Here is a 112,362-nt window from a genome sequence, read left to right as displayed (position 1 = left end):
CGAGCGAACTGAGGAGTAATAGAGTTATGAGAGACGCGCGCTTCATGCTGAGATTCCTTATTCACTGGCAGGACGCCAGAAAGCTGAAAAACCAGCGAGGCGGGAACCACCTCGCGAAACAGAATGAATGCTGTTCTGTAAGTCTAGCTAAGGATTGCAGCTTTGGCGCGAATCGCGCGAATCATCGCTTCGAGTCCCTGGGAACGAGACGGGGTGAGGTGTTGTGTGAGGGCCATTTTTTCAAACCACGGGCGGACATCGAACGCGACAATATCCTGCGCCGACATCCGGTGGTAAAGAATAAAGACGACCGCAATAAGCCCTTTTACAATGGCCGCATCGCTGTCGCCGTGCAGTGCTATCGTGCCGTCGTCAGACTGCTCCATCACAATCCACACCTGGCTCTGACAGCCCTGAATAATATTTTCCGGGTTATGCGCCTCCTCACCGAGCGGCGGCAGGCGCTGCCCCAGCTCGATGATATAAAGGTACTTCTCTTCCCAGTTTGCGCAACGCCCAAAGTTGCGCAGCAATTTGTCTCTGTCCGGCAGTTCTGCCATCTTTCGCCTCTCCGTTAGCCCAGCAGCTGGTGAATGCGCTTAAGCCCCGCCACCAGCCTGTCGACCTCTTCCGTTGTGTTGTACATCACCAGCGACGCGCGGCACATTGCCGGCACCTGGTAAAACGCCATCAGCGGCATGGCGCAGTGGTGCCCGGTACGGACCGCCACGCCGTAGTTATCGAGGAAACTGCCCACGTCATAGGCGTGATGTTTCCCGAGATTGAACGCGATCACCCCTTGCCGGTCTGCAGGCCCGTAGAGGGTCAAATCCGGCACGCTGGCAAGCTCCGCAAGCGCATAGTGCATCAGCAGCTGTTCGTACTCATGAATGCTCTGAAGGCCGATTGCGGAGACGTAGGAGACCGCCGCCCCCAGCCCGATAATCCCGCCGGTATTGGGCGTGCCCGCCTCAAAACGCCACGGCGCGCGCGCATAGGTGGTGCCTTCCGTCAGGCTAACGGTGGCGATCATCGATCCGCCCCCTTCCCACGGCGGCATCGCCTGCAGGATGTCTTCTTTCACGTACAGCACGCCAATCCCGGTCGGCCCATAGAGCTTGTGGCCTGAAAAGACGTAGAAATCGCAGTCCAGCGCCTGAACGTCAACCGCGTGGTGCATCACCGCCTGAGCGCCGTCAATCAGCACCTTCGCGCCGGCCTGGTGGGCTTTTTCGATAATCTCTGCCACCGGGTTTTCCGTCCCCAGCACGTTGGAGACCTGGGTGACCGCCACCAGCCGCGTGCGGTCATCCAGCAGTGCGTCGAACTGCTCGAGCTGCAGCGTCCCGTCAACGTTGAGCGGAATGACCCGCAATTGCGCACCAACGCGCTCGCAGAGCATCTGCCACGGCACGATATTGGCGTGGTGCTCCATCTGGGTGATGATAATATTATCCCCCGCGTGGACCTGCGCGTTGCCCCAGCTGTTAGCGACAAGGTTGATCCCTTCGGTAGTTCCGCGCACGAAGACCAGCTCTTCAGGCGATTTCGCATTGAGGAAGGCGGCAATTTGCGTGCGCACGTTTTCCATACGCTGGGTCGCCTCGGCGCTCAGGGTATGAATACCGCGATGCACGGCGGCGTAGCCGTGGCGATAAAACTCGGCTTCCGCATCCACTACCGGGTTAGGCTTCTGCGCGCTGGCCGCGCTGTCCAGATAGGCCAGAGGAAGACCGTTTACTTCACGGGTCAGAACCGGAAAATCTGCCCGTACTTTCTCGACGGGAAAACTCATGCTTCGCCTCCAGGCAGACGCTGACCGATACGCGCCAGCACCTGCTGTTTCAACTGACCATCGTTCAGCGCTTCCGTCAGTTCGGCGGCAAACGCATAGATAATCATTTTCTGCGCCGCCTGCTGGTCGATACCGCGGGAACGCAGGTAGAACATCTGCTCGTCGTCGATGCGCCCGACCGTTGCACCGTGGCTGCACTTCACGTCGTCGGCGTAGATCTCCAGCTGCGGTTTGGTGTCCACTTCCGCCAGGCGACCTAACAGCAGATTGTTGTTGGTCATCTGCCCGTCAGTTTTAATGGCGTGCTGCGCCACGTTAATCAGTCCGTTAAACACCGCGCGGCCTCTGTCGCTGACGATGGTTTTATGCAGCTGGCGGCTGTTGCAGTAGCCCTTGTTGTGCTCAAGCCAGGTGCGCGTGTCGCACACTTCAGATTTAACCGGCATCGCCAGGCTGTTGATGCGCAGCGTGGTGTTTTCACCGTTAAGCTGCGTGCTGGTGTTGTGGCGCAGCACCGACCCGCCGAGCAGGAAGCTGTGGCTGTACGCCGCGGCATCCTGACCCAGCACAATGTCGTTATGGGCAAAGTGGTGGCTCTGCGCATTCTCAAACGCCAGCTTGACGTGGTGAAGCTGGGCATTGGCGGCAACGTTCATCGTCAAACGCGATCCGGTAAAGTGGCGCGTCTCGTTGAGGCTGACGTAATGTTCGATTACCGTGGCCTCCGCCCCCTCCGCCAGCTCAAGATGGTGGCGATAGTGCGCGGTGTTGATTTCGTCGCCGTCCAGCCCCTGGGTGATGTGCATCAGCAGCAGCGGTTTTGCCGGACGCTGGTTACGCTTCACGGAGATATGCGTCACGCTGCGGGCCAGGCTCTCGGTCAGGTGCAGGAACACCTCAGGCTGAACCGGGGCGCTGAGGGGCTGGCGATCGTCGTTTATCTCAATCTCAAACCCGCTCCCCTGAAGGGCGTCGCTCAGTTCCGAACAGAACTCACCGTCGACAAACACCAGGCGCACGGCATCCACGTTTACCGCCAGCGCGTCACGCTGCGCCGGGGTGAGATCCGCCAGACGGGTCACGAACTCGGCGTTCAGCAGGCCATCAAGCGGGGTGTACTTCCAGTTCTCATTCTTACGCGTCGGCAGGCCGAGACGCAGCATCTGCTGCAGATGCTGCTGCGCCTGCTCAGAGCGCGTGCCGCCCTGGGCTTCAAACAGCCGGTGCCACTGCTGGAGCGCATTACTGCTGTTCGGTAAGCCAGCCATAGCCCTGCTCCTCCAGTTGTTTAACCAGCGTGAAATCACCGGATTTCACAATGCGCCCCTGGTAAAGCACGTGGACGTAATCCGGCTTGATGTAGTCCAGAATGCGCTGGTAATGAGTGACGATAATGAACGAACGCTTGCCGTCGCGCAGGGAGTTCACCCCGTCAGCGACAATCTTCAGGGCGTCGATATCCAGGCCGGAGTCGGTTTCATCCAGAATGCACAGCTCGGGCTCCAGCACCGCCATCTGCAGGATGTCGTTACGCTTTTTCTCGCCGCCGGAAAAGCCAACGTTAACCGAACGGGTCAGCAGATCTTCCGGCATTTTCAGCAGCTTGATCTTCTCTTCCATCAGGTCCTGGAAGTCGAAGCGGTCCAGCGCCTCCAGGCCGCGATACTTTCGCACCGCATTCAGCGCCGTCTGCAGGAAGAACTGGTTGCTGACGCCCGGAATTTCGACCGGGTACTGGAAGGCCATGAAGATACCCTCTCCCGCGCGGTCTTCCGGCGACATCTCAAGCAGATCTTTGCCGTTAAACTCCACCGAGCCGTGGGTTACCTCGTAATCTTCGCGCCCCGCCAGCGTCGCAGAAAGCGTACTTTTCCCGGAACCGTTCGGCCCCATGATGGCGTGAACTTCACCCGGCCTGACGTCAAAATTGAGGCCACGCAGGATGGCTTTGTCTTCTACGCTAACCTGTAAATCTTTAATGCTTAACATGTACTTTCCTTAACCGACGCTGTGTTCAAGACTAATGGCGAGGAGTTTCTGGGCTTCAACGGCAAATTCCAGCGGCAGTTCAGAGAACACGTCCTTACAGAAGCCGTTAACGATCATCGAGATGGCGTCTTCTTCGCTGATCCCGCGCTGCAGGCAGTAGAAGAGCTGATCTTCCCCAATCCGCGACGTCGTCGCCTCGTGCTCAAGCTGGGCCGTGTTGTTACGGCACTCGACGTACGGGAAGGTATGCGCCCCGCAGTCAGCGCCAATCAGCATCGAGTCACACTGGGTAAAGTTTCTCGCATTGGTGGCCGTCGGCATGATTTTCACCAGCCCGCGATAGCTGTTCTGGCTATGCCCGGCAGAGATCCCTTTCGAGATGATGGTTGATTTGGTGTTTTTACCAATGTGGATCATCTTGGTGCCGGTATCGGCCTGCTGATGGCCGCTGGTCAGCGCCACCGAGTAAAACTCGCCGATGGAGTTATCCCCGCGCAGAATGCAGCTCGGGTATTTCCAGGTGATGGCAGAGCCGGTTTCTGACTGGGTCCACGACATCTTGCTGTTTTCGCCTTCGCACAGCGCGCGCTTGGTGACGAAGTTCAGGATACCGCCGGTATTGCCGTCGCCCGGGAACCAGTTTTGCACCGTGGAGTATTTCACCTCGGCATCTTTGTGGATGATGACCTCCACCACCGCCGCGTGCAGCTGGTAGCTGTCGCGAACCGGGGCGGAGCACCCTTCGATATAGCTGACGTAGCTGCCTTCATCCGCAACCAGAATCGTGCGTTCGAACTGGCCGGTTTTTTCGGCATTGATGCGGAAATACGTCGACAGCTCCATCGGGCAGCGCACGCCTTTCGGCACATAGATAAAGGTGCCGTCAGAGGCTACCGCCGCGTTGAGCGCCGCAAAGAAGTTGTCGTTAGAGGGCACCACGGTCCCAATGTATTTTTTCACCAGTTCCGGATGATCGTGAATCGCTTCGCCGAAGGAGCAGAAGATGATCCCCTGCTCTGCCAGCTTCTCGCGGTAGGTGGTCGCCACCGAGACGGAGTCGAAAATGGCGTCCACCGCCACCTCTTTCCCCTCACGCACGGGCACGCCAAGCTGGTTAAAGGCTTCTTCCACCTCTTTGCTGAGGAAACTGTTCTCAGCACCGGTTTGCTGCACCGCGCCGGGCTGCGAGGCGCAGGTATCGTCACAGCTGCCGCAGGAGGGCGCAGAATAGTAGCTGTAGTCCTGATAGTTCAGCTTGTCGTAGTGCGCTTTCAGCCAGTGCGGTTCTTCCATCTCCAGCCAGGCGCGGAAGGCGCTCAGGCGGAACTCCAGCATCCACTCGGGCTCGTTGCGTTTCGCCGAGATCGCCCGCACGACATCTTCGTTGATGCCTTTCGCCAGCTCATCGGTCTGCAGCTGGGTGAAGAACCCCTCTTTATAATTGAGGTGCCCACCGCCCCAGGTATTTACATCACTCGTTGCTTCAGTATTACGAGACATAGTACCGCCTATACCCCAAAGCTTTCGCCGCAGCCGCATTCGTTCTGGGCTTTCGGGTTATGAAATTTGAATAACTGGTTTAAGCCTTCGCGGACGTAGTCCACTTCGGTGCCGTCAATAAACGGCATGGCCTGCAGCGCGACGTACAGTTTCGCGCCGTCAGTCTCGAACACCAGGTCATCTTTCTCGGGTTCGGTGACGGTATCGAGCACGTAGCCGAAACCCGCGCAGCCGGTCTGTTTGACGCCTAAACGCACGCCGAGGATCTCGGGATTTTTCGCCACCAGCTCGTGAATATGTGCCGCCGCCGCTGGCGTGAGCGTTAAGCCGCGCCAGGCAAAATCGGCAGGATTAAAGGTTTCTGAATGCAGTTCCATAGGTCCACCTCATCTGATAAGCCATCAGGGCATAACACCATGTTAGTGATAACGATTATCACTTCAACCCTCTGTCAGCAGGGGCATTCGGCTAAATCGCCCTTTTTGCCTACTTTTATTAAGCATAGACCCTGTGAGAGGATGCAGTCAGGATGGATGTATTTGTTCAATGCATTGATTAATAATGCATTTCATCGCGGCATTTATGACGGGGAAGAGAAAAGTAAAATATGCATCGGAAATGCCTATTTTTGAGATAGCTTTTGTTCAGAAAAGGACAAAAACTAAAAAAGGCCCTCAAGGCCTCTGATAATCAGTGATGAAATGAGACAGCAAACCCCTGTTCACGCCAGTGGTCGAGCTGTTCCTGCTGGCGAGGCGTTGGAGATTTCCCCGTCCAGACGAAGATTTTTTGCCCAGGGAACAGTTCAGGACGCGGCGAATCAATAGGTTCCGCCAGGACGTCAATGTGCCATCCCTTCTGCGATAGGCGCGCGGCTTCCAGCCACAGGTGGGTGCGGTCATCGCATTCCCAGCCAATCAGAAGCGCGTCTTTACCGGCTTTTTTGCGGGACTCCGCCAGGCTTGCAATCGCGAATTCGATCAGGACGCCGTCAAACAGGCTCGCCATGTGACGCACGGTGTTTTGATCCTGATTCATGCGCTGACGAACGGGAGAAATAATATTGTCAATCAGCGCATCTATCGCGTGATCGCGGCGGAATTCGCCCATTTTGGCGCGCAGCTTTGCCGGGCTGGCGTAACGCAGAACGGTCATCATCTCTTCCTGGAACGAGACCCAGTTGCCCTGGGTCAATACTTCTTTGTTTTCCAGCAAGGCTTTGACTTTTCCGACCGAGACGCCGCTTTTCATCAGGCGCTTGATCTCTTCTATGCGGAGGATATCTTCATCGTCAAACTGACGATGCCCCCCTTCGCTGCGCTGCGGCTTCAACAATCCATAACGGCGCTGCCAGGCACGCAGCGTAACGGGGTTGATACCGCATCGTTCGGCCACTTCGCCGATACTGTAATAGGCCATTAACTCCCTCACGCTCAGAACTTCCATACCTAACTGCACCAACCTTATCAGATTGTACACACCATTTGTATAACTAAGACCGCATTTTGCTCAGGTGAATGGGCTACTCCTCCCTTCACCTGTTAATACATTGTTGTATAAAAATTACCATTCGTACAGTTAACTCTGCCGTGATGTGTACAGCTTTATCAGAAGTCGAACTTTTTCTCCGGCCACGCAATCGCGGGAATACCGCCGTGTCGCGGGCTGGCAAAAAGATGTCCCTGAAACTGGGAAATCCCGGCGGATTCCAGCCACATCCACTCTTCAGCCTTCTCTACTCCTACCGCGCAGAACTGGATCTCAAGCGAGGAGCAGCATTTAATAATCGCCTGAATAATGGCCTGTCGGGGGCCACTTTTATGCACGTTCGCGACCAGATCGCGATTAATCTTAATTCTGTCCGGCTGGAACTGCGCCAGCAGCTGCAGCCCGGCAAAACCGGCGCCAAAGTGATCGATCGTCACGCTGATACCCGCGCTTTTTAACTGCCTGACCGAGTCCGTGAAGTCATCAAAACGGGAAATGGCTTCGCTCTCGGTGAACTCCACCACAATTTGCTCGGGTACAAACCCATTGGCTTCAATCGCGGTGAGCAGGAAATCCACGGCGTTGGGAATGTTGACCAGCGTCATCGGCCGCAGGTTGAGGGATAACGTCTGATCCTGTAGCCCCAGCGCGCTGGCCATGGAGAGCGCCACCTGCTTGCTGTGTAAATCAGAGGCGTACACCTCGTCACGCGGCAGATTAGCAAAGTAATCTCCCGGTGCGCCGCCGTCAGGCGTGCGGAGAAGCGCCTCCCAGGAGACGACCTGCTGCATAAACGGATCGACTATCGGCTGGAACGCAAAGCTGCAATCCGCCCCTTTCGCGACCACTTCGGGCTGCGCGGACAGGCGAGTTTCTTCGCGAACGAACTCCCAGGAATCCGCAGGCGGCAGTTCAAAATAGTTCGCTTTTTCCGTGGCCTCGACAAAGGTGCGGAAAAACTGCAGCGGGCGGTCGTTATACGTCAGCTGATAGCGTGTCGTCCCCCTGTTGAGCACCTGCTGCAGCACTTCTTCCCTGTCGAAGTGGCGCAAATCAAAAAGCTCCATGCCCACGTTGCCAAAACGCCGGACAGGTCCGTGATCGCGCATCAGCTCCACCACGTTATGGTGGCGCGGGTCGTTGCAGATCTGCTCATAGATAGCAGAGACGTGTTCCACTGGCCCTTCAAGCAGCTGAAAAAAATGTGTGCCGTTAAACAGCAGGATCCCCGTGACATTGGATTGCCGGTTTTTACTATTTGCTGCAGCGACCATGGCTTCCAGCGCTTTCACTGGAACGTCCTCGCAGATATGGCTGCGGTAAATGATGGTTGTGAGCATGCGATTCCTGGGGTTAGGGTTTTGGCCACAAAAAGGTGGATAAGTATCATTTATAGCACATTCATTGCCTGACAAATAATTTACATCTCAATCATTTACGGCAGTTAAGAAACATTTTTCTGCGCTGTACAACTTACCAGTGTCAGACCTTTTTGTACAATATATCCTGTAACATTACCGGTTCATACCAACTAATTAACCATCTGAAAATAAAGCAATTTATAAAATATATCATAAAAATATTAAAAATCTGTACATTTTAAGTGTACAGATTTAAGAATTGTGTATACCTTAATTGTAACGTTAGTGATTACAAAATTTTACAGGAGCGAAACATGCAGCAGAAAGGTTACGCCACAGATTCCGCAGCAGCGATCGCACAGTACTTCGAAAAGGCGGCGCTTCCTACTCAGCAGGAGACGCTGGGCCAGGTGGTTGTCGAAATCCTCAGCGACGGGCGAAACCTGAATCGCAAATCGCTCTGTACCAAACTGCTCAGCCGCCTCGAAAGGGCCGATGGTCCGGAAGAGGAAGAGCACTACCACATGCTGCTTGGTCTGCTCTTCGAACGGTAACGTGATGAATAGCAGTGACGCAGACCGACTGATCGACACGCTTATCGGTGAAGCCGTTCTCTCTCTTCTGAAAGAGCGGGGGCCAGTGACAACCGAAGGATTGCTGCAGCGTCTGCGGGTAATGAAAGAACATGAAAAGGATCCCCGGCGGCGGGAGACACTTGCGGTGGTGATTGCCGAGATCGGCTCAAACAGCATCGCCTTTACACGTCGCAGAACCGCGCAAGGACGAACGAACGGAGAGGGACCTCTCAACGATAACAGAGACAATGTAGTGCCGTTATTTGGAAGTGGAAAACCGTCCGACCCCAAAAAAATACATTGACTGCAATTTAACAGCTACGGTGAGAACAAATGAGACAAAATATTCAGCTTCAACCCGAATACCACTCTGCTTTTTTAGACAGTGCGCTGGCGGAATATTTCCGTCATGCAGGCGATCGTTTTGCTGAAGAGTCCGCTATTTTTTCTACTGCAGTACGCTGTGTTCTGGCCTCCGAAGGCCATCTGTCCAACAAAGCGATCATCCTCTGGCTCATTCAGACGCTGGAAGCGACCCGTGACGTTGTCCAGGCGGATGTGATTCGCAAGACGCTTGAAATTGTCGTGGGCTACACCATGGACGACCTGTAATTTCACGGCTCCTCATCCTGCTTTCGTGTCATCGTCAAAACTGACGAACAGCCTGACGATGACACGCGCCTTCCCCCGCTTAACACCCTGTAAAACCAGCAAAGCCAACCTGGCACGGTTCCTGCTTACCTCCGTATACGGGACTGGATTTTCCAGTCAACTTTGCTTCATTTCTTAACAGGTCTGTTATTGATGAAAAAGATCGCCAGCGTCTGCCCCTACTGCGGTGCAGGCTGTAAACTAAACCTTGTCGTTGAAAATAACCGTATCATCCGTGCCGAAGCCGCAGAAGGCGTCACAAATCAGGGCACCCTGTGTCTGAAAGGCTTTTACGGCTGGGACTTCCTCAACGATACCCGTCTGCTCACCCCGCGCCTGACCCAGCCGATGATCCGCTACCGCAAAGGCGAGGCATTCACTCCCGTTACCTGGGAAGAGGCTATCCGCTACACCGCGCACAAACTCAGCAGCATTAAAGCGCAGCACGGGCCGCGGTCGATCATGACCACCGGATCCTCTCGCGGAACCGGCAATGAAACAAACTATGTGATGCAAAAATTTGCCCGCGCGGTGCTGAACACCAACAACGTGGACTGCTGCGCGCGCGTCTGTCACGGCCCTTCCGTGGCCGGTTTACAGGAAACGCTCGGCAACGGCGCGATGAGCAACTCAATCAACGATATTGAAAACTCAAAATGCCTGCTGGTGTTTGGCTATAACTGCGCGGACTCCCACCCTATCGTCGCCCGACGCGTGCTGAAAGCGCGGGAAAATGGCGCAAAAATTATCGTCTGCGATCCGCGGCGCATTGAAACGGCGCGCATCGCCGACCAGCATCTGCAGCTGAAAAACGGCAGCAACATGGCGCTGGTAAACGCCTTTGGCTACGTGCTGCTGGAAGAGGAGCTCTACGACAAAAGCTACGTGGCGCGCTTTACCGAGGGGCTTGAGGCCTATCGCCAGACGGTGAAAGACTATGCGCCGGAGAAGGTTGAGCATCTTACCGGCATTCCCGCCCGCGACGTTCGCCAGGCGATGCGTACCTTCGCGGCGGCCCCTTCCGCCACCGTGATGTGGGGGATGGGCGTAACCCAGTTTGGTCAGGCCGTGGATGTGGTCAAAGGGCTTTCCAGCCTGGCGCTGCTGACCGGCAACCTCGGCCGCCCTGCCGTCGGCGTCGGTCCCGTGCGCGGACAAAACAACGTTCAGGGCGCCTGCGATATGGGCGTTCTGCCGAATATGTTCCCCGGCTATCAGGATGTGACCGATCCGGCGGTCAGGCAGAAGTTTGCCGATGCATGGGGAATCGACGTCAATAAAATGGACGATCGGGTCGGAACGCGCATTACCGAGGTGCCCCATCTGGCGCTGGAAGGCAAGGTCAAGGCCTACTACATCATGGGGGAAGATCCGCTTCAGACCGAAGCCGATCTCGGTCTCGTTCGCAGCGGTTTTGAGGCGCTCGACTTTGTGGTGGTTCAGGACATCTTTATGACCAAAACGGCAGAAGTGGCGGACGTTCTGCTTCCTGCCACCTCCTGGGGTGAACACGGCGGCGTCTTTACCTGTGCCGATCGCGGATTCCAGCGTTTTGGCAAAGCCATTGAGGCCAGCGGCAACGTGAAGCGCGACTGGGAGATTATCAGCCTGCTCGCCACCGAGATGGGCTACCCGATGCATTATGACTCCAACCAGCAGATCTGGGACGAGATGCGCGAGCTGTGCCCTCTCTTCTACGGCGTGACGTATGAAAAAATGGGCGAGATGGGCCACGTGCAGTGGCCGTGCCCGACGCTGGATCATCCGGGAACGCCGTACCTGTACAAAGACAATCAGTTCGACACCCCAACCGGTAAAGGCCAGCTCTTTGCCGCCCCGTGGCGCGCACCGGCGGAAACTCCGGACGCAGATTTCCCGCTTGTACTCTGTACGGTTCGTGAAGTGGGACACTACTCCTGCCGCTCGATGACCGGGAACTGCGCCGCGCTGCAAAGCCTGGCCGATGAGCCGGGCCGGGTGCAAATGAACCCTGCCGATGCGGAAAAGCTGGGCATCGCGGAGGGCCAGCTGGTCTGGGTACGCTCGCGTCGCGGCAAAGTGATTACCCGCGCCAGCATTAGCGAGCGTATCAACGCCGGGGCGGTCTACATGACCTATCAGTGGTGGATTGGCGCCTGCAACGAGCTGACCCAGGATAATCTCGATCCCATCTCCAAAACGCCGGAAACGAAGTACTGCGCGGTGCAGCTGGAGGCGATTGAGGACCAGCGCTGGGCGGAGGATTTTGCGGCGTCGGCGTATCAGTCCATGAAGTCGCGGCTGATCAACGCCGTCAATGTCTGAGGAAAATATCGGGTGGCGTCACCGCCGCCCGATACTGAATTTCAGACACAAAAAAGGCCGCACTCGCGGCCCTTTTATTCTCATGTACTCAATGGACGTGAACGCCCAACCGCCAGGCAAAGTAGATCTCTTCTTTCAGTTCATTCGAAGAGAGCGCCAGCAAATCTGTAAATTCCAGCTCAAGCTGTTTCAGCTTTTTCAGGTACTGCGCCGGAGACAGGTTGCTCTTATCGCGACGTAAATATTCAATTGCCAGCTGTGTTGGGGTTATTTCAGTATCCATGATGTCCTCGCTTATGTACAAAACCTGACCAGTATATCACAACGCACTGGCTAGTTTTTGACCAAAGGCAAAACATCTGAAAACTTTACACAACCGCCGTGGTCAGCCGCGACGAGCAGCACAGGCGATCCTGCTCATCGAGAATATCTATCTGCCACACCTGATGGCGGCTTCCGGCGTGCAGCGCGCGGCAAACACCGCGCACGCGCCCGCTGCGCACCGAGCGAATGTGGTTAGCATTCACCTCAAGTCCGACAACCTTCTGCTCCCCTTCGGTACAGAGATACCCCGCCACCGAGCCCAGCGTTTCGGCCAGCACGACGGAGGCCCCGCCGTGCAATAAACCAAACGGCTGGTGGGTGCGACTATCGACGGGCATGGTGGCCTCAATCTCATCGTCGCCAATGCGGATGAACTGGATATCCAGCAGCCCCACCATATTCCCCTCGCCCATGGCGTTCAGCGCCTGCAGCGTCACGGCACGTTTCCAGATCATCCAATTATCTCCAGTAAAGCCTGCAATGGGTGACGCACACCGTTACCTTCTACCCGTTTTACCTGGCTGCGACAGGAGTAGCCCGTCGCCAGACAGCGGTTTCGCGGCAAACGCTGCATCGCCTGATGCCAGGACAGCTCATAGATGCCGAGCGAGTTGGCGTGGTTTTTCACTTCGTGTCCGTAGGTTCCGGCCATCCCGCAGCAGCCTACGTTGACGCTCTCCAGCTTCGCACCGAAGCGGGCAAAAACGGACGCCCACTGCGCGGGGGCACCCGGCAGCGCGGTCACTTCCGTGCAGTGGCCGAAGAGATACCACGGTTCACCGCTGACATCCTGAACGGCTTTATCTGCCAGCGCCACCGGAAGCCACTCGTGCACCAGCATGACGTTGAAATCACCGCGCTTATCGCCCAGCGTCTGCTTGTATTCATCGCGATAGCAAAGCACCAGCGCCGGATCGACACCGACCATCGGTATCCCGAGTTGCGCCACGCGGTTTAAGAAGTCAGACGTTTTCTGCGCGGTCTTCGCAAATCGGTTCAGGAAACCCTTAATGTGCTGCGCCTTGCCGTTGGGAGAGAACGGCAGCACCACCGGCTGGTAACCCACCTTCTCCGCCAGACGGACGAAATCGGCCACGACCTGCGCATCGTAGTAGCTGGTGAACGGATCCTGCACCACCAGCACCATATTGCCTTTTTGCTCCGGAGTGAGCGCCTCCAGCTGTTCCAGGGTCATGTTCGCCGAACGGTGACCGACGAGCTGGCGCTGCAGAGACGGGACCGACAGCAGCGGCAGATCGACCATGCCGATGTGTTTTTCGGAGAGCTTGCGCACCAGCGGCTGGTTGATAAAGAAGTTGAAGGTCTTTGGCGCACGCGCCATCAGCGGCGCGTAGCTTTCCACCGTCGCCACCAGATGGTCGCGCACCGGGCGGAGGTATCGGGTGTGGTAAAGCTGCAGGAAACGCGAGCGGAATTCCGGCACGTCGATTTTAATCGGGCACTGGGTGGAGCAGGCTTTACAGGCCAGACAGCCGGACATCGCCTCTTTCACCTCGTGGGAGAAATCATACTCGCCCTTGTTGGCATGCCAGCTGTTGCGGGTGCGCTCAATCAGCGAGCGCAGGCTGGCCCGTTTTTCCGGCAGCTCCTGCTCCAGCTTGAGCGGATCCACCCCGCGGTCGGCCAGCAGACGCAGCCACTCGCGCACAAGCGTCGCCCGCCCTTTCGGCGAGTGAATACGGTTGCTGGTGATTTTCATCGACGGGCACATCGGGCTTTTCACATCAAAGTTAAAGCACAGGCCATTGCCGTTGCACTCCATCGCGCCGCGCCAGGACGAGCGCACCGCAATCGGGATCTGCCTGTCGTACGTGCCGCGCTTGACGGCATCCACCTGCAGCATCGGGGCATCAACACCCTCAGGCGGGCAGATTTTACCCGGGTTGAGGCGGTTATGCGGGTCGAAAGCCGCTTTCACCTTACGCAATTCCGCGTAGAGCTGTTCGCCGAAGAATGCCGGGCTGTACTCCGCGCGGAACCCTTTCCCGTGCTCCCCCCACAGCAGACCGCCGTATTTGGCGGTTAAGGCCACCACGTCGTCGGAGATCTGCTTCATCAGGATCTCCTGCTGCGGGTCGCACATGTCCAGCGCCGGACGCACGTGCAGTACCCCGGCGTCGACGTGGCCGAACATGCCATAGCTCAGGCCGTGGCTGTCCAGCAGGGCGCGAAACTCCACGATATAATCCGCCAGATGCTCGGGCGGCACGCAGGTATCTTCGGCAAAGGGAATGGGCTTCGCCGCCCCTTTCGCATTGCCGAGCAGGCCCACGGCTTTTTTACGCATCGCATAGATACGCTCAATCCCGGCCAGATCGTTACAGAGCTGCCAGCCGATCACGCCGCCTTCACCCTGCGCAATCAGCTCGTCCAGACGCTGGCAGAGCGTGGTCACCTGGCTCTCAATCAGCTCCGCATCATCGCCGGCAAATTCCACGATATTAAGACCGAGCATCTCTTTATCCGGCACGTCGGTAATGAGGTCGCTTACGGAGTGCCAGACAATATCTTCCCGGGCAAGATTGAGCACCTTAGAGTCGACGGTCTCCACCGACAGCGCCTGCGCTTTCACCATAAACGGCGCATTGCGCAGCGCGGAGTCGAAGGAGTCATATTTGACGTTCACCAGACGGCGCACCTTCGGCAACCGGGTGATATCCAGCCGCGCTTCGGTAATAAACGCCAGCGTCCCTTCGGAGCCGGTCAGCACGCGGGTTAAATCAAACTGGGTCAGGTCATCGTTGAAGACGTGACGCAGATCGTAACCGGTCAGGAAGCGGTTCAGCTTGGGGAATTTATCGAGAATAAGCTGGCGGTTGTCGCGGCAGCGTTCCAGCACGGTGCGATAGATGCGCCCGCTGGCGGTGTTGTCTTTGCCCAGCGTTTCCGCCAGTTCGACAGGCATCGGCTGGGTATCGAGGATATCGCCGCCCAGCAGCACCGCACGCACGCCCAGCACGTGATCGGAAGTTTTACCGTAGACCAGCGAGCCCTGCCCGGAGGCATCCGTGTTAATCATCCCGCCAAGGGTCGCACGGTTGCTGGTGGAGAGCTCAGGGGCAAAAAAGTAGCCGTACGGCTTGAGATACTGGTTAAGCTGATCCTTGATGACGCCCGCTTCGACCCGCACCCACCCCTCTTCCGGGTTGATCTCAATGATGCGGTTCATGTAGCGCGACATATCAACAATGATGCCCTGGTTTAGCGCCTGACCGTTGGTTCCGGTGCCGCCGCCGCGCGGCGTAAAGACCAGCGAGGCAAACCGCTCCTGCGTGGCCAGCCGGGCGATAAGCGCGACGTCGGCCGTTGAACGGGGGAAAACCACGGCATCGGGAAGAAGCTGGTAGATACTGTTATCGGTCGCCATCGTCAGCCTGTCGGCATAGTTCGTGGCGGTATCACCTGTAAAACCCTGTTGCTCCAGTGCTTGCAAAAAATTAAGCACCAGCTGAACGACGCCAGGTGCCTGAGAAATCTGTGGGATCATGACTGTCGACCCTAATTAGAGTTGTATGAAATCGTTTGCGTGTATCTTAAAAGTTTTATCACATTTTTTTCTTATAATCTCTGCTGAATTACAGGCAGAATTCGCCTGTTAAAAACCGCTGAGATCATTAATGATTAAAGAGACGCGGTTTTCCGTTCCCGCCAGTCTTACTGGCGTTCTTTTAAGGAAAGTTTCATTTATGGTCAATCTTCGCCAGCCCAGGGATGTTGCGCAAATTTTGCTGTCGGTGCTGTTTCTGGCCCTCATGATTATTGCGTGTCTGTGGATTGTTCAACCCTTTATTCTCGGCTTTGCGTGGGCTGCGACCGTTGTCGTGGCCACGTGGCCTTTGCTGCTGCGCTTGCAGAAGCTGCTGTTCGGCCGTCGCGGGCTCGCCGTGCTGGTCATTACGCTCCTGCTGTTCCTGCTGTTTATCATTCCGATTGCCCTGCTGGTAAATAGCCTGGTGGATTCCAGTGGCCCGGTTATTCGCGCCATTAGCAGCGGCGACCTGACGCTGCCGGATCTCGCCTGGCTGAACAGCATTCCGCTGGTGGGCGCCAAACTCTACAGCGGCTGGCATAGCCTGCTGGAGATGGGCGGCAGCGCGCTGATGGCAAAAGTCCGCCCGTACATTGGCACCACCACCACCTGGTTTGTCGGGCAGGCGGCGCATATCGGCCGCTTTATGATGCACTGTACCCTGATGCTGCTCTTCAGCGCCCTGCTCTACTGGCGCGGCGAGCAGGTGGCTTTAGGCGTTCGTCACTTTGCCACCCGTCTGGCGGGCAAACGCGGTGACGCTGCGGTGCTGCTGGCCGCACAGGCCGTGCGCGCGGTTGCGCTGGGCGTGGTGGTCACCGCGCTGGTGCAGGCAGTGCTGGGCGGGATCGGTCTGGCAATTTCCGGCGTACCTTACGCCACCGTGTTCACCGTGGTCATGCTGATGACCTGTCTTGCACAGCTGGGACCGCTGCTGGTGCTGGTTCCCAGCATTATCTGGCTCTACTGGACGGGCGATACCACGTGGGGAACGGTGCTGCTGGTCTGGAGCTGCGTGGTCGGCACCATGGATAACGTCATTCGTCCGATCCTCATCCGCATGGGTGCAGACCTGCCGCTGATCCTGATCCTTTCCGGGGTCATTGGCGGATTGATTGCCTTTGGCATGATTGGCCTGTTCATCGGCCCGGTGCTGCTCGCCGTCACCTGGCGTCTGTTCTCTGCCTGGGTGCATGAAATTCCGCCGCCGGGAACTGACCCGGACGTGATTTTGAGCGAACTGGAAGAGCTGGAAGAGAAGAACACGCATTAAGTTTTTTTGCCGGGTGGCGTTAACGCTCACCCGGCCTACACTCTCTCGCATGATACTTAAACACTGCTAAAGTATTTATTCGTTACTCACTGGTCAGACCCGCCTTTTCAGCAGTAAGTCTGCTATTAACCTCAAGAATTCTTTACGTCTCTTTAACTATTGAGACGAATCCGATCGACGCTAAATAACACAATGCCTACTATTAGCACACGGTTATAAATCAACACCTTGATTTATAAGCATGGAAATCCCCTGAGTGAAACAACGAATTGCTGTGTGTAGTCTTTGCCCATCTCCCACGATGGGCTTTTTTTTATCTAGACTACGCGCGTTGAACCTCACAGGTACTGAGCATCCGCCACTCAGCTGGCAGCACCCGCGTTTCCCCTGTCGCATTGACCATCACCGTCTCGCGGATATCCGCCGACGATGCGCCAACCTGCAGCTCAAACTCGCCCGGCTCGACGATGCGTTTTCCGTCGCGACGGGTGAAGTTGAACATCTCAACCGGCAGCGTGAAGGTGAGCGTGGCGGTTTCTCCCGGCGAGAGCATGACGCGCTGGAAGGCCTTCAGCTCCTGAAGCGGCCGCACCTGCGTGGCGACCTTATCTCTGACGTAAACCTGCACCACCTCGCTGCCGCTGCGCTCTCCGGTATTGGTGATATCCACGCTCAGCCTCACCTCACCGTCGACCGGCACGCTGCTTTCGGCGACGCGGACAGCGCCCCAGCTAAACGTCGTCCAGCCGAGGCCGAAGCCAAACGGGTAACGCGAACCGAAATGGAACGCAAACGGCGTACCGCCGCTTTTGAGCTTGTGATTGTAGTAATACGGCATCGCCCCGGCGCTTTTCGGCACGCTCACCACCAGGCGACCCTGCGGCTCCGCGCGTCCGGTTAACACGTCCGCAATCGCCCAGCCCCCTTCCTGCCCCGGCGCCCAGGCCATCATCAGCGCCGCGACCTTATCTTCCAGACCCTGCAGGTTGTATGGACGCCCCCCGGTCATCACGACAATCACCGGTTTACCGGTGGCGACCAGCGCTTCCAGCAGCTGTTGCTGCACGCCCGGCAGGTTCAGGGAATCGGTATCGGAACCTTCCCCCACGGTACCGCTCTGGAACAGCCCGGCGAGATCGCCCACGCAGGCCACCACCACGTCACTCTCCTGCGCGGCGTTCACGGCCTCGGAGATCAGGGCGGTACTTAGTGAAACCGGCGACTGCTGCATCGGTTTGCCGCCGCTGTCGCCAGGGAAGACCGGCGCGCCCGCCATCCGTTTTTCGATAATGTGGCACCCTTTGGCATAGCGGACGTTCGATGCACCGAGATACTGCTCCAGCGCCGCGCGCGGGGTCGTGACCTGCGAGGTCTCTTCCACCATATCGCTGATGATCAAATGCACCGGGAAGCTGTAGCCGCTGAGTAACGCCAGCGGATCGTCTGCCGTCGGCCCCACCACCGCCACCCGGGGTTTGCCCCCGAGCGGTAAAATACCGTTGTTTTCCAGCAGCGTGATCGATTTCGTCGCCACCTCCCGCGCGGCCTGGCGGGTCATATCGTTTTGCAGGTCGATACCGTTTTCATCCGCGTACGGCTTTTCAAACAGGCCAAGGCGGAATTTTTCCGTCAGCGTACGCGCCACGATCTCGTCGACCTTCGCCATAGAGATCAGCCCACGCTCTACCGCTTCCGCCAGATGCCGCGCGCAGTCGTCTTTCGGCAGCTCGACGTCAAGCCCGGCGTTGAACGCCAGCGCGGCAGATTCGACCGCGTCGTGGGAAATCCCGTGGTGCTGGTGCAGCAGGCTGACGCCGCCGTAGTCCGCGACAATAATCCCGTCGAACCCCCACTGTTCGCGCAGGACGGTGGTCAGCAAGAAGCTGTCGCTGTGCCCCGGCTGGTTATCAATATCGTGGTACGCGGGCATCACCGAACCGGCGTTTGCCAGCTTGACCGCCATTTCGAACGGCAGCAGGAAGGTGTCGTTCAGCTCGCTGAACCCAAGGTGGACCGGCGCATGGTTGCGCGCTCCTTCGCTGAACGAATGCCCCACGTAATGCTTGAGCGTCGCCAGTAGATCGCGCTGATCGCCCTGTAAGCCCTTCACGTAGGCGGTCGCCATCACGCCCACCAGCCAGGGATCTTCCCCGAAGGTCTCTTCGGTTCGCCCCCATCGCACGTCTCGGGACACGTCCAGCACCGGCGCCAGCCCCTGCTGGCAGCCGACGGAGCGCGCCTCTTTGCCAATCTGCTCTGCCGCCCGCTGCACCAGCTCCGGATCCCAGGTCGAACCGTAGTTCAATGACGACGGGAACAGGGTGGCGTCTTTGCACAGCAGCCCCACCAGACACTCCTCGTGGAATAGCGCCGGGATGCCGAGCCGCGTCTCTTCCATCATCATGCGCTGCAGGCGGTTCGCCGCGCGCACGCCGGTCTTCGCGTCAACGATGTGGGTGCCCAGCGGCCGCGTGATCTGCCCGACGCCCAGCTTAAGCCGTTCGCTGAGCGCAGCCTGCTCGCTCACGCCGGCGAATTCGTCGCTGAGGTCGCTGCGCTCGCGGTGGTTACCGTTTTCATCGAGGATCAGCCAGTACGCGTGCATCTGGGCGAACTTCTCTTCCGGGGTCATGCGCGCCAGTAAATCGGCGACGCGCTCGTGCACAGGACGTCCCGCGTCCTTATAGATAGTCGTCATGTTTTACTCCTGTAGTGCGGAAGGGGTTGCCGGGCTGAGCTGCCCCGCTTCGGGTCTGACTTCACGCTTGCTGGCCAGCTCCCGGGCGATGGAATCCACCAGCCGGCTGTTGAGCTTGTAGATGGCAAGCAGCGCGACCATGCAGAGGAACAGCGCGCAAGGGATAAGGGTGAACAGCGCGTTGATGGTCGAAAGAACGCCTGGCGCCTGGGTTGCCTGGCCCGGGGCGTAATCCACCATGCCAAGCACCCAACCGACGACCGCCCCACCCAGCGCCAGGCCAAACTTGATGGCAAACAGCGCGGTGGAGAAGACCAGCCCGTCCAGACGACGGCCGCTGCGGTGCTCTTCGTAGTCGACCACATCGGAGAACATGGTCCATTGCAGCGGCGTGGTGAGGTTTTGAATAAAGCTAAAGACGATGTTAAGGCCAAAGATTAGCCACACCTGTGAAGGAGGCAGGAAGAAAATCAGCGCGCCGAAGATAACGAAGGAGATAATCGTCCACTGGTAGGCGCGCACGCGGTCAAATTTCCCCAGCAGCCGTTCAGATAATAATGCGCCGCTTAAGGAGGCCACCATGCCGGAAACAATAAAGGCAAAAACCAGATCCGGACGCAGCAGCACATAGTTCACGTAATACATGGTGGCGGAACCGCGCGTCACCACCGCCGTTAACAGCAAAATATTAAACAGAAAAACAATCCGCCACTGGCTGTTCCCGGCCAGCAGTTTTAAATCGGTGAGCATGGAGCCGGAGGTATCATTGCGTGGAGAATAACGCTCGCGGGTCATCAGGAAACAGCAGAAGAACAGCACAATTCCCAGCAGCCCCATCAGGCTCATGGCATAGAAATAGCCTTTCTGCACGTTGCCCTGGCCTAACAGTGAGACCAGCGGCAGGGCAATAACCGTCACGATCAGCCCGCCGATAAACGACAGGCCAAAGCGCCACGACTGCAGAGAATGACGCTCGCGCGGATCCAGCGTCAGCGCGCCGGGCATGGCGCAGTAAGGCACGTTAATCGCGGAGTAAATCAGGCTTAAGATGGCGTAGGTTATGCAGGCGTAAATGATTTTTGCCGTCGGCCCAACGTCCGGCACATAGAAGGTAATGAGGCAGCTCACGCCAAACGGGATGGCAAACCACAGCAGCCAGGGACGGAAACGTCCGTGACGCGTCCGGGTGCGGTCAACCAGTGCGCCAATGCACGGATCGACAAACGCATCGACCACGCGCACCACTAAAAACATGGTGCCCATAATCGCGGCGGGCAGCCCAAATACGTCTGTATAAAAATAAGCGAGAAATAAGGTTGCCGTTTGCCAGACCAGCGCGCTGGCCATATCGCCTAAGCCATAACCTATTTTATCTTTGGTACGCAATACAGAGGAGAGTGTCATTGTTATTTGCCTTTTTATCAGGTTAAAACGTATTTCAACCAGTTGCGCATCTTCTTAAGGGAAATGCGCACTAAGGCTCAAGTATTAGCAACGGTTTGCGCGCTAACAATTGTCTAAATTGACAGACAAATTATGATATTTGGTTTTTTACTTTATTTGTGATGGGGAGCAAATAAGAAATGAAATAAAAAAGGCGAGGAATAATATCCTCGCCTTTTCGGGTCAGCGTGGCGTTACTTGTTCAGTTCCGCCAGGCTCAGCCAGGTTTGCACCACGGTGTCCGGGTTCAGGGACAGGCTATCGATCCCCTCTTCCATCAGCCATGCGGCAAAGTCTTCATGGTCGGATGGACCCTGACCGCAGATCCCAACGTATTTACCCTGCTTCTTCGCCGCGCGGATGGACATGGAGAGCAGCGCTTTCACCGCCTCGTTGCGCTCGTCGAACAGCTCGGAGACCACGCCGGAGTCGCGGTCCAGACCCAGCGTCAGCTGCGTCATGTCGTTCGAGCCGATAGAGAAGCCGTCGAAGTGCTCCAGGAACTGCTCGGCCAGCAGGGCGTTGGACGGGATTTCGCACATCATAATGATCTTCAGCCCGTTCTCGCCGCGCTTCAGGCCCTGACGCGCCAGCTCGTCCACAACGGCTTTCGCCTGATCCACGGTACGCACGAACGGGATCATGATTTCAACGTTGGTCAGCCCCATGTCGTTGCGCACGCGTTTCACCGCTTCACACTCCAGAGCGAAGCAGTCGCGGAAGCTGTCGGACACGTAGCGTCCGGCCCCGCGGAAGCCCAGCATCGGGTTCTCTTCTTCCGGCTCGTAGCGCTCGCCGCCGACCAGGTTGGCATACTCGTTAGACTTAAAGTCAGACAGACGCACGATCACGCGTTTTGGATAGAAGGCAGCGCCCAGCGTCGCGATCCCTTCGGTCAGACGGCCGACGTAAAACTCTTTCGGCGAGTCGTAGCCTTTCATCATCTCGCGGATTTCGTTCTGCAGCTTCGGATCCTGGTCGTCAAACTCCAGCAGCGCGCGCGGGTGAACGCCGATCATACGGTTGATGATAAATTCCAGACGCGCCAGGCCAACGCCTTCATTTGGCAGGCAGGCGAAGTCAAACGCGCGGTCCGGGTTGCCGACGTTCATCATGATCTTCAGCGGCAGGTCCGGCATGGTATCCACGCTTGAGCTCTTCACGCTGAAGTCGAGGATATCGGCGTAGACGTAGCCGGTATCGCCTTCGGCACAGGAGACGGTCACGTTCTGCCCGTCCTTCATGCGTTCGGTGGCGTCACCGCAGCCGACAACCGCAGGAATGCCCAGCTCGCGGGCAATGATCGCCGCGTGACAGGTACGACCGCCGCGGTTGGTGACGATAGCCGCCGCTTTCTTCATGATCGGTTCCCAGTCCGGGTCGGTCATGTCGGTCACCAGCACGTCGCCAGGCTCAATACGGTTCATCTCGCTGATGTCGTGGATCACTTTGACCGGACCGGCACCGATGCGGTGACCGATGGCGCGGCCTTCCGCCACGATTTTACCCTGCGCGTGCAGCGTATAACGCTCCATCACCTGACCGCGAGAGCGGACGGTTTCCGGACGCGCCTGCACGATAAACAGCTTGCCGGTGTTCCCGTCTTTCGCCCATTCGATGTCCATCGGACGGCCGTAGTGTTTTTCGATCTGCACCGCCTGCTTCGCCAGTTCCTGCACTTCGGCGTCGGTCAGGGAGAAGCGGTCGCGCTGCTCCTGCGGTACATCTTCAATTTTAACCTGCTTGCCATGCTCCTGGGTCGGGGCATAGATCATGCGGATTTTTTTCGAGCCCATGGTGCGGCGCACCACCGCCGGACGGCCAGCGGCCAGCGTTGGCTTGTGGACGTAAAATTCGTCAGGGTTTACCGCGCCCTGCACCACCATCTCACCCAGACCCCACGCGGAGGTGATAAACACCACCTGGTCGAAGCCGGATTCGGTATCAATGGAGAACATCACGCCGGATGAGCCCACGTCCGAGCGCACCATGCGCTGCACGCCAGCGGAGAGCGCCACGCCGCGATGGTCGTAGCCCTGGTGCACGCGATAGGAGATGGCGCGATCGTTGAACAGGGAAGCAAACACGTGCTTCACCGCCACCAGCACCGCATCGTAACCCTGGACGTTCAGGAAGGTTTCCTGCTGCCCGGCAAACGAGGCGTCCGGCATATCTTCTGCGGTCGCAGAGGAACGTACGGCAAAGGAGGCCTGCGCATCGTCAGCTGAGAGCTGGTTGTACGCGTCGTGAATGGCTTTTTCCAGTTCCGGCTGGAAAGGTGTGTCGATGATCCACTGGCGGATCTGCGCCCCGGCTTTGGCAAGCTCGGTAACGTCATCAATATCCGTTTTATCCAGCAGGTCGTAAATGCGCTGGTTAACACCGCTCTGGTCTAAAAACAGGTTAAAGGCATCGGCGGTGGTGGCAAACCCGTTCGGTACGGAGACACCCATACCTGACAGATTTGTAATCATTTCACCCAGGGAGGCATTTTTGCCCCCAACTCTGTCTACATCATTCATGCCGAGTTGGTTATACCAAAGCACCAGCGGTGACGAGCCATTGTTGGACATCGAAACAATCCTTTTGTGATATTTGATCGGAGTAAGTAACACCTGACTACGTATTTATACTGGCATATTTATTTCCGCTAAAAAAACGGTGAATCGTGTAAGCAATTTAAAATTTCAACTTTTCGGATACTTTCCCATCAACGATTAACCCGATGATTCCTCTATATTCAGCCAGAAACCCCAAAAATAAAGTCGCTATTTGAAAAATGAAATCCACTTTTCAGGAAAATCAAAAACAGCGTTTCATTCATAATTAGGATAAGTTCTTTGCTGTGTAATTTACTTTTTTAATTTATGCTTTCAGACAATTAGGTCTGATATTCAGGGTGAGTAAAATGGATAGTGCTGTCGATCGCCACGTTTTTTATATTTCTGATGGTACGGCGATCACCGCCGAGGTGCTGGGCCACGCGGTGATGTCGCAGTTTCCCGTCTCGATTAACAGCATCACGCTGCCGTTTGTCGAAAACGAGAGCCGCGCCAAAGCGGTGAAGGACCAGATTGACGCCATCTACCAGCAGACCGGCGTCCGCCCGCTGGTGTTCTACTCTATCGTGATCCCCGAGATTCGCTCCATCATTCTGCAAAGTGAAGGCTTCTGCCAGGATATCGTGCAGGCGCTGGTGGCGCCGCTGCAGAGCGAGCTTAAGCTCGACCCGACCCCGATTGCCCACCGAACCCACGGGCTGAACCCCGGCAACCTGACCAAGTACGACGCGCGTATCGCCGCTATCGACTACACCCTGGCCCACGACGACGGTATCTCGCTGCGAAATCTCGACCAGGCGCAGGTGATCCTGCTCGGCGTGTCGCGCTGCGGCAAAACCCCAACCAGCCTTTATCTGGCGATGCAGTTTGGCATTCGCGCCGCAAACTACCCGTTTATCGCCGACGACATGGATAACCTGGTGCTGCCCGCCGCCCTTAAGCCGCTGCAGCACAAGCTGTTCGGCCTGACGATCAACCCTGAACGCCTTGCGGCCATCCGCGAGGAGCGCCGCGAGAACAGCCGCTACGCCTCCATGCGCCAGTGCAGGATGGAGGTCTCGGAAGTGGAAGCGCTGTACCGCAAAAACCAGATCCCGTGGCTGAACAGCACCAACTATTCGGTTGAAGAAATTGCCACCAAAATTCTCGACATCATGGGGCTTAATCGCCGCATGTACTAATATGCTAGTACATTAACTCAGATTCAGGTATCATCATCTGCAACCACGGGGCGGTGTCGCCCCGAACTTGAAATCAGCAGGGATTGGTTTAAGGTGATGCCCATCACTTCCCGGTAGTCTGCCGATGAAGCAAAAATTTTCTGAGACATTCCATGAATAAAACCGATGAACTCCGCACTGCGCGCATTGACAGCCTGGTCACGCCGGCTGAACTGGCACAGCGGCATCCCGTTTCCGCCGCCGTCGCGGAACATGTGACGGCCTCCCGCCGCCGCATTGAAAAAATCCTGAACGGTGAAGACAAACGTCTTCTGGTGGTGATTGGGCCTTGCTCCATCCACGATCTGGATGCCGCGATGGATTATGCAAAACGACTCCAGGGACTGCGGGATAAGTACCAGCATCGCCTTGAGATCGTGATGCGCACCTACTTTGAAAAACCGCGCACCGTAGTGGGCTGGAAAGGCCTGATTTCCGACCCTGACCTCAACGGCAGCTATCGCGTTAACCACGGCATCGAGCTGGCGCGGAAGCTGCTTTTACAGGTCAACGAGCTGGGCGTTCCGACGGCGACCGAGTTTCTCGATATGGTGACCGGGCAGTTTATCGCCGATCTGATCAGCTGGGGCGCGATTGGCGCGCGCACCACCGAAAGCCAGATCCACCGTGAGATGGCCTCTGCCCTCTCCTGCCCGGTCGGCTTCAAAAACGGGACCGATGGCAACACCCGTATCGCGGTTGATGCCATCCGCGCTGCCCGTGCCAGCCACATGTTCCTTTCGCCGGACAAGAGCGGTCATATGACCATCTACCAGACCAGCGGTAACCCTTACGGGCATATCATTATGCGCGGCGGGAAGAAACCCAATTACCATGCCCAGGATATTGCGGCGGCCTGTGAAACGCTGGCCGAATTTGACCTGCCGGAACATCTGGTGGTGGATTTCAGCCACGGCAACTGCCAGAAGCAGCATCGCCGCCAGCTGGACGTCTGCGATGAGATCTGCCAGCAGATCCGCAGCGGCTCGACCGCCGTTGCAGGGATTATGGCTGAGAGCTTTATCAAAGAAGGCACGCAGAAAATCGTTGCCGGACAGCAGATGGTTTACGGCCAGTCGATCACCGACCCGTGCCTGAGCTGGGAAGACAGCGAACTGCTGCTGGAAAAGCTGGCAGCTGCGGTTGATTCTCGCTTCTGATGTTATTGTCGGGTGGCGCTGCGCTTACCCGACCTACGATTGTGCCCTTCTCCCTCTCCCTGTGGGAGAGGGTCGGGGTGAGGGCATCAGACCGCACCTCCCCCCCCAAATTTGATCCCCTCATCCTTTTTTCACAAAAACGCTTGCCGTCAATTTGCACTTTATTGATAATGATTATCATTGTTACATTGATTGCCATTTATAAACATTATGTCACGTACGGATAACAGCGCGGCAACGCAAGAAAAAACACACACAGCGCCAGCCCCCGCCGAGCGTCGCATTGACAGCAAAACCCTCCTCGGCGATGAGGGACGGGTCATTATCGAGCATGACGGACAGCGCTATCTTCTGCGCCAGACCCATGCCGGAAAACTGATCCTCACAAAATAAACAACACCTAAAAATACGCCAGCCACCCAGGTTATCCCCAGGCAGCCAGCGCTTTTCACTTCTTATGGAGAGTTGCTATGCCACACCTGCCTTCCGCATCTTTACGTCCGTCACTTCTGGCGCTGGCGATTGCCAGTACCCTACCGGGCGTCGCGTTCGCCGCCACAGACGACATTACCGTCACCGCCACGGGCAACGCCCGCAGCACCTTTGAAGCGCCCATGATGGTAAGCGTAATTGACGCCAGCGCGCCGGAGAAACAAACCGCAAGCTCGGCGGCCGACCTGCTGCGTAACGTCCCCGGTCTGACGCTGGACGGCACTGGGCGCACTAACGGGCAGGACGTCAACCTGCGCGGCTATGACCGTCGCGGCGTGCTGGTGCTGGTTGACGGCGTGCGTCAGGGCACCGACACCGGTCACCTGAACAGCACCTTTCTCGATCCCGCGCTAATCAAACGTATCGAGGTGGTCCGCGGCCCGTCGGCCCTGCTGTACGGCAGCGGCGCGCTGGGCGGCGTGATCTCCTATGACACCGCCGATGCCAACGATCTGCTCGAACCGGGTAAAAACAGCGGCTACCGCGTGTTTGGAACGGGCGCAACGGGCGATCATAGCCTCGGGATGGGGGCCAGCGCCTACGGCCGCACCGATACGCTTGACGGTCTGGTCTCCTGGTCCAGCCGGGATCGCGGTGATGTCCGCCAGAGCGACGGTGCAACCGCGCCTAACGACGAATCCATCAACAACATGCTGGCGAAAGGCAGCTGGAAAATCGACCCCGCCCAGACCCTGAGCGGCTCCCTGCGCTACTACAACAACGCCGCTCAGGAGCCGAAAAACCCGCAAACCACCGGGGCGGACAGCAGTAACCCGATGACCGACCGCTCCACCATCCAGCGCGATGCGCAGGTTGGCTACCACATTTCACCGGAAGGGTACGACTGGCTGGACGCCGACGCGAAGGTCTACTGGTCCGAAGCGCGCATTAATGCCCAGAACATCGACGGTAGCGGTGAGTTCCGCAAGCAGACCACCAAAGGCGGCAAGGTGGAAAACCGCACCCGTCTGTTCAGAGACACCTTTGCAGCACACCTTCTGACCTACGGCGGGGAATACTATCGTCAGGAGCAGCATCCGGGCGGGGCAACCACCGGCTTCCCGGACGCGAAAATCGACTTCAGCTCCGGCTGGCTGCAGGATGAGATCACCCTGCGCGATCTGCCTGTTACCCTGCTGGGCGGCACGCGCTATGACAGCTACCGCGGCAGCAGCGACGGCTACAAAGATGTGGATGCAGACAAGTGGTCATCCCGCGCCGGGTTAACCATCAGCCCAACCGACTGGCTGATGCTGTTTGGCTCTTACGCGCAGGCCTTCCGCGCGCCGACCATGGGCGAAATGTATAACGACGCCAAACACTTCTCCATTGGCCGCTTCTATACCAACTACTGGGTGCCAAACCCGAACCTGCGCCCGGAAACCAACGAAACGCAGGAGTTTGGTTTTGGCCTGCGCTTTGACGATCTGATGCTTGCCAACGATGCGCTGGAGTTTAAAGCCAGCTATTTCGACACCAAAGCCAAAGACTATATCTCCACCACCGTCGATTTTGCCGCCGCGACCACCATGTCGTACAACGTTCCGAACGCCAAAATCTGGGGTTGGGATATGATGGCAAAATACTCGGCCGATCTCTTCAGCCTCGATCTGGCCTACAACCGCACGCGCGGGAAAGACACCGATACGGGCGAGTACATCTCCAGCATTAACCCGGACACCGTCACCAGCAAGCTGGATATCCCGGTGGCGCAAAGCGGGTTCTCCGTCGGCTGGATCGGTACTTTTGTCGATCGCTCAACGCATATCAGCAGCAGCTACAGCAAGCAGCCGGGCTATGCGGTCAACGATTTCTACGTGAGCTACAAAGGCCAGGAGCGGCTCAAAGGCGTGACCACCACGCTGATGCTGGGCAACGCCTTTGACAAAGCGTACTGGTCACCTCAGGGCATTCCGCAGGACGGTCGTAACGGTAAGATTTTCGTAAGCTATCAGTGGTAATTCCCTTCGGGGCAACTATTCAGAAGGAAGAGACAATGAATCACTACACGCGCTGGCTTGAGCTAAAAGAAGCCAATCCGGGTATGTACGCGCGCGACGTCGCGGGGTTAATGAACATCAGTGAAGCAGAGCTGACCTTTGCCCGCGTAGGTCACGACGCCTGGCGACTGCGCGGTGAAATCCGCGAGATCCTGGGCGCGCTGGAGGCGGTGGGCGAAACCAAATGTATCTGCCGCAACGAATACGCCGTACACGAGCAGGTCGGGAGATTTACCAACCAGCACCTGAACGGCCACGCCGGGCTGGTGCTGAACCCGCGCGCGCTGGATCTGCGCCTGTTCCTCAACCAGTGGTCGAGCGTGTTTCACATCAGTGAAGCCACCGCACGCGGCGAGCGGCAGAGCATTCAGTTCTTCGATCACCAGGGCGATGCCCTGCTGAAGGTCTACGCCACGGACAACACCGACGTTTCCGCCTGGGGCGACGTGCTGACCCGCTTTATCTTTGCCGACAACCCGCCGCTGGCGTTGAGGATAGCCGATGCTCCGGCTCATGCAGAAAACGCAAATGCTGCTCTCGTGGATAACGAGTGGCGCGCCATGACCGACGTTCATCAGTTCTTCAGCCTGCTCAAGCGCCATAACCTCAGCCGCCAGCAGGCGTTTCTCCTTGTGGGTGACGATCTGGCCTGCCGGGTAGAAAACAGCGCGCTGGCGCAGCTTCTGGGAACGGCGCGCCGGGACGGTAACGAAATCATGGTCTTCGTGGGCAACCGCGGCTGCGTGCAGATCTTCACCGGCGCGGTGGAAAAGCTGGTGCCAATGAAAGGCTGGCTGAACGTCTTTAATCCAACCTTTACCCTGCATCTGCTTGAAGGATCCATTGCGGAAACGTGGGTCACGCGCAAGCCGACGGCTGACGGGCATGTCACCAGCCTGGAGCTGTTTGCCGCCGACGGAACGCAAATCGCCCAGCTGTACGGCCAGCGTACGGAAGGCGAACCGGAGCAGAGCCAGTGGCGCAGCCAGATTGACGCCTTAACGGCGAAAGGGCTGGCCGCATGAAACGGTGGCTTGCCCTGCTTAGCGCCCTGCCCCTGCTGGCGTCTGCGGCGCCGCAGGAGAAAATCGTTACCCTCGGCGGCGACGTCACCGAGATTGTCTACGCTCTCGGCGCGGCGCCCTCGCTGGTGGCCCGCGACAGCACCAGCCAGTGGCCGCAGGCGGCGAATTCGCTGCCTGACGTGGGCTATCTGCGCCAGCTCAATGCGGAAGGGATCTTATCCATGCGCCCCACGCTGGTGCTGGCCAGCGCTCAGGCGCAGCCGTCTCTGGCGCTAAAGCAGGTTGAGCAAAGCCACGTCAGGGTGATCGCTGTTCCTGCCAGTAACGACCTGAACGTCATTGACGAAAAGGTGCGGATCGTCGCTGAAGCGACGCACCGCGAGGTCGAGGGGGAGGTCCTGCGCAGCACGCTGCGCCAGGCACTGTCGGCGCTTCCCGCGTCGCCGCTCAATAAGCGGGTACTGTTTATTCTCAACCACGGCGGGATGACCGCCATGGCCGCCGGACAACAGACCGGCGCGGATGCTGCCATTCGTGCGGCGGGGCTGCAGAACGCGATGCAGGGGTTTACCCGCTATCAGCCGCTGTCTCAGGAAGGCACGATAGCCAGCCAACCCGATCTGGTGGTGATTTCTCAGGACGGTCTCAACGCCCTGGGCGGTGAAGCGAATCTGTGGACGCTGCCCGGCCTGGCGCAAACCCCGGCGGGACGGAACAAGCAGGTGCTGGCGATTGACGATATGGCGCTGCTGGGCTTCAGCGTGCGAACGCCGGAAGCCATCCAGCAGCTGCGTGCCAAAGCGGAGCTGCTGCCCTGATGTCCCGGCGGATCGCCTTATCGTTATGGATGCTGACCGCGATCCTGACCATCATGACGCTCGCAGCGACCGGGGTTGGGGCATTACACCTGCCGATCAGCCTGATGTGGAACGGGACCGACGAGGCGCTGCGTCAAATCTGGCTGACAATCCGCCTGCCTCGCGTGCTGCTGGCGCTGGCGATCGGCGGTTCACTGGCGCTGGCGGGTTGCGTGATGCAGGGGCTGTTTCGAAATCCGCTGGCAGACCCGGGACTGCTCGGCATCAGCAGCGGCGCAGCGCTCGCCGTTGCGCTGTGGGTGGTTCTTCCGCTCTCGCTGCCTGCACTGGTGATGCTGTATGCCCCGATGCTGGCGGCGTTTCTCGGCGCGCTGGCCGCCACCTTCGTGATTTTCCTGCTCAGCCGTCAGCGTGACGCTTCCCTGTCGCGCCTGCTGCTGGTGGGAATTGCTATCAACGCCCTGTGCGGCGCGGCCGTCGGGGTGCTGTCATGGCTCAGCAATGATGCCCAGCTTCGCCAGCTTTCGCTCTGGGGAATGGGCAGCCTCGGCCAGGCGCAGTGGTCAACGCTGCTGGTCGTCGCGTCGCTGATGGTTCCCACCGTGCTCGCGATCTGGCGTCTGGCAGGCGCCCTCAACCTGCTGCAGCTGGGCGACGAAGAGGCACATTACCTCGGCGTGGAGGTTGCCGCCGTGCAGCGGATCCTGCTGTTGTGCAGCGCCCTGCTGGTGGCCGCCGCCGTTGCGGTCAGCGGCGTGATCGGCTTTGTCGGCCTGGTGGTGCCGCACCTGGTGCGCATGTGGCTGGGAGCCGACCACCGGGCCGTGCTCCCCGGCTCGGTGCTGGCCGGCGCGTTGCTTCTGCTGGTTGCCGATACGCTGGCGCGCAGCCTGGTCGCACCGGCGGAAATGCCGGTCGGCTTACTGACCAGCCTTCTCGGCGCGCCGTGGTTTCTGTGGCTTATCTTTCGTCGCGGAGGTGCGCATGGCTGAACGCTATTGTGCTGAAAACCTTGTTTTTCGCGCCGGACAACGCACGCTGATTCACGACGTGTCGCTGACCTTATCTCAGGGCGAGCTGGTGGCGCTGATTGGCCCCAACGGCGCCGGGAAATCAACGCTGTTGCGGCTGCTGACCGGCTACCTTAAACCTGCGGGCGGACGGTGCAGCCTGGCGGGCACACCGCTTGCGGCATGGCAGCCGCACAGGCTCTCCCGCTACCGGGCGGTGATGCGCCAGAACACGCAGCTCGGATTTGACTGGCCGGTTGAGGCGGTCGTCGGTATGGGGCGAGCGCCCTGGACCCGCACGCCTGAAGCGACGGTTATTGAGGAGGTCATGGCCGTCACCGGCTGTTTACCGCTGGCGGGCAGGCAGTTTGCCGCACTCTCCGGCGGCGAGCAGCAGCGCATCCAGCTCGCCCGCGCGCTGGCTCAGCTTTGGTGCGACGGCGCGCCGCGCGGCTGGCTGTTCCTTGATGAACCCACGTCTGCGATGGATCTCTATCACCAGCAGCATCTGCTGCGCCTGCTGAAATCCCTGACCCGTCGGGGTCATCTGCACGTGTGCGCGGTGCTGCATGACCTTAATCTGGCGGCGCTGTGGGCGGACCGCATCCTGCTGCTGCATGACGGCAGAATCGTGTCCCAGGGAGCACCGGAAACCGTTTTGCAGGCCGACGCGCTGGCGCGCTGGTACGGCGCGCAGGTTATCGTCGGCAGGCATCCGGCTCACGCCGCGCCGCAGGTGTTTCTCGCCCCCTGATTGGGCTGGTAAAAATCTTTCAGCGTTTCCAGCAGGGCATGCGCCGCTTTAGAGAGCTGCGTGTGTCCTGGATGGATCGCTCCAATGCACTTTTCTATCGGCGGGTTATCCAGCGGAATACAGACCGCGCCCAGCGCCGTCATCTGCGCCTCGCAGAGCGCCGGAACGGCGCTGCCTCCCAGCCCGCTCGCGACCATTCGCCCGACCGTCACCAGCTGATGACTCTCCAGCGCCACGTCCAGCTTTCTGCCGCTTCGAGCCAGCTCCTCCTCCATCATCAGACGTACCGCCGACGGGCGCTGCAGGGTGATGAAATCCAGCGTCAGCAGATCTTCCCATGACAGGCGCTTCTTGCCTGCCAGCGAGGAATCTTTCGGCACAATGGCCACAAACCTGTCGAGGCCCAGCGGGGTAAACAGCAGGTTATGCGTTGGCGCGGGCTCAAAGGCGATGCCCATCTCGACCCGCCCTTCCCGCACCATCTCTATCACCTGCTCGTTAATGACATCATGCACGGTGACGTTGATCCCGGCATGGCGATCGCGAAACGCTTTTAGCACCTCGGGCAGGACATTCGCGGCAAACGACGGCATGGCCGCAACCGAAATTTTACCGCGCTGCAGGGTAAAGCACTGGTGCATCGCCTCTTCGACGTTATCCCAGTCGGCAAGCAGCTGGCGCGCCATCGGCAAAAACGTCTCCCCCTCCTGCGTCAGCGCGACCTTGCGCGTGCTCCGCTGCAGCAGCGGTCCGCCGAGCGCCTCCTCCAGCACTTTAATCGTCAGGCTCAGGGCCGGCTGGGAAAGATTCAGCCGTTCGCTGGCGTGTGCGAAATTGAGAGTGTGAGCTACCGCTAAAAACGCGCGTAACTGTTTGACACTCATTCTCATTTTTCATCCTGTTAACTAATTGAAAAAATTTAGTTAACAGTAAATTAATAAAAAAACCAAATGAGTGGGTCACAAATTCAAAATTAACAAATGAGTCGCCGCCCCTAATGATACCGGCACGGATAACGGGAGGGATAACTATGGCGGGACTGGACAAGCGCGTCGGCAGCTATGCGCAGGCGCTGGAAGGGCTGACGGACGGAATGACCTTGCTGGCGGGCGGCTTCGGCCTGTGCGGGATTCCGGAGAACCTGATTGCAGAGGTCAGACGCCGTCAGGTGAAAGATCTGACGGTGGTATCAAACAACTGCGGCGTGGACGGTTTCGGTCTCGGGATACTGCTCGAAACGCGGCAGGTTCGCAAAGTGGTGGCCTCTTACGTCGGCGAGAACGCCCTGTTCGAGCGGCAGGTGCTGAGCGGCGAACTGGAGATTGAACTCACGCCTCAGGGCACGCTGGCGGAAAAGGTGCGCGCGGGCGGCGCGGGCATTCCGGCATTTTACACGGCCACCGGCTACGGCACGCCCGTGGCTACCGGCAAAGACGTGCGCCAGTTTGCGGGGAAGCACTACATCCTCGAGGAGGCGATTGTGGGAGATTTCGCGCTCATTAAGGGCTGGAAAGCGGACTGGTACGGCAACGTTGTCTATCGGCATACCGCGCAAAATTTTAATCCGCTGATGGCAACGGCGGGCCGGATAACGGTCGTCGAGGTGGAAGAGATAGTTCCCCCGGGTGAGCTGCCCCCGTCGGCCATTCATACCCCGGGAATTTACGTCGACAGGCTGATTGTCGGCCAGTTTGAAAAACGCATTGAACAGCGCACCCTGCGCGCGGAAGGAGTGTGACGATGTTAACCCGTGAACAGATGGCCATGCGCGTCGCCCGCGAGCTGCGCGACGGGTATTACGTCAACCTGGGGATCGGTATCCCCACCCTGGTGGCGAACTACATTCCGGACGGGATGGACGTGATGCTTCAGTCCGAAAACGGGCTGCTGGGGATGGGGGCTTTTCCTGACGAGCGGAGCCTTGACGCCGACATGATCAACGCCGGTAAACAGACCGTAACCGCGCGCACCGGCGCGGCCATTTTCGACTCGGCCCAGTCGTTTGCCATGATCCGCGGCGGTCATGTGGATCTGACCGTGCTGGGCGCGTTTGAAGTGGACGTCGAGGGCAATATCGCCTCGTGGATGATCCCCGGAAAGATGGTGAAGGGCATGGGCGGCGCGATGGATCTTGTGGCCGGGGCGCAGAACATCATTGTGGTGATGACCCACGCCTCGAAAAGCGGTGAGTCAAAGCTGCTGCCGCGCTGCACGCTGCCGCTCACGGGCGCGGGCTGTATCCGTCGGGTTTTAACCGACCTCGCACTGCTGGAGATCGAGGACGGCACGTTCATCCTGCGGGAATACGCCCCCGGGGTCAGTATCGACGAAATTGCGGCTAAGACAGCCGGGAAAATGATTGTGGCGGACGACGTTCGCGAGATGCGCTTCAACTGAGGACTCACGATGAAAGAAGTCATGATTGTCGGGGCAACGCGGACCCCCATAGGCAGTTTTCGCGGCTCGCTATCGTCCCTTTCGGCGGTTGAACTGGGGGCCGTCGCGGTGCGGCAACTGCTGGAAAACAGCAATCTTCTCGAAGAACAGGTAGATGAACTGATTTTCGGACAGGTGCTGACGGCCGGGTGCGGACAAAACCCTGCGCGTCAGACGGCCATCGCCTCCGGATTACCCGTCAGCACGCCGGCGACAACGGTCAACCTGGTGTGCGGCGCGGGCCTAAAAGCGGTGCAGCTCGCCGCGCAGGCGATCCGCTGCGGCGACGCGAACGTGGCCATCGCTGGCGGTCAGGAGAGCATGAGCAACGCCCCCTATCTGCTGGACGGCGCGCGTTCAGGGCTGCGTTTTGGCCATACGGGCCTGCAGGACAGCATGATTACCGACGGGCTGTGGGACGCGTTCAACGATTATCACATGGGGATCACCGCTGAAAACGTCGCTCGTGAGAATGCCATTTCCCGCGAGCAGCAGGACGCCTTCGCCGCCCGGTCGCAGCACAAAGCGGCCTTTGCCATCGAAGCGGGTCGGTTTGACGCCGAGATAGCGCCGGTGACGGTAAAACAGGGCAAAAAACCGCCGCTTATCGTCAGCCGTGACGAACAGCCCCGGCCAGGCACCACCGCTGAGCAGCTGGCGCAGCTGCGCCCCGCCTTTTTGCAGGCGGAAGGCACGGTGACGGCTGGAAATGCGTCGACGCTCAACGATGGTGCCGCCGCAGTGCTGCTGATGAGCGGCGAAAAGGCGCGGGAGAGCGGTTTGCCGATCCTGGGCCGCATCGTGAGCTACGCCGTGACGGGCGTTGACCCGTCGGTAATGGGCATCGGTCCGGTCAGCGCCTGCCGGACGGCGCTGGCGAGGGCGGGCTGGACGCTCGATGACGTGGACCTCATTGAAGCCAATGAAGCCTTTGCCGCCCAGGCGCTGGCGGTAGGCAAGCAGCTCGGCTGGGATGAGCGCAGGGTGAACGTTAACGGCGGCGCTATCGCCCTGGGTCATCCAATTGGCGCCTCCGGCTGCCGCATCCTCGTGACGCTGCTCTACGAAATGCAGCGCCGTGACGTCAAAAAAGGGCTCGTCACCCTGTGCGTGGGCGGCGGGCAAGGCATTGCTCTGACCGTCGAGCGTTAAGCATCTCGTTGATACCCGAATAATAATTAAAGTGAGGAGTCGTAATGAGCGTGTTAATTGCCCTGGCGGCGCTGGCGCTGCTGATGCTGGCGGCCTATCGCGGATACAGCGTTATTTTGTTTGCGCCGATTGCGGCGCTCGGCGCCGTGCTGCTGACCGATCCGGGTGCCGTCGGCCCGACGTTTACCGGCCTGTTTATGGAAAAGATGGTCGGCTTTGTTAAGCTCTACTTCCCGGTGTTCCTGCTGGGGGCCGTTTTCGGCAAGCTTATTGAGCTTTCCGGTTTCTCACGATCCATCGTCGCCGCCGCGATTCAGATCCTCGGTCGTCGCCACGCTATTCCGGTGATCGTCCTGGTGTGTGCGCTGTTAACCTACGGCGGCGTGTCGCTGTTCGTGGTGGCGTTTGCGGTTTACCCCTTCGCCGCGGAACTGTTCCGCCAGAGCGGCATCCCTAAGCGGCTGATCCCGGCCACCGTGGCGCTGGGGGCGTTTTCGTTTACCATGGACGCCCTGCCCGGCACGCCGCAGATCCAGAATATCATCCCCACCAGCTTCTTTGGCACAAACGCGTGGGCCGCGCCGTGGCTGGGGCTTATCGGCTCTCTGTTTATTATCATCTTTGGCCTGCTCTGGCTGGAGCGCCAGCGTCGTAAGGCGTTCAATAACAACGAGGGCTACGGCACGGATCTGAAAAATGAACCCGAGACGCCGGATAACATTAACCTCCCGCATCCGCTGATTGCCATCTCCCCGCTGCTGGTGGTGGGCATACTGAACCTGCTGTTTACCCGCTGGATCCCCGGCTGGTACGGCACGACCCACGAGCTGACTCTGCCAGGCCTGGCGAAACCGATTGTGACCGAGGTGGGCAAGATCACCGCCATCTGGGCCGTCGAGGCGGCGCTGATCTCCGGCATCGTGCTGGTGCTGATTTTTGGCTTTCGCAATATTCGGGGTCGTCTGGCAGAAGGCAGCCGGACCGCGGTGAGCGGTGCCATTCTGGCGGCGATGAATACCGCCTCGGAATACGGTTTCGGCGCGGTGATCGCCGCCCTGCCCGGGTTCCTGGTGTTATCCAAAGCGCTTGCGGCTATCCCGAATCCGCTGCTGAATGAGGCCATCAGCGTGACGGTGCTTGCGGGGATCACCGGCTCGGCGTCCGGCGGGATGAGTATTGCCCTCGCAGCCATGGCCGATTCGTTTGTCGCCGCCGCCCACGCCGCCAATATCCCGCTTGAGGTGCTGCACCGCGTGGCTTCGATGGCGAGCGGCGGGATGGATACGCTGCCCCATAACGGCGCGGTGATTACCCTGCTGGCGATTACCGGCCTGAGCCATCGCCAGGCCTACGGCGGCATTTTCGCTATCACCCTCATTAAAAGTCTGGCAGTGCTTTTTGTCATTGCCGTGTTCTATCTGACCGGCATTGTGTAAGGAGAGAAAGATGAATCTGAACGGTAAGACCGCGCTGGTGACGGGCTCGACCAGCGGCATTGGACTTGGGATCGCCCGCGTACTGGCGAAGGCCGGGGCGCAGCTGATCCTCAACGGTTTCGGCGACAGCGAATCAGCAAGAGAAGAGATTGCGCAGCTGGGCAAAAAGCCGGGCTATCACGATGCGGACCTGCGTGACGTGCTGCAAATTGAAGCCATGATGCGCTACGCCGAATCGCAGTTCGGCGGCGTGGACATTCTTGTCAACAACGCCGGAATACAGCATGTCGCGCCGGTGGACGCGTTTCCGGTGGAGAAATGGAACGACATTATCGCCATCAACCTCTCCTCGGTATTTCACACCAGCCGGCTGGCGCTGCCCGCCATGCGCGAGAAAAACTGGGGGCGCATCATTAATATCGCCTCCGTTCACGGGCTGGTTGCGTCAAAAGAGAAGTCAGCCTACGTGGCCGCCAAGCATGGCGTAGTGGGCTTTACGAAATCACTGGCGCTGGAAACCGCCCGCACCGGTATTACCGCCAATACCATCTGCCCCGGCTGGGTACTGACCCCGCTGGTGCAACAGCAAATCGACCAGCGTATCGCTGAAGGCGTCCCGCCGGAGCAGGCTCGCGATCGGCTTCTCGCGGAGAAACAGCCTTCGGGCGAGTTTGTCACTCCGGAGCAGCTGGGTGAACTGGCGCTGTTTTTGTGCAGCGATGGCGCCGTGAACGTTCGCGGCGCCGCGTGGAATATGGATGGCGGCTGGGTTGCGCAGTAATGTTTGCCGGGTAAGGCGACGCCGCCACCCGGCAAAATCGCTAGCTTGAGCAGCTGACCTCCAGCCGCTTGCCCCAGTCAGGCGGGCGGCTGACGTAGTCATCATCCCGGTCGGCAAACGGCGTGCGCAGCGCCACATGCAGGCGGTGTAGCTCGTCGTATTCACCCTGCTCTGCCTGTTCAATCGCCCGCTGCGCCAGCCAGTTGCGCAACACCATCGCGGGATTTGTCGCATTCATCTGCGTCTGGCGGGTGGCGTCATCCACCTGCTCCTGCTGCAGCCGCGCGCGGTAAGTGGCAAACCAGTCGTCAAACGCCTGTCTGTCAATAAACTCGTCGCGCAGCGGCGAGGCCGCACTGTGCTGCTCCGTCTGGCTCAGCATCCGGAAGGTACGGGTATAATCGCTGCCCTCGCGCGCCATGAGGGCAAACAGACCGTTGAGGATGTCGTTATCGCCCTTCTCCTGCGTCATCAGCCCCAGCTTGTTGCGCATCAGCGAGCCGTATTCTCGCAGCAATATGTCCTGATAGCTGTCGAGCGCATCGTTGAGGGCATCTACGTCGATGAACGGCGACAGGGTTTGCGCAAGCCGCTGCAGGTTCCACAGGCCAACCGCGGGCTGATTGTCAAAGCTGTAACGCCCCTGATAGTCGGAGTGATTGCAGATATAGCCAGGCTGATAATCGTCCAGGAAACCAAACGGACCGTAATCAAAGGTCAGCCCGAGGATCGACATGTTGTCCGTATTCATGACGCCATGCGCAAAGCCGACCGTTTGCCAGCGGGCAATCAGGCTTGCGGTACGGGCAACCACATCCCTGAACCAGAGAACGTATTTGTCCGCTTCGTCCTGCAAATGCGCCCAGTGGTGACGAATGGCAAAGTCAGCCAGCTGGCGAACCTTGTCCGGCTCGCGGCGATAGTAAAAGTGCTCGAAATGACCAAAGCGCAAATGGCTTTGCGCAATACGCATCAGCATCGCCCCTTTTTCCACCGTTTCGCGCGCTACCGGCGTATCGCTGGTGACAATCGACAGCGCGCGCGTAGTGGGAATACCCAGGGCGTGCATCGCTTCTGACGCCAGGCTTTCGCGGATCGTTGAACGCAGCACCGCGCGCCCGTCGCCCATTCGCGAATAGGGAGTAAGACCCGCCCCTTTCAGGTGCCAGTCAACCGTCTCCCCGTTGGGAAGCCGTTGTTCGCCGAGCAGGATCCCCCTGCCGTCGCCCAGCTGCCCCGCCCAGACGCCAAACTGATGTCCGCTATAGACCTGAGCCAGAGGTTGCATCCCGGCGAGAAGCGTTTCACCGCCCCAGACGCCAGCGCCTTCTGAAGGCTGAAACAGCTCAGACGGAATGGCCAGCTCTTCTGCCAGCGAATCGTTATGCCAGATAAGGCGTGAATTTTGTAACGGTGTTGGTTTGAGTGCGGTGTAAAAGCCAGGCAACTCGTCATGCCAGTGAGCAGTAAAAGACAGGGTCATAAGTCCTCCTGCTTTTAGTGTAGAGGGTTTACCCGGACTTAAACACGGGCGAAAGCAAGGGTTATCGCTGCTGAACCAGCGATGTAACGTGCTCCGCAGAGACGGCTGGCCAGAGCGCGCCCTGCATGGCGCCAAAATTGAAGGACAAAACGCGTTGCAACAGGCCGTGGTCGTCAATGCCCGAGACGATCACTGACTGGCAGTGCGGCGTGATTTGCCAGAGGATGGCGCGCATAAAAGGCTCGAAAGAGAGCTCCGGGGCACGCTGCTGAATGAAGCCTTTGTCGAGAATAACCCGTTTAAATAATCCATCGTAGACCGCTTTGAGCGATGCGGCGCCTGCGCCAAAGTTTGCCAGGACCAACGGGAAATGGATTGCCATTCTCGCCAGCTGCAGATCGTCCTTTCCGTTATTTAAACCTGGATAATTCTCATTAACAGTAAACTCAAGAAACGGGTAACGCTCAAGGATTGAAACAGCGTTTCCATTACTTAATAAAAATTCAACTATTGCAGGTGTAATATTGATCCATGCAATTAACTGATGCTGAATAAAAAACAGTTTACAGGTATCAAGCAATTGCAATTTTTCGTTAAACAGCACTAACTCTTCAGCTGCTGAAAGCCGAGGGATAACGAGCTCAGTGGGGATCCGCACATCGCTGCCGACGCCAGTAAAGTTAACCAGAACCTCTAAACCTTTAAGCTCCCCTGCGCTATTACGAGCAGGCAGAAGCAGCAGTTCAGACTGGTAAGCATTATCTAGCGTAATAATCATTGCACTCGCTCCGCATTAAAGATGAGAGAGGACATCCTGGAGCAATTGCCGACACAATTCCACTGTCTTGATTTTAATAAGATTAATTTCATTAGTTCCGTTTTTATTTTCAGATTTATCCCTGAATCTAAAATAATTTTATCCTGGTTGCCGAATAATAGCCAGTTTTAGATAAAACAGACACATGCAGGATTCGCTAATTTTAGATAAATTTAACTTTAAGCATCTTATTTGAGAAAAAACGGCATGATTTATTAGAGACCATGCCGTCATAAGAGAAGTGTCTGACAAAGACTATATACGTCGTGCCTGCCAGAAATTTTTACGCCAGTAAACATTATCAAGAGAAGAGCGCATCACCCCGCGGCTTGTCGAGGCGTGAATGAACTGATTGTCTGTATCATATATCCCCACGTGCAGACCGCTTTCACCCGAGCCGGTTTTGAAGAAAACCAGGTCCCCGGGCAGAAGATCGTCTTTATCAATTTCAGTGCCAATTTCGGCCTGCTTGCGCGTTTCACGCGGAAGCTGTAAATCAAACTTGTCGCGGAACGTCATCAGAACGAAGCCGGAACAATCTACGCCGCCGCGGCTCATTCCGCCGTAGCGATAAGGCGTACCGCGCCAGTTGCTCAGCTGATCGTTAAGGCTGGCAATGACGGTGATCGAATCTGAAAGCCGTGGGTTAGGCGGCGGCGCACGATGGCTACTGCATCCCGCAAGAAAAAGTGCGGCCATCAGGAGAAACCAGAATCGCATTTTCAGACGAATCCTCTGCTTTTTTTGTTCTTTTCGTAATTTAGCGTGCAATTGTGCTAAGAGGCAAGAAACGGTTACGTCTGCCCGGTAGAAATCAGCATCTTATGTCCCTCAATATCCAGCCTGCGGAACGACATGTTGTACGCGCGGGCAAGATGGGGCGGCGTAAGAACCCGATCCCGCGCGCCGCTGGCGATCATCTTTCCCTGCGACAGCAGCCACACCCGGTGGGCATGACGCAGGGTGTGGTTGAGGTCATGACTGCTCATCACCACGGCGATACCTTTTCGGCTCAGGGTGCTTAACAGCGTATCCAGTGCCGCCTGCTGCGCCACGTCCAGACCGCTCATGGGTTCATCGAGAAGCAGCATTCGTCCGTGAGGATTACCTGCCGGGTGGATCTGAAGAATGACCGCCGCCAGGCGCACCCGCTGCCACTCTCCGCCGGAAAGCTGGCTGGCATGCCGGGACAGTTTATCTTCCAGCCCCAGGGCCGCGGCAACGTCCGTAAGCAGTGCCGTCTGTTGTTTGTCGTGCAAATGCAGCATCAGATAGTGCCAGACCGGCATCGCAAAGGGCGGCACCTGCTGCTGCACGAGGTAACTGCGCCGGTGCGCCAGCGAGACCGGCGACCAGTCGGCGAGCGTGTGCTCCAGCAGCGTTATCTGCCCTTCTCCGCCGGTCATGCCTGCCATCCGCGCCAGCAGCGTGCTCTTCCCTGCACCGTTTGGCCCGACAAGATGCAGGATTTCTCCCGCATTGACGGTTTCGGTTATCGGCTCCAGACGTCCCCTCTCGGCGACGTCCGTGAGCTGCATCAGCAACGACATTATTTCGCCAGCGCCAGCTTGATCGATTCCATGACGATCGGATCCTCAGGGGTCATATCCGGCGAAAAACGCTGAACGACCTGGCCGTCGCGGCCAATCAGGAATTTTTCAAAATTCCACAGGATATCGTCCGGGTAAAGCGGCGCGCGGCCTTTGCTGGCCATGCGTTCATAAAAACCGCTTCCTTCCGGCGCAACGGCCTTCGGCGCGGCAGCGATCAGCTTCGCATACAGAGGATGGCGGTCTTCGCCGTTGACATCGATTTTGCTGAACATCGGGAACGTCACGCCATAGGTAGTGCTGCAGAAGGTTTTAATCTCCTCTTCGCTGCCCGGCTCCTGCCCCAGGAACTGATTGCACGGGAAGCCCAGCACGGTGAAACCGTCTTTCTCCCAGGCCTTCTGAATGTTTTCCAGCTGCTCGTACTGCGGCGTCAGGCCACATTTCGATGCCACGTTGACGATAAGCAGCACGTTGCCTTTGTAGCCTTCCAGCGTGGTGTTATCGCCATCAATGGTGGTCACTTCAGTATTCAGGATATCTGACTGCATAGCATTCCCTCAGGTTGTCTTACGGCTTGTTGATTTAACGTCCAGATTTTAATAGTAGCCAGATAAATACCGGCGCGCCCAGCGTGGCGGTCACCACGCCAATCGGCAGCTCGGCGGCCGTCAGGGCAAGCCGGGCGATGATATCGGCCACCAGCAGCGTGACGGCCCCGGCAACCGCCGCGGCCGGAAGCAGGGTCCGATGGTCCGTGAGGCCACACAGGCGCAGCATGTGCGGAATCACCAGCCCGATGAAGCCGATCGCGCCCGCCAGAGCCACGCTGACGCCGACCAGCCAGCCAATGGCTATTACCAGCACATTACGCCAGAACCCAATCGGCATGCCGAGCTGGCGGGCAGAGGTTTCACCCAGCGCGAGCATATTCAGCGGCTGCGCCTGCAGGGCCGCCCAGACGATGACCGGTACCAGCAGCGCCATCAGCCAGCCCTGGTGCCAGTCAACGCCGCCAAAGCCGCCCATCATCCAGTACATCAGCTGACGCAAGTCAAAGGATGTTGAGAAGTAGACCGCCCAGGTCATCAGCGCGCTGCAGATGATCCCCAGCGCCACGCCGGCAAGCAGCAGGCGGCTGGTCGATAAGTGCCGTCTGGCGAAACGAAGAAGGATCGCGGTGATTAGCAGCGCGCCGAGGATAGCGCTCAGGCTAATACTCCATCCGGAGAGTTCTCCTCCGCCGAGCATTACCGCCGCAATCAGGCCTACGCCTGCGCCGTTTGACACGCCGAGCAGCCCGGGCTCCGCCAGAGGGTTATCAAACAACGCCTGCATTATGGTGCCGCACAGCGCCAGCGCGGCGCCGACCAGAACCACCGCGACGGTGCGCGGCAGGCGAATTTGCCAGACGAAGAGCTGCCCGTCCGGCCCCCACCAGCTTTCAGGCCCGATCCATCTGTCGCCCGCGCAGAGACTCACGCCCGCGGCGACAATGAGCATCAGCACCAGCAAAAGCAGGCGACGCTTATCGGAACGGTGCTGGCGATGGGCATAATCAAGCATGTGTACGGTTTTAGTAGCGTGAGATGTAATTGATTTTACGGCGGGTTTGCCGGAGAGCGCAAAGAAAAAAGGCCGCGTGGGCGGCCTTTTTAGTTAGTTCATATTACTCTGCTTTGGGCGTTGCGTTTTCGACACGGCTTTTCAACTTCTGGCCGGGTCTGAAGGTCACCACGCGGCGGGCTGTAATGGGAATATCTTCCCCCGTCTTCGGGTTGCGGCCCGGACGTTGGTTTTTGTCTCGCAAATCAAAATTGCCAAAACCGGAGAGTTTTACCTGCTCACCATTTTCCAGAGCACGACGGATCTCTTCGAAAAACAGCTCTACCAGCTCTTTGGCATCCCGTTTGCTAAGCCCAAGCTTATCAAACAGATATTCTGACATTTCAGCTTTTGTAAGCGCCATAGGTTCAATCCCTCAATGATGCCTGGAATCGCTCTTTTAATGCCTCTACACATTTGGCGACGGTAGCGGCAATCTCCTCTTCTTCGAGTGTACGGCTGGTATCCTGAAGGATAAGGCTAATAGCGAGGCTCTTGAAACCTTCTGCTACGCCCTTGCCGCGGTACACGTCAAATAAGTTTACGCCAACTACCTGATTTACGCCAACTTTCTTACATTCGGCCAAAATATCTGCTGCAGGCACATTTTCCGCGACCACAACCGCGATATCACGGCGGTTTGCCGGGAAGCGGGAGACGTCCTGAGCCTGAGGAATAACGCGGTCAGCCACCGGGTTCCATTCCAGCTCGAACACGATGGTACGGCCGTTCAGGTCCAGCTTACGCTCCAGCTCAGGGTGAACAACCCCAATAAAACCAACGCGTTTGCCGTCTAAATAGATAGCTGCGCTCTGGCCAGGATGCAGGGCCGGGATAGCTTCTGCGCGGAATTCAATTTCAGATAATTTACCGGTCAGATCCAGAATCGCTTCCAGATCGCCCTTCATATCGTAGAAATCAACCGTGCCTTTTGCCAGGTCCCAGTGCTCTTCATAGCGGTTGCCGCTGATGGCGCCAGCCAGCATGAGATCCTGACGGATGCCTAAATTTGCCTGATTATCCGGTACAAAGCGCAAACCGCTTTCGAAAATTCGCACGCGGTTTTGCTGGCGATTCTGGTTATAAACGACAGTGCCCAGCAGGCCCGTCCACAGAGACAGACGCATCGCGGACATTTCGCTGGAAATTGGGCTTGGCAGGATCAGCGCCTCCTGACCCGGGTGGATCAGCTGCTGCAGCTTTGGATCAACGAAGCTGTAGGTGATCACTTCCTGGTAGCCTTTGTCGTTCAGCATGGTTTTCACGCGCTTCAGAGACAGGTCGGCTTCGCGGTGGGTGCCCATCACCAGACCTGCCTGGACAGGCTCGTCAGGGATGTTGTTGTAGCCGTAAACGCGGGCCACTTCTTCCACCAGATCTTCTTCAATTTCCATGTCGAAACGCCATGATGGCGCAACGGCTTTCCATTCGTCCTGGCCTTCGGTTACTTCACAGCCCAGACGTTTCAGGATGTCGGTTACCTGCGCATCGGCAACGTGATGGCCAATCAGGCGATCCAGCTTGCTGCGGCGCAGGGTGATGGTCGCACGCTTCGGCAGGGTCGCTTCGTTGGTGACGTCGATAACCGGCCCCGCTTCACCGCCGCAGATGTCGATCAGCAGGCGGGTCGCACGTTCCATCGCTTTGTACTGCAGCGCCGGGTCAACGCCGCGCTCGTAGCGGTGAGAGGCATCGGTATGCAGGCCGTGACGGCGTGCGCGACCGGTGATGGAGAGCGGGCTGAAGAACGCGCATTCCAGCAGGACGTTTTGCGTCTCGTCGTTCACGCCTGAGTGCTCGCCACCGAAGATACCGCCCATTGCCAGCGCTTTGCTGTGGTCAGCAATCACCAGGGTGTCGGCGTTCAGTTTCGCTTCGCTGCCGTCGAGCAGAACCAGGGTTTCGCCCTCTTTCGCCATGCGCACAACGATGCCGCCGTCGATACGATCTTTATCGAACGCGTGCATTGGCTGGCCCAGCTCCAGCAGAACGTAGTTGGTCACGTCAACCACGGCGTCGATAGAGCGAATACCGCAGCGGCGCAGCTTCTCTTTCATCCACAGCGGAGTTGGCGCTTTCACGTTGATGCCTTTTACCACGCGACCGAGGTAGCGCGGGCAAGCATCCGCAGCGTCAACCTGAATAGGCAGCACGTCACTGATGGTCGCTTCAACCGGCGCAATGTCCGGCGCGTTCAGCTCAGTCTGGTTCAGCACGGCCACGTCGCGCGCCACGCCGATGATACCTAAGCAGTCGGCACGGTTTGGCGTAACGCTGATTTCGATGGTGTTGTCATCAAGCTTCAGGTATTCACGGATATCGGTGCCGATTGGCGCATCCAGCGGCAGCTCAATAATGCCGTTGTGATCGTCGGAAATACCCAGCTCGGAGAAGGAGCACAGCATGCCTTCAGACGGCTCGCCGCGCAGCTTAGCCGCTTTAATTTTGAAATCACCCGGCAGCACCGCACCGACGGTCGCCACGGCCACCTTCAGGCCCTGACGGCAGTTTGGCGCACCGCAGACGATATCCAGCAGACGGTCACCGCCCACGTTTACTTTTGTTACGCGCAGTTTGTCAGCGTTAGGGTGCTGGCCGCACTCGACCACTTCGCCGACAACCACGCCGCTGAAGGCACCGGAAACCGGCTCAACGCCGTCCACTTCCAGACCCGCCATGGTGATCTGGTTAGAAAGCGCGTCGCTGTCCAGCGTGGTGTTTACCCACTCGCGTAACCACAGTTCACTGAATTTCATTGTTCTGTCCTGCCCTTATTTAAACTGTTTGAGGAAACGCAGATCGTTTTCGAAGAATGCACGTAAGTCGGTCACGCCGTAACGCAGCATGGTCAGACGCTCCATGCCCATGCCGAAAGCAAAGCCGGAGTAAACTTCCGGATCGATACCCACGTTGCGCAGCACGTTTGGATGCACCATGCCGCAGCCCAGCACTTCCAGCCATTTGCCGTTTTTACCCATCACGTCAACTTCCGCAGACGGTTCGGTGAACGGGAAGTAGGACGGACGGAAACGAACCTGCAGATCTTCCTCAAAGAAGTTGTTCAGGAAATCGTGCAGCGTGCCCTTCAGGTTGGTGAAGCTGATGTTTTTATCAACAATCAGACCTTCCATCTGGTGGAACATTGGCGTGTGGGTCTGATCGTAGTCGTTACGATAGACGCGGCCCGGCGCGATAATGCGGATTGGCGGCTCCTGATCCTTCATGGTACGGATCTGAACGCCGGAGGTCTGAGTACGCAGCAGACGCGTAGCGTCGAACCAGAAAGTGTCGTGGTCAGCGCGTGCCGGATGATGGCCAGGAATGTTCAGGGCGTCGAAGTTGTGGTAATCATCTTCGATTTCCGGGCCAGTCGCCACGGTAAAGCCGAGCTCACCGAAGAAACTTTCAATGCGATCGATGGTGCGGGTAACCGGATGCAGACCACCGTTTTCGATACGGCGACCCGGCAGAGAAACGTCGATCGTCTCTGCGGCCAGACGCGCATTCAGCACCGCGCTTTCCAGCTCGGCTTTACGCGCGTTCAGCGCCTGCTGTACCTGCTCTTTGGCTTCGTTAATCACCGCACCTGCTGCCGGGCGTTCTTCTGCCGGCAGCTCACGCAGGGTTGTCATCTGAAGGGTCAGGTGCCCTTTCTTCCCAAGATATTCGACGCGGACATTGTCTAACGCGGCAACATCTGAGGCCTGATTAATGGCGGCTGTTGCACTGGCAACCAGCTCTGCGAGATGTGACATGATTTTCCTCATTATGTCGGTGCAGACACCGATTTGGTGGAGTTATTCTCTCAAATTCAGGCACAAAAAAAGCCTCCATCGGGAGGCTTATCTGGCGCTGTTTTTCGTTTCATCTTTCACGCGCTAGCCTCCTGAAATCAGGTGCTAAAGTAAAAGAAGAAGCGGAAAATAGCAGCATTCATGCTTGCGTTACCTTGTCTGGTAAAAACCGTTAAGACCTTATTGAAAAGCCTGGACGGATAAATGTCAATCTTCTGATGGTGTTAAATGAAAAGAGGGAGCAAAGCCCCCTCTCTCAACTGGCTTATGCCAGTGCTGCTTTCGCTTTTTCGACCAGAGCGGTGAACGCTACTTTGTCGAATACTGCGATGTCAGCCAGGATCTTACGGTCGATTTCAACAGAGGCTTTTTTCAGGCCGTTGATGAATTTGCTGTAAGAAATACCGTTCTGACGTGCTGCTGCGTTGATACGCGCAATCCACAGTTGACGGAACTGACGCTTACGCTGACGACGGTCACGGTAAGCGTACTGACCTGCTTTGATAACAGCCTGGAAGGCAACGCGGTATACGCGTGAACGCGCACCGTAGTAGCCTTTAGCTTGTTTCAAAATTTTCTTGTGACGTGCACGTGCAATTACACCACGTTTTACGCGAGCCATATGTGCTCTCCTGTATCTATATTCTTAGTAAAAAATTAAACGTTAACGGCTTATGCGTACGGCAGGCACGCGATAACCAGACCCAGATCGCCTTTAGAAACGAGGCCTTTTGGACGCAGGTGACGTTTACGCTTAGTAGATTTTTTGGTCAGAATATGACGCAGGTTTGCGTGCTTACGCTTAAATCCACCACCACCGGTTTTTTTGAAGCGCTTAGCAGCACCGCGTACGGTCTTAATTTTTGGCATCTTAATAACTTCCACTTCGCATTGTTAAATAAACGAAACATAGGCGAACAAAACCTATGAAACCCGAAGGCTCCACAGATTTTGCTGCTTGAAGGCCTTACTGTTTCTTCTTAGGAGCGAGCACCATGATCATCTGGCGGCCTTCGATCTTCGTAGGGAAGGATTCGACTACTGCCAGTTCACTCAGATCGTCACGGACGCGGTTAAGCACTTCCATACCAATCTGTTGGTGGGCCATCTCACGACCGCGGAAACGCAGTGTGATCTTGGCCTTATCGCCATCTTCCAGAAAGCGAATCAGGCTGCGGAGTTTTACCTGATAATCGCCATCGTCGGTACCAGGACGGAATTTGATTTCCTTAACCTGGATAACTTTTTGCTTCTTCTTCTGTTCCTTAGAAGACTTACTCTTTTCATAAAGGAACTTGCCGTAGTCCATGATACGACAAACTGGCGGTTCGGCGTTAGGGCTGATTTCAACTAAATCTACTCCAGCTTCTTCAGCTTTTTCGATCGCTTCTCTCAGACTCACAATCCCCAGTGGTTCACCTTCAAGATCTGTTAAGCGAACTTCCTGGGCGCGAATCTCGCCATTGATACGATTCGGACGTGCCGTTTGAACTCGTTTTCCGCCTTTAATACCTTATTCCTCCAGTTGTTGAAGACTGCGGCTGCGAATCTCTTGTTGCAGCTTCTCAATCACTTCACTTACGTCCAGGCTGCCCAGGTCTTTACCACGGCGGGTGCGAACGGCAACTTTGCCTGCTTCCACCTCTTTATCACCACAGACCAACATATACGGGACACGACGTAAAGTGTGCTCGCGGATTTTAAAGCCAATCTTCTCATTTCTCAAGTCTGCTTTTACGCGAATGCCCGCATTTTGTAGTTTCTGCGTCAATTCTTTAACGTAATCCGCCTGAGAATCGGTAATGTTCATCACCACGACCTGCACTGGCGCAAGCCAGGTTGGGAAGAAGCCAGCGAACTCTTCGGTCAGGATGCCGATGAAGCGCTCCAGAGAACCGAGAATTGCACGGTGAATCATTACCGGTACCTGACGCTCGTTGTCTTCGCCAACATAAGAGGCGCTTAAACGCTGCGGCAGGGAGAAGTCCAGCTGTACAGTACCGCACTGCCATGCGCGATCGAGGCAGTCATACAGGGTAAATTCAATTTTCGGACCGTAGAATGCGCCCTCGCCCAGCTGGTATTCGAACGGAATGCCGTTCTCTTCCAGCGCCACGGCGAGATCCGCTTCTGCGCGATCCCATGTCTCATCGCTGCCGATACGTTTTTCCGGACGCGTTGAGAGTTTGACCACGATCTTCTCGAAGCCAAAGGTGCTGTACATATCGTAGACCATACGAATACAGGCGTTAACTTCGTCACGGACCTGATCTTCAGTACAGAAGATATGCGCATCATCCTGAGTAAAGCCACGAACACGCATCAGACCGTGCAGCGCACCTGATGGCTCGTTACGGTGGCAGCTACCGAACTCCGCCATACGCAGCGGCAGGTCGCGGTAGGATTTCAGACCCTGGTTGAAGATCTGAACGTGGCCCGGGCAGTTCATTGGCTTGATGCAGTATTCACGGTTCTCAGACGAGGTGGTGAACATCGCATCTTTGTAGTTGTCCCAGTGGCCGGTTTTTTCCCACAGCACACGGTCCATCATGAACGGGCCTTTCACTTCCTGATACTGGTACTCTTTCAGCTTGGAGCGTACGAAAGTTTCCAGTTCACGGAAGATAGTCCAGCCGTCGTTATGCCAGAACACCATGCCCGGCGCTTCTTCCTGCATGTGGTACAGGTCAAGCTGCTTACCGATTTTACGGTGGTCACGCTTCGCCGCCTCTTCCAGGCGCAGCAGGTACGCGTTCAGGGCTTTTTTATCGGCCCACGCGGTACCATAGATACGCTGCAACATCTTGTTGTTGCTGTCGCCACGCCAGTAGGCGCCTGCGATCTTCATCAGCTTAAAGTGATGACAGAAGCGCATGTTCGGCACGTGCGGTCCACGGCACATGTCGACGTATTCTTCGTGATGGTACAAGCCAGGCTTGTCATCATGCGAAATGTTTTCGTCAAGAATAGAGACCTTGTAGCTCTCGCCGCGCTTCACGAAGGTTTCACGCGCTTCGTGCCAGCTGACTTTCTTCTTGATGACGTCATAGTTCGTTTCGGCGAGCTCGTGCATACGTTTTTCGAGCGCGTCGATATCTTCCTGAGTCAGGGTGTGGTCAAGGTCAACGTCATAGTAGAAACCATTGTCGATAACCGGACCGATCGCCATTTTGGTGTTTGGCCACAGCTGTTTGATGGCATGGCCTAACAGGTGCGCGCAGGAGTGACGAATGATCTCCAGACCTTCTTCGTCTTTCGCGGTGATGATTGCAAGCGTCGCATCGTTTTCGATCAGATCGGAAGCATCCACCAGCTCACCGTTAACTCGGCCAGCGATAGTCGCTTTCGCGAGGCCAGGACCAATGTCCAGGGCAACATCCATTGGGCTAACAGCACGGTCGAAATGGCGTTGGCTGCCATCAGGAAGAGTAATTACAGGCATTTTATATCCTTATTTGCAGTGATGCCCCACACATAAGAGCATATACAAAGAAAATAATCGTGATTTGACAATAGATTACGACACCATCTGACCAACAATCGTCAAATTGGTTCGTCATCATTCACCAGCCGAATTCAGATTAATGTGGATTTACGGCAAGCGACGTAATGTTAACACTAACGGCAAGGAGATTGCACCCTCTGCGGCCAGATTGATGGGCTGGCGCTTTCGTACGAATTTGCAGGTTGCTTCTCCCCTGCGCTCGCATTTCAAAGATGCTGGGCTACTCTTGAACAGGTCTATAAACCCAAAGGTGCATACCATGAACGTATCCAGTAGAACGGTTGTGATATTGAACATCCTTTCCGCCACAGGTTTATTGTTGATTCTCGCCGAACGATTCCACTGGTTCTGAGCCGAACCCTACGCTGGCATAACCCAATCGTTCCTGAGAAGGGGCATATTTCGGCCCTGTTTGGTAGACTGGGGATATCAACCAACAAGGATTAGGTTATGCCAACTAAACGATTTGCCGTAAAACACTGGAAAATGGTGCTGGTGCTGATTGCCATCTGCGGCGCAATGCTGCTACTCCGTTGGGCGGCAATGATTTGGGGCTAGGGGCGAAGACAAGTCATCAGAAGGGACGTCAAAAGACCGCAGACAATAAACGGGCCGACATCATCATCGGCCCGCTTTTATTACATTCTATAACCCAGTGAAACCGTGGTTCTGCGGTCGGTATGATCCGGCGCAGATTCTGGTGGTGAAGAGTTCCAGGTCACGTTGTAGGCGACTTTCAGGCCAAAGTGTTCGTTGATAGCCACGTTCAGCGCCGTCTCAGAGTTCAGCGTCGTATCGTCGGCACCAAATACAGAAACACCCTGGGTAAATTTGGTGTTGTCAGTCATCTGCCAGGCATAGGTACCGGAAGCGTAACCGAGCGGTTGGGTTTTGGTATCGCCATTGGTGTACTCGTCGTAACGCACACCCGGACCGAATTCAAAACGGAAGCTGTGTACCGGACCGTTCAGGAACTGGCGACCATAACCGGCGGTGAATACATCGCGCTGGCGATAACCGTTGTAACGGTCGGTTAACCAGCTTGCCTGACCAAACAGGTAGTCATAGTCGGTCATGTTGTAACGGCTACGTCCGCCTACCGCATACTTCTCGGAAGAACGTTCGTCGTTAGCGGAAGTGTTGCTGGCATTACCCCATAGAGACCAGGCGGTGGTATTACCGTACCAGGTGAGCGTACTGTCCGCCGTCAGAGAAGAGCTTTTCGTGTTACCGGATTGTGCCAGGTATCCGGCGTTCAGGTTACCTTCAAACGGTTTTTTCGCGGTGGAAGGATCGTCCATGACAGTAAAAACGGTATCATCAGCGGTCGCGTTCATAGCCGCAAACACGCCACCCGCCAGCATCAGTGCAGCGGGCACTGTCTTTAAAAGCTTCATTTTATTAAGGAGTCCGTACAACAAAAAAAGAGACCACACGGTCCCGGAATCTTTCTTGAGGATCAATGACAAGGCGTCCAGAGAAAGGTAACAAATTATAAAAAGCCGCAAATAACATAGCAATGTTTTCTTATTTCATTTTTTGAATAAGAACGATCTCAAAAAGCGTTTTATTTTATATATCCCCCGCCTCACTTTTCGTCAGTATTCATATTTAAAATCATACTGTTATTTACATTGCCTTCCTGACAAATGGTGCCAGGCTAATAAGAACCCATGCTAAAAGGAGGTAATGATGGTTTCTATTTATACTCTGACGCTCTCCCCTTCCCTGGATTCCGCCACCCTGACGCCGCAGATTTACCCGGAAGGTAAATTGCGCTGCAGCGCCCCGGTCTTTGAGCCCGGCGGCGGCGGGATCAACGTGGCGCGCGCCATTACACACCTCGGCGGCAAGGCCACGGCCATTTTTCCCTCAGGCGGTGCCACCGGTGAACACCTGGTCTCCCTGCTGGCCGATGAACAGGTGGCCGTTGAAACCGTTGAGGCCAAAGACTGGACGCGGCAAAACCTGCATGTCCACGTAGAATCAAGCGGCGAGCAGTACCGTTTTGTCATGCCGGGCGCGAAACTCAGCGATGACGAGTTTCGTCAGCTTGAAGAGAAAGTGCTGACGATAGAAAGCGGCGCGCTGCTGGTGATAAGCGGCAGCCTGCCGCCCGGCGTAAGCACGGAAAAATTGACGGCGCTGATTCAGGCCGCGCAGCAGCGCGGTATCCGCTGCATAGTCGACAGCAGCGGCGAGGCCCTGCAGGCGGCTCTGGTGCCGGGCAATCTGGAGCTGGTCAAACCCAACCAGAAAGAGTTAAGCGCGCTGGTCAACCGCGAACTGACGCAGCCTGATGATGTGCGCACCGCAGCGCAGGAGCTGGTGCGAAGCGGCAAAGCGCGGCGCGTAGTCGTCTCCCTTGGCCCTCAGGGGGCGCTGGCAGTCGATGAATCGTCGTCCGTTCAGGTTGTCCCACCGCCGATGAAGAGCCAGAGCACGGTTGGCGCTGGCGATAGCATGGTGGGTGCGATGACGCTAAAACTGGCGCAGGGCGCGTCTCTGCTCGAAATGACACGCTACGGCGTGGCGGCGGGTAGCGCCGCCACCATCAACCAGGGCACGCGTCTCTGTTCGCTCGCCGATACGCAAAAAATCGTCGATTACCTGTCCCGAAATTAACCCCTCTTCCCCTTCGTCTTTAACGGAGGGGAATGTCGTCTCTGAGTCGCCAAACGCAAACTATCGACTATGCTAAGAAAACTTCCATGATAACAATGAGGTGAATTATGAGCAGTGGTGACATCACACGCTACGTCGTGACCATCAACCTTCATGAAGCATCGCTAACCGAGCTGAATGAGCTCAACAATGCTTTCACCCGCGCTAATTTTCTCCTCACGCTGACGGATGACGAGGGCAACATTCATGATTTAGGCACCCTGACATTTGGTCTGATCGGCGCCCTGAGTCAGGAAGAGGTTCATGCGCTGGCCGCCAGTCTGGTGGAGAGCGTGACCGACAAGCCTGCCGAAATTGACGTGGATACCTGGGAAAGCTGGCGGAAAAAAGAACAATAAGTGCGCTGTATGAATTTAAACCGCTCAGGTGTGCGTTAGTTCGTATTTTTTTACCGCAGTTATGCGCTAACTTTATGATCTGGCAGACAACATGGGAGAGACAACATGTGGCAGGCTATCAGTCATCTTTTACATGAGCAGCTGGGTGAAGGTGAAATTGAACTGCGTAACGAACTGCCAGGCGGTGAGATCCACGCCGCGTGGCATTTACGCTACGCAGGGCGCGATCTCTTCGTTAAATGCGATGAGCGAGAGCTGCTTCCAATATTTACCGCCGAAGCCGACCAGCTGGAGCTGTTGTCCCGCAGTAAAACGGTCACGGTCCCGCAGGTTCTGGCCGTGGGGAGCGACCGCGACTACAGCTTCCTGGTAATGGAATACCTCCCCGCCCGCCCGCTGGATGCCCATAATGCGTTCATCCTTGGCCAACAGTTAGCGCGCCTGCATCAATGGAGCGACCAGCCGCAGTTTGGTCTCGACTTTGACAACGATCTCTCCACCACGCCACAGCCCAATGCCTGGCAGCGTCGTTGGTCGACATTTTTTGCCGAGCAGCGCATTGGCTGGCAGCTTGAGCTGGCCGCCGAGAAAGGGCTGGAATTTGGCAATATTGACGCCATCGTCGAGCACGTTCAACAGCGTCTGGCATCCCACCAGCCTCAGGCGTCTCTGCTTCACGGCGATTTGTGGTCCAATAACTGCGCGCTGGGTCCCAACGGCCCGTACATCTTTGACCCGGCCTGCTACTGGGGTGACAGAGAGTGCGATCTTGCCATGCTGCCGCTTCATCCTGAGCAGCCACCGCAAATATACGACGGATACCAGTCTGTTTGCCCCCTCCCGCCCGGTTTCCTCGACCGCCAGCCGGTGTATCAGCTTTATACGCTGATGAACCGGGCCATTCTTTTTGGCGGAGAACACCTTGTTAACGCGCAGCGGGCACTCGAGCGTATGCTTGCCGCCTGAGAAGATAACGGGTGGCCTTGCCGCCACCCTTATCGCTTACAGAAAACCGAGCAGTGAGAAGAAGAAGTATCCCGCCACAATGATAATCACGGGAAGGATATAGAGCGGGAAAATTTGCAGGAAAATGGTGTGACGCGGCACAACAATGCGGGATTCAATCTGCTCCCGACTCATTCCTTCCGGGCCTTTGGCCTGCTCCAGAATCAACTGATCCTCAACGCCTTCGCGTAAAAAGCGCGTCTGGCGACTCATTCTCGCGCCAGAGGCCTGCAGTGCCAGCGCGACAAAGATCAGGGCATATATCACCCAAAAGCCGATATTCAGCTGTTGATGAAAATCTGGGGTGGGTGAGTTAAACCAGAAGACATTCAAAAATGGCGTATTAAAACGCATCATCTCAATCATGACATGAGCGAAATCAAGCATTACCGCATTGATACCCGGCTGTTTTTCGCTGTGGTCGTACATAAATTTGAGTACAGAAATCAGCGTAGAAATGACGGCAGGAATAAAAATCACCCAGCCAGCAATACGTTTTAAGACCGCAATGCGTCCAGCTTGTTGATACGTCATCAGTTCCTCTTCATAAAGACGCGTTATTTGTGCCTAAGTCTACCTGCTGGTCATCAATTTCGCCCGCTCTTTAAAAGCAATATGCTAAATTGCAGAGTGTGCTTAGCACGTATCGTCTGTCGAACACCCTGGATAAGGAGACGTTGTGATGTCGACACCGCGCCAAATTCTTGCCGCAATTTTTGACATGGATGGATTACTGATCGATTCCGAACCGCTGTGGGATCGCGCCGAACTGGACGTTATGGCCAGCCTGGGCGTGGATATCAGCCGCCGTAATGAACTTCCCGATACGCTGGGCCTGCGCATCGATATGGTGGTTGACCTGTGGTTTGCCCAACAGCCTTGGGTAGGTCCCAATCGCGATGAGGTGACCGCACGCATTATCAGCCGCGCCATTTCACTGGTGGAAGAGAACAGGCCGCTGCTGCCCGGCGTACGTGAGGCCGTCGCGCTGTGTAAAGCCCAGGGGCTGAAGGTCGGACTGGCCTCGGCTTCACCGCTGCATATGCTGGAAAAAGTGCTCACGATGTTTGAACTGCGCGACAGTTTCGACGCGCTGGCGTCCGCTGAAAAATTGCCTTACAGCAAGCCGCACCCGCAGGTCTATCTGGACTGCGCCGCAAAGCTGGGCCTGGATCCCCTCAACTGCGTTGCGCTGGAAGATTCCGTTAACGGTATGGTGGCGTCGAAGGCTGCAAGGATGCGCTCCATTGTGGTGCCCGCTGAAGAAGGCCGTCACGACCCCCGGTTTGCCCTCGCCGACGTGAAGCTTAACTCGCTGGCAGAACTCACGGCGCATCATCTGCAGGGCGGTTAACGCCCTTCTCCGGTTTGTGACAAACAGTTACACCGTCACCTCTTCCGCCTACTGTATAAAAACCCTATACTGTATGAATTGACAGTTTTGTGGGTTTTATCATGACGGCGGAAGGCCACCTGCTTTTTTCTATTGCGTGCGCAGTATTTGCCAAAAACGCTGAACTCACTCCCGTGCTGGCACAGGAGGACTGGTGGCATATTGTCCCTTCCGCCGTATTGACCTGTCTGCTGCCCGACATTGACCACCCCAAGTCCTTCCTCGGACAACGCCTGAAGTGGGTGTCGAAACCCATCGCCCGCGCGTTCGGCCACCGGGGGTTTACGCACAGCCTGCTGGCCGTGTTTGGCCTGCTGACGCTTTTCTATTTGAAGGTGCCCGAAAGCTGGATAGTCCCCGCCGATGCCATCCAGGGGATGGTGCTGGGCTATTTAAGCCATATTCTCGCCGATATGCTGACGCCTGCGGGCGTGCCGCTGCTTTGGCCCTGCCGCTGGCGTTTCCGTTTTCCGATCCTCGCACCGCAGAAAGGCAACCAGCTTGAGCGCGTATTGTGCATGGCGCTTTTTGCTTATGCCGTCTGGATGCCGCAAACCTTGCCCGAAAACAGTGCAGTTCGCTGGTCATCCCAGATGATTAATTCGCTGCAATTTCAGTTCAATCGCTTTATTCATCACCAGATTGAACAGTAAACCGACAAAATCATCCCATTTGTCATAACCCATTCCATTTGGATATAAGCGCTACATCACACTTCTGCTAACCTTCCGCCAACAGGATCGGTAAAAACCGACCCAATAATAAATCAGGAGAACGGGGATGAATTTTCCACTCATCGCGAACGTCGTTGTGTTCGTTGTATTGCTATTGCTCCTCGCGCAGGCGCGCCACAAACAGTGGAGCCTGGCGAAAAAAGTGCTGGTTGGTCTGGCCATGGGTGTCGTATTTGGTCTGGCATTACAGGCAATTTATGGCTCCGATAATCCAGTTCTGAAAGATTCCATTCAGTGGTTCAACATCGTCGGTAACGGCTATGTCCAGCTGCTGCAGATGATCGTTATGCCGCTGGTGTTCGCCTCTATTCTGAGCGCCGTGGCCCGCCTGCATAACGCCACGCAGCTGGGAAAAATCAGCTTCCTGACCATTGGTACGCTGCTGTTCACCACGCTGATTGCCGCGCTGGTGGGTGTGCTGGTCACCAACCTGTTTGGCCTGACCGCAGAAGGTCTGGTTCAGGGTACCGCTGAAACGGCGCGTCTTACCGCGATTCAAACCAACTACGTTGGTAAAGTGGCTGACCTGACCGTGCCGCAGATGGTGCTCTCCTTCATTCCTAAGAACCCGTTTGCTGACCTGACCGGTGCGAGCCCAACCTCGATCATCAGCGTGGTTATTTTCGCCGCGTTCCTGGGCGTAGCGGCGCTGAAGCTGCTGAAAGACGACGCGCCTAAAGGCGAACGCGTGCTGACCGCGATTGATACCCTGCAAAGCTGGGTGATGAAGCTGGTGCGTCTGGTGATGCAGCTGACGCCTTACGGCGTGCTGGCGCTGATGACCAAAGTGGTTGCCGGCTCTAACCTACAGGACATCATTAAGCTGGGCAGCTTCGTTGTCGCCTCTTATCTGGGTCTGGGCATTATGTTCGTGGTGCACGGCATCCTGCTGGGCGTAAACGGCGTCAGCCCGCTGAAATACTTCCGTAAAGTCTGGCCGGTACTGACCTTTGCCTTCACCAGCCGTTCCAGCGCCGCGTCTATTCCGCTGAACGTTGAAGCGCAAACCCGTCGTCTGGGCGTGCCTGAATCCATCGCCAGCTTCTCTGCCTCCTTTGGTGCCACCATTGGTCAGAACGGCTGTGCGGGTCTGTACCCGGCGATGCTGGCGGTGATGGTTGCCCCTACCGTTGGGATTAACCCGCTGGATCCGGTCTGGATCGCCACGCTGGTCGGGATTGTTACCGTCAGCTCCGCAGGCGTTGCGGGTGTTGGCGGTGGCGCAACCTTCGCCGCGCTGATTGTGCTGCCTGCGCTGGGTCTGCCCGTGACGCTGGTCGCGCTGCTGATCTCCGTTGAACCGCTGATCGACATGGGCCGTACCGCGCTGAACGTGAGCGGCTCCATGACCGCCGGTACGCTGACCAGCCAGTGGCTGAAGCAGACCGACAAAGCGATTCTGGAAAGTGAAGACGACGCCGAGCTGGCGCACCGTTAATCACGGTAGAAATAAAAAAACCGCCTGATGGCGGTTTTTTTATGGCTGTTATTCCTCAACCTCTTCATCCTGGCGGATCTGCATCGCCCACCGTTGCGCTGACTCCGGCACGGTAAACGTGGGCGAGCGGCGGAAATGTTCGCCGATCAGCACAAAGGCCACGTATTTTCCCCGCAGCTGCCAGACATCGCGAAAACCCTCCACTTTCAGGGCATGGTCAGGCGGCGCGGGCTCAACGCGGGGCACATAGCTAATAACCTGGCGGTTTTGTTGACGAAGAGGTTTCATAAGCGACTGGTTCACTAAAGCAAATTCTTGAAGCAGGAAAATTCTATGATAGCCGATCCTGCTGCCTTCCGTCGCGCCCCGAGTGGGCGAGAAGGCTCCTTTCGTCAATGACGGCATGTGAAAACTCTTAGTTCGCGAGCCATCTCGCGACATTGTTCTATCCTTAATAGGGTTTTTAGCAATGGATAAAGGAGAAGCGTGCAATGTCGAACAAAGATAAAACACATCAATCACCGATTCATGGCACTGAGGAATCTCAACCGGGTATGGACTCTCTCGCCCCTGCTGACGGCTCTCACCGCCCCTCCCCTGGTCCCTCTGCACCGGGCGAACAGCCTACCGCACCGGGAAGCATGAAATCACCGGACACGGGAAACGAGAAGCTGAAATCGCTTGAGCCGCACCGTAAAGGCGGCGAAGGTTTTGCGCTGACCACCAATCAGGGCGTGCGCATTGCTGACGATCAGAACTCCCTTCGCGCAGGCGCGCGCGGGCCAACCCTGCTGGAAGACTTTATCCTGCGGGAAAAAATCACCCATTTCGACCACGAGCGGATACCGGAACGCATCGTCCACGCGCGCGGTTCCGCTGCGCACGGCTACTTCCAGCCCTATAAGAGCCTGAAAGCGATCACCAAAGCGGATTTCCTCTCCGACCCGGACAAAATCACTCCGGTATTTGTGCGCTTCTCCACCGTGCAGGGCGGCGCGGGTTCGGCAGATACCGTCCGGGATATCCGCGGCTTTGCCACCAAGTTTTATACCGAAGAGGGTATTTTCGATCTGGTGGGCAATAACACCCCGGTGTTCTTCATTCAGGACGCGCATAAATTTCCTGACTTTGTCCATGCGGTAAAACCGGAGCCCCACTGGGCCATACCGCAGGGACAAAGCGCGCACGACACCTTCTGGGACTACGTCTCCCTGCAGCCTGAAACCTTACACAACGTGATGTGGGCGATGTCAGACCGCGGCATTCCGCGCAGCTATCGCACCATGGAAGGCTTTGGCATCCACACCTTCCGTCTGATCAACGCCGAGGGTAAAGCCACGTTCGTCCGTTTCCACTGGAAGCCGGTGGCGGGTAAAGCCTCGCTGGTGTGGGACGAGGCGCAAAAGCTGACCGGGCGCGATCCGGACTTCCATCGCCGCGAGCTGTGGGAGTCCATCGAAGCGGGCGACTTCCCGGAGTACGAGCTGGGCCTGCAGCTCATTCCGGAAGAGGACGAATTTAAGTTCGATTTCGACCTGCTTGACCCGACGAAGCTGATCCCGGAAGAGCTGGTGCCGGTTCAGCTGGTGGGTAAAATGGTGCTCAACCGCAACCCGGATAACTTCTTCGCCGAAAACGAACAGGCCGCGTTCCACCCGGGGCATATCGTGCCGGGGCTGGACTTCACCAACGATCCGCTCCTGCAGGGACGTTTGTTCTCGTATACCGATACGCAGATCAGCCGTCTGGGCGGGCCGAACTTCCACGAAATTCCGATTAACCGCCCAACCTGCCCATACCACAATTTCCAGCGCGACGGGATGCACCGTCAGGATATTGATACCAATCCGGCGAACTATGAGCCGAACTCCATCAACGATAACTGGCCGCGCGAAACGCCTCCGGCGCCGAAACGCGGTGGATTCGAATCGTACCAGGAGCGTATCGACGGCAACAAAATTCGCGAGCGCAGCCCGTCGTTCGGCGAGTATTACGCCCATCCTCGCCTGTTCTGGAACAGCCAGACGCCGATTGAGCAACAGCACATTATCGGCGGCTTCAGCTTTGAGCTGAGCAAAGTGGTGCGTACCTACATCCGCGAGCGGGTCGTCGATCAGCTGGCGCGCATTGATATTCAGCTCGCCCATAGCGTTGCGGATAACCTGGGCATTACGCTGACCGACGAGCAGCGCAACCTTGCCCCGCCTAAAGAGGTTAACGGCGTGAAGAAAGATCCGTCGCTGAGCCTGTATGCCGTGCCGGGTGGCTCGATTAAAGGCCGCGTGGTCGCCATCCTGCTGAACGACAAAACCCGCGCCAGCGACGTGCTGGGGATTATGCAGGCGCTGAAAACCCAGGGCGTGCATGCGAAACTGCTTTATTCCCGCATGGGGGAAGTGACCGCCGATGACGGCTCCGTGCTGCCGGTGGCGGCAACCTTTGCCGGGGCGCCATCGCTGACCGTTGACGCGGTGATCGTGCCGTGCGGGGATATAGACAGCCTGCTGACCAACGGTGACGCGGTGTATTATCTGCTGGAAGCCTACAAGCACCTGAAACCGATCGCGCTGTCCGGCGACGCGCGACGGTTTAAGGCGCAGCTGAAGGTGGCCGATCAGGGTGAGGACGGCATTGTCGAGGGAGACAACGTTGACGATGCCTTTATGACGAAGCTGTTTGATTTGCTCGCCGCGCACAGAGTGTGGTCGCGCAGCAGCAAGATTGATCAGATCCCGGCGTAAAAAAAGCCGGGTGGCGCTTGCACTTACCCGGCCTACATTTCGATTGGTTTTGTAATTCGTAGGCCGGGTAAGGCGAAGCCGCCACCCGGCAACTCTTACAGCTCCCTGAACGTCCCCAACCGATACCCACGCTCGGCAATCGCATTCTTCAGCGACGCCGATGTGAGCACGTCCAGCTCCGCCAGGCGAGGCCAGCAGTAGGCGCTTTTCCGCACGGTGTTATCGACAAAAGCAGGATGCGCCATGACCTCCAGCGACCGTTCCCCCCGCGCGCTGGAATCATCCAGCACCTTAAGGAACAGCGCTTCGTCGATCTCGTCGCCGTAAAATGCGCTGCTGAACCCCTCTGTGGTGGTCACGTCGCAGTCGGGAACGCCGCGCGCCTCTCGATCCACGCGCATCGCCACGCCTTTGCGCTTTGCAAACTCAGCGACAATGGGGAAAATCGCCGGGATCACGTGCACGTGATGATGGCTGTCGATGTGCGTGGGTGCCTTACCAAAGGCGTCAACAAAGCGGTTGAACTGACACTCCAGCTCGCGGGCAATCTCTTCGAGCGGCAGAACGCCCTGCTCCGCCAGTTCCCAAATCCATTTGCCCAGCTGGCCGTCGCGCGTCAGGCCCGGCATGGGCGAAAGCGGCATCCCGAGCGTCAGCACAAAATGCATGCCGACGCCCAGCTCCGGCACCTCGCGGCTCAGGTGCGCCGCGTGTTCAACCGCCTCACCATTAACCATTGCCGTGGTCGAGGTCACAACACCCCGGCGACAGGCTTCAATAATGCCGTAGTTCTGACCTTTCGAGAGGCCAAAATCATCAGCATTAACGATCAGCAGGTTTTCCATTGTGCGTCCTCTCAGTGGTGTTTGAACTTCAGCTTCTCGATCGTGGCGGCAAAGTTCGGCAACCATTTTTCATGCGCCAGGATCATCTCGCTGGCCAGCTGCTCCGCATCGCGGTCGGAATGCACCAGCGGGCTGAGGTTCAGCGCCAGCAGCACGTCATTGAGCTCGCCGCTCAGCGCCGCGTTGCTTGCCGCCACTTCAAAGCCTTTGATGGTGTGGATCAGGCCCATGACCTTATCATCGAAGTGGGTGATGCGTGGATGCGGTTTAGCGCCTTCGCGTCCCAGGATGCAGGTCATTTCGACCGCCCAGTCCGCCGGGATATTGTCGATATGGCCGTGGTGCGGCACGTTAACGTAGTGTTCCGCCTGCTTGTCATTGTAGATGGCGTTAATCACCTCGCACGCCGCATCGGAGTAGTAGGCCCCGCCGCGCTGCTCCAGCTCTTTCGGTTTGACGTTCAGGTTCGGATCTTTATACAAATCAAACAGCTGCTTCTCGACTTTCTGAACGATCTGCGCTCGCGCGCCGCCCTTATAGTACTCGCCCATTTCGATAGCCAGCATCTCTTTCTGCTTAAAGTAGTAAAGCAGGTACGAGCACGGCAGCAGGTTCAGCGAGCGGATCAGCCCTTCGCTGAACGGCAGGTCAAAGATGTTTTTCACCGATGCCGCCGTCAGGCGACCGGAAGCTACGCCGTCCAGCAGTTCGGCAAAGCGCGATTTTCCGTTCACGATCACGTCTTTAATGAATACCATGTGGTTCAGGCCGAACAGGTCGATGGAGAGATCGTCGCTGTCGTTCAGCGCCAGCACGTCGCGGATAAACATCTTCATACCAATCGGAATATTACAGACGCCGATAAAGCGTTTGAAACCGGTATGACGATAGACCGCCTCGGTCACCATCCCGGCCGGGTTGGTGAAGTTAATCACCCACGCGTTCGGGCAGATCTCCTGTACGTCTTTGACGATGTCGAAAATCACCGGGATGGTACGCAGGCCTTTGAACAGGCCGCCCGCGCCGTTGGTCTCCTGCCCGAGATAGCCGTGGCTCAGCGGGATACGCTCGTCCAGCTCGCGCGCCTTCAGCTGGCCGACGCGCAGCTGGGTAGTCACGAAATCAGCATCTTTCAGCGCCAGACGGCGGTCGAGGGTTTTATGCACGGTCAGAGGCACGCCGGCTTTCTCCACCATGCGCTTGCACAGGTCGAAAATAATATTCAGCTTTTCCTGACCTTCCTCAACGTCCACCAGCCATAATTCGCTGACCGGTAATTCATGGTAACGTTTCAGAAAACCTTCCAGTAATTCCGGGGTATAGCTGCTGCCGCCACCAATGGTTACGACTTTTAATTTCTTCTGCATAATATCTCCCTTAGCGTATCAGGTTAATCGCCTGCAAGGTATAGCGTACTCTTCCCGCTATTTGGGCAAGCCATTAAAGCAATATTTGTGGCGGGTAATCCGCCGAAAGTTAATTAATTACCGTTAAATTCTTCCGGTAACTGTTCGGTGTGAATGAAGTCAATTTCTTAAAGGTCTTAATAAACAGGCTGGGACTGCTGTATCCTGACTCGTACGCAATATCGGTGACAGAATAGTTGGTAATTTCCAGCTGTTTCTTTGCAAAATTAATGCGGATTTCATTAATAATTTGCACGGGTGTTTTACGATAATAGCGCTGCGTCGCGCGGGTCAGATATTCCTGGGATTTTCCCGACAGTGACACCATATTTTCCAGCGCATTTTCGCTGAACTGGCCTTTATCGTGCATCAGCTCAACGGTGCTGCGCAGCCACTGTGGAATATCATCCGTCACCTGCTGCTCCTCACGATGATGGCGCAGCCTGTTCATCACGTAGAAGGTCACCGTTTCAATAAACTCATCAAATTCATTGTCGCGGAAGTTAAGCGAGGCGATAACCGTTTCAATCCAGGTCATGAACTCGTTTTTGACCCGATAGACCTGGGAGGCCACAAAGCAGAACGGCACCAGCGGCAGATAGTGCTTCTCAAAGAAGCGTCTGCTGACGCCAACATTCAGAATGCGGGTGGCACCAAATTCGTAAAAGCTCTGGTGATAAGACCCCATCGGCAGGAAGACAAAATCCCCTCGCTCAAGCAGAACGCGCTTACCGTTGATCTCCTGGTAATAGCGGCCGGTCAGAACAATCGTGAACTCGTAGTAGTCATGCTGGTGCAGACCGCTGGCGCTCTCCGTCTTGTTGTAGATAACCACGTGAAAATTTTTGCCGTTAAACAGCTGCTGTTCAAGTGCGGTTTTAATTTCCATCGTGCTGACCTCCTGCTGCGAAAACCGACTCAGTGCATTTTCTCGTGAAGCTCAATGAGCTCCGCCACCAGCTCACGCGCCAGCATCGAGGTCATCAGGTGATCCTGCGCGTGGACCAGCACCAGGCTGACCTTCATCTTCCCTTCGCCCTGATCGCCTTCAATCAGCTTTGTCTGCACCAGGTGCGCTTCGTTGAGCGCCGTGCGGGACTGGTCCATCATGGTTTTCGCGGCGGCGAAATCTCCCTGCTTGGCCTGCTTCAGTGCGGCATAGGCCAGGCTGCGTGCCTGTCCGGAGTTGATGATAAGCCCCATCACCACTTCTTCGAGATCGTTCTCGACGGCTTCGTCTGCGACAATACTATCCAAATCTAACATGTTTAAGCTCCTTGTGGCTGGCGCGGGCTTCCCCGCGCCGGTCAATCTTAGAATTTCAGTGAGAGGGCAATATCCTCTTCGCTCTCTTCTTCATCAATAATGGTGGCGGCTTTGTTGGCAATCGCCACGAACGGCATGTACAACAGGGTGGCAATCCCGAGGTTGAATATCGCCAGCAGGAAGGCCGCGACGCTACCGTTGGTGTTGAAGAAGGCGCCCAGGCCCGCCGGCATGGTCCACGGCGCAATGTTGGTGACCGGTGGAATGATGCCCATGTAATACGCCGTCAGGGTGATCGCGGCCAGCAGCGGCTGAATCAGGATGAATGGAATGAACATTACCGGGTTCATGATGATTGGCAGACCGAACAGAATCGGTTCGTTAATCTGGAAGATGCCTGATGGCAGCGCCAGCTTCGCGACCTGACGGTAGTCAGCACGACGAGAGACAATAAAGACCGCGATGATCAGACCCAAGGTCGCCCCGGTACCGCCCAGGAAGATATAGGAGTCAAGCATCGGCTTCGCCCACACATGGAAGGTTTTACCCGCTGCCAGCGCCGCGTCAACGGAGCCGTACTGCTGGTAAAGCGCAACGTTTTCCAGTGCCCAGGGGGTCATAATCCCGCTGTCCAGCGCGGCCAGTGCCAGTGAACCATGCACGCCGAAGAACCACAGCAGAGAAGTGAAAATCACATACGCCCAACCGACCACGCCACCCATCGACGCCAGCGGCGTAGAGATAGAGTCCATGATGATCTGGTGGAAGTTAGTGCCCCAGTGGGAGAGCGCCCAGGCGATAATCCCCATGATGGAGAGAATAATGAAGCCTGGAATCAACGCGGAAAATGAACGAGAAACGGAAGCCGGTACGCTATCCGGCAGGCGGATAACCCAGTTGCGGCGGATAATAAAGGTGAACATTTCTGCCACCACCAGGCCGATAACAATACCGGAGATGATGTTGGCCCCGCCCAGCCAGTTGGCGCCAACGGCATAGGCTTCGCCCACGCTATAAGGCGTTACGGTCATAAAGGCGGCAACGGATAATAACCCGGCAGCCAGCGGATCCACTTTACGCTCTTCTGCCAGTGCCATCCCAATAAAGAAAGGCGCCATCAGCGACATAATCCCTAACGTACCGTTATAGACGTTGCCGCCAATGGCTTTAAAACCATTAAGGGTTTCAATAGTGGAAGCGTCTAACCGAATTCCTAATGAATAAAAGAAGGAACCTTCACCAAAGCTCAGAAAAACGTTGTTAATTAAAACGAACATGGCCCCGGCCAGCGTCAACGGCATTAATTTAATAAAGCCGTTTTTGATGGCATTAACGTGAGGCTGCTTTCCTATTTTAACAGCAAAAGGAAGGAGTACCTTTTCAAGTGAAGCGATGACTTTACTCATAGGAAAATACCCTTAAATGCCGTAACGCATGTTACGGCGTATTGTGTGTGAAATAACTCTTTGACGGGAAAAATAAAAATTAATTAGCAGCTTTTTTAATGGCTGCCACAGCAGCTTTAAGAACACCTAAACCATCAATTTTGCCGTACAGCCCCGAGTCGATCACTTCGACCGGTTTATTCGGTAACAGTCGTTGAATTTCGGGCAACATATAGGCAATTTGCGGCCCCAGTAAAACAACATCGGCTGTCTGGCCTTTTTCGCCCGCCAGCGTCTCTGGAAACGCTTCAATCACCACAGGGACTTCATACTTTTCAGCCTGCGCACGCATCTTTGACACCAGAAGCGACGTTGACATGCCCGCTGAGCAGAACAGGTAGATATGTTTCTTTTCCATCGTGATTTCCCTCTTGTATGACTACCTGCCATCGCGCTATCACTCGACTCGCTGTCCCGGCAGACAGGTAGCTTGCGTACTGTTGTTTATCGTTGGAGTGAGTATACGCAATGGTACAGACAGGGGATAATTCTGGATAGGCTCAAATTGTCTCTCATTGACCTGGCTTGTTGACTCCCTTCACATTTCGGGCAAATAATTCGCGCAAAGAAATAAGATTTTCTGATGCATAAAAAAACCGGCCCATGGGCCGGTTTGTTAACATCCTCAGGCAAGCAGGGTTACTGCGCCTTAGGTGCCTGAGGATCGGTATCGTATTCAGCACAGGTCTGATAGCCGGAGTTGATCACATGACCGGTATCATCCAGGGCGACGAAGTAGGTTTCTGCCTTACCATCACGTTGACCCAGGATATAGGTCTGGCAGGTCCCTTTCGCATGAATCATGGTCACTTCAGAAGAAGGTTTACCGGCAATCGCAGCCACCTGCGAACGGGTCATCCCTTTTTTAACGTCTTTTACTACGGGCTGCGTAAACTGATCCTTAGTGCGATCGTAAGCCGTACACCCTGCCAGCATAGTCAGTACCGCCGCTGCGCTAAGAATTCCTGCTACGTTCTTGTTCATATTCCGTCCTCTTGTTTATCAGCGTGTTATCTAAGCATGGGATAAAAAGTACTATTGTTCAACTTTGTGAGTTACGCCAGACGAATTTCGGAAAATTCTAATAAAACAACGATAACCTGCTAAATCGGCGCAAATTAGCGCACTCGAAACTGTGATCCTTGTCGTTTCTCGCCCAAAGGGTTAGTTTTAACAGCTAACACATTCTGTTTATGTACTGCATATGGAGGGCGTGATGGCTCTGCAACAAGAGATTATTCAGGCACTGGGCGCGAAGCCTAGGGTAGATGCACATGAAGAGATCCGCCGCAGCGTGGATTTTTTAAAATCGTACTTAAAAAAGAACGCTTTCCTGAAATCCCTGGTGCTGGGCATCAGCGGCGGCCAGGACTCTACCCTGACCGGTAAACTCTGCCAGATGGCGATTTCAGAGCTTCGCGAAGAGACGGGCGATGAGACACTGCAGTTTATCGCGGTACGTCTTCCTTATGGCGTACAGGCGGACGAGCAGGATTGCCAGGATGCCATTGCCTTCATTCAGCCTGACCGCGTGCTCACCGTGAATATTAAGGGCTCGGTGCTGGCAAGCGAGCAGGCGCTTCGCGAAGCGGGCATTGAGCTGAGCGATTTTGTTCGCGGCAACGAGAAGGCCCGCGAGCGCATGAAAGCGCAGTACAGCATCGCCGGGATGACCAAAGGCGTTGTGGTCGGCACCGATCATGCGGCAGAAGCGATCACCGGTTTCTTCACCAAATACGGCGACGGCGGCACCGACATTAACCCGATCTTCCGTCTCAACAAGCGTCAGGGTAAGCAGCTGCTGGCCGCGCTGGGCTGTCCTGAGCATCTTTATAAGAAAGCGCCGACAGCGGACCTTGAAGACGATCGCCCTTCCCTGCCGGATGAAGCGGCCCTTGGCGTCACCTATGACAACATTGATGATTATCTGGAAGGCAAAAAGCTGGATGAAGGTACCGCGAAAATCATCGAAGGCTGGTATCTGAAAACCGAGCACAAGCGCCACACGCCAATTACGGTGTTTGACGACTTCTGGAAATAAACGCAAAACGGTAACCTAGGTTACCGTTTTTAGTGTTTGCGCCCTCTCCCGTGGGAGAGGGTTGGGGTGAGGGCATCAGGCCGCACGTCCTGGCCGGGTAAGGCGTAGCCCCCACCCGGCTCTTTTTTAACCACCACACTCCTGCTACACTGTATGCCTGAACAGTATATGGAGCAGTATGTGAGCAGGCGTCAATCCGCCCCGCGTCTTGAATTTGAAGCGGCGGCTATCTACGAATATCCCGAGCACCTTCGCCCCTGGCTTGAGGCGCTGCCTAAACAGCCGGGCGTGTACATCTTTCACGGTGAAAGCGACACCCTGCCGCTCTATATCGGCAAGAGCGTTAACATTCGCAGTCGGGTGTTATCCCATCTGCGTACGCCTGACGAGGCCGCCATGCTGCGCCAGTCGCGACGCATTTCCTGGTTCCAGACGGCGGGAGAAATGGGCGCGCTGTTGCTGGAGGCGCGGTTGATAAAAGAACAACAGCCGTTGTTCAATAAGCGCCTGCGCCGCAACCGTCAGCTCTGCTCGCTGCAGATAAACGATGGCAGGCCGCAGGTCGTCTACGCGCGCGACGTCGATTTTTCTCATGCCCCGAATCTCTATGGGCTATTCGCCAATAAACGCGCCGCGCTCCAGGCGCTGCAGACGCTGGCGGACGATTTACAGCTTTGCTACAGCCTTTTAGGTCTGGAGGCAACCACCCGCGGACGCGCCTGTTTTCGATCCGCGCTGAAGCGCTGCGCCGGTGCGTGCTGCGGGAAAGAGAGCGTTGAGGCGCATCACGCCCGGCTTCTCACCGGTCTGGCGGCCATCAGCGTGAACTGCTGGCCCTGGGAAAGCGCCGTTGCGCTAAAAGAAGTGGGCGAGGCCATGACCCAGTATCACATCGTCAACAACTGGCTCTGGCTGGGCGCCGTCGACGACATCAACGACGCGGCAACCCTGCTGCGCACGCCCGCCGGATTTGACCACGATGGCTACAAAATTCTCTGCAAACCGGTCCTGGCAGGAAAGTTTGAGATCATTGTGCTCAATGACCCGGCAGCCACGTGATTTCGCTGAACAATAAGGTGCCCTGAGCCTCCAGCAGACGCAGCGTATGGGTACCCTCCTCCCAGCTGGCACCCTGATCGGCCGTCAGCAATTTATCGCCCAGCTGCCACGCCCCGCTTAGCACGAACACCACGCCCCCGCGTGAGCCAAAGGTGGTGAAGGTTCGGTCAGCAACGCGCACCTTCGCCCGGCAGCAGTCGCGCCGGGTCATGATGTTAAAGTCCATCGCCATCCGCCCATCTGAAAGCAGCGCTTTCACCGGCAAGTCGCCGGCAAAACTGTAGGGCTGATGATGCTTGAGGGTATGGGAGAACGCCTGACCCGCGTCCAGCGTCACCTCTCCCCCTTCCAGCAAGGTAATCACCCGGTCAACACCGGGAAACGAGGAGAATTCGCCGTTGCTGGCAATCGTCGCGATACTGGCGCGCCAGTGAAAATCGCGCGTCGCGGGAGGGAAGCAGCAAATCTCACGCGTTTCGCCAGCACCATTGCGCCAGAGGCTGACCGGCATCTTACGGATATCAAAGAACTCCATCACCACTCCTGAATGGCACAACCCGTGCCAGGGCAAGGATATCGCTATCGTTGCTGTCTTGTTTGTTATCGTTGGGTATTCACAGAAACAGTATCGGCAGCAGAGCGGGCAGGCCTTAGCGGAACGTTAATAAAAATTCTAACGCCATGACTCTGCAAACATTCTCTGAAGCGACTACAGGAGGATACCGCGCTGGCGGCGGCAGGCAAGAGGGCAGGAAAGAAAAACCGCCGGTCCTGTCCACAGCGGTTGCGCTTTTGTGGACAGGATCCCGGCGGTCTTAAGAGTGTGAACCGATTATTCGGTTGGTGCTGGCATTTTACCTTCCATCGCCGGACGTTCTGTCAGACGCTTCTCAAAATTCGCATTAAATTGCTTTTTCTGTTCCGGTGTCAGAATGTTGTAGATCTTGTTCTGGGTTTCCATGTGAGCCAGCATGCGGGCTTTGTGCTGCTCGGCCATTTTGTCGATCTGCGCTTCGGCTTTCGCCTTATCGAAGCTGTCGCTGGCGATGATGTCATGCATCGCACGACGCTCTTCAAGCGGAGGACGTTTCATCTGGTCGCGTTCGCCTTTTCTGATGTCGCGGATCTGCTGCTTCTGGGCATCCGTCAGGTTGAGATCCTTAAACATCATCATCTCGTTGTGCATACCCGGACCTTTATGATGCATCATCATTTTGCCTTCAGCAGGCGCGGCAGTTGTAGTGGTCGCAGTATCTGCGGCGAACGCCATGCTGGTAGCGCCCAGAGCCAGGGTAGAAGCAACAAACAGTGCAGTAAACTTACGCATAATTTATTTCCTTTCTTTCAGTTATTCTTCGGCGCTATGCCGTGTTGACGAGATTAACTTTACGGGGTTTATCGTCAATTAGTCAGAGCAACGGTAAAACAATGAAAGTGTAAAAAACAAATTTTCGCCAAATGTGGAGGAAATAAGGATAAAGCGTGGAGAGTTGCAACAAAAAATATTTAACAGGATGATTTTAAAGAGATTAAGCAGAAGTATAGCGAAGTGAAGATCAATAATAAAGCAATTCACCAGGAATATTCTGCAAAACAAGCGCAAGCGCTTTAATCGTTAAGAAAAGTTTTTTACTTCCCCCACCCGGATGATGGGAGGGGAAAGGTTCAGGATATTTTTTCCAGCATCAGCCCGGCCCGCAGGCCAAACGCGACGGTGGGGTTAGGGAATAAGACATACTCGGTGGTGTTCTGCACCTCGTAACGTTCCTCGCCATCCTCAGCCAGCAGCGCCCCTTTGCGGAACGGGGTGAAGTTCAGGGTGTGCGCGGCCATATGGAGCTGGAAGGCATCGCTGCGGCGCGTGATCTGCTGTACGACCCGATACCGCTCAACGGGCTGATGCGCGTGCTCGGGAGCCGTTCCTCCTAGCAGCGCCCGAAGGGCGAGATGCGTAGGCGCAAAGCGGGTCAGATCGTTCTGGCCGAACGGCAGCGCTTTTCCCAGTTCCAGCGTGCAGGACAGCGCAGCGAAACGTTCACAGGTGAAATGGGTAAACGTTCCGCCCGGCGACTGATGAAATACCAGCGCCTCCAGCCCGGCGTCACCCAGCCAGCTCAGGAACGCTTCATCCCACGGCTGACTGCGCTGCGGCAGAACGCCGAAGCGAACGTGGTAAGACGCGCGGATTGCCGTATGCAGATCCAGATGCCAGCGCCCCGGCCCCGCGACGGCAAAAAACGCGGTCACGACGTTCTCCAGCCACTCAGCCCGCGCCGTTTCATCGCTCTGCGGAAACTGCGACCAGCGGCCGCCAAACATGCGGTTAATGTCGCTCACCAGATACCGTTTGTTTTGCGCCAGCGCAGGAGGATTGCCGAGCACCACCAGCACGCGGCACTTTAGTTCGATCTCATTGCGATACAGCGCACGCAGCAGCAGATCAACAATCTCGACGGGCGCGGTTTCATTCCCGTGGATACCCGTTGAAAGCAGCAGCGAGAGATCGCTTTTTACGGTCGGCGTCAGTTCAAGCACCCCGCGCCCCAGCCACCGCCAGCGAAATGAGGGGCCGTCCCCCTCTTTCTGTTCCGGCGTCTCATCGGACAGGGTCAGCGCCAGTAAATTTTCCATATCCACTCCTTTAGCGCTGGAACGGGTAAACCGATCCCAGCTGCAGGATTGTCGATAACGCGTCCAGCGCCTCGCGCCCTTCACGCAGAAGCTGCGGGTCAACCAGATCCGCCTGCGTCAGACGATCGCGATAGTAGCGGTCGACCCAGTCATTCAGCCGCGTAAAGAGCGTATCGTTCATCATGACCGCCGGGTTCACCGCCTGCATTTCGTCCTGGGTCAGGACCACGCGCAGACGTAAACAGGCGGGACCACCGCCGTTGGCCATGCTTTCGCGCAGGTCAAACACGCGCAGTTCGTCAATCGGGTTATCGGCCTTGACCAGCTCCGTCAGGTAGCGCCACACGCCTTTATGATCCCGGGACTCCTGCGGCAGGACCAGCATCATGCTGCCATCGTCACGGCTCAGCAGCTGGCTATTGAACAGATAGGTTTCTACCGCGTCCTGCACGCTCACCGCCTCCGTGGGCACCTGGACTGGCGTGAAGCCGCGCACGCGCTCATGCAGCGTGGCGAGCAGCTTCTCCTGATGGGCAAACGCCTGCTCGTGGCAGAACAGCACCTGGCGGTTAGAAACGGCAATCACGTCGTTATGGAAAACGCCCTGGTCAATCACATGCGGGTTTTGCTGGGCAAAAACCACCTGGGAAGGATTGACCTGGTTCAGGCGCGCAACCGCCTGGCTGGCCGCCAGCGTCTGACGAGCAGGATAACGGGTTGGCGCGGCGTGGCCCCCCTCTTCTCGCCCGTAGATAAACAGCTGCAGGCCCGGGTCGCCATAGTCGCCCCCCAGGCGGTTATGGTTGGCCGCGCCTTCGTCACCAAACATCGCCACCTGCGGCAGGGCCTGATGCACCTCAAAATGGGCGTCATGGTTGAAAATGGCGCGCAGCACGCGCTCGGTGGTTTCCGCTTCGGTGGCGCGGTGGAATTTATTGTTCAGGTTCGCCACCGTCAGATGAACTTTGCCATCCAGCGTGTCGGCTGACGGCGCGACGGTCGCCGCGTTTGCCACCCACATCGAGGAGGCGGAGCTTGCCGCGGAGAGCAGGTGCGGCGTCTGCGTACCCGCTTTTTCGACGACCTGCTCATCGGTACCGCTAAAGCCGAGCTGACGAAGGACCGCCACGTTCGGGCGTTCCTGCGGCGGGATCACCGCCTGTGGGAAACCGGCATCCGCCAGCGCCTTCATTTTTAGCAGCCCCTGCTTCGCCGCCAGCTTCGGGTTGGAGACCTGAAAACGGTGCTTCGTCGAGGCTTCATTACCAAAAGAGAGACCGGCATAGTGGTGCGTCAGCCCCACCAGCCCGTCAAAGTTAACCTCACGCGCTTTCATGACGATCCCCTCCGGTAAAATCCAGCCCCGGATTAAGCGTCTCCGGCAGCGTCAGCGCAGGGGTTTCCAGGCTCGCCATCGGCCACGCGCAGTAATCGGCGGCATACCACGCGCTGGCGCGATGGTTGCCCGACGCGCCCACGCCGCCGAACGGCGCGGTGCTCGCGGCCCCGGTCAGCGGTTTATTCCAGTTCACAATCCCGGCGCGCGCTTCCAGCAGCAGTTGGTCAAACTTCTCGCGATGCGGCGAAATCAGCCCGCTCGACAGGCCGTAGCGGGTGTTGTTCGCCATCGCAATGGCCGCATCGAAATCGTCGTAACGCCAGACGCACAGCAGCGGGCCAAAGACCTCTTCATCCGGCACGTTGCTCGCGCCGCTCATTTCTACAATGCCCGGCGTCAGCAGCGAGCTACCCGGCTGAACCTGCTTCGGCTCCAGCAGGGTTTTCGCGCCGCGCGCGACGTGGTCCTGCCAGGCCTTCAGCACGTTCAGCGCGGCCTGTTCGGAAATCAGCCCGCCGATAAACGGCTGCGGATCGGCATCCCACGCGGCAGGCACCAGACGCGCGCTCACTTCTACCAGACGCTTCAGGAAGGCATCCCCCTGCGCGCCGCGCTTGACCAGCAGACGGCGGGAACAGGTGCAGCGCTGTCCGGCGGTAATAAAGGCGGACTGAATTGTCAGGTGCACCGCGGCGTCGATATCGTCAGGGTCTTCCACAATCAGCGGGTTGTTGCCGCCCATCTCCAGCGCCAGGATTTTCTCCGGCTGCCCTGCCAGCTGGCGGTGCAGCTGATAGCCCGTACCGGCGCTGCCGGTAAACAGCAGGCCGTCGATATCGCTCAGCGCGCTCAGCGCCTGACCGGTTTCCCGCCCGCCCTGCACCAGGTTCAGCACGCCCGGCGGCAGGCCGGCCTGTTCCCACAGCTTAACCACCGCCTCGCCGGTGAATGGCGTGAGCTCGCTCGGTTTGAAAATAACGGTATTGCCCGCCAGCAGCGCAGGCACAATATGGCCATTCGGCAGATGCCCCGGGAAGTTATACGGGCCAAACACCGCCAGCACGCCGTGGGGACGGTGGCGCAGCGTGGCCGCGCCGTCCGGCATGTCGGTGTGCTGTTCGCCGGTACGGGTGTGGTACGCCTTGACCGAAATGGCGATTTTGTTGATCATCGCCGTCACTTCGGTTGTCGCTTCCCAGCGCGGCTTGCTGGTTTCAGACGCGATGATGCGCGTCAGTTCGGCCTTGTTTGCCTCCAGCAGCCCGGCAAACTTTTCCACAATCGCCTGACGCACGGCGAAAGGCTGTTTTGCCCACGCAGGAAACGCGCGGCGCGCGGCCTGGCAGGCTTGTTCCACCTGCGCGGCGCTGGCGTCATGCCCCTTCCAGAGCACCTCTTTTCCAACCGGATTGGTCTTTACGCGCTCTTCGCCTTCGCCCGTGACCCAGTCACCGTTAATCCATAATGTCATGCTGTTTTCTCCTCAGGGCAGAGACGCACCAGGCGAACCGTATCGCCGGCGTTACATTTCAGGGCATCCAGTTCTGCAGCCGTCAGCACCAGACGTTCACATTTCGGGTTGGTACGCACCAGCATGGCGCGGAAGTTGGCGTAATTTTCGTTCGACACCAGACAGGCGGGCCAGTCACCCGGCGCGGGCTGACCTTCAGAGACCTCAACCAGACGGCTTTTACGGATCGCGCGCACGCGGTCGATATCGCACTCAAGCGTTGGGCCGCCGTCAAAGATGTCGACATAGTTCCGGTAGCGGAACCCCTCTTTCTCCAGCACCGCGCGGGCGGGCGCGGTTTGCGGATGGACTTCGCCAATCACCGCCTGCGCTTCCGGGCTGAGGAAATGGGTATAGATAGGATGCTTCGGCATCAGTTCGGCGATAAAGGCTTTCTGGCCGGTGCCGCAGAGATAGTCCGCCCGGCTGAACTCCATCGAGAAGAAGCGCTCGCCCAGGCTCTCCCAGAACGGCGAGTAGCCGGTGTCGTCGATCACGCCGCGCATCTCTGCGACCACTTTTTCGTTAAAGCGATCGCGGAAGGCGGCCATAAACATAAAGCGCGATTTGGAGAGCAGATAGCCGTTGCCCTCTTTGCGCCACGCCGGGTCGAGGAACAGCGTGCACAGCTCGCTGGCGCCCGTGTGGTCATTACAGAGGAACAGCGTGGGCAGCGCGTTATAGACGTTCAGCTCTTTCGAGGCGTGAACCATGGTGCCGACGCGGTAGTTGTACCACGGGTCGTTAAGCCCGACGGCCACTTCAATGGCGCAGATCCCGGCCACGGTCCCCGTGTCGGTGTCTTCCAGCACGAACACATACCCCTGTTCGCTTTTTGGCAACGTCCCCTGCCAGGTTTGCAGGGCGCGCTCAATGCGCGCCGACAGCGTTTTTTCATCGGCAGGAAGCGAGGTCAGCCCGCCTCCCGTCTTACCGGCAAGCTGCATGAGCCCGGCGAGATCGCCGCGCTCAACGGGACGGATGACCATCATGATGACACCCCGGATTTCACTTTTTCACACGCCAGCGCAAAACGGTCTAGACCGGTTTGCACCTCTTCCTCGCTGACGATCAGCGCCGGCGCAAAACGCACCACGTTGGCACCGGCAATCAGCACCATCACGCCCACTTTTGCCGCTTCCTGTGAAATAAGTTTAGCTTTTCCGGCAAACTCGGCGGTGAGCTCGCAGCCGATTAACAGCCCCAGACCGCGAATTTCTTTAAACAGCCCCGTTTTGCCGTTGATGGCATTCAGGCGCTCGACAAACCAGTCGTGACGCTGCTTAACGCCTTTCAGCACCTCAGGCGTGTTAATGATGTCCAGAACCTGCCCGGCGACGGCGGTGGCCAGCGGGTTGCCGCCGTAGGTGGTGCCATGGGTACCTACGGTCATAACGCTGGCGAATTTATCGGTGGTCAGCGTCGCCCCAATCGGGAAGCCGCCGCCCAGCGCTTTGGCGGTCGACAGCACGTCCGGCGTCACGCCGTAGTGCATATAGGCATACAGCTCGCCGGTGCGGCCCACGCCGGTCTGCACTTCGTCGAAAATCAGAACCGCGTCGTGGCGATCGCACAGCTCGCGCAGCCCCTGCAGGAAGGCTTTTTGCGCCGGAAGCACGCCGCCCTCGCCCTGCATCGGCTCGACGATCACCGCGCAGGTGGTGACGTTAATCAGCTCGCTGGCGGACTGCAGATCGTTATAAATACCGTGACGGATATCCGGCGGCAGCGGTGCGAAATCCTGCGAGTAGGAAGGCTGGCCGCCCGCGCTGACGGTAAAGAGCGTGCGCCCGTGGAAGGCATTTTTAAACGCCACGATGCCGCTCTTGTGGGTACCAAATTTATCGTGCGCATATTTGCGCGCCAGCTTCAGCGCCGCTTCGTTGGCTTCCGCCCCCGAGTTACAGAAAAAGACCTTTTTGGCAAACGTCGCGTCGATCAGTTTTTTGGCCAGGCGCAGCGCGGGTTCGTTGGTAAAGCCGTTGCCGGTATGCCAGAACTTCGCCGCCTGGTCATTCAGCGCCTGACGCAGCGCAGGGTGCGCATGACCCAGCGCGTTGACCGCAATCCCACCTGCAAAGTCGATATACTCTTTACCCTGCTGATCCCACAGGCGCGAGCCTTCCCCACGAACCGGAATAAAAGCCGCCGGAACGTAAACCGGCATCATCCATTCATCGAAATTTTCACGCGTAATTGACAGAGACATAGCGACCTCATCCGGTAAATAAAAAGTTATTTGAATGTTAAATAATTGAGTGTTTGCACTGTGAATGTAGATTGCAGCCTTCGTGCCAGCCAGCGATAAAATTGCATAAACGGGTTGAGGTAACAGAATATCAATAAGTTACAATATGGAGTTATTCACTGTTAGTGCATAAAAAGTGAATATTTTTACGACAAGCGGCGCTTTGCCGCATGAAAATCAGAAAGAGTATGCAAGGGCCAAATATAATTCTGGAATTGTGATCGCTCGCGAAATTTATCGGTCATTTACGCCCTGTTTGAGGGCGATGTGCGTCAGAATGGTGCAAATATTGCACCACCGGCATTATCTGTCGCAGTTATTGGCCGAACCCGGTAACAGTTGACGCAAATTCTGCTACCATCCATGCACTATTCACCTTGCACTGGCAGCGACTATGAAATTTGTCTCTTTTAATATCAACGGCCTGCGCGCCCGCCCCCATCAGCTTGAAGCTATCGTTGAACAACATCAGCCAGATGTGATCGGCCTGCAGGAGACCAAGGTTCACGACGACATGTTCCCCCTCGAAGAGGTGGCGAAGCTCGGCTACAACGTCTTCTATCATGGGCAGAAAGGCCATTACGGCGTTGCGCTGTTGACCAAAGAGACGCCAGTTTCAGTCCGCCGCGGGTTTCCCGGCGACGGCGAAGAAGCACAGCGCCGCATCATCATGGCGGAGCTGCCTTCCCCGCTGGGTAACATCACCGTGATTAATGGTTACTTTCCCCAGGGCGAAAGCCGCGACCATCCGACCAAATTCCCGGCCAAAGCCAAGTTTTATCAGGATCTGCAGAACTACCTGACCACCGAACTGAACAAAGACAATCCGGTGCTGATCATGGGTGATGTGAATATCAGCCCGACCGATCTGGATATTGGCATCGGTGAAGACAGCCGCAAACGCTGGCTGCGTACCGGCAAATGCTCCTTCCTGCCGGAAGAGCGCGAGTGGATGCAGCGCCTGCTGGACTGGGGGCTGGTGGATACCTTCCGTACCGCCAACCCGGACACGCAGGATCGCTTCTCGTGGTTTGACTACCGCTCAAAAGGCTTTGACGACAACCGTGGCCTGCGTATCGACCTGCTGCTCGCCAGTTCGCCGCTGGCAGAGCGCTGCATCGAAACCGGGATCGACTACGAGATCCGCAGCATGGAAAAACCGTCTGACCACGCGCCGGTGTGGGCTAAATTCAAGCTGTAATGACGCGTGAACATTCGAAAAACACTTTTCCTGTGCGCCCTTCTGGGCGCATTTATTCTGACGTTTGTCATGCTTCCTCCAGGCACGCTCTCCCTGGAAGGGATTAAAACCCACCAGCAGGCACTCCTCTCCCATGTTAACCACGCGCCGCTGCGAAGCGCGCTGATCTTTTTTGCGCTCTATGTGGCGGTCTCCGCCCTGTCGATCCCCGGCGCGGCGATCCTCACCCTGCTGGGCGGGGCGTTATTTCCCCTGTTGGAAGGCACCGTGCTGGTCTCGTTTGCCTCCACGCTCGGGGCCACGCTTGCGATGCTCGCCAGCCGATATCTGCTGCGCGAATGGGTCCAGCGTCGGTTTGCTCAGCAGATGAAAACGGTGAACGCCGGTATGGCGCATGACGGCGCGGGCTATCTTTTTGCCCTGCGCCTGATGCCGCTGTTCCCGTTTTTCCTGGTGAATTTGCTGATGGGGCTGACCCGCATTGGCGTATATCGCTACTGGTGGGTCAGCCAGGTCGCCATGCTGCCCGCGACGGTGGTCTTTCTCAACGCCGGGCACGAGCTGGGGAAAGTGGCGTCGCTGCGCGATATTTTGTCGCCGGGCATGCTAATCGCCTTTACACTATTGGGGTTATTGCCGCTGGCGACGCGTCGGCTGTTTTCCCGTTATCTCCCGTCTGTTAAAAAGTGAGGCATTATGCGCCGTGTGCGTTTTTGCGCGTTCCTGACCGGTCTGCTGCTGGCAGCCCCCCTCTGTGCCGCCGAAAGCTGGCACGCTATTCAACAGCAGGCCAAAGGCCAGACCGTCTGGTTTAACGCCTGGGGCGGCGATCCGGCGGTCAACCGCTACCTTGAGTGGGTCAGCGGTGAGATGCAAACGCACTACGCCATTACCCTAAAAATCGTCCCGCTGGCGGATGCCGCCGATGCGGTAAAACGTATTCAGACCGAAGCCGCCGCGGGGCGTAAGGCCAACGGCTCGGTTGACCTGCTGTGGGTCAACGGCGAAAACTTCCGCACGTTAAAAGAGGCGAACCTGCTGCAAACCGGATGGGCGCAGACGTTGCCAGACTGGCGCTATGTCGATACCCGCAAACCCGTTACGGAAGATTTTGCGATTCCAACCGACGGAGCGGAATCGCCGTGGGGCGGCGCGCAGCTGACCTTTATCGCCCGCAAAGCCAGCATGCCGACGCCGCCGGTGGATCCCCAGGCGCTGCTGGCGTACGCGCAGCAGCATCCGGGCAAGGTCAGCTATCCTCGCCCGCCCGATTTTACCGGCACGGCCTTTCTGGAGCAGCAGCTGCTGACGCTTACCGATCGCCCTGAGGCGTTACAAAAAGCGCCCGATGCAACGTTTGCTGAGGTTACGGCACCGCTCTGGGCCTACCTCGATAAGCTGCACCCGCTGCTGTGGCGCGAAGGAAAAGATTTCCCTCCCTCACCTGCCCGAATGGATGCCCTGCTTGCCAGCGGCAGTCTGAACCTGTCGCTGACCTTTAACCCGTCCCATGCGCAGCAGAAAGTGGCGAGCGGCGAACTGCCCGCCGACAGCTACAGCTTTGGTTTTGAGAGCGGGATGCTCGGCAACGTCCATTTTGTGGCTATCCCGGCCAATGCCAGCGCGAGCGCGGGTGCAAAGGTGGTCGCTAATTTCCTGCTGTCACCGCAGGCGCAAATCCGCAAGGCCGACCCGGCCATCTGGGGAGACCCGAGCGTCCTGGATGCGAAAGCGCTGCCCGAAGAGGAAGCGAAACAGCTGCTGGCCCATACGCCTCAGGGGCTGCCGCAGGTGCTTGCAGAGCCACAGTCCGCCTGGGTGAACGCGCTGGAGCAGGAATGGCTGCGTCGTTACGGCACCCGCTGAGCGGGCTTGTCTGGCTGGCGATGGCGGTAATTTATCTGCCGATCCTGCCCGCCGGCGTGATGCTGTTCGCACCGGCGTTTTCTGCGACAAACTGGCAGCGTCTGCTGAACGATCCGCAGCTGCCGCAGGCGACCGTCACCACGCTGGTCTCAACGCTCATCGCCACGCTGGGGGCATTGCTGATTGCCCTTTTCTTCGTCTGCCTTTTGTGGCCCGGTCAACGCTGGCGACGCCTCACGACCCGGCTGCCGTGGCTACTGGCGATCCCCCATGTGGCTTTCGCCACCAGCGCGTTGCTGCTGTTTGCCGAGGGCGGTCTGTTTTATAAGCTCTGTACCGTCTGTACGGCTCCGTTTGACCGCTACGGCGTCGGGCTGGGCCTGACGCTCGCGGTCAAAGAGAGCGCGTTCGTACTGTGGGCCATTTACGCCGTGCTGCCGGAAAAACGGCTCGCGCAGCAGAAGATCGTCCTGCAAACCTTTGGCTACGGGCGTTATCAGACGCTCAGCTGGCTGATCCTCCCGGCGATCGCGCCTGTCCTCGGCGCGGTGATGCTGGCGGTGCTGGCATGGTCGCTCTCGGTCGTGGACGTGGCGATCGTTCTCGGGCCCGGCAACCCGCCCACCCTGGCCGTGCTGGCCTTTCAGTGGCTAAGCCAGGGTGACGCGCAGCAGCAGGCAAAAGGAATGCTGCTGTGCCTGCTTCTCCTTGTACTGCTGGCCGCCCTGGCCGCCCTCGGATACGGCCTCTGGAAGGCATGGCGTCGCACAATTCCGGAACTCGCGGGAACGCGCCGAAGGTCTCAGCGCGCCCTGCCTGAGCGGGCATTCAGCGGGTTACTGCCCATGTGCGGCGTCCTGTGCGCTGCGGTACTGCTGATGCAGGAGCAAGGGGGAGACGCGGGCCCCGTGGGGACCAGCCTTTCCTTCGGCCTGCTGTCGAGCCTGATCGCCCTCATCGTCATTTTTCTCTGGCTGGAATGGGGACCGCAGCGCGGCGCAGCGTGGGTGTGGTCACCGCTCGCCCTTCCTGCGCTGCCGCTCGTCACCGGGCAATACTTTATTGCATTGCGTCTGGGACTCGACGGGAACTATGCCGCCGTGCTCTGGAGCCATCTGCTGTGGGTATTACCCTGGATGCTGCTGGTTCTGCAGCCCGCCTGGCGGCGAATCGATCCCCGGCTTATCCTTACCGCCAGAACGCTCGGCTGGCGACGGGCAAAAATATTCTTACTGCTGAAATGCCCCCTGCTGGTGCGCCCGGCGCTGCTGGCCTTTGCCATTGGTTTTTCCGTCAGCATGGCGCAATACATGCCGACGCTCTGGCTTGGCGCGGGGCGTTTCGCCACGCTGACTACCGAAACCGTCGCGCTCAGCAGCGGGGGCAGCATCCCTGTTCTCGCTAACCGGGCGCTGGGATTACTGCTGGTCACGGGCACGGTGTTCGGTCTTGCCGCCCTGTTATCCCGGCTCGCGGGCCGATACCGTCAAGGATTACGTTAATGCTGAAGGTAAAAGATCTCACCATCGAACCGCTTTTCCGCGAGGTCAATTTTTGCGTTCCTCGCGGGGAGATCGTTACCCTGATGGGGCCGTCCGGCAGCGGCAAATCGACCCTTTTTGCGTGGATGATCGGCGCACTGTCAGACGATTTCCAGGCGCGGGGCGAACTGTGGCTCGACGCGCGTCGCTGCGACGGCCTTCCCGTTGAATCACGCGGGCTGGGCATTCTCTTTCAGGACGCGCTGCTGTTTGAACCGTTCAGCGTCGGGCAAAATTTGCTGCTGGCCTTGCCTGAGCACATCGTCGGACGCGCGCGTCGGGAAGCGGTCGAGCAGGCGCTGGATTCCGCCGGGCTGAGCGGTCATTACGCCAGCGATCCGGCCACCCTTTCCGGCGGGGAGCGTGCCCGGGTCAGCCTGCTGCGGGCCCTGCTCGCAGAGCCGCAGGCGCTGCTGCTGGACGAACCGTTCAGCCGCCTCGATAAAACGCTGCGCACGACGTTTCGGACATGGGTTTTTGACGCCGTCCGCGCGCGCAATATCCCGGTGGTGCTGGTCACGCACGATGAGGACGATATTCCGCCCGGCGGCAAGCTGATTGAGATTTCTCGCTGGCAATAATGTGCTAACGCAATGTTTTCCGTTTCCGGAGAGACGACAATGCCCCCCTCTTTTACTGACGTCAGGTTATTCGATGAAACGTGTTTCTCAACTGACCGCGCTGGCCCTGCTCTGCGGCCTCGCTTCTTTTTCCTCTCTGGCGGCTGATATGCCCAACGCGATGACGCTCTCCCAGCTTCAGGCGCAGCACGGCACGCCTGTCGACACCCGCCCCAGCGCGTTCTATAACGGCTGGCCGCAAACCCTCAGCGGCCCCTCCGGGCATGAACCCGCCGCACTCAACCTGGCTGCCGCCTGGCTGGGCGCAATGAGCGACGAGCAGATTGCGCTTTGGGCAAAACAGCATCAGCTTACTCCTGCAACCGCCATCGCCCTGTACGGCGACGAGAACGATAACCTGGCGGTGAAGTCCCGCCTGGAGAAAGCCGGTTACCGCCACGTCTCGCTGCTCAGCGACGCGCTGCAAACGCCCGACCGTCTTCAGCGCCTGCCCCACTTTGAACAGCTGGTTTACCCGCAGTGGATCCACCGCCTCCAGCAGGGTAAACCCGTGACCGCCGCGCCTGCTGGTGACTGGAAAGTGATTGAAGCCGCCTGGGGCGCAACGAAGTTTTACCTGCTGAACCACATTCCCGGCGCGGGCTACATCGACACCAACGAGGTGGAGAGCGAGCCGCTGTGGAATAAAGTCTCCGACGACGCGCTGAAAGCGATGCTGGCGAAGCACGGGATCCGTCACGACACCACCGTTATTTTGTATGGCCGCGACGTTTACGCCGCCGCGCGCGTGGCGCAGATCATGCTGTATGCGGGCGTGAAGGATGTGCGTATTCTCGACGGCGGCTGGAAGGCGTGGTCGGATGCAGGCCTGCCGGTTGAGCGCGGCACGCCCGCGAAAGTGACGCCAGCCCCCGATTTTGGCGCGCCAATCCCCGGCCAGCCGCAGCTGATGGTTGATATGGAACAGGCGCGCGGGATGCTGCACCGTCAGGATGCCTCCCTGGTCAGCATTCGTTCGTGGCCGGAGTTCATCGGCGAAACCAGCGGCTACAGCTACATCAAGCCAAAAGGTGAAATAGCCGGTGCCCGCTGGGGTCATGCGGGCAGCGACGCGACCCATATGGAAGATTTCCATAATCCGGATGGCACCATGCGCAGCGCGGACGATATCGCCGCCCAGTGGAAGCGCTGGAATATTCTGCCGCAACAGCACGTCGCGTTTTACTGCGGCACCGGGTGGCGGGCGTCAGAAACCTTTATGTACGCCCGGGCGATGGGCTGGAAGAATATCGCCGTCTATGACGGCGGCTGGTACGAATGGAGCAGTCACCCGCAGAACCCGGTCACCACCGGAGCGCGCGGGCCAGAGAGCGCTCTCTAAGGGCTGAGTGACTTCAGCGTCACATAGCCGCTCCAGACGCGCGTTGTGGTGGTCAGCCAGCACAGCGCGCCGAATACCCACGCGAACAGCGCAAAGTGCGCCGGGAACAGGCAGCACAGCACGAACAGCGCGATGGTCTCCGTCCCTTCCGTTAACCCACCGATGTAATAAAACGACTTGTGCGCATAGCCGGGGTTGTCGATATTGTGCTTTGCGGCCAGGGCCGCAAACGCCAGAAAGCTGCTGCCGGTACCGATAAACGCAAACAGCAGCCAGGCGGCCGCGAGCGCATTCTCTGCCGGAGCCGCGAGCGCAAAGCCAAACGGCACCAGGGCGTAGAACAGAAAATCGAGCGCGATATCGAGAAATCCCCCCGCGTCGGTCAGCCCTCTCCGGCGCGCCAGCGCGCCGTCCAGGCCATCCAGCAGGCGGTTAAGCACGATGGCGGCCAGCGCCGCCGGATACCAGCCGAGGGCCAGAAACGGCAGCGCCAGCACGCCGATGGCAAACCCAGTCAGGGTTAATCCGTCGGGCGTGATGCCCGGCTTATCCAGCACGGAAACCAGACGATTCAGAACGGGCTTTACCCGCGGGTGCAGGTGACGGTCAAGCATGGGGAGTCTCGTTAAACGTGGCGCACAGTCCCTGCGCCGGAATATCCAGCGCGGCATTAAAGCGGGCGGAGAGATTCTGAAACGCAATCAGCGCCGTCATCTCGGTGATGGCATCATCCGTGAAGTGGCGTTTCAGCGCCGTTCTGACTGACTCATCCGCCCGGGGCGGCGTGGCGGTCATCGCCTCGGCGTAGGCCAGCGCCGCGCGCTCTTGCTCGTTGAACAAGGCGGAATCCTGCCATTCGCTCACGGCCTGAACCTTATCCAGCGCGCCGCAGCGCTCGGCCAGCCGCAGGCTGTTGGCATCAATACAGAAAGCGCAGTGACAGAGCTGGGATACCCGCGTCATGAGCAGCGAACGCAGCGCGGGCGTCAGGAGCGCGCGACGACGCTCCAGAAAGCCGACAAACAGCGCCACCAGCCAGAACAGACGCGGCATTCGCCCCCACCAGCGGGTGGGATTCAGCACCGCGCCAAAATGCTTTTTCTGCATGGCGGCTATCGGTTTTAGGCTGGCGGGAAGGGATTCGAGGGGGGCAACCCAGGCGGTGGACTCTTTCACCTGATTCTCCTGTTTACTGGACTCTGAGAAAGGGCACGATAATATGTCTTTTTTCGCTATTAATTATTGACGACCATGCTGAAAACACTCGATGTCGTTGCCGCCATCATCGAAAAAGACGGCAACATTTTACTGGCGCAGCGCCCTGCCCACGCCGATCAGCCGGGAATGTGGGAATTTGCAGGCGGTAAAGTCGAGGCCGGAGAAACCCAGCCAGAAGCGCTTATCCGCGAGCTGCGTGAAGAGTTGGGCATTGACGCCCTGCCGGGGCAATACGTGGCAAGCCACCAGCGGGAAGTCTCGCAGCGGTTGATTAACCTGCATGCCTGGCACGTTCCTGCTTTTCGCGGCGAGCTCACGGCGCACTACCACAGCGCGCTCGCGTGGTGTACGCCGGAAGAGGCGTTTGGCTACGCCTTAGCCCCTGCGGATATTCCGCTGCTGGAAGCCTTTATTGTTTTACGCGACGCCAGACCAGCGGGTTCGTGCTGATGGCGCGCTCGTCGCGCTGGCACTGCAGCAGAATGCCGTCCGCTTTCACCACGGCCCCTTCCGAGTAGTTCTGATTCTGATAGATACAGCACTGATTACAGGGCTGCACCGTTTGATTCTGGCCGCTGGAGCTAAACACTTCCGGCGGCACATTCACTTCCACGTCCGGGAGAATGGGATTGGCCTGCACGCCTGCGGTAAAGATCAGACATAACGCGGTGAGTAGATAACGTTTCATAGACACATCTTCCAGTAGTTCCTTGATAATGACTATAACGGTAAACCAGAGCCGAACCTTTAATTTATCTCTTCATCGCTTTTCGTTATGACGCCCGCCCTCTCATTAATTTCCCTTTCGTCATAAATTTCTGCTTGCCTCACAAAGCGGTACGGGTGGTATAGTCAAAAAAACAACACAAATCGCATAAGTAATAAACACAAAATACGATAAGAGGTTCTTATATCTATGGATCAGACACGCTCTCTGGAAAGTTTCCTTGCCCATGTTCAGCAGCGCGACCCGCACCAAAGCGAGTTCGCGCAGGCCGTGCGTGAAGTTATGACCACCCTGTGGCCCTTCCTTGAACAAAACCCGCGTTATCGCCAGATGTCTCTGCTTGAACGCCTGGTCGAGCCAGAACGCGTGATCCAGTTCCGCGTGACGTGGGTTGACGATCGCAACCAGGTACAGGTTAACCGCGCGTGGCGCGTTCAGTTTAACTCGGCGATTGGTCCGTTTAAGGGCGGCATGCGTTTTCATCCGTCCGTGAACCTGTCGATTCTGAAATTCCTCGGCTTCGAGCAGACCTTTAAAAACGCCCTCACCACGCTTCCGATGGGCGGCGGGAAAGGCGGCAGCGATTTCGACCCGAAAGGCAAAAGCGAAGGCGAAGTGATGCGCTTCTGCCAGGCGCTGATGACCGAACTCTACCGCCACCTCGGCCCGGATACCGACGTTCCTGCCGGTGATATCGGCGTGGGCGGACGTGAAGTGGGCTTTATGGCCGGGATGATGAAAAAGCTCTCCAACAACAGCGCCTGCGTCTTTACCGGCAAGGGGCTGTCGTTTGGCGGCAGCCTGATCCGCCCGGAAGCGACAGGATACGGCCTGGTTTACTTCACCGAGGCGATGCTCAAGCGTCACGGTTTAGGCTTTGAAGGTATGCGCGTCGCGGTGTCCGGCTCAGGTAATGTGGCGCAGTACGCGATTGAGAAAGCGATGCAGCTTGGCGCTCGCGTGGTGACCGCCTCTGACTCCAGCGGCACGGTAGTGGATGAAGCGGGCTTCACGGCAGAGAAGCTGGCGCGCCTGTGTGAGATCAAAGCCAGCCGCGACGGTCGCGTGGCGGATTATGCCCGGGAGCTTGGCCTGACCTACCTGGAAGGGAAACAGCCGTGGGGCGTGCCGGTGGATATCGCCCTGCCGTGTGCCACGCAGAACGAGCTGGATGCGGACGCCGCGCGTACCCTGATTAGCAACGGCGTAAAAGCGGTGGCCGAAGGGGCGAATATGCCGACCACCATCGACGCGACGGATCTGTTCCTGGAAGCGGGCGTGCTGTTTGCGCCGGGCAAGGCCGCTAACGCGGGCGGCGTGGCGACCTCCGGCCTCGAGATGGCGCAAAACGCCGCGCGTCTCGGCTGGAAGGCGGAGAAAGTGGATGCGCGCCTGCACCACATCATGCTCGATATTCACCATGCCTGCGTGGAGTACGGCGGCGAGGCATCGCAAACCAACTACGTGCGCGGGGCGAATATCGCCGGATTCGTGAAGGTGGCGGATGCGATGATTGGTCAGGGTGTGATTTAAGGTTTATCGCGTGCGGCCGGGAGCCCTCACCCCGGCCCTCTCCCACTGGGAGAGGGAGAAAACCGGGCGTATCAGGCCGCGCTCTTTTTCTTTTTGAACGGTTTCTTCGCGCCGCCACCGGGCGCAACCATCCCTCTGAACGTTTTCACCGGCGTGCTGCGCGCCTGATCGATCAGCTGATAAAGCGTCCCGACCAGCGGCTGCATAAAGTCCTGATAGCGGCACTGCTTCTCGCTGATCTGCGTCAGCACCGATTCCCAGTGCGCGGTCATGTCCGGCCTCGCGGCCAGCTCCGGCAGAGAATGAATCAGCGCCCGGCCCGGTTCCGTTGAGTGGATGTAGCGTCCCTTTTTCTCCAGGAAGCCGCGCTTAAAGAGCAGCTCGATGATCCCCGCGCGGGTTGCTTCCGTCCCCAGACCGTCGGTGGCGCGCAGGATCTTCTTCAGATCTTTATCCTGTACAAACCGGGCGATCCCGGTCATCGCCGACAGCAGCGTCGCATCGGTGAAATGGCGCGGGGGCTGGGTCTGACGTTCAACCACTTCGCCCTTCTCGCACAGCAGTTCGTCATCTTTGGCGACCACCGGCAGCGGCGTGCCGTCGTTCTCTTCGTCGCGCTCTTTGTTACCGAGCAGCGTGCGCCAGCCCGCTTCCGCAAGGAAACGCGCTTTGGCGATAAACTTGCCTTTGGCAATCTCAAGCTCAATCACGCACTTACGGAATACCGCGTCCGGGCAGAACTGCATCAGGTACTGACGGGCGATCAGGTTATAGACCTTCGCTTCGTTGTCGGTAAGGTTGACGTTGCTGGCGCGCGCCGTCGGGATAATCGCGTGGTGGGCATCGACTTTTTTGTCGTCCCAGCAGCGGTTATGGGTGTCCGGATTCACCGCCGGCTGCGGGAGCAGATCCGGCGCGTGGACGCTGATGGCGTTCATCACCGAATGGCGTCCGGCAAAGTGCTCTTCCGGCAGATAGCGGCTGTCCGAACGCGGATAGGTGATGAGCTTATGGGTTTCGTAGAGCTTCTGGCAGATGTCCAGCACGTTCTGCGCGCTGAGGCCAAACTTTTTGGCCGCCTCAATCTGAAGTGCAGAAAGCGAGAACGGCAGCGGCGCGGGTTCTGATTCCCGTTTATCGTTATAGCTGGTGACGATAGCCGGCTGGCCGGTAATGCGGTTAACCACATGATCCGCCAGCGGACGATGGAGCAGTCGCCCCTCTTCATCCTGATACGATTCACAGGCATCGCTAGGCTGCCAGACGGCGGTAAAGCGTTCGTCCTTAGGCGTGACGATATGCGCTTTTACTTCAAAGAAATCTTTGGCGACAAAGTTCTCAATCTCTTCGTCACGCCGCACGACTAGCCCCAGCACCGGCGTCTGCACGCGCCCCACGGAAAGCACGCCCTGATAGCCCGCGTTGCGCCCAAGAATGGTGTACGCGCGGGTCATGTTGATGCCGTACAGCCAGTCGGCGCGGGCGCGGGCTAAAGCCGAGACGCACAGCGGAATAAACTCGCTGTTGGCGCGCAGGCGCGAAATCGCCCGCTCGACGGCCTGCGGGTTGAGGTCGTTAATCAGGCAGCGCTGCACCTGCTGGCGCTTTTCCGGCGCCAGCTCCAGGTAGTCCAGCACCTCATCCACCAGCAGCTGTCCTTCCCTGTCCGGGTCACCCGCGTGCACGATCTCAGCGGCTTCATGCAGGAAGCGCTTAATCACGTTGAGCTGTTTGGTGACGGAGGGACGGGGCTGCAGGCGCCATTTTTCCGGCACGATGGGCAGATCGTTTAAATTCCAGCGGGCGTAGCGGCTGTCGTAGACGTCCGGCTGCGCCTGCTCAAGCAGGTGACCAATACACCAGGTGACCACCTGCCCGTTACCGCATTCGATAAAGCCGTCGCCCTTACGATGCGGCTTAGGCAGCACGTCGGCGATGGCACGGGCCAGGCTCGGCTTTTCGGCAATAAACAACCGCATCGAATTAACGGATCTCAATCATCGGACGACCGCCGCGCGCGGTCACCAGCTCGCCGATCGCCGTCAGGGTGATGCCGAACTCGGCGGCAGTGGCCTGAACCTCGGCTTCGGATTCCGGCGTGACCGCCAGCAGCAGGCCGCCGGAGGTTTGCGGATCGCACAGCAGGTTGCGCCACTCCTCGGGCATTTCGCCCATCAGGTGACCGTAGCTGGCGAAGTTGCGCTGGGTACCGCCCGGGACCGCGCCCTGAGCAATATACTCCTCCACGCCCGGCAGCTTCGGCACGTCCTGATACCAGACCTGCGCCTGCACGCCCGCGCCCTGACACACTTCAGAGAGGTGCCCCAGCAGACCAAAACCGGTGACGTCGGTCATCGCCTTCACGCCGTCGATATTGGCAAACGCCGCGCCGGCGAGGTTCATCTGGCACATGACTTCGGTTGCCAGGCCTTTGTGCTCCGGTTTCAGCAGGGATTTTTTCTCGGCGGTGGTCAGCACGCCAATACCCAGCGGCTTGGTGAGGAACAGTTTGCAGCCCGCCTGCGCGGTGCTGTTGCGCTTCACGCGTTCGGTCGGCACTACGCCGGTAACGGCCAGGCCAAAGATAGGCTCCGGCGCATCAATAGAGTGACCGCCGGCCAGGGCTATCCCCGCCTGCTGGCAGGCAAAACGACCGCCATCAATCACTTCACGGGCCACTTCCGGCGGGATGGTGTTGATCGGCCAGCCCAGAATGGCAATCGCCATGATCGGCTTACCGCCCATCGCGAAGATATCGCTGATGGCGTTGGTGGCCGCAATGCGCCCGAAGTCGAACGGGTTGTCGACAATCGGCATAAAGAAGTCGGTAGTACTGATAATGCTGGTGCCGTTACCTAAGTCATAAACTGCAGCATCGTCACGCGTTTCATTGCCGACAAGCAGGTTCGGGTCGACAAACTTCGCCTGTTCACTGTGCAGGATGGTCTCCAGCACTTTCGGGGAAATTTTACAACCGCAACCGGCTCCGTGGCTGTACTGCGTTAAACGAATGGTTTGCTCGCTCATGGACGTCTCCTGTCATCTCAATCGCGCTATGGTAGCGCTCATTCCATAAAGAGGTAAGTATGACTGTCTGAATTCTGCGGCAGATGCTCAGAATCCAGACAGTTTAGGTGCGTTATCAGAAATGGCTGACGAAAGGCGTGGTATCCGGAATGCTGATGGTGCTGGAGGCTTTAAGCTGCGGGGTGCCGAGATAGAGGAAACCGACAATTTTGTCATGCTTACCGCAGCCAAAACCGTCACGGACCGCCGGGCTTTCGGTTAGCGCACCGGTACGCCAGATACCGTTAAAGCCCTGCGCGACGGCGGCCATTTGCATCGCCATCACCGCACAGCCTGCGGACATTTCCTGCTCCCAGACCGGCACCTTATGGCCGGCCTGGCATTTCGCCACGACGGCGATAATCATCGGGGCGCGGAACGGGGCATTGCGCGCCTTGTCGATACCTTTCTCATCCTGACCGGCGGCAACCGCGCCCTGCTCCAGCAGCTGACTGAAACGATCGCGGCCTTCGCCTTCAATCACAAAGAAGTGCCACGGCTGCAGCGTGCCGTGATCGGGGGCACGCATGCCGGCACGCAGAATGTTCTCCAGCTGCTCGCCTGCCGGGGCAGGTTCGGCCAGACGGGAAGCGCTACGGCGGTTAACAAGCAGTTCGAGTGCGTCCATTGGTTAACTCCTTTCTTGAAATTTACTCACAAAATTAACACGACGGCAGATTTTGTTACAGCCTGGCAGGCGATTCCTGCTGACAAGTGGCGGTTGGGTCATTACGATAACCCAACATTACCGTCCAGTGGCGACGGAAACAGTCATTTTCTGGTTAGGGAGAATACATGCGAACCCTTTGGCGAATCATTGCCGGTTTCTTTAAATGGACGTGGCGACTGCTCAACTTCGTCCGCAACCTGGTGATGAACATCTTCTTCATCCTGCTGGTTCTGGTTTGCGCGGGCATCTGGATGCATATCAGCAACGCGAATCAGGCGCAGCATTCGACTCGCGGGGCCCTGTTACTCGATATCACCGGCGTTATCGTTGATAAACCGTCCGCCAGCAACCGTCTGGGGGCAATCAGCCGCCAGCTGTTTGGCGCGACATCAGACCGTCTGCAGGAAAACTCCCTGTTCGATATCGTCGATACCATCCGCCAGGCCAAAGACGACCGGAACATCACCGGGATCGTGCTGGATCTGAAAGATTTCGCCGGAGGCGATCAGCCTTCAATGCAGTACATCGGTAAAGCGCTGCGCGAATTCCGCGACAGCGGCAAGCCGGTGATTGCCGTGGGCGACAGCTACAGCCAGGGGCAATATTATCTGGCGAGCTTCGCCAACAAAATCTGGCTCTCCCCGCAGGGGACCGTCGATCTGCACGGCTTTGCCACCAACGGCCTGTACTACAAATCCCTGCTCGACAAGCTGAAGGTCACCACCCACGTCTTCCGCGTCGGCACGTATAAATCAGCCGTCGAGCCGTTTATCCGCGACGATATGTCCCCTGCCGCCCGTGAAGCGGACAGCCGCTGGATTGGCGAGCTGTGGCAGAACTATCTCGGCACCGTTGCCGCTAACCGCCAGATTACGCCTGAGCAGGCGTTCCCCGGCGCGCAGGGCGTGCTGGATGGCCTGCGTAAGGTTGACGGTGATACCGCGAAATATGCGCTGGATAACAAACTGGTTGATGCCCTGGGCACCAGCGCCGAGATTGAAAAATCCCTGAGCAAGCAGTTTGGCTGGAGCAAAGAGGACAAAAATTACAGCGCCATCAGCATGTATGATTACTCGACGAAAAAGCCGGATGACAGCGGTAACAGCGTCGCGGTGGTGTTTGCCAACGGCGCCATCATGGACGGCCAGGAGACTCCGGGGAACGTGGGCGGCGATACTACCGCGTCACAAATCCGCGATGCTCGCCTGGATCCGAAAGTGAAAGCGATCGTCCTGCGGGTGAACAGCCCTGGCGGCAGCGTCAGCGCCTCCGAGGTGATCCGCGCTGAACTGGCCGCGGCGCGTGCCGCCGGCAAGCCGGTCGTCGTATCCATGGGCGGAATGGCCGCCTCCGGGGGTTACTGGATCTCAACGCCAGCCAACTACATCGTGGCTAACCCAAGCACGCTGACCGGCTCGATTGGCATCTTCGGGGTGATCAACACCGTGGAGAACAGTCTGGATTCTCTGGGCGTGCATACCGATGGCGTGGCCACCTCTCCGCTGGCGGATGTGTCGGTGACCAAATCCCTGCCGCCGGAAGTCTCTGAGATGATGCAGCTCAGCATTGAGAACGGCTATAAGCGCTTTATCACCCTGGTGGCGGACTCGCGTAAAAAGACGCCTGAGCAGATCGACCAGATCGCACAGGGACACGTCTGGACCGGCCAGGATGCGAAGAGCAACGGTCTGGTGGACAGCCTGGGCGACTTCGATGACGCGGTGAAAAAAGCCGCCGAGCTGGCGAAGCTCAAGCAGTGGCATATCGAGTATTACCAGGACGAGCCGTCGTTCTTCGATATGGTCATGGACAGCATGTCCGGCTCGGTACGCGCCATGCTGCCGGAGGCGATGCAGGCTTACCTGCCTGCGCCAGTCGCCACGGCGGCGAAAGCGATGAAGGCGGAAAGCGATAAGCTCGCGGCCTTTAACGATCCACAGAGTCGTTACGCGTTTTGCCTGACCTGCGCTAACGTCCGTTAAAAACCGTCCCCTCTTCACGCGAAGAGGGGATTTTTTTCTTTTGAAGAACAAGAACTCACTACCATGCAGAAGAAATCGATTTATGTAGCCTACACTGGCGGTACCATCGGTATGCAGCGCTCTGAAAACGGCTATATTCCTGTCTCCGGCCACCTTCAGCGTCAGCTTGCGCTGATGCCAGAATTCCACCGTCCGGAAATGCCTGACTTCACCATCCACGAATACGAGCCGCTGATGGACTCCTCCGACATGACGCCGGAAGACTGGCAGCATATCGCGGATGACATTAAAGCCCATTACGACCAGTACGACGGCTTCGTGATCCTGCACGGCACCGACACCATGGCGTTTACCGCCTCGGCGCTCTCCTTCATGCTGGAGAACCTGAGCAAGCCGGTTATCGTCACCGGGTCGCAAATCCCGCTGGCGGAACTGCGCTCGGACGGGCAGATCAACCTGCTGAACTCCCTGTACGTGGCGGCGAATTACCCGATCAACGAAGTGTCGCTGTTCTTCAATAACCGTCTGTATCGCGGCAACCGTACCACCAAAGCCCATGCTGACGGTTTTGACGCCTTCGCCTCCCCTAACCTGCAGCCGCTGCTGGAGGCCGGGATTCATATTCGTCGTCTGGGCACGCCGCCTGCGCCGAACACCGCCGGCGAGCTGATCGTGCATCCGATCACTCCGCAGCCGATTGGCGTGGTCACTATCTACCCGGGTATCTCTGCCGACGTGGTGCGTAACTTCCTGCGCCAGCCGGTGAAAGCGCTGATTCTGCGCTCCTATGGCGTCGGCAACGCGCCGCAGAACGGCGAATTCCTGAAAGAGCTTCAGGAAGCCAGCGAGCGCGGAATTGTAGTCGTGAACCTGACCCAGTGTATGTCCGGAAAGGTCAACATGGGCGGCTATGCCACCGGCAACGCGCTGGCGCACGCCGGAGTTATCAGCGGGTTCGATATGACCGTTGAGGCAACGCTGACTAAACTTCACTATTTACTGAGTCAGGATCTGGACATTCAGTCTATTCGCAGCGCGATGATGCAAAACCTGCGCGGCGAGCTGACCCCGGACGAATAAGGAGTGCTCATGAAGCAACGCGCCCTGCTACTGGTCGATTTGCAAAATGATTTCTGCGCGGGCGGTGCGCTGGCCGTCGCCGAAGGTGACAGCACCGTTGACGTGGCAAACACGCTGATTGACTGGAGCAAAGCCCGCGGCGAAGCGGTTGTCGCAAGCCAGGACTGGCATCCGGCGAACCACGGCAGCTTTGCCAGCCAGCACGACGTCGAGCCTTTCACTCAGGGGGAACTCGACGGGCTGGCGCAAACCTTCTGGCCGGATCACTGCGTACAGCAGACGGAAGGCGCGGAGCTGCATCCGCTCCTGAACCAGAAAGCCATCGACGCGGTGTTCCATAAAGGTGAAAACCCGGCTATCGACAGCTATAGCGCGTTTTTTGATAACGGGCATCGCCAGAAAACGGCGCTGGACGCGTGGTTACGCCACCATGAAATCACGGAGCTGATCGTGCTGGGCCTGGCGACGGATTACTGCGTGAAGTTTACCGTGCTGGACGCGCTCCAGTTGGGGTATACCGTCAGCGTCATCACCGACGGCTGCCGCGGGGTAAACATTCACCCGCAGGACAGCGCTCAGGCGTTTATGGATATGGCTGCGGAAGGCGCAACGCTGTATACGCTCGAAGACTGGCTGGAAACACAGGCGTAGTCTTTTACGCCCTCTCCCTGTGGGAGAGGGTATCAATCTGCACCGTTATTGCATTTTCATCGTCGCAATCGGCTTCGGCGTGATGCCAAAGTCTTCTTTCAGCTCACGCTTGCTCTTCATGACCATCTGGCCTTTGGTGTCGATCGTCATGTGCTGCGCGTCGGTGTTATTGCGCGCCTGCCACAGCATCACCAGCTGCAAACTGTTCTCTTTTTGCTCCGGCGTCAGCGCAACTCCGTCGGGCCATTTTCCCAGTTCTACGGCGGTCACCAGACGCTGATAAATCTCCGGCGTCATGCCGCTAATCATGTCATCAATATTCACACTCGCGCCCTTTCAAAGGAATAATTTGCTGAATCGTTTTTTCAACCCTTCACCTGGTCGCCGTTTTCGTCGTCAGTGAAGCTCATTGAGGCCGAATTTACGCAGAAACGCTCGCCCGTAGGCTGGGGGCCATCCGGGAAGACGTGCCCAAGGTGCGCATCGCAATTGCCGCAGCGAATTTCCGTACGCACCATGCCGTGCGACGAGTCGGTCAGGTAGCGGATGGCCTCATCGCTCACCGGCTCGTAGAAACTCGGCCAGCCGCAGCCAGAATCAAATTTCGTTTGTGAATTGAACAGGGGCGCATCACAGACCAGGCAGTGGTAGACGCCGTCTCGCTTATTGTGCAGTAAACGCCCGGTGAACGGCGGTTCCGTTCCGTGATTCTGCGTCACGTAAAACTGCATTTCTGTGAGGTTTTTTTTCAAATCGTCAGGGTTACGTTGGTTCGACATATGCTTACATCTCGCTGTAGAAACAGACATCTTTAACCCGGATTCTAACAAAACATTAACACCCTTGCGTGCACTTTTGATCTAAACTTATGTGTCGCGAATAAGCGGTCAGGCAATTGTGATCACGTTCACATTTTTATCCTGAGAGGACTTTAAAATCCCGGCTCAGCCCCCATATGGGTGCAAGCTCAAAGGGAAAGTGAGGCGAGTCAGTCGCACAAACGTTAGTCACAGGATTGATTTGTCGCAATGATTGACACGATTCCGCTTGACGCTGCGTAAGGTTTTTGTAATTTTACAGGCAACCTTTTATTCACTAACAAATAGCTGGTGGAATATATGACTATCAAAGTAGGTATCAACGGTTTTGGCCGTATCGGCCGTATTGTTTTCCGTGCTGCTCAGAAACGTTCTGACATCGAAATCGTTGGTATCAACGATCTCCTGGACGCTGAATACATGGCGTACATGCTGAAGTACGACTCAACTCACGGTCGTTTCGACGGCACCGTTGAAGTGAAAGACGGCCACCTGGTTGTTAATGGCAAAACCATCCGCGTTACTGCTGAAAAAGACCCAGCTAACCTGAAATGGAACGAAATCGGTGTTGACGTTGTTGCTGAAGCAACCGGTATCTTCCTGACCGACGAAACTGCGCGTAAACACATCACCGCTGGTGCGAAGAAAGTTGTTCTGACTGGTCCTTCCAAAGACAACACCCCAATGTTCGTTCGTGGTGCAAACTTCGAAACTTACGCTGGCCAGGATATCGTGTCTAACGCATCCTGCACCACCAACTGCCTGGCACCACTGGCTAAAGTTATCAACGACAACTTCGGCATCATCGAAGGTCTGATGACTACCGTTCACGCGACTACCGCTACTCAGAAAACCGTTGATGGCCCGTCTCACAAAGACTGGCGCGGCGGCCGTGGCGCGGCTCAGAACATCATCCCATCCTCTACCGGTGCTGCTAAAGCTGTAGGTAAAGTACTGCCAGAACTGAATGGCAAACTGACTGGTATGGCGTTCCGCGTTCCAACTCCTAACGTATCCGTTGTTGACCTGACCGTTCGTCTGGAAAAAGCTGCTTCTTATGAAGAAATTAAGAAAGCAATCAAAGCTGCTTCCGAAGGCGCAATGAAAGGCGTTCTGGGCTACACCGAAGACGACGTTGTATCTACCGATTTCAACGGCGAAATCTGCACTTCAGTATTCGATGCTAAAGCAGGTATCGCACTGAACGACAACTTCGTGAAACTGGTTTCCTGGTACGACAACGAAACTGGCTACTCTAACAAAGTACTGGACCTGATCGCTCACATCTCCAAATAAGTTGAGATGAGTGTTTGATCCAAAAAGGCGACTTCGGTCGCCTTTTTTATTGTTTTTAGACAGAGGATTGCTTAATGACTAATAAAATTTTTGCACTTCCGGTAGTCGAACAACTTACCCCTGTGCTCTCCCGCCGTCAGATTGACGGTGCTGATATCTTCGTCGTTGACCACCCACGCGTTAAAGCCTCCGTAGCGCTCAACGGCGCCCACCTGCTCTCCTGGAAACCGGAAGGCGAAGCAGAAGGCTTATGGCTGAGCGATGCGACCTCCTTCAAAAAAGGGGCCGCAATCCGCGGTGGCGTACCGATCTGCTGGCCGTGGTTCGGCCCGTCCGCACAGCCGGGTTTGCCGTCTCACGGTTTTGCCCGTAACCAGCAGTGGACGCTGAAAGCGCATAACGAAGATGACAACGGCGCAGTGCTGACCTTTGAGCTGCAGGCTAATGATGAAACCCGCGCCCTCTGGCCGCACGATTTCACCCTGTATGCCCGCTTCAAGCTGGGTAAAACCTGTGAAATCGAACTGGAAGCTCACGGCGAGTTCGAAACCACCTCTGCCCTGCACACCTATTTCAACGTGGGTGATATCAGCGCCGTGAAGGTGAGCGGCCTGGGCGATACCTATATTGATAAAGTCGATAACGCGAAAGAAGGCAAACTGAGCGACGGCGTTCAGGCATTCCCTGACCGTACCGACCGCGTTTACCTGCACCCGGAAGCGTGCAGCGTGATCCACGACGGCGCCCTGAACCGCGGTATTGAAGTGGTCCATCATCATCACAGCGACGTGGTGGGCTGGAACCCGGGCCCTGCGCTGTCCGTCAGCATGGCCGATATGACGGATGATGGCTACAAAACGTTTGTCTGCGTGGAAACCGCTTGCGTGAGCAACCCGCAAAAAGCGAGTGAGGAAAAACCGTCTCGTTTAGGGCAGACGATTCGCATTGTTAAGCGATAAATTCCCTGCACCACGCTAAAGCAAACGGGGCGCAAGCGCCCCGTTTTGATGCAAAGATTGCACTAAATTAATGCACAATCAGAACTTGTAGCTCACACCCACAGAGAAGATGCCTGCCCAGGACTTATCGACCATCGGGCTATCCTTCACTTCGTCGCTCAGACGCTCATAGCGGCCGGTACCGTACACGCTCCAGTCGCCAAGGAAGTTGTAGCTCGCGGTCAGCTCCAGGTAAGGATCCCAGCCGTCATCTGCACTGTAGCTTTTCAGACCACTGCGGCGGGACTCGTTTTTAGAGACGCCGTAGTAGTAATCGTTGTAGTTCTCGCTGTTGTACTGCACACCGATACCCGGCGTCAGGGTGAGCCCACCGTTGGTGTAGCGGTACAACCACGCCAGATCCCAGATAAAGCCGTTGCTGTTATCCAGCGTGTCACCCGCCAGGGCCGTACGCAGGAAGCCATACTCGGTGTTATGTACATACGAGAGCCCGGCCATCATGGTGCTTTTACGCTTGTCGAGCTGGCGAAGCGCATGGCTGTCGCTGTCACCCGGCTTGAAGTGCGTTGGGTCGTAGTAGGCCATGATGGAGAGCTTATCGGCCTTATCGTTCCAGAGATAGTAGCCGCCGCCGAGCCCGCGGAACCAGACGTTGTCGCCTTCATAGGTGATAACGGGAACAGGATAAACATCACGGTCATACTGTTTATACGGGCTGTTAATGACGCCAACACCCGCGCCAACCGTCCACTGACTTTCCGCCTGCGCGGTGTTCACTGCGGTCGCGGCAAGGATGCCTAATGCCAGAAGTTTGAGTTTGGTCACAATCCATTCTTTCCTGTAGTCAAATAATCAGCGGATGAAGTGTAACCGCCATTCCCGTACATCCCAAAATTTTTTGCCTGCTAATCAGTCTGATTAACCCGTTATTTTTAACTTTTCAGATGACAACACGCTTTCATTTATATGACCACTGAATGAAAAACGTGCATTTGTCTTATAACGACAGTGGAAATTTTTGGATGAGTTATTGATATGTCATTGAAAGTAGATTTTCTGGGCATGCAAGTTTTGCAAATGCCATCTACGCTTTAATTTAAGAAGAGTTTTCCTGAACACCCTGCGGTTCTTAGCGTCTGACCTGGCACACAGGTTGCTGCTCTGGCAGTGAGGTGCGAGAGATTCTCTTCCGGGAGCCTCCACTACTCATACGAACGGCTCTTATCCTGTGCTAAAAAACGAAAGGACGGCATGCCATGAATATATTCGATCACTATCGCCAGCGCTATGAAGCTGCCAAGGACGAAGAGTTCACACTGCAGGAGTTTCTTACCATCTGTCGGCAAGATCGCAGTGCCTATGCCAATGCGGCAGAACGGCTATTGATGGCTATTGGTGAGCCAAACATGGTTGACACTGCCCTGGAGCCTCGGCTTTCCCGTCTCTTTTCGAATCGGGTGGTCGCCCGATACCCGGCGTTTGAAGAGTTCTATGGTATGGAAGATGCCATCGAACAGATTGTCTCCTATCTGAAGCATGCCGCTCAGGGTCTGGAAGAGAAGAAACAGATCCTCTATTTACTCGGCCCGGTGGGTGGCGGTAAATCCTCGCTGGCTGAACGCCTGAAGTCGCTGATGCAGCGCGTTCCTATTTATGTGTTGAGCGCCAACGGTGAACGCAGCCCGGTGAACGACCATCCGCTGTGCCTGTTCAATCCGCAGGAAGACGCGCAGATTCTGGATAAAGAGTATGGTATCCCGTGTCGCTACCTCGGCACCATCATGTCGCCGTGGGCGGCAAAACGCCTGCACGAGTTTGGTGGCGACATCACTAAATTCCGCGTGGTGAAAGTCTGGCCGTCTATCCTTGAGCAGATCGCCATCGCCAAAACAGAACCCGGTGATGAGAACAACCAGGATATCTCGGCGCTGGTGGGTAAAGTCGATATCCGTAAGCTGGAAAACTTCGCGCAAAACGATCCGGATGCCTACGGTTACTCAGGCGCGCTGTGCCGCGCGAACCAGGGGATTATGGAATTCGTCGAGATGTTTAAAGCACCGATTAAAGTGCTGCATCCTCTGCTGACGGCTACCCAGGAAGGCAACTACAACGGGACGGAAGGTATCTCCGCCCTGCCGTTTAACGGGATTATCCTCGCCCACTCGAACGAATCTGAATGGGTGACCTTCCGTAATAACAAAAACAATGAGGCCTTCCTTGACCGCGTGTACATCGTCAAGGTGCCTTATTGCCTGCGTATCTCCGAAGAGATCAAAATTTACGAGAAACTGCTTAACCACAGCGAACTGGTGCACGCTCCTTGCGCACCGGGAACGCTGGAAACGCTGTCGCGCTTCTCCATCCTTTCGCGTCTGAAAGAGCCGGAAAACTCCAGCATCTATTCGAAAATGCGCGTCTATGACGGTGAAAGCCTGAAAGATACCGACCCGAAAGCGAAGTCGTATCAGGAATACCGCGACTATGCCGGGGTTGATGAGGGGATGAACGGTCTGTCCACGCGCTTCGCGTTTAAGATCCTCTCCCGCGTCTTTAACTTCGACCATGCGGAAGTGGCGGCCAACCCGGTTCATCTCTTCTACGTGCTGGAGCAGCAAATCGAACGCGAGCAGTTCCCGCAGGAACAGGCTGAGCGCTACCTTGAGTTCCTCAAAGGTTACCTGATCCCGAAATACGCCGAGTTCATTGGCAAAGAGATCCAGACGGCCTACCTGGAATCCTATTCAGAATACGGGCAGAACATTTTCGACCGTTATGTCACCTATGCTGACTTCTGGATCCAGGATCAGGAGTACCGCGACCCGGATACCGGCCAGCTGTTTGACCGTGAATCCCTGAACGCGGAGCTGGAAAAAATCGAGAAGCCTGCCGGGATCAGCAACCCGAAAGACTTCCGTAACGAGATTGTGAACTTTGTCCTGCGCGCCAGAGCGCATAACAACGGGCGCAATCCGAACTGGACCAGCTACGAGAAACTGCGCACGGTCATTGAGAAGAAAATGTTCTCCAATACCGAAGAGCTGCTGCCGGTGATCTCGTTTAACGCCAAAACCTCAACCGATGAGCAGAAAAAGCACGACGACTTTGTCGACCGTATGATGGAAAAAGGCTACACCCGCAAGCAGGTCCGCCTGCTCTGTGAATGGTATCTGCGCGTGCGTAAATCGTCTTAAAAACAAGTGCCCGGTGGCGGTTAGCGCTGACCGGGCCTACAAAATGCAAGTTGGCAAATGCAGTACGGGGGGTATATGACCTGGTTTATTGACCGGCGTCTTAACGGCAAAAACAAGAGCACGGTGAACCGCCAGCGCTTCTTGCGTCGTTATAAAGCGCAAATTAAACAGTCTATCTCCGAGGCCATCAACAAACGCTCGGTGACCGACGTCGACAGCGGCGAGTCTGTCTCCATCCCCACCGATGACATCAGCGAACCGATGTTTCATCAGGGGCGAGGCGGCCTGCGCCATCGCGTACACCCAGGTAATGACCACTTCGTTCAGAACGACAGAATTGAGCGTCCTCAGGGCGGCGGCGGTGGTTCAGGAAGCGGTCAGGGACAGGCCAGCCAGGACGGTGAAGGTCAGGACGAATTTGTCTTCCAGATTTCGAAAGACGAATATCTCGACCTGCTGTTTGAAGACCTGGCGCTGCCGAATCTGAAAAAGAATCAGCATCGTCAGCTTAATGAATACAAAACCCATCGCGCGGGCTATACCGCCAACGGCGTGCCCGCCAATATCAGCGTCGTGCGTTCGTTGCAGAATTCGCTGGCGCGACGAACGGCCATGACGGCGGGCAAACGGCGCGAACTGCGCGAGCTGGAGAGCAGCCTGAAGGTCGTGGAAAACACGGAACCGGCGCAACTGCTGGAAGAGGAGCGTCTGCGTAAAGAGATTGCGGAACTAAGAGCGAAGATCGAACGGGTACCGTTTATAGACACCTTCGACCTGCGCTACAAGAATTACGAAAAACGCCCTGAGCCCTCCAGCCAGGCGGTGATGTTCTGTCTGATGGACGTTTCCGGCTCGATGGACCAGGCCACGAAGGATATGGCGAAGCGTTTTTATATTCTGCTCTACCTGTTCCTGAGCAGAACCTATAAGAACGTGGAGGTGGTCTATATTCGTCACCATACTCAGGCGAAAGAAGTAGATGAACATGAGTTTTTCTACTCGCAGGAGACCGGCGGGACCATCGTGTCAAGCGCTCTGAAGCTGATGGATGAAGTGGTCAAAGAGCGTTACGACCCGGCGCAGTGGAACATTTATGCCGCGCAGGCGTCCGATGGCGACAACTGGGCCGACGACTCACCGCTGTGTCACGAGATTCTGGCGAAGAAAATTCTGCCGGTGGTGCGTTACTACAGCTATATCGAAATTACCCGTCGCGCGCACCAGACCCTGTGGCGGGAGTATGAACATCTGCAAGCAATGTTCGATAATTTTGCCATGCAGCATATCCGTGACCAGGATGATATTTATCCGGTGTTCAGGGAGCTGTTCCATAAACAATCTGCTACCAGCAACGCATAATCCAACAGCCAGCTAACGCGCTGGCTGTTTTCTTTCGACCCCGTTCATCCCGTGCTAATGTAGAAAGCTGCATACTGGATTATCACCGGGAAAATCGTTATGACTGACGACGTTATTGGAACAGGAACCCACCAGCAGCTCATTACCTTACTTACCGAGCAAGGCGCGCGTTTTCGCGTCATGGAGCACGAGGCGGTTGGGAAATGCGAAGCGGTAAGTGAAATTCGCGGGACCGATCTGCGGCAAGGCGCCAAAGCCCTGGTCTGCAAGGTGAAGGGAAACGGCGTAAAAAAACACGTTCTGGCGATCCTCGCCGCCGATCTGCAGGCCGACCTGAGCCAGCTTGCCAGCCATTTTGGCGGGCTGAAGGCCTCCCTCGCGAGCCCAGCCGAGGTCGATACCCTGACCGCCTGCGTTTTCGGCGCTATCCCGCCCTTTAGCTTCCATCCTGATTTGGCACTGGTTGCCGACCCGCTGCTGTTCGAGCGCTTTGACGAAATCGCCTTTAACGCCGGTTTACTGGAGAAATCCGTGATTATGGATACCCAGGATTACCTGCGCATCGCCCGTCCTGAACTGGTGACCTTCCACAAAGCGTAACCGTGATGGCTGACGCCCCTGTCAGCCTTTTCTTTCCAGAAACAGCACGGAGGCGACGAGAATAATGGCAATAGCAAAAAACGATGAGGAGATAATCAGCGTTTCAACAAACATGTGATCGTTCATGATGGCGACCCCTTTTGCGATATCTGCCTTCGTTTTAATCCGCGTAAATGACAAGGTTATGACAGCAATATAATCTTTTTAAAACTGTCCTCCGACGCGTTTGCGCGTACAGTAAGCAAGTTGATTATTTTGGCAAGGATTCCCTATGTTTGACCCTACTCTGCTCATTCTTCTGGCACTCGCCGCGCTCGGCTTTGTCAGCCATAACACCACCGTCGCCATCTCGATTCTGGTGCTGATTATTGTTCGCGTGACCCCGTTAAATACCTTCTTCCCGTGGATAGAAAAACAAGGCCTCACCATCGGGATCATCATTTTAACCATCGGGGTAATGGCGCCCATCGCCAGCGGCACGCTTCCCGCCTCAACCCTGCTGCACTCGTTTGTAAACTGGAAATCGCTGGTGGCGATCGCGGTGGGGATTTTTGTTTCGTGGCTGGGCGGGCGCGGCGTTACGCTGATGAGCAGCCAGCCCTCGCTGGTGGCGGGTCTGCTGGTGGGCACCGTGCTGGGCGTGGCGCTCTTTCGCGGAGTTCCTGTGGGGCCGCTGATTGCGGCTGGCCTTGTCTCTCTGTTTATCGGGAAGTCGTAGTCAGGCTGGCCATATAACGCGCCGGCGTCTGGCCCAGTCCCTTTCTGAACATGGTGATAAACGCGGTGGTAGAGTCGTAGCCGAGTGTCTGTGCCACCTGCTGTACCGATTTCCCACCGATCAAATGCTGTAACGCCACGATCAGCTGCAGCTGGTGACGCCAGCGGCGAAAGCTTAAACCGGTCTCTTTCACTACCAGCCGCGCCAGGTTGCGTTCGCTCATGGCAAAGTGGCTCGCCCACTGCGTCAGCGTCTGCCAGGCGGCGGGCTCTTCCGCCATTTTCTCGCTCATCAGCCGAATTTTAGGATGGGGCGAGACGGGCAGCTGCAGATGCTCCTGACGCTGGAGCGGCAGCTCGTCAAACAGAACGTCTACCAGGCGCGACGTGGCCGCAAGAGAGAGTTGTTCACGCGATTTTTCCGCCAGGGATAAAATCAGCTCCCGCACCAGAGGGGAGATTTTCAGGGTGCAGCAGCGGTCGGGCAAGCTTGCCGCCCCCGGTTCAATGAACAAAAAGCAGAGCTGCGCGCCCGGGGTGGCCCTGTTGCTGTGCGGCATCTGGCCGGGGATCCAGACGGCGTACTGGGGCGGAACCATCAGCATGGCATTTTCCACTTCGCAGGTGATCGCGCCGCCGAGGGCCAGAATCAGCTGCCCCTTACGGTGATGATGCCGGGGAATATACTGTTCCTCCGCCACCACGCGGATGCGAAATGCGACGGCCGCGTCGTGCTGGCTATCGGGATCATAGCCGTCCAGTCCCAGACCAATCATCAGTTTGTCCGATTTTAGCGATAAACTGTCATTTTAGCCTGATTTAAACCGCCGCGAAAATCGGTATTGTGTGCGCTCGCTTGAACGTATGAGAACATAATGACTACTGCTATTCGCACCTCAGGAAAACACGGCGCGCTGTTGATTGCAGGCATCCTGATGATTGCCACTACGCTTCGCGTCACCTTTACCGGCGCAGCTCCGCTGCTCGACACTATTCGTCTTGATTATGGCTTAAGCACGGCGCAAACCGGTCTGCTGACTACCCTGCCCCTGCTGGCTTTCGCCCTTGTCTCGCCGCTCGCCGCAGGCGTTGCCCGACGTATTGGCATGGAGCGCAGCCTGTTTGGCGCCCTGCTGCTGATTTGCGCCGGAATTGCACTTCGCTCGCTGCCTTCCGCCGCGCTGCTTTTCATCGGAACCGCGGTCATCGGCTGCGGAATTGCGCTCGGGAACGTGCTGTTACCCGGATTAATTAAGCGTGACTTCCCGGGTCAGGTAGCCCGACTCACCGGGGCCTATTCCCTGACGATGGGCGTCTCGGCGGCGCTTGGCTCAGCGATGATTGTTCCCCTGGCGCAGGGTAGCGCAGGCTGGCATGGCGCGCTGCTGATGCTAATGGCGTTTCCGCTGGTCGCGCTGCTGCTCTGGCTGCCGCAGTGGCGTCAGAAACACGTTGCGACGGTAACGGGCGCTGGCGCGCTGCATAATCGCGCCATCTGGCGCTCGGCCCTCGCCTGGCAGGTCACGCTCTTTTTGGGGATTAACTCGCTGATTTACTACGTCATCATCGGCTGGCTGCCGGCGATATTGCTCAGCCACGGCTACAGCGAAGCGCAGGCCGGCTCGGTGCACGGACTGTTGCAGCTGGCCACGGCCGTGCCGGGGCTTGCCGTTCCGCTGATCCTCCACCGTCTGAAAGACCAGCGGGGGATCGCCGGCGCGGTGGCGCTGATGTGCGCGGTAAGCGCGGCGGGGCTATGGTTTATGCCTGACATGGCGGTGATGTGGACGCTGGTGTTTGGCTTTGGCTCTGGAGCAACGATGATCCTCGGCCTGACGTTCATCGGTCTGCGCGCCAGCTCCGCGCACCAGGCTGCGGCGCTGTCCGGCATGGCGCAGTCGATTGGCTATCTGCTCGCCGCCTGCGGCCCTCCGCTGATGGGGAAAATTCACGATAGCGCGGGAAATTGGCAAATCCCGCTTCTGGGCTGCGCTCTGGCCGCCGTGATAATGGCGCTCTGCGGCGTGCTTGCCGGGCGAGACCGCGAGATCGCGCCCCGTTAAAGACTCTGGCAGACCATCGGGTCTGCCTTTTCCTACCCGCGAGCCGCGCGCAGCATCGCCTGCACCAGCACGACCGGACGGCCTTCCAGCGCGGCACGCTCATGCTGGAATAAGGTGATCACGAAGAACGGGTGCGTAACCAGCTCTGCGGCGCGAATTTCCCCCTGTTCGTCCCAGCCCGTAACATGCATATCACCGCTTTCCAGCGCCTGGGAAAACGCCGGCGACACGCCATAGTTACAGTGATAACCCTCTTCTATTTCCGGCTTGCCGTAGGCTTTCGCGATCAGCGTATTTTTGCGCAGCTCAATCGCATCGGTTTTTTCCACCAGCGAGCAGGTCAGCGGCGCAATCACCATGGTGCCTTCGGTATCCGTCTCGGCATGTGCCGCATCGGCCCAGCCCAACACATTGCGGGCATACTCAATCAGCGCGTGCTGGAATCCGCCGCAGGTGCCCAGGAACGGTACGCCGTTTTCACGCGCGTAGCGCGCGGCGATAAAGGCCGCCTCGGTGTTTTTATAGGGGCTGGCAGGCACCAGCCAGATGGCATCGTAGCCCACCAGATCTTCAGGGCTTGTCAGCTCCGTGGTGGCAAGCCAGTCGTAATCGGCGGTGAGGTCAAGGACTGCGGCGGCGTCGTCAATCGCCAGCGGGATCGCCTGATGCGCAATAACACTGGGATTGTAATCGCCAACCAGCGCAATGCGCAGCGTCGTTTTAACCGGGAGGTGTTCCATGAAAGGTTCCTTATGCCAGAGTATTATCAGATAACATAAGGAACCTCAGACTACCGATCTTCTGCAATTATCACAATACCTTAAATTGGGAGGGTGGAATTATGATTCAATGCAAACGCGTATACGAGCAGGCTGGTCCGGACGACGGCTATCGGGTACTGGTGGACAAGCTGTGGCCGCGCGGGGTTAAAAAAACGGACCTCGCCTATGATGAATGGTGCAAAGCGCTCACGCCTTCGAATGAATTACGCAAGGCCTTTCATAGCGAAACCATTGATTTCGCCGCCTTCAGCAAAGCCTATCGGGAAGAGCTGGCGCAGCATGCTGACGAGGGAATGCGTCTGGCGACGCTGGCGAACAGGCAGACCGTCACCCTGCTCTTTGCTGCCAAAGACACGAAGCAAAATCACGCCCAGGTATTAGCCGACTGGCTACGCCATCTCTGATCAGCCGATCGCCAGCTCATCGAGGATTTGCGGCGCTTCATCGGGAGTGAGCGGCATCAGATGTTCGGCGCGGACAAAGGCAAAGCCGTGCTGATTGTCAAAGGCGTAAACATCGCCAGTCACCAGCCAAAGGGCGCGATCGGCGGTAGCGGGTAATTGCGTCATCACGCCGTTGACCGGGTTAACGAAACGCAGGCCGGGCTGACACAGGCCAAACAGCTCAACAGATTTACCAATATTGCGACGGCCTGACGCCGTGCGGGCACCGATGATCATCGCCATGCTGCCCGGTTTAAGCTGAAACATACTTCTCTCACGGTAACGGTAGCCAGGAACTGGCTAAGAATAATCCTAAAGAGAAGTGTATCGCAGGCAATATACGTCTGTCACCTGGCGGGTTGCGGACGATCGCGACGGTAGAGCGTCCATTCATCAATCACTTCGCCCCCCGGTAGTTTGCACTCCGTGCGTACGCCCTGCGGGCTTTGAACCGGGATCTGTTCCCCGCCTTTCTCCAGGCAGTACACGGAGGCCGGGTTCGCCATACCGATAGCGTGCGGTGGTTTCGGGGCATCGGGTGGGGTTGTTTTCGCGGTGCAGGCAGCCAGGGGAAGCGCCAGCGCCAGAAGCAGAAATCTCATCTCATTGATCCTTGTGACATCATGACAGTCTAAGGGTAACGGGTCATCGCCCCTTTCTCCATGATTTCTCCATTTTAACTGCACTTTTCAACACTATAGTGTGGCATGTTCTCGATATGACCAGAGAACATCATTCCGTAATCAAGATGTCTTTGCCCCGGTCTCAACAACGGGGCCTTTTTTTCTCTGCTGCTGCCCCCTCCCTGCATATATTAAATTTTTTATATTCATGTTTTACTATGCCTGAAGTCTAAAAACTCAGCATAACATGCAGATGCAGACGTCTTCTGCCTGGGAGTCATTCTACGTCATGTCGGACATTATCCTTGCCCGTGTTTCAGAAACCCTCGCCACTGAACAATCCCTTGAAGGTCTCGTTCGCCAGCTGCTGGAGATGCTGGAGATTGTGACTGACATGGAGTCGACTTACCTCACCAAGGTAGATATCGAAGCCCGACTGCAGCATATCCTCTACGCCCGCAACAGCAAGCAGATGACAATTCCTGAGGGGCTGAGCGTCCCATGGGATGAAACACTGTGCAAGCGCGCGCTGGATAGCGACACCGTATTCAGCAACGACGTTCCCGAACGCTGGCCGGAGTGCGAGGCGGCGAAAGCGCTCGGCATTACGACCTACATGAGTATTCCTGTCCATCTTGCGGATGGTTCACTCTACGGAACGCTTTGTGCCACCAGCACCGCCAGAAAGCCGCTTAGCGAGCGCGGTGAACAGGTTCTGAAGTTATTCGCCGGGCTGATTGCCCAGTCCATTCAGAAAGAGTCGCTGGTAACCCAGCTTCGCGAAGCCAATGCGGCCCTCATCGCGCACTCTTACACGGATGCCCTTACCGGTTTACCCAACCGTCGCGCCATTTTTGAAGATCTGACCACGCTGTTTTCCCTGGCGCGGCACCTTAAACGTAACACCGTCATCGCGTTCATCGATCTGGATGATTTCAAGCTGATTAACGATCGCTACGGCCACGAGGCTGGCGACCAGTTCCTGATTGAAGTGGGCAAGCGTCTGACGGAAGAAAAACAGCAGGACGATATCATTGGCAGGCTGGGCGGCGATGAGTTTCTGGTGGCGTCGTTGAGCACATCCCACAGCGAAGGAGATAACGCGCAGGTCACGCTGCTCAAAACGCGCCTCAGCGCCTCTATTGCCGGTGAATACTGGCTGGGTAGCGTCAACCTCATTTACCCCGGAGCCAGCGTCGGCGTTATCGAAGTGGACCCTAAGATAACCGATCCGGACAGCGCATTACGCGACGCAGATGTCGCGATGTATCAGGATAAGAAAGGAAAAAGCAAAACACGCTTTCTCACTATGGATTAACCCCGTACACTCTACGGCGTTACAAAAACCGAAACAGGTGATGATATGAGAATAGGGATCCTCTTCCCGGTCGTTATTTTTATAACGGCGGTGATTTTTTTAGCATGGTTTTTTGTCGGTGGTTACGCGGCGCCTGGGGCATAAATGAGAAAAACGACCCTCGTTATGCTGATCGTTGCCATCGCGGCATTTGCCGGCACGCAGCTTGGCTGGTGGTAAACGCCACTACGTAAAAAGGCCGCCATCTGGCAGCCTTTTTTAACGCTTGTAAGCCTTAGCTTTTGATTTTTCTATAGATAAACAGAACAACCAGCGCACCAATCACCGCGACAGCGAAACTGCCGAAGTTAAAGCCATCGACTTTGCCAAAACCGAACAGCGTACTGATCCAGCCGCCGACTACCGCGCCGATAATACCCAGTATTACGGTGACGATAAACCCACCGCCATCTTTGCCCGGCATGATCCACTTCGCCAGAATACCCGCAATAAGCCCAAAGATAATCCAGGATAAAATTCCCATAACTTTCCTCTCTGTATGGTTTTTGTCATTAAATCAACGACACAAAAAAGAATAGCACAGGATTTCAGAAAGGAAATTTGTGATAGGCATCACAATGAGAGAGTGCGCAATTATTCATCAACAAAAAGAGCCTGCCGCATAAACTGTGGGGTTGCATCTTCTGTTGAGAAAGATTATCTTTCTCAACACTGAATAGTTGAGCGTAACACTCAGGTATTCAGTACGACATTGCTCACATTGCTTCCAGTATTTTTTGCCCACTCCTGAGTGGGCTTTTTTTCTGTTCATACCCCAACAAACGCGTACCGGTTACGTCCTGCGCGTTTTGCCTGGTAGAGCGCCTGGTCAGCGGCAATAATGATGTTCTGCTGGCTGCCCGCGATGTCGACCGCACGCGCGGTGGAAATCCCGACGCTTACCGTCACCCGTCCGAAGGGGCTAAAAGCATGCGCGATTTGCAGGGAAAACACGTTGCGAATGATCGTTTGCGCCAGTCGAAGCGCCTCCTGGATATCCGTATCAGGTAATATCAGCGCAAACTCCTCTCCGCCATAGCGCGCCACAATCTGATTATCACGGGTAAGGCTCTCCCGGAGACTGTTTCCCAGCAGCGTCAGACACCGGTCCCCTTCCGGATGGCCGTAGTTATCGTTGTATTTTTTGAAGTAGTCCACGTCCACAATCAGTATCGAAATTGCTGCGTCATGCGCTGCACACGTCGCGATTTCCGAGAGGATTCTTTCATCAAAAATGCGACGGTTATACAGCCCGGTCAACGCATCCTCAGAAGCGATAATCTTCAGCGCCTTATTATCTCTGGTTTTTCTGGATAAGTCGGAATACAGGAAGTATGACGCGACGATAAGTATCGCAGTGAAAACGAAAATGAGCAGCGCCAGCTGAATAGCCTGCTTGCGCCACGGTGCGAGGGCTTCATCAATGCTGACGGCCACGGTGGTCACCAGCCCGTAGCGTCGGTTTTTCTCATAGGCGTAAATGCGTTCGATTTTATCAAACCGCGAAACGGAACTGGCTATCCCGGTATTTTGTACCTTTAGGTATTTCCTGAAGAGGGGTGAATCAGAAAAAATCGTGCCGACGTAGGTATTTTTAAAGGGGTGACGGACCAGCAGCACACCGGATTGTGTCGTTAAGCCAATGACGCCCAGATGACCAATATTAATCTGCCCGTAAAGCGCGAGAAAATTCTCAATACCCAGCGTCACCACCACGACACCGTTAAATGCCCCGGTGTGGGTTTCAAGGCGACGACTAATGGTAATGACCCATTTGCCATTGGTTCTGCTTACCACGGGCTCACCAATAAAAATCTGCTGATTTTTATTTTCCTTGTGATAGATAAAAAATGACCTGTCCGATCCTTTGCGTGGGCCTGTAAAAGTTTCATGCAGCGCGGTAAAGATATCGCCCTGAGCGTCGTAAACAACCACATTATTAATCTGGGTAAGAAGATTATCCTGATTATTTATCATCCGCTGAATATTGGTCGCCTGTTGCGGCGTCATGCCATAAATTTCGATTATGTCGGAAACGGTAGTAATTAACATTTCGCTTTGGCGCATGATCCCCTCGGTGTAGACATCAAGGGTATGGCTCAGGTTAGCAACGCTGGTATTAATTTGCTGAATTGACTGCTGTCTGGACGTGGCAATTTGGACGGCAAGCGACAGCGAGATGATCAATGAGACAATGATGACGGTAATGGTTGTTGTGTAAAAAGTATTTTTCACATGCACGAGCTTTTCCACCTTATCACGCCTGACATCCCTGGCTGACAACTCTTGTCACTGTAACAAAGCTGGGGATAAGAGGAAAATGAATTGCACTTAAGCATACAACAGAAGCTCGTCTTTATTTCGTTTTACAAACTAACGGTCTCCCGGGGTTTAGATAAAATAACTTTAATAAAATCGATATAGGAGACGGGTTTACCAAAATAATATCCCTGTAACAGGGTTATCTCATTACGGTTGAGATACTCCAGTTGCTCTTTTGTTTCTACACCTTCAGCGACAATGCGCAAAGAGAGTTTTTTCGCCAGGTCAATGACGCAGTCCAGCAGGATCGTTGAGTCCTTTTCCTCTGAAACCCGGTTCACAAAGCTTTTATCAATTTTAATATAATCAATGGCCAGCGCATTAAGGCATGACAGCCCGGAATAACCCGTACCAAAATCATCCAGGGCAATAACAAAGCCGGCGTTATGCAGCATGTTGAGGTTTTCCACAAGGTGAGGATTATCGACCAGCGGTTCACGCTCGGTCACCTCGAGAACCAGTTTGACCTCTTTACCCTGAAACCCCTTCCCGAAGACGCGGCAGTCACCGATAAATGAAGGCGCATTAATATGCCTGGCGCTGATGTTCACCCCGATATGAAACCCGTCCGGTAGCTTAGGCAAAAGCGGCTTAAGCTGGGTCACCACTTTCGCCATCAATCCTTTAGTCAGCGGTATAATCAACCCGCTACGTTCGGCAATTGGAATAAAGACATCCGGCGGGATAAACCCTGACTTTTGGATGCTTCCATCTTGCCAGGACCTCAACGCCGTACAGCCCGCCAGTATCGCCGTTCACGATCGGCTGGTAATAAGGCTCGATCTCCCCCTGCAAAATCGCTTTACGCAAATCGTCTTCAAATGAGGTGCTTTTCCCTTTGTATCGACGGATCAAAATGCCTACCGCCACCGATAGCGCGAGAATAAGCAGTATCAGGCTCCATCCCTGTTGCAAAAGCCGCGTCAGGCTGAAAAAGGCAGGAGGTTGCCAGGCCAGGCTAAAGGGAAATTGCGTTGATGCCCTAAGTGACCCCGTCCAGGAGGCCGCTTTCCAGCCCCTCACATCGCCGTTGCGAACAAGCATGCTTTCGCCGACAACCAGCGCCAGATCCACGCTGTTCGATGCGCTTGCAATGGCGTCCTGCAAATGCGCGTCACTGATGCTGACGATGACGCGCCCTCCCGCGATGGGCATCTGGAAGATAAGCACCGGAATGCCGTTCACCAGTCGATTGCCGGGTAACAGCATCAATTTTTCGGCAGGTAACGTCTCAGGATGAATAATCAACACGCCATTCCCGGGAAGGGAAGTACAGATGATTTTACCCTGCAGCTCGATCATGATGGCGCGCAGATGCGGTTTTAGCGCTGCCTCTGTCCCCAGCGCCAGCTGTCCGCTACTGGTACACCCTTGAGCCGCAACGCGCTTTGCCGTGCTGGCCGCACTGACGGCTTCAGCCAGAATGTTTTCTATTTTTTGGGTGCTGGTCGTGGCGGTATGACTATTACTCAGCTTCGCCATCTGCCATAGCTGCCAGTTAATAATCAAAATGCCGCTCAGAAAAAGAAACAGAGCGCTAAGAATAGGGATCATCACGTTGCGCACGATGTTTTCCTTAATAGAAAAATCAAGCATGGATGTTCTGGTTGAAGAGCCTGTGCTAACCCGGTATTGCTTATAACAATGAAAATAGCTTAGCT

The 112,362-nt window shown here is 56.9% G+C and carries 113 protein-coding genes, 1 other RNA gene, 1 pseudogene and 1 other annotated feature (1 of these 116 only partly in view); of the genes and pseudogenes, 51 read left to right on the top strand and 64 right to left on the bottom strand.

The window, feature by feature from the left end:
- The 9 genes from ACERY3_RS05975 to ACERY3_RS05935 form a co-directional block, all read right to left on the bottom strand.
- Positions 1-46, bottom strand: the beginning of a protein-coding gene (locus tag ACERY3_RS05975; protein WP_373225275.1) for a L,D-transpeptidase family protein. Its footprint begins 968 nt before the window's first position; only the first 46 of its 1,014 coding nucleotides appear in the window; the start codon lies at positions 44-46; its stop codon lies off the left edge, out of view.
- Positions 47-143: 97 nt separating this feature from the next.
- Positions 144-560, bottom strand: a complete 417-nt coding sequence (gene sufE, locus ACERY3_RS05970; protein ID WP_028012869.1) for a cysteine desulfuration protein SufE — start codon at positions 558-560, stop codon at positions 144-146.
- 14 nt (positions 561-574) lie between these two features.
- Positions 575-1,795, bottom strand: coding sequence for a cysteine desulfurase SufS (gene sufS / locus ACERY3_RS05965; protein WP_373225274.1), 1,221 nt, complete (start codon positions 1,793-1,795; stop codon positions 575-577).
- Entirely contained in the window at positions 1,792-3,063 is a 1,272-nt protein-coding gene (sufD, locus tag ACERY3_RS05960) for a Fe-S cluster assembly protein SufD (RefSeq protein ID WP_373225273.1), read from the bottom strand. The genes sufS and sufD overlap by 4 nt, the downstream gene beginning before the upstream one ends.
- Positions 3,038-3,784, bottom strand: coding sequence for a Fe-S cluster assembly ATPase SufC (gene sufC, locus ACERY3_RS05955; protein ID WP_033145303.1), 747 nt, complete (start codon positions 3,782-3,784; stop codon positions 3,038-3,040). The genes sufD and sufC overlap by 26 nt, the downstream gene beginning before the upstream one ends.
- A gap of 9 nt (positions 3,785-3,793) precedes the next feature.
- The gene (gene sufB, locus ACERY3_RS05950; RefSeq protein WP_039262105.1) at positions 3,794-5,284 is read right to left on the bottom strand and encodes a Fe-S cluster assembly protein SufB; all 1,491 of its coding nucleotides are present in this window, start codon (positions 5,282-5,284) and stop codon (positions 3,794-3,796) included.
- Positions 5,285-5,292: 8 nt separating this feature from the next.
- Complete coding sequence (sufA, locus tag ACERY3_RS05945) at positions 5,293-5,661, bottom strand: Fe-S cluster assembly scaffold SufA (protein ID WP_058840766.1); 369 nt, start codon at positions 5,659-5,661, stop codon at positions 5,293-5,295.
- A gap of 313 nt (positions 5,662-5,974) precedes the next feature.
- Positions 5,975-6,703 carry a MerR family transcriptional regulator gene (locus ACERY3_RS05940; RefSeq protein ID WP_033145300.1) on the bottom strand — a complete coding sequence of 243 codons (729 nt, stop codon included), beginning with the start codon at positions 6,701-6,703 and terminating at the stop codon, positions 5,975-5,977.
- A 188-nt stretch (positions 6,704-6,891) separates the two neighbouring features.
- Positions 6,892-8,112 (bottom strand): diguanylate phosphodiesterase, encoded by a 1,221-nt coding sequence (locus ACERY3_RS05935; protein WP_373225272.1) that lies wholly within the window; start codon positions 8,110-8,112, stop codon positions 6,892-6,894.
- 335 nt (positions 8,113-8,447) lie between these two features.
- Between ACERY3_RS05935 and ycgZ the strand changes: the two genes are divergently transcribed.
- The 4 genes from ycgZ to fdhF all read left to right on the top strand — a co-directional run bounded on the left by ycgZ (position 8,448) and on the right by fdhF (position 11,663).
- Positions 8,448-8,687, top strand: coding sequence for a regulatory protein YcgZ (ycgZ, locus tag ACERY3_RS05930; protein ID WP_029739771.1), 240 nt, complete (start codon positions 8,448-8,450; stop codon positions 8,685-8,687).
- Between the two features lie 4 nt (positions 8,688-8,691).
- Positions 8,692-9,012: a hypothetical protein gene (locus ACERY3_RS05925; protein WP_373225270.1), complete on the top strand. Its 321-nt coding sequence runs from the start codon at positions 8,692-8,694 to the stop codon at positions 9,010-9,012.
- A 29-nt stretch (positions 9,013-9,041) separates the two neighbouring features.
- Positions 9,042-9,320: a biofilm development regulator YmgB/AriR family protein gene (locus ACERY3_RS05920; protein WP_033145298.1), complete on the top strand. Its 279-nt coding sequence runs from the start codon at positions 9,042-9,044 to the stop codon at positions 9,318-9,320.
- Positions 9,321-9,512: 192 nt separating this feature from the next.
- On the top strand, positions 9,513-11,663 hold the full coding sequence (fdhF, locus tag ACERY3_RS05915) for a formate dehydrogenase subunit alpha (protein WP_058840768.1): 2,151 nt from the start codon (positions 9,513-9,515) through the stop codon (positions 11,661-11,663).
- An 88-nt stretch (positions 11,664-11,751) separates the two neighbouring features.
- Here the strand turns inward: fdhF and ACERY3_RS05910 are convergent, their stop codons facing one another.
- From ACERY3_RS05910 to ACERY3_RS05900, 3 genes are all read right to left on the bottom strand, one after another.
- Complete coding sequence (locus ACERY3_RS05910; protein ID WP_003857766.1) at positions 11,752-11,946, bottom strand: YdiH family protein; 195 nt, start codon at positions 11,944-11,946, stop codon at positions 11,752-11,754.
- An 85-nt stretch (positions 11,947-12,031) separates the two neighbouring features.
- Entirely contained in the window at positions 12,032-12,442 is a 411-nt protein-coding gene (gene menI / locus ACERY3_RS05905) for a 1,4-dihydroxy-2-naphthoyl-CoA hydrolase (protein WP_023311321.1), read from the bottom strand.
- Entirely contained in the window at positions 12,439-15,495 is a 3,057-nt protein-coding gene (locus ACERY3_RS05900) for an FAD-binding and (Fe-S)-binding domain-containing protein (protein ID WP_058840769.1), read from the bottom strand. The genes menI and ACERY3_RS05900 overlap by 4 nt, the downstream gene beginning before the upstream one ends.
- A gap of 199 nt (positions 15,496-15,694) precedes the next feature.
- On the opposite strand from ACERY3_RS05900, the gene ydiK reads away from it, so the two are divergent.
- Both ydiK and rprA read left to right on the top strand, forming a co-directional pair.
- A complete protein-coding gene (gene ydiK, locus ACERY3_RS05895) occupies positions 15,695-16,810 on the top strand; it encodes an AI-2E family transporter YdiK (RefSeq protein ID WP_373225268.1) in 1,116 nt (371 codons plus the stop codon).
- Positions 16,811-17,019: 209 nt separating this feature from the next.
- Positions 17,020-17,127, top strand: an RNA gene (rprA, locus tag ACERY3_RS05890) — antisense sRNA RprA.
- 5 nt (positions 17,128-17,132) lie between these two features.
- On the opposite strand, the gene ACERY3_RS05885 is transcribed toward rprA, so the two are convergent.
- The 3 genes from ACERY3_RS05885 to ppsA form a co-directional block, all read right to left on the bottom strand.
- Positions 17,133-19,508, bottom strand: coding sequence for a glycoside hydrolase family 3 N-terminal domain-containing protein (locus ACERY3_RS05885; protein WP_373225267.1), 2,376 nt, complete (start codon positions 19,506-19,508; stop codon positions 17,133-17,135).
- Positions 19,509-19,511: 3 nt separating this feature from the next.
- Positions 19,512-20,912, bottom strand: a complete 1,401-nt coding sequence (locus tag ACERY3_RS05880) for an MFS transporter (protein ID WP_023311317.1) — start codon at positions 20,910-20,912, stop codon at positions 19,512-19,514.
- 233 nt (positions 20,913-21,145) lie between these two features.
- The gene (ppsA, locus tag ACERY3_RS05875) at positions 21,146-23,524 is read right to left on the bottom strand and encodes a phosphoenolpyruvate synthase (RefSeq protein ID WP_023311316.1); all 2,379 of its coding nucleotides are present in this window, start codon (positions 23,522-23,524) and stop codon (positions 21,146-21,148) included.
- A gap of 335 nt (positions 23,525-23,859) precedes the next feature.
- Here ppsA and ACERY3_RS05870 point away from each other — a divergent pair, with 335 nt between their 5' ends.
- The 8 genes from ACERY3_RS05870 to ACERY3_RS05835 all read left to right on the top strand — a co-directional run bounded on the left by ACERY3_RS05870 (position 23,860) and on the right by ACERY3_RS05835 (position 31,991).
- Positions 23,860-24,693 (top strand): pyruvate, water dikinase regulatory protein, encoded by an 834-nt coding sequence (locus ACERY3_RS05870; RefSeq protein ID WP_023311315.1) that lies wholly within the window; start codon positions 23,860-23,862, stop codon positions 24,691-24,693.
- A gap of 152 nt (positions 24,694-24,845) precedes the next feature.
- Positions 24,846-25,892 carry a 3-deoxy-7-phosphoheptulonate synthase AroH gene (gene aroH, locus ACERY3_RS05865; RefSeq protein ID WP_033145292.1) on the top strand — a complete coding sequence of 349 codons (1,047 nt, stop codon included), beginning with the start codon at positions 24,846-24,848 and terminating at the stop codon, positions 25,890-25,892.
- Positions 25,893-26,102: 210 nt separating this feature from the next.
- Positions 26,103-26,285 carry a hemin uptake protein HemP gene (gene hemP, locus ACERY3_RS05860; RefSeq protein ID WP_094935171.1) on the top strand — a complete coding sequence of 61 codons (183 nt, stop codon included), beginning with the start codon at positions 26,103-26,105 and terminating at the stop codon, positions 26,283-26,285.
- A 77-nt stretch (positions 26,286-26,362) separates the two neighbouring features.
- Positions 26,363-28,345, top strand: a complete 1,983-nt coding sequence (locus ACERY3_RS05855; protein ID WP_373225266.1) for a TonB-dependent hemoglobin/transferrin/lactoferrin family receptor — start codon at positions 26,363-26,365, stop codon at positions 28,343-28,345.
- A 35-nt stretch (positions 28,346-28,380) separates the two neighbouring features.
- On the top strand, positions 28,381-29,409 hold the full coding sequence (chuS, locus tag ACERY3_RS05850; RefSeq protein ID WP_373225265.1) for a hematinate-forming heme oxygenase ChuS: 1,029 nt from the start codon (positions 28,381-28,383) through the stop codon (positions 29,407-29,409).
- Positions 29,406-30,227, top strand: coding sequence for a hemin ABC transporter substrate-binding protein (locus ACERY3_RS05845; protein WP_033145289.1), 822 nt, complete (start codon positions 29,406-29,408; stop codon positions 30,225-30,227). Before chuS ends, ACERY3_RS05845 begins: the two co-directional genes overlap by 4 nt.
- On the top strand, positions 30,227-31,219 hold the full coding sequence (locus ACERY3_RS05840) for an iron ABC transporter permease (RefSeq protein ID WP_058840776.1): 993 nt from the start codon (positions 30,227-30,229) through the stop codon (positions 31,217-31,219). The genes ACERY3_RS05845 and ACERY3_RS05840 overlap by 1 nt, the downstream gene beginning before the upstream one ends.
- Complete coding sequence (locus ACERY3_RS05835; protein ID WP_058840777.1) at positions 31,212-31,991, top strand: heme ABC transporter ATP-binding protein; 780 nt, start codon at positions 31,212-31,214, stop codon at positions 31,989-31,991. Before ACERY3_RS05840 ends, ACERY3_RS05835 begins: the two co-directional genes overlap by 8 nt.
- On the opposite strand, the gene ACERY3_RS05830 is transcribed toward ACERY3_RS05835, so the two are convergent.
- Positions 31,958-32,881, bottom strand: a complete 924-nt coding sequence (locus ACERY3_RS05830) for a LysR family transcriptional regulator (RefSeq protein ID WP_373225264.1) — start codon at positions 32,879-32,881, stop codon at positions 31,958-31,960. The genes ACERY3_RS05835 and ACERY3_RS05830 overlap by 34 nt on opposite strands.
- A gap of 140 nt (positions 32,882-33,021) precedes the next feature.
- On the opposite strand from ACERY3_RS05830, the gene ACERY3_RS05825 reads away from it, so the two are divergent.
- The 5 genes from ACERY3_RS05825 to ACERY3_RS05805 are packed head-to-tail and all read left to right on the top strand — an operon-like array spanning position 33,022 to position 37,796.
- Positions 33,022-33,729, top strand: a complete 708-nt coding sequence (locus ACERY3_RS05825; RefSeq protein WP_058840779.1) for a CoA transferase subunit A — start codon at positions 33,022-33,024, stop codon at positions 33,727-33,729.
- Positions 33,730-33,731: 2 nt separating this feature from the next.
- Entirely contained in the window at positions 33,732-34,388 is a 657-nt protein-coding gene (locus ACERY3_RS05820; protein WP_058840780.1) for a CoA transferase subunit B, read from the top strand.
- A gap of 9 nt (positions 34,389-34,397) precedes the next feature.
- Positions 34,398-35,579 (top strand): acetyl-CoA C-acetyltransferase, encoded by a 1,182-nt coding sequence (locus ACERY3_RS05815; RefSeq protein ID WP_058840781.1) that lies wholly within the window; start codon positions 34,398-34,400, stop codon positions 35,577-35,579.
- Positions 35,580-35,623: 44 nt separating this feature from the next.
- Entirely contained in the window at positions 35,624-37,015 is a 1,392-nt protein-coding gene (locus tag ACERY3_RS05810; RefSeq protein ID WP_058840782.1) for a GntP family permease, read from the top strand.
- Positions 37,016-37,025: 10 nt separating this feature from the next.
- The gene (locus ACERY3_RS05805; RefSeq protein ID WP_058840783.1) at positions 37,026-37,796 is read left to right on the top strand and encodes a 3-hydroxybutyrate dehydrogenase; all 771 of its coding nucleotides are present in this window, start codon (positions 37,026-37,028) and stop codon (positions 37,794-37,796) included.
- A gap of 40 nt (positions 37,797-37,836) precedes the next feature.
- On the opposite strand, the gene selO is transcribed toward ACERY3_RS05805, so the two are convergent.
- The 14 genes from selO to thrS all read right to left on the bottom strand — a co-directional run bounded on the left by selO (position 37,837) and on the right by thrS (position 50,487).
- Positions 37,837-39,279, bottom strand: a complete 1,443-nt coding sequence (selO, locus tag ACERY3_RS05800; protein ID WP_058840784.1) for a protein adenylyltransferase SelO — start codon at positions 39,277-39,279, stop codon at positions 37,837-37,839.
- A gap of 61 nt (positions 39,280-39,340) precedes the next feature.
- Complete coding sequence (locus ACERY3_RS05795; protein WP_032657851.1) at positions 39,341-40,057, bottom strand: EAL domain-containing protein; 717 nt, start codon at positions 40,055-40,057, stop codon at positions 39,341-39,343.
- Positions 40,058-40,351: 294 nt separating this feature from the next.
- A complete protein-coding gene (locus tag ACERY3_RS05790; protein WP_008500650.1) occupies positions 40,352-40,816 on the bottom strand; it encodes an NlpC/P60 family protein in 465 nt (154 codons plus the stop codon).
- A 74-nt stretch (positions 40,817-40,890) separates the two neighbouring features.
- Positions 40,891-41,646, bottom strand: coding sequence for a vitamin B12 ABC transporter ATP-binding protein BtuD (gene btuD, locus ACERY3_RS05785; RefSeq protein WP_058840785.1), 756 nt, complete (start codon positions 41,644-41,646; stop codon positions 40,891-40,893).
- Positions 41,646-42,197 (bottom strand): glutathione peroxidase, encoded by a 552-nt coding sequence (locus ACERY3_RS05780; protein ID WP_023311298.1) that lies wholly within the window; start codon positions 42,195-42,197, stop codon positions 41,646-41,648. The genes btuD and ACERY3_RS05780 overlap by 1 nt, the downstream gene beginning before the upstream one ends.
- Before the next feature lie 34 nt (positions 42,198-42,231).
- Positions 42,232-43,212, bottom strand: coding sequence for a vitamin B12 ABC transporter permease BtuC (btuC, locus tag ACERY3_RS05775; RefSeq protein ID WP_058840786.1), 981 nt, complete (start codon positions 43,210-43,212; stop codon positions 42,232-42,234).
- A gap of 103 nt (positions 43,213-43,315) precedes the next feature.
- A complete protein-coding gene (ihfA, locus tag ACERY3_RS05770; protein ID WP_003857805.1) occupies positions 43,316-43,615 on the bottom strand; it encodes an integration host factor subunit alpha in 300 nt (99 codons plus the stop codon).
- Positions 43,616-43,619: 4 nt separating this feature from the next.
- Positions 43,620-46,007, bottom strand: coding sequence for a phenylalanine--tRNA ligase subunit beta (gene pheT / locus ACERY3_RS05765; protein WP_058840787.1), 2,388 nt, complete (start codon positions 46,005-46,007; stop codon positions 43,620-43,622).
- Between the two features lie 15 nt (positions 46,008-46,022).
- A complete protein-coding gene (pheS, locus tag ACERY3_RS05760) occupies positions 46,023-47,006 on the bottom strand; it encodes a phenylalanine--tRNA ligase subunit alpha (protein WP_033145275.1) in 984 nt (327 codons plus the stop codon).
- A 62-nt stretch (positions 47,007-47,068) separates the two neighbouring features.
- Positions 47,069-47,193: a sequence feature (Phe leader region), on the bottom strand.
- Entirely contained in the window at positions 47,144-47,188 is a 45-nt protein-coding gene (gene pheM, locus ACERY3_RS05755; RefSeq protein WP_001386830.1) for a pheST operon leader peptide PheM, read from the bottom strand. (Overlaps the previous feature by 45 nt.)
- Before the next feature lie 117 nt (positions 47,194-47,310).
- The gene (gene rplT, locus ACERY3_RS05750) at positions 47,311-47,667 is read right to left on the bottom strand and encodes a 50S ribosomal protein L20 (RefSeq protein ID WP_000124850.1); all 357 of its coding nucleotides are present in this window, start codon (positions 47,665-47,667) and stop codon (positions 47,311-47,313) included.
- Positions 47,668-47,717: 50 nt separating this feature from the next.
- A complete protein-coding gene (gene rpmI / locus ACERY3_RS05745; protein ID WP_003030583.1) occupies positions 47,718-47,915 on the bottom strand; it encodes a 50S ribosomal protein L35 in 198 nt (65 codons plus the stop codon).
- A gap of 97 nt (positions 47,916-48,012) precedes the next feature.
- Positions 48,013-48,555 carry a translation initiation factor IF-3 gene (gene infC, locus ACERY3_RS05740; RefSeq protein WP_014069901.1) on the bottom strand — a complete coding sequence of 181 codons (543 nt, stop codon included), beginning with the start codon at positions 48,553-48,555 and terminating at the stop codon, positions 48,013-48,015.
- 3 nt (positions 48,556-48,558) lie between these two features.
- Complete coding sequence (gene thrS, locus ACERY3_RS05735; RefSeq protein WP_008500657.1) at positions 48,559-50,487, bottom strand: threonine--tRNA ligase; 1,929 nt, start codon at positions 50,485-50,487, stop codon at positions 48,559-48,561.
- A 142-nt stretch (positions 50,488-50,629) separates the two neighbouring features.
- Here thrS and yncL point away from each other — a divergent pair, with 142 nt between their 5' ends.
- On the top strand, positions 50,630-50,902 hold the full coding sequence (gene yncL, locus ACERY3_RS05730; protein WP_080338151.1) for a stress response membrane protein YncL: 273 nt from the start codon (positions 50,630-50,632) through the stop codon (positions 50,900-50,902).
- Between the two features lie 98 nt (positions 50,903-51,000).
- Entirely contained in the window at positions 51,001-51,108 is a 108-nt protein-coding gene (gene yniD / locus ACERY3_RS05725; RefSeq protein WP_008500658.1) for a small membrane protein YniD, read from the top strand.
- A gap of 80 nt (positions 51,109-51,188) precedes the next feature.
- Here yniD and ACERY3_RS05720 read toward each other — a convergent pair whose 3' ends face one another.
- Positions 51,189-51,947, bottom strand: coding sequence for a YdiY family protein (locus ACERY3_RS05720; RefSeq protein WP_033145273.1), 759 nt, complete (start codon positions 51,945-51,947; stop codon positions 51,189-51,191).
- A 295-nt stretch (positions 51,948-52,242) separates the two neighbouring features.
- On the opposite strand from ACERY3_RS05720, the gene pfkB reads away from it, so the two are divergent.
- From pfkB to ACERY3_RS05705, 3 genes are all read left to right on the top strand, one after another.
- Positions 52,243-53,175: a 6-phosphofructokinase II gene (gene pfkB / locus ACERY3_RS05715; RefSeq protein WP_373225554.1), complete on the top strand. Its 933-nt coding sequence runs from the start codon at positions 52,243-52,245 to the stop codon at positions 53,173-53,175.
- 107 nt (positions 53,176-53,282) lie between these two features.
- Entirely contained in the window at positions 53,283-53,573 is a 291-nt protein-coding gene (gene ghoS / locus ACERY3_RS05710) for a type V toxin-antitoxin system endoribonuclease antitoxin GhoS (protein ID WP_033145271.1), read from the top strand.
- Between the two features lie 105 nt (positions 53,574-53,678).
- Positions 53,679-54,539: a fructosamine kinase family protein gene (locus ACERY3_RS05705; protein ID WP_373225262.1), complete on the top strand. Its 861-nt coding sequence runs from the start codon at positions 53,679-53,681 to the stop codon at positions 54,537-54,539.
- A 36-nt stretch (positions 54,540-54,575) separates the two neighbouring features.
- On the opposite strand, the gene ACERY3_RS05700 is transcribed toward ACERY3_RS05705, so the two are convergent.
- Positions 54,576-55,112 carry a YniB family protein gene (locus tag ACERY3_RS05700; protein ID WP_023311291.1) on the bottom strand — a complete coding sequence of 179 codons (537 nt, stop codon included), beginning with the start codon at positions 55,110-55,112 and terminating at the stop codon, positions 54,576-54,578.
- A gap of 148 nt (positions 55,113-55,260) precedes the next feature.
- Here ACERY3_RS05700 and hxpB point away from each other — a divergent pair, with 148 nt between their 5' ends.
- From hxpB to tcyP, 3 genes are all read left to right on the top strand, one after another.
- Complete coding sequence (gene hxpB, locus ACERY3_RS05695; protein WP_033145270.1) at positions 55,261-55,932, top strand: hexitol phosphatase HxpB; 672 nt, start codon at positions 55,261-55,263, stop codon at positions 55,930-55,932.
- Between the two features lie 101 nt (positions 55,933-56,033).
- Positions 56,034-56,624 carry a metal-dependent hydrolase gene (locus tag ACERY3_RS05690; RefSeq protein ID WP_373225261.1) on the top strand — a complete coding sequence of 197 codons (591 nt, stop codon included), beginning with the start codon at positions 56,034-56,036 and terminating at the stop codon, positions 56,622-56,624.
- A gap of 127 nt (positions 56,625-56,751) precedes the next feature.
- Complete coding sequence (tcyP, locus tag ACERY3_RS05685; protein ID WP_008500667.1) at positions 56,752-58,143, top strand: cystine/sulfocysteine:cation symporter; 1,392 nt, start codon at positions 56,752-56,754, stop codon at positions 58,141-58,143.
- A gap of 48 nt (positions 58,144-58,191) precedes the next feature.
- Here the strand turns inward: tcyP and cedA are convergent, their stop codons facing one another.
- Entirely contained in the window at positions 58,192-58,548 is a 357-nt protein-coding gene (cedA, locus tag ACERY3_RS05680; RefSeq protein WP_072196682.1) for a cell division activator CedA, read from the bottom strand.
- An 86-nt stretch (positions 58,549-58,634) separates the two neighbouring features.
- Here cedA and katE point away from each other — a divergent pair, with 86 nt between their 5' ends.
- Positions 58,635-60,884: a catalase HPII gene (gene katE / locus ACERY3_RS05675; protein ID WP_373225260.1), complete on the top strand. Its 2,250-nt coding sequence runs from the start codon at positions 58,635-58,637 to the stop codon at positions 60,882-60,884.
- Positions 60,885-60,979: 95 nt separating this feature from the next.
- On the opposite strand, the gene chbG is transcribed toward katE, so the two are convergent.
- The 7 genes from chbG to osmE all read right to left on the bottom strand — a co-directional run bounded on the left by chbG (position 60,980) and on the right by osmE (position 66,830).
- The gene (gene chbG, locus ACERY3_RS05670) at positions 60,980-61,729 is read right to left on the bottom strand and encodes a chitin disaccharide deacetylase (RefSeq protein ID WP_373225258.1); all 750 of its coding nucleotides are present in this window, start codon (positions 61,727-61,729) and stop codon (positions 60,980-60,982) included.
- 11 nt (positions 61,730-61,740) lie between these two features.
- Positions 61,741-63,096, bottom strand: coding sequence for a 6-phospho-beta-glucosidase (locus ACERY3_RS05665; protein WP_240608451.1), 1,356 nt, complete (start codon positions 63,094-63,096; stop codon positions 61,741-61,743).
- Positions 63,097-63,205: 109 nt separating this feature from the next.
- Positions 63,206-64,057 (bottom strand): transcriptional regulator ChbR, encoded by an 852-nt coding sequence (chbR, locus tag ACERY3_RS05660; RefSeq protein WP_265096908.1) that lies wholly within the window; start codon positions 64,055-64,057, stop codon positions 63,206-63,208.
- Positions 64,054-64,401, bottom strand: a complete 348-nt coding sequence (gene chbA, locus ACERY3_RS05655; protein ID WP_023311284.1) for a PTS N,N'-diacetylchitobiose transporter subunit IIA — start codon at positions 64,399-64,401, stop codon at positions 64,054-64,056. The genes chbR and chbA overlap by 4 nt, the downstream gene beginning before the upstream one ends.
- A gap of 47 nt (positions 64,402-64,448) precedes the next feature.
- Positions 64,449-65,807, bottom strand: coding sequence for a PTS N,N'-diacetylchitobiose transporter subunit IIC (gene chbC / locus ACERY3_RS05650; protein WP_023311283.1), 1,359 nt, complete (start codon positions 65,805-65,807; stop codon positions 64,449-64,451).
- Positions 65,808-65,886: 79 nt separating this feature from the next.
- The gene (gene chbB, locus ACERY3_RS05645; protein ID WP_008500676.1) at positions 65,887-66,204 is read right to left on the bottom strand and encodes a PTS N,N'-diacetylchitobiose transporter subunit IIB; all 318 of its coding nucleotides are present in this window, start codon (positions 66,202-66,204) and stop codon (positions 65,887-65,889) included.
- 281 nt (positions 66,205-66,485) lie between these two features.
- Positions 66,486-66,830: an osmotically-inducible lipoprotein OsmE gene (osmE, locus tag ACERY3_RS05640; RefSeq protein ID WP_010430142.1), complete on the bottom strand. Its 345-nt coding sequence runs from the start codon at positions 66,828-66,830 to the stop codon at positions 66,486-66,488.
- 232 nt (positions 66,831-67,062) lie between these two features.
- Between osmE and nadE the strand changes: the two genes are divergently transcribed.
- The gene (gene nadE / locus ACERY3_RS05635) at positions 67,063-67,887 is read left to right on the top strand and encodes an ammonia-dependent NAD(+) synthetase (RefSeq protein WP_373225257.1); all 825 of its coding nucleotides are present in this window, start codon (positions 67,063-67,065) and stop codon (positions 67,885-67,887) included.
- Positions 67,888-68,067: 180 nt separating this feature from the next.
- Positions 68,068-68,946: an excinuclease Cho gene (gene cho / locus ACERY3_RS05630; RefSeq protein WP_072196683.1), complete on the top strand. Its 879-nt coding sequence runs from the start codon at positions 68,068-68,070 to the stop codon at positions 68,944-68,946.
- Here the strand turns inward: cho and ves are convergent.
- The 7 genes from ves to ACERY3_RS05595 all read right to left on the bottom strand — a co-directional run bounded on the left by ves (position 68,924) and on the right by ACERY3_RS05595 (position 76,635).
- Positions 68,924-69,481, bottom strand: coding sequence for an environmental stress-induced protein Ves (gene ves / locus ACERY3_RS05625; RefSeq protein WP_023311280.1), 558 nt, complete (start codon positions 69,479-69,481; stop codon positions 68,924-68,926). The genes cho and ves overlap by 23 nt on opposite strands.
- A 297-nt stretch (positions 69,482-69,778) precedes the next feature.
- Positions 69,779-70,273: an ATP-independent periplasmic protein-refolding chaperone Spy gene (spy, locus tag ACERY3_RS05620; RefSeq protein ID WP_023311279.1), complete on the bottom strand. Its 495-nt coding sequence runs from the start codon at positions 70,271-70,273 to the stop codon at positions 69,779-69,781.
- Between the two features lie 338 nt (positions 70,274-70,611).
- The gene (astE, locus tag ACERY3_RS05615) at positions 70,612-71,577 is read right to left on the bottom strand and encodes a succinylglutamate desuccinylase (protein ID WP_373225256.1); all 966 of its coding nucleotides are present in this window, start codon (positions 71,575-71,577) and stop codon (positions 70,612-70,614) included.
- A 10-nt stretch (positions 71,578-71,587) separates the two neighbouring features.
- The gene (gene astB, locus ACERY3_RS05610) at positions 71,588-72,913 is read right to left on the bottom strand and encodes an N-succinylarginine dihydrolase (RefSeq protein ID WP_094935579.1); all 1,326 of its coding nucleotides are present in this window, start codon (positions 72,911-72,913) and stop codon (positions 71,588-71,590) included.
- Positions 72,900-74,387 carry a succinylglutamate-semialdehyde dehydrogenase gene (gene astD, locus ACERY3_RS05605; protein WP_373225255.1) on the bottom strand — a complete coding sequence of 496 codons (1,488 nt, stop codon included), beginning with the start codon at positions 74,385-74,387 and terminating at the stop codon, positions 72,900-72,902. The genes astB and astD overlap by 14 nt, the downstream gene beginning before the upstream one ends.
- Positions 74,384-75,418 carry an arginine N-succinyltransferase gene (gene astA, locus ACERY3_RS05600; protein WP_023311275.1) on the bottom strand — a complete coding sequence of 345 codons (1,035 nt, stop codon included), beginning with the start codon at positions 75,416-75,418 and terminating at the stop codon, positions 74,384-74,386. The genes astD and astA overlap by 4 nt, the downstream gene beginning before the upstream one ends.
- Positions 75,415-76,635 (bottom strand): aspartate aminotransferase family protein, encoded by a 1,221-nt coding sequence (locus ACERY3_RS05595; protein WP_373225254.1) that lies wholly within the window; start codon positions 76,633-76,635, stop codon positions 75,415-75,417. The genes astA and ACERY3_RS05595 overlap by 4 nt, the downstream gene beginning before the upstream one ends.
- A 433-nt stretch (positions 76,636-77,068) precedes the next feature.
- Here ACERY3_RS05595 and xthA point away from each other — a divergent pair, with 433 nt between their 5' ends.
- The 6 genes from xthA (at position 77,069) to ACERY3_RS05565 (ending at position 83,244) form a co-directional block, all read left to right on the top strand.
- Positions 77,069-77,875, top strand: coding sequence for an exodeoxyribonuclease III (xthA, locus tag ACERY3_RS05590; RefSeq protein WP_058840797.1), 807 nt, complete (start codon positions 77,069-77,071; stop codon positions 77,873-77,875).
- A 6-nt stretch (positions 77,876-77,881) separates the two neighbouring features.
- Positions 77,882-78,565, top strand: a complete 684-nt coding sequence (locus ACERY3_RS05585) for a TVP38/TMEM64 family protein (protein WP_058840798.1) — start codon at positions 77,882-77,884, stop codon at positions 78,563-78,565.
- A gap of 15 nt (positions 78,566-78,580) precedes the next feature.
- A complete protein-coding gene (locus ACERY3_RS05580; RefSeq protein ID WP_373225553.1) occupies positions 78,581-79,741 on the top strand; it encodes an ABC transporter substrate-binding protein in 1,161 nt (386 codons plus the stop codon).
- Positions 79,714-81,243 carry a thiamine ABC transporter permease gene (locus tag ACERY3_RS05575; RefSeq protein ID WP_373225253.1) on the top strand — a complete coding sequence of 510 codons (1,530 nt, stop codon included), beginning with the start codon at positions 79,714-79,716 and terminating at the stop codon, positions 81,241-81,243. The genes ACERY3_RS05580 and ACERY3_RS05575 overlap by 28 nt, the downstream gene beginning before the upstream one ends.
- Positions 81,243-81,863 (top strand): ATP-binding cassette domain-containing protein, encoded by a 621-nt coding sequence (locus tag ACERY3_RS05570; RefSeq protein ID WP_373225252.1) that lies wholly within the window; start codon positions 81,243-81,245, stop codon positions 81,861-81,863. The genes ACERY3_RS05575 and ACERY3_RS05570 overlap by 1 nt, the downstream gene beginning before the upstream one ends.
- A 73-nt stretch (positions 81,864-81,936) precedes the next feature.
- On the top strand, positions 81,937-83,244 hold the full coding sequence (locus tag ACERY3_RS05565; RefSeq protein ID WP_373225250.1) for a sulfurtransferase: 1,308 nt from the start codon (positions 81,937-81,939) through the stop codon (positions 83,242-83,244).
- Here ACERY3_RS05565 and ACERY3_RS05560 read toward each other — a convergent pair.
- Together ACERY3_RS05560 and ACERY3_RS05555 are read right to left on the bottom strand one after the other, a co-directional pair.
- Complete coding sequence (locus tag ACERY3_RS05560; RefSeq protein WP_373225249.1) at positions 83,241-83,858, bottom strand: CDP-alcohol phosphatidyltransferase family protein; 618 nt, start codon at positions 83,856-83,858, stop codon at positions 83,241-83,243. The two genes, ACERY3_RS05565 and ACERY3_RS05560, sit on opposite strands and share 4 nt — an antisense overlap.
- The gene (locus ACERY3_RS05555; RefSeq protein WP_373225248.1) at positions 83,851-84,420 is read right to left on the bottom strand and encodes a carboxymuconolactone decarboxylase family protein; all 570 of its coding nucleotides are present in this window, start codon (positions 84,418-84,420) and stop codon (positions 83,851-83,853) included. The genes ACERY3_RS05560 and ACERY3_RS05555 overlap by 8 nt, the downstream gene beginning before the upstream one ends.
- A 75-nt stretch (positions 84,421-84,495) precedes the next feature.
- On the opposite strand from ACERY3_RS05555, the gene ACERY3_RS05550 reads away from it, so the two are divergent.
- Positions 84,496-84,912 carry a pyrimidine (deoxy)nucleoside triphosphate diphosphatase gene (locus ACERY3_RS05550; protein WP_032657918.1) on the top strand — a complete coding sequence of 139 codons (417 nt, stop codon included), beginning with the start codon at positions 84,496-84,498 and terminating at the stop codon, positions 84,910-84,912.
- Here ACERY3_RS05550 and ACERY3_RS05545 read toward each other — a convergent pair.
- Positions 84,872-85,150, bottom strand: a complete 279-nt coding sequence (locus tag ACERY3_RS05545) for a DUF1496 domain-containing protein (protein ID WP_029742006.1) — start codon at positions 85,148-85,150, stop codon at positions 84,872-84,874. The genes ACERY3_RS05550 and ACERY3_RS05545 overlap by 41 nt on opposite strands.
- A gap of 228 nt (positions 85,151-85,378) precedes the next feature.
- On the opposite strand from ACERY3_RS05545, the gene gdhA reads away from it, so the two are divergent.
- On the top strand, positions 85,379-86,722 hold the full coding sequence (gene gdhA / locus ACERY3_RS05540) for an NADP-specific glutamate dehydrogenase (RefSeq protein ID WP_039262035.1): 1,344 nt from the start codon (positions 85,379-85,381) through the stop codon (positions 86,720-86,722).
- Positions 86,723-86,793: 71 nt separating this feature from the next.
- Here the strand turns inward: gdhA and ACERY3_RS05535 are convergent, their stop codons facing one another.
- The 3 genes from ACERY3_RS05535 to ACERY3_RS05525 form a co-directional block, all read right to left on the bottom strand.
- Positions 86,794-88,701 carry a DNA topoisomerase III gene (locus ACERY3_RS05535; RefSeq protein ID WP_373225247.1) on the bottom strand — a complete coding sequence of 636 codons (1,908 nt, stop codon included), beginning with the start codon at positions 88,699-88,701 and terminating at the stop codon, positions 86,794-86,796.
- Between the two features lie 4 nt (positions 88,702-88,705).
- A complete protein-coding gene (gene selD / locus ACERY3_RS05530) occupies positions 88,706-89,749 on the bottom strand; it encodes a selenide, water dikinase SelD (RefSeq protein ID WP_008500702.1) in 1,044 nt (347 codons plus the stop codon).
- A 115-nt stretch (positions 89,750-89,864) separates the two neighbouring features.
- Positions 89,865-90,416, bottom strand: coding sequence for an NAD(P)H nitroreductase (locus ACERY3_RS05525; RefSeq protein ID WP_373225246.1), 552 nt, complete (start codon positions 90,414-90,416; stop codon positions 89,865-89,867).
- Between the two features lie 167 nt (positions 90,417-90,583).
- Here ACERY3_RS05525 and sppA point away from each other — a divergent pair, with 167 nt between their 5' ends.
- From sppA to pncA, 3 genes are all read left to right on the top strand, one after another.
- Positions 90,584-92,440, top strand: a complete 1,857-nt coding sequence (gene sppA, locus ACERY3_RS05520; RefSeq protein ID WP_045401549.1) for a signal peptide peptidase SppA — start codon at positions 90,584-90,586, stop codon at positions 92,438-92,440.
- A 63-nt stretch (positions 92,441-92,503) separates the two neighbouring features.
- Positions 92,504-93,520 carry an asparaginase gene (gene ansA / locus ACERY3_RS05515; protein WP_008500705.1) on the top strand — a complete coding sequence of 339 codons (1,017 nt, stop codon included), beginning with the start codon at positions 92,504-92,506 and terminating at the stop codon, positions 93,518-93,520.
- Positions 93,521-93,529: 9 nt separating this feature from the next.
- Positions 93,530-94,171, top strand: a complete 642-nt coding sequence (gene pncA, locus ACERY3_RS05510) for a bifunctional nicotinamidase/pyrazinamidase (RefSeq protein ID WP_048977353.1) — start codon at positions 93,530-93,532, stop codon at positions 94,169-94,171.
- Between the two features lie 45 nt (positions 94,172-94,216).
- Here the strand turns inward: pncA and ACERY3_RS05505 are convergent, their stop codons facing one another.
- Both ACERY3_RS05505 and msrB read right to left on the bottom strand, forming a co-directional pair.
- Positions 94,217-94,480, bottom strand: a complete 264-nt coding sequence (locus ACERY3_RS05505; RefSeq protein WP_196238666.1) for a YeaC family protein — start codon at positions 94,478-94,480, stop codon at positions 94,217-94,219.
- Between the two features lie 56 nt (positions 94,481-94,536).
- Positions 94,537-94,950 (bottom strand): peptide-methionine (R)-S-oxide reductase MsrB, encoded by a 414-nt coding sequence (msrB, locus tag ACERY3_RS05500; protein WP_029739831.1) that lies wholly within the window; start codon positions 94,948-94,950, stop codon positions 94,537-94,539.
- 339 nt (positions 94,951-95,289) lie between these two features.
- On the opposite strand from msrB, the gene gapA reads away from it, so the two are divergent.
- Positions 95,290-96,285: a glyceraldehyde-3-phosphate dehydrogenase gene (gene gapA, locus ACERY3_RS05495; RefSeq protein WP_023311257.1), complete on the top strand. Its 996-nt coding sequence runs from the start codon at positions 95,290-95,292 to the stop codon at positions 96,283-96,285.
- Positions 96,286-96,359: 74 nt separating this feature from the next.
- A complete protein-coding gene (locus tag ACERY3_RS05490) occupies positions 96,360-97,244 on the top strand; it encodes a D-hexose-6-phosphate mutarotase (RefSeq protein ID WP_373225245.1) in 885 nt (294 codons plus the stop codon).
- Between the two features lie 78 nt (positions 97,245-97,322).
- Here ACERY3_RS05490 and ACERY3_RS05485 read toward each other — a convergent pair whose 3' ends face one another.
- On the bottom strand, positions 97,323-98,069 hold the full coding sequence (locus ACERY3_RS05485) for a MipA/OmpV family protein (RefSeq protein ID WP_032657936.1): 747 nt from the start codon (positions 98,067-98,069) through the stop codon (positions 97,323-97,325).
- A 431-nt stretch (positions 98,070-98,500) separates the two neighbouring features.
- Here ACERY3_RS05485 and yeaG point away from each other — a divergent pair, with 431 nt between their 5' ends.
- The 3 genes from yeaG to ACERY3_RS05470 all read left to right on the top strand — a co-directional run bounded on the left by yeaG (position 98,501) and on the right by ACERY3_RS05470 (position 102,394).
- The gene (gene yeaG, locus ACERY3_RS05480) at positions 98,501-100,435 is read left to right on the top strand and encodes a protein kinase YeaG (RefSeq protein ID WP_373225244.1); all 1,935 of its coding nucleotides are present in this window, start codon (positions 98,501-98,503) and stop codon (positions 100,433-100,435) included.
- 75 nt (positions 100,436-100,510) lie between these two features.
- Positions 100,511-101,794 (top strand): YeaH/YhbH family protein, encoded by a 1,284-nt coding sequence (locus ACERY3_RS05475; RefSeq protein ID WP_032651499.1) that lies wholly within the window; start codon positions 100,511-100,513, stop codon positions 101,792-101,794.
- A 99-nt stretch (positions 101,795-101,893) separates the two neighbouring features.
- Entirely contained in the window at positions 101,894-102,394 is a 501-nt protein-coding gene (locus ACERY3_RS05470; RefSeq protein WP_023335328.1) for a YbaK/prolyl-tRNA synthetase associated domain-containing protein, read from the top strand.
- Between the two features lie 21 nt (positions 102,395-102,415).
- On the opposite strand, the gene yoaI is transcribed toward ACERY3_RS05470, so the two are convergent.
- Positions 102,416-102,520, bottom strand: a complete 105-nt coding sequence (gene yoaI / locus ACERY3_RS05465) for a small membrane protein YoaI (RefSeq protein ID WP_087822389.1) — start codon at positions 102,518-102,520, stop codon at positions 102,416-102,418.
- Positions 102,521-102,665: 145 nt separating this feature from the next.
- Between yoaI and ACERY3_RS05460 the strand changes: the two genes are divergently transcribed.
- Positions 102,666-103,112 carry a DUF441 domain-containing protein gene (locus ACERY3_RS05460; protein WP_024908579.1) on the top strand — a complete coding sequence of 149 codons (447 nt, stop codon included), beginning with the start codon at positions 102,666-102,668 and terminating at the stop codon, positions 103,110-103,112.
- Here the strand turns inward: ACERY3_RS05460 and ACERY3_RS05455 are convergent.
- Positions 103,096-103,887, bottom strand: a complete 792-nt coding sequence (locus ACERY3_RS05455; protein WP_047061599.1) for a helix-turn-helix transcriptional regulator — start codon at positions 103,885-103,887, stop codon at positions 103,096-103,098. The two genes, ACERY3_RS05460 and ACERY3_RS05455, sit on opposite strands and share 17 nt — an antisense overlap.
- 99 nt (positions 103,888-103,986) lie before the next feature.
- Here ACERY3_RS05455 and ACERY3_RS05450 point away from each other — a divergent pair, with 99 nt between their 5' ends.
- Positions 103,987-105,174 carry a CynX/NimT family MFS transporter gene (locus ACERY3_RS05450; RefSeq protein ID WP_337036832.1) on the top strand — a complete coding sequence of 396 codons (1,188 nt, stop codon included), beginning with the start codon at positions 103,987-103,989 and terminating at the stop codon, positions 105,172-105,174.
- Positions 105,175-105,206: 32 nt separating this feature from the next.
- Here ACERY3_RS05450 and ACERY3_RS05445 read toward each other — a convergent pair whose 3' ends face one another.
- Entirely contained in the window at positions 105,207-105,914 is a 708-nt protein-coding gene (locus ACERY3_RS05445; RefSeq protein ID WP_048975694.1) for a CTP synthase, read from the bottom strand.
- A 101-nt stretch (positions 105,915-106,015) separates the two neighbouring features.
- Between ACERY3_RS05445 and ACERY3_RS05440 the strand changes: the two genes are divergently transcribed.
- Positions 106,016-106,360, top strand: a complete 345-nt coding sequence (locus ACERY3_RS05440) for a DUF488 domain-containing protein (protein ID WP_373225243.1) — start codon at positions 106,016-106,018, stop codon at positions 106,358-106,360.
- Here ACERY3_RS05440 and ACERY3_RS05435 read toward each other — a convergent pair whose 3' ends face one another.
- Both ACERY3_RS05435 and ACERY3_RS05430 read right to left on the bottom strand, forming a co-directional pair.
- Positions 106,361-106,666 (bottom strand): periplasmic protein, encoded by a 306-nt coding sequence (locus ACERY3_RS05435; RefSeq protein ID WP_039262013.1) that lies wholly within the window; start codon positions 106,664-106,666, stop codon positions 106,361-106,363.
- Positions 106,667-106,746: 80 nt separating this feature from the next.
- Positions 106,747-107,001, bottom strand: coding sequence for a DUF333 domain-containing protein (locus tag ACERY3_RS05430; protein WP_039262011.1), 255 nt, complete (start codon positions 106,999-107,001; stop codon positions 106,747-106,749).
- Between the two features lie 310 nt (positions 107,002-107,311).
- Here ACERY3_RS05430 and ACERY3_RS05425 point away from each other — a divergent pair, with 310 nt between their 5' ends.
- On the top strand, positions 107,312-108,340 hold the full coding sequence (locus ACERY3_RS05425) for a sensor domain-containing diguanylate cyclase (RefSeq protein ID WP_373225552.1): 1,029 nt from the start codon (positions 107,312-107,314) through the stop codon (positions 108,338-108,340).
- 45 nt (positions 108,341-108,385) lie between these two features.
- Positions 108,386-108,484, top strand: a complete 99-nt coding sequence (locus ACERY3_RS05420; RefSeq protein WP_029739841.1) for a YoaK family small membrane protein — start codon at positions 108,386-108,388, stop codon at positions 108,482-108,484.
- Positions 108,485-108,614: 130 nt separating this feature from the next.
- Here ACERY3_RS05420 and ACERY3_RS05415 read toward each other — a convergent pair whose 3' ends face one another.
- The 3 genes and pseudogenes from ACERY3_RS05415 to ACERY3_RS05405 form a co-directional block, all read right to left on the bottom strand.
- Positions 108,615-108,863 carry a GlsB/YeaQ/YmgE family stress response membrane protein gene (locus ACERY3_RS05415; RefSeq protein ID WP_006174788.1) on the bottom strand — a complete coding sequence of 83 codons (249 nt, stop codon included), beginning with the start codon at positions 108,861-108,863 and terminating at the stop codon, positions 108,615-108,617.
- Positions 108,864-109,147: 284 nt separating this feature from the next.
- Complete coding sequence (locus tag ACERY3_RS05410; RefSeq protein ID WP_373225241.1) at positions 109,148-110,632, bottom strand: diguanylate cyclase; 1,485 nt, start codon at positions 110,630-110,632, stop codon at positions 109,148-109,150.
- Positions 110,633-110,745: 113 nt separating this feature from the next.
- Positions 110,746-112,183 (bottom strand): annotated as a pseudogene (locus ACERY3_RS05405) (EAL domain-containing protein).
- Positions 112,184-112,362: the final 179 nt, after the last annotated feature.

This window comes from Enterobacter cloacae complex sp. ESBL7, from assembly GCF_041679625.1.
Classification (GTDB): domain Bacteria; phylum Pseudomonadota; class Gammaproteobacteria; order Enterobacterales; family Enterobacteriaceae; genus Enterobacter; species Enterobacter asburiae_B.
The sequence above is the reverse complement of the archived record's forward strand: the minus strand, read 5'-3'. Positions and strand labels throughout refer to the sequence as shown.

Coding starts and splice junctions, on each gene's coding strand:
- sppA (WP_045401549.1), top strand. CDS start 90,584: ATGCGAACCCTTTGGCGAATCATTGCCGGTTTCTTTAAATGGACGTGG.
- tcyP (WP_008500667.1), top strand. CDS start 56,752: ATGAATTTTCCACTCATCGCGAACGTCGTTGTGTTCGTTGTATTGCTA.
- ACERY3_RS05815 (WP_058840781.1), top strand. CDS start 34,398: ATGAAAGAAGTCATGATTGTCGGGGCAACGCGGACCCCCATAGGCAGT.
- ACERY3_RS05570 (WP_373225252.1), top strand. CDS start 81,243: ATGCTGAAGGTAAAAGATCTCACCATCGAACCGCTTTTCCGCGAGGTC.
- ACERY3_RS05550 (WP_032657918.1), top strand. CDS start 84,496: ATGCTGAAAACACTCGATGTCGTTGCCGCCATCATCGAAAAAGACGGC.
- ACERY3_RS05525 (WP_373225246.1), bottom strand. CDS start 90,416: ATGGACGCACTCGAACTGCTTGTTAACCGCCGTAGCGCTTCCCGTCTG.
- ACERY3_RS05885 (WP_373225267.1), bottom strand. CDS start 19,508: ATGACGACTATCTATAAGGACGCGGGACGTCCTGTGCACGAGCGCGTC.
- selO (WP_058840784.1), bottom strand. CDS start 39,279: ATGACCCTGTCTTTTACTGCTCACTGGCATGACGAGTTGCCTGGCTTT.
- sufC (WP_033145303.1), bottom strand. CDS start 3,784: ATGTTAAGCATTAAAGATTTACAGGTTAGCGTAGAAGACAAAGCCATC.
- hxpB (WP_033145270.1), top strand. CDS start 55,261: ATGTCGACACCGCGCCAAATTCTTGCCGCAATTTTTGACATGGATGGA.
- ACERY3_RS05535 (WP_373225247.1), bottom strand. CDS start 88,701: ATGCGGTTGTTTATTGCCGAAAAGCCGAGCCTGGCCCGTGCCATCGCC.
- osmE (WP_010430142.1), bottom strand. CDS start 66,830: ATGAACAAGAACGTAGCAGGAATTCTTAGCGCAGCGGCGGTACTGACT.
- yoaI (WP_087822389.1), bottom strand. CDS start 102,520: ATGAACGATCACATGTTTGTTGAAACGCTGATTATCTCCTCATCGTTT.
- ACERY3_RS05595 (WP_373225254.1), bottom strand. CDS start 76,635: ATGTCTCTGTCAATTACGCGTGAAAATTTCGATGAATGGATGATGCCG.
- ACERY3_RS05505 (WP_196238666.1), bottom strand. CDS start 94,480: ATGATTAGCGGCATGACGCCGGAGATTTATCAGCGTCTGGTGACCGCC.
- ACERY3_RS05690 (WP_373225261.1), top strand. CDS start 56,034: ATGACGGCGGAAGGCCACCTGCTTTTTTCTATTGCGTGCGCAGTATTT.
- ACERY3_RS05445 (WP_048975694.1), bottom strand. CDS start 105,914: ATGGAACACCTCCCGGTTAAAACGACGCTGCGCATTGCGCTGGTTGGC.
- ACERY3_RS05455 (WP_047061599.1), bottom strand. CDS start 103,887: ATGATTGGTCTGGGACTGGACGGCTATGATCCCGATAGCCAGCACGAC.
- thrS (WP_008500657.1), bottom strand. CDS start 50,487: ATGCCTGTAATTACTCTTCCTGATGGCAGCCAACGCCATTTCGACCGT.
- ACERY3_RS05430 (WP_039262011.1), bottom strand. CDS start 107,001: ATGAGATTTCTGCTTCTGGCGCTGGCGCTTCCCCTGGCTGCCTGCACC.
- chbA (WP_023311284.1), bottom strand. CDS start 64,401: ATGTTAGATTTGGATAGTATTGTCGCAGACGAAGCCGTCGAGAACGAT.
- ACERY3_RS05900 (WP_058840769.1), bottom strand. CDS start 15,495: ATGATCCCACAGATTTCTCAGGCACCTGGCGTCGTTCAGCTGGTGCTT.
- spy (WP_023311279.1), bottom strand. CDS start 70,273: ATGCGTAAGTTTACTGCACTGTTTGTTGCTTCTACCCTGGCTCTGGGC.
- ghoS (WP_033145271.1), top strand. CDS start 53,283: ATGAGCAGTGGTGACATCACACGCTACGTCGTGACCATCAACCTTCAT.
- ACERY3_RS05415 (WP_006174788.1), bottom strand. CDS start 108,863: ATGGGAATTTTATCCTGGATTATCTTTGGGCTTATTGCGGGTATTCTG.
- ves (WP_023311280.1), bottom strand. CDS start 69,481: ATGGAGTTCTTTGATATCCGTAAGATGCCGGTCAGCCTCTGGCGCAAT.
- chbB (WP_008500676.1), bottom strand. CDS start 66,204: ATGGAAAAGAAACATATCTACCTGTTCTGCTCAGCGGGCATGTCAACG.
- ACERY3_RS05425 (WP_373225552.1), top strand. CDS start 107,312: ATGTCGGACATTATCCTTGCCCGTGTTTCAGAAACCCTCGCCACTGAA.
- ACERY3_RS05855 (WP_373225266.1), top strand. CDS start 26,363: ATGCCACACCTGCCTTCCGCATCTTTACGTCCGTCACTTCTGGCGCTG.
- gapA (WP_023311257.1), top strand. CDS start 95,290: ATGACTATCAAAGTAGGTATCAACGGTTTTGGCCGTATCGGCCGTATT.
- ACERY3_RS05825 (WP_058840779.1), top strand. CDS start 33,022: ATGGCGGGACTGGACAAGCGCGTCGGCAGCTATGCGCAGGCGCTGGAA.
- ACERY3_RS05700 (WP_023311291.1), bottom strand. CDS start 55,112: ATGACGTATCAACAAGCTGGACGCATTGCGGTCTTAAAACGTATTGCT.
- ACERY3_RS05820 (WP_058840780.1), top strand. CDS start 33,732: ATGTTAACCCGTGAACAGATGGCCATGCGCGTCGCCCGCGAGCTGCGC.
- ACERY3_RS05440 (WP_373225243.1), top strand. CDS start 106,016: ATGATTCAATGCAAACGCGTATACGAGCAGGCTGGTCCGGACGACGGC.
- ACERY3_RS05935 (WP_373225272.1), bottom strand. CDS start 8,112: ATGCTCACAACCATCATTTACCGCAGCCATATCTGCGAGGACGTTCCA.
- ACERY3_RS05830 (WP_373225264.1), bottom strand. CDS start 32,881: ATGAGAATGAGTGTCAAACAGTTACGCGCGTTTTTAGCGGTAGCTCAC.
- xthA (WP_058840797.1), top strand. CDS start 77,069: ATGAAATTTGTCTCTTTTAATATCAACGGCCTGCGCGCCCGCCCCCAT.
- ACERY3_RS05565 (WP_373225250.1), top strand. CDS start 81,937: ATGAAACGTGTTTCTCAACTGACCGCGCTGGCCCTGCTCTGCGGCCTC.
- ACERY3_RS05560 (WP_373225249.1), bottom strand. CDS start 83,858: ATGCTTGACCGTCACCTGCACCCGCGGGTAAAGCCCGTTCTGAATCGT.
- ACERY3_RS05490 (WP_373225245.1), top strand. CDS start 96,360: ATGACTAATAAAATTTTTGCACTTCCGGTAGTCGAACAACTTACCCCT.
- chbG (WP_373225258.1), bottom strand. CDS start 61,729: ATGGAAAACCTGCTGATCGTTAATGCTGATGATTTTGGCCTCTCGAAA.
- ACERY3_RS05470 (WP_023335328.1), top strand. CDS start 101,894: ATGACTGACGACGTTATTGGAACAGGAACCCACCAGCAGCTCATTACC.
- ACERY3_RS05840 (WP_058840776.1), top strand. CDS start 30,227: ATGTCCCGGCGGATCGCCTTATCGTTATGGATGCTGACCGCGATCCTG.
- ACERY3_RS05910 (WP_003857766.1), bottom strand. CDS start 11,946: ATGGATACTGAAATAACCCCAACACAGCTGGCAATTGAATATTTACGT.
- fdhF (WP_058840768.1), top strand. CDS start 9,513: ATGAAAAAGATCGCCAGCGTCTGCCCCTACTGCGGTGCAGGCTGTAAA.
- ACERY3_RS05720 (WP_033145273.1), bottom strand. CDS start 51,947: ATGAAGCTTTTAAAGACAGTGCCCGCTGCACTGATGCTGGCGGGTGGC.
- sufD (WP_373225273.1), bottom strand. CDS start 3,063: ATGGCTGGCTTACCGAACAGCAGTAATGCGCTCCAGCAGTGGCACCGG.
- ycgZ (WP_029739771.1), top strand. CDS start 8,448: ATGCAGCAGAAAGGTTACGCCACAGATTCCGCAGCAGCGATCGCACAG.
- btuC (WP_058840786.1), bottom strand. CDS start 43,212: ATGCTTGATTATGCCCATCGCCAGCACCGTTCCGATAAGCGTCGCCTG.
- yncL (WP_080338151.1), top strand. CDS start 50,630: ATGTGGATTTACGGCAAGCGACGTAATGTTAACACTAACGGCAAGGAG.
- pfkB (WP_373225554.1), top strand. CDS start 52,243: ATGGTTTCTATTTATACTCTGACGCTCTCCCCTTCCCTGGATTCCGCC.
- cedA (WP_072196682.1), bottom strand. CDS start 58,548: ATGCCGTCATTGACGAAAGGAGCCTTCTCGCCCACTCGGGGCGCGACG.
- ppsA (WP_023311316.1), bottom strand. CDS start 23,524: ATGTCCAACAATGGCTCGTCACCGCTGGTGCTTTGGTATAACCAACTC.
- ansA (WP_008500705.1), top strand. CDS start 92,504: ATGCAGAAGAAATCGATTTATGTAGCCTACACTGGCGGTACCATCGGT.
- pheT (WP_058840787.1), bottom strand. CDS start 46,007: ATGAAATTCAGTGAACTGTGGTTACGCGAGTGGGTAAACACCACGCTG.
- hemP (WP_094935171.1), top strand. CDS start 26,103: ATGTCACGTACGGATAACAGCGCGGCAACGCAAGAAAAAACACACACA.
- sufS (WP_373225274.1), bottom strand. CDS start 1,795: ATGAGTTTTCCCGTCGAGAAAGTACGGGCAGATTTTCCGGTTCTGACC.
- katE (WP_373225260.1), top strand. CDS start 58,635: ATGTCGAACAAAGATAAAACACATCAATCACCGATTCATGGCACTGAG.
- ACERY3_RS05810 (WP_058840782.1), top strand. CDS start 35,624: ATGAGCGTGTTAATTGCCCTGGCGGCGCTGGCGCTGCTGATGCTGGCG.
- aroH (WP_033145292.1), top strand. CDS start 24,846: ATGAATAAAACCGATGAACTCCGCACTGCGCGCATTGACAGCCTGGTC.
- ACERY3_RS05450 (WP_337036832.1), top strand. CDS start 103,987: ATGACTACTGCTATTCGCACCTCAGGAAAACACGGCGCGCTGTTGATT.
- chuS (WP_373225265.1), top strand. CDS start 28,381: ATGAATCACTACACGCGCTGGCTTGAGCTAAAAGAAGCCAATCCGGGT.
- astE (WP_373225256.1), bottom strand. CDS start 71,577: ATGGAAAATTTACTGGCGCTGACCCTGTCCGATGAGACGCCGGAACAG.
- ACERY3_RS05925 (WP_373225270.1), top strand. CDS start 8,692: ATGAATAGCAGTGACGCAGACCGACTGATCGACACGCTTATCGGTGAA.
- ACERY3_RS05545 (WP_029742006.1), bottom strand. CDS start 85,150: ATGAAACGTTATCTACTCACCGCGTTATGTCTGATCTTTACCGCAGGC.
- pheS (WP_033145275.1), bottom strand. CDS start 47,006: ATGTCACATCTCGCAGAGCTGGTTGCCAGTGCAACAGCCGCCATTAAT.
- ACERY3_RS05920 (WP_033145298.1), top strand. CDS start 9,042: ATGAGACAAAATATTCAGCTTCAACCCGAATACCACTCTGCTTTTTTA.
- menI (WP_023311321.1), bottom strand. CDS start 12,442: ATGATCTGGAAACGTGCCGTGACGCTGCAGGCGCTGAACGCCATGGGC.
- sufB (WP_039262105.1), bottom strand. CDS start 5,284: ATGTCTCGTAATACTGAAGCAACGAGTGATGTAAATACCTGGGGCGGT.
- ydiK (WP_373225268.1), top strand. CDS start 15,695: ATGGTCAATCTTCGCCAGCCCAGGGATGTTGCGCAAATTTTGCTGTCG.
- ACERY3_RS05460 (WP_024908579.1), top strand. CDS start 102,666: ATGTTTGACCCTACTCTGCTCATTCTTCTGGCACTCGCCGCGCTCGGC.
- astD (WP_373225255.1), bottom strand. CDS start 74,387: ATGACATTATGGATTAACGGTGACTGGGTCACGGGCGAAGGCGAAGAG.
- nadE (WP_373225257.1), top strand. CDS start 67,063: ATGGCTCTGCAACAAGAGATTATTCAGGCACTGGGCGCGAAGCCTAGG.
- chbC (WP_023311283.1), bottom strand. CDS start 65,807: ATGAGTAAAGTCATCGCTTCACTTGAAAAGGTACTCCTTCCTTTTGCT.
- sufA (WP_058840766.1), bottom strand. CDS start 5,661: ATGGAACTGCATTCAGAAACCTTTAATCCTGCCGATTTTGCCTGGCGC.
- ACERY3_RS05795 (WP_032657851.1), bottom strand. CDS start 40,057: ATGATTATTACGCTAGATAATGCTTACCAGTCTGAACTGCTGCTTCTG.
- ACERY3_RS05435 (WP_039262013.1), bottom strand. CDS start 106,666: ATGTTTCAGCTTAAACCGGGCAGCATGGCGATGATCATCGGTGCCCGC.
- selD (WP_008500702.1), bottom strand. CDS start 89,749: ATGAGCGAGCAAACCATTCGTTTAACGCAGTACAGCCACGGAGCCGGT.
- ACERY3_RS05780 (WP_023311298.1), bottom strand. CDS start 42,197: ATGCAGTCAGATATCCTGAATACTGAAGTGACCACCATTGATGGCGAT.
- ACERY3_RS05940 (WP_033145300.1), bottom strand. CDS start 6,703: ATGGCCTATTACAGTATCGGCGAAGTGGCCGAACGATGCGGTATCAAC.
- msrB (WP_029739831.1), bottom strand. CDS start 94,950: ATGTCGAACCAACGTAACCCTGACGATTTGAAAAAAAACCTCACAGAA.
- ACERY3_RS05705 (WP_373225262.1), top strand. CDS start 53,679: ATGTGGCAGGCTATCAGTCATCTTTTACATGAGCAGCTGGGTGAAGGT.
- ACERY3_RS05665 (WP_240608451.1), bottom strand. CDS start 63,096: ATGCAGAAGAAATTAAAAGTCGTAACCATTGGTGGCGGCAGCAGCTAT.
- gdhA (WP_039262035.1), top strand. CDS start 85,379: ATGGATCAGACACGCTCTCTGGAAAGTTTCCTTGCCCATGTTCAGCAG.
- ACERY3_RS05880 (WP_023311317.1), bottom strand. CDS start 20,912: ATGACACTCTCCTCTGTATTGCGTACCAAAGATAAAATAGGTTATGGC.
- yeaG (WP_373225244.1), top strand. CDS start 98,501: ATGAATATATTCGATCACTATCGCCAGCGCTATGAAGCTGCCAAGGAC.
- sufE (WP_028012869.1), bottom strand. CDS start 560: ATGGCAGAACTGCCGGACAGAGACAAATTGCTGCGCAACTTTGGGCGT.
- astB (WP_094935579.1), bottom strand. CDS start 72,913: ATGAAAGCGCGTGAGGTTAACTTTGACGGGCTGGTGGGGCTGACGCAC.
- ACERY3_RS05420 (WP_029739841.1), top strand. CDS start 108,386: ATGAGAATAGGGATCCTCTTCCCGGTCGTTATTTTTATAACGGCGGTG.
- ACERY3_RS05790 (WP_008500650.1), bottom strand. CDS start 40,816: ATGCGATTCTGGTTTCTCCTGATGGCCGCACTTTTTCTTGCGGGATGC.
- pncA (WP_048977353.1), top strand. CDS start 93,530: ATGAAGCAACGCGCCCTGCTACTGGTCGATTTGCAAAATGATTTCTGC.
- ACERY3_RS05475 (WP_032651499.1), top strand. CDS start 100,511: ATGACCTGGTTTATTGACCGGCGTCTTAACGGCAAAAACAAGAGCACG.
- ihfA (WP_003857805.1), bottom strand. CDS start 43,615: ATGGCGCTTACAAAAGCTGAAATGTCAGAATATCTGTTTGATAAGCTT.
- btuD (WP_058840785.1), bottom strand. CDS start 41,646: ATGTCGTTGCTGATGCAGCTCACGGACGTCGCCGAGAGGGGACGTCTG.
- ACERY3_RS05835 (WP_058840777.1), top strand. CDS start 31,212: ATGGCTGAACGCTATTGTGCTGAAAACCTTGTTTTTCGCGCCGGACAA.
- yniD (WP_008500658.1), top strand. CDS start 51,001: ATGCCAACTAAACGATTTGCCGTAAAACACTGGAAAATGGTGCTGGTG.
- rpmI (WP_003030583.1), bottom strand. CDS start 47,915: ATGCCAAAAATTAAGACCGTACGCGGTGCTGCTAAGCGCTTCAAAAAA.
- ACERY3_RS05845 (WP_033145289.1), top strand. CDS start 29,406: ATGAAACGGTGGCTTGCCCTGCTTAGCGCCCTGCCCCTGCTGGCGTCT.
- ACERY3_RS05870 (WP_023311315.1), top strand. CDS start 23,860: ATGGATAGTGCTGTCGATCGCCACGTTTTTTATATTTCTGATGGTACG.
- astA (WP_023311275.1), bottom strand. CDS start 75,418: ATGATGGTCATCCGTCCCGTTGAGCGCGGCGATCTCGCCGGGCTCATG.
- ACERY3_RS05575 (WP_373225253.1), top strand. CDS start 79,714: ATGGCTGCGTCGTTACGGCACCCGCTGAGCGGGCTTGTCTGGCTGGCG.
- rplT (WP_000124850.1), bottom strand. CDS start 47,667: ATGGCTCGCGTAAAACGTGGTGTAATTGCACGTGCACGTCACAAGAAA.
- ACERY3_RS05805 (WP_058840783.1), top strand. CDS start 37,026: ATGAATCTGAACGGTAAGACCGCGCTGGTGACGGGCTCGACCAGCGGC.